The following is a 112,688-nucleotide window of genomic DNA, read 5'->3' on the forward strand; positions in this document are numbered from 1 at the left end:
TCGCCATCGCCAGCGGCGTCGGCACCAAGGTGAAGGCCGGCGACATCATCGGCTATATCGGCACCACCGGCCTGTCGACCGGGCCGCATCTGCATTTCGAACTCTATCAGGGCGGCCAGGCCATCGATCCGCTGGGCACAGCGACCGCCGCGATCGCCGCCACATCCAGCGATCCCGCCGTCGAAACGCTGACCGACCGCATCGTCCATGTCGAATCGGGCGGCAGCGCGCGGGCAAAGAACCCGCTGTCTTCGGCAACCGGCGCCGGCCAGTTCATATCCAAGACCTGGATCCGGATGATGAATACCTATCGTCCCGAACTGGCGCGCTCGCTGTCGACCGCCGACCTGCTCGCGCTGCGCTACGACGCCACCATCTCGCGCGAGATGGTGCGCAATCTGGCGCGCGAGGGCGAGGCCTATCTCAAGGCGCGCGGCCACCAGATCACCGCCGGCCGACTCTATCTCTGCCATTTCCTCGGCATGGAAGGCGCGCATCAGGTGCTGGCGTCGCCGGGATCGGCGCAGTTGAGCGCGGTGCTCGGCTCGGCGGTCATCCAGGCCAACCCTTTCCTCACCGGCAAGACCGCCAGCTACGTCGTCGACTGGGCGGAGCGGAAAATGGGTCGCAAATTGCCCACGCCCGCGACGACCGATGCAGGCCAGACGACAACGACGGAAGTCCGCCAGACATCGCCGGAGTTCGAAAAATACAAGCAGGCCATCACGGCGTTGGTGGGTTCGCTTCAGAACAGCCTTGAGCCGGGCTAGCCGCAGTTCAGTGCGCAGCCGCCCCGGTTTTCGCCAGGCCGATTGGTTTTGAGGCCGGCGAATGGTATATTAGCGGGTATTTAGAGAGCTTTTTTGGGTCCGTCGTGAACCAAAACTGTGGTTGGGATCACATACGCCCAAGAGCCATTTTGGCAGAAGCGACAGTGTCGCTGTTGGAATTTAGCATGCGCAGACATCAATAACGCGCCCCATTGGGGCGGAGGGCTGATCCTATGAAAGCGTTTGCCGTCCTTTTGAGCGGATTTTTTCTTTTAATGCTGACCGCGCTTGGCACCGTCCAGGCTGCAGTCCCGGATGCCGGCGCACCAGGCGCCAAACGCGTCGCGCTGGTCATCGGCAACAGTAAATACGTCCATGCCGTCGAGCTGCCCAACCCGGCCAATGACGCGCATCTCATCGCATCGACGCTGCGCAATGCCGGCTTCGAGGTGATCGAGGGCGTCGACCAGGACAATGCCAGCATGCACGGCCTGATCAGCAAGTTCACCGAGCAGTCCTACGATGCCGACCTCGCCGTCATTTTCTATGCCGGCCACGGCATGCAGGTCGACGGCAAGAACTTCCTGATCCCGGTCGACGCCGAGCTGACATCGCCGGCCTATCTCAAGACCCGCACCGTCCAGATCGACGACTTCATGGCCGCCTTGCCGCCCGACCCGGCGGTCGGCGTCATCATCCTCGATGCCTGCCGCGACAATCCGCTGGCAAGGACGCTGGCTGCCTCGCTGCCGAAGACGCGCTCGCTGGGCTCCGGCCTGGCGCCGATCGAAGCAAAATCGGAAGGTGTCGGCACAGGCGGCATCCTGATTGCCTATGCCACGGATCCGGGCGCCATCGCCTTCGACGGCAACGGCGTCAACAGCCCCTACTCCACCGCACTCGCCAGACACCTGACCGAACCTGGTATTGAGATCCAGAGCGCGCTGACCCGCGTGCGCGGCGAAGTGACCGAGACCACCCAAGGCCGCCAGCGGCCCTGGCACAACGCATCGCTGGGCCGCGAGGTCTTCATTGGAAAGCCCGTCGTGGCGGCGGCGCCCGCGGCAAAGCCAACCACCGACGCAGCCGGCGCCGCGGCAGCAGCCGCTCCCGCCCTGGTCGTTGGTGAACCTCCGTCCTGGGAGGTCGAGCAGCGGCTGTGGGACGAGGCCTCGAAGCGCAACACCGCGCCGTTTTACGAAGCCTATCTCGAACAGTTCCCGAACGGCCGCTTCGCCACGGTGGCGCGGCTGAACATCGACGCGCTGAAGGATCCGAAAGCCCAGGAACGGGAAGTAGCCGCGCTTGATGCTGCCGAAGCGAACCCCGGATCTGCCGTGCGCACCTCGGTCGGCATTTCGGACGACATGAAGAAGGTGCTCGGCACCGCGGAGACAGAGAACGCCATCGGTCTCGATCGCCAGGGCCGCATCGACCTGCAATTGCGCGTCGAGGCGCTGGGCAACGAGCTTGGCCGCGTCGACGGCAACATCGGCGCCAAGACCCGGCAAGCGATCGGCGACTGGCAAGAGGAGAACGGGCTGCCCCCGACCACTTTCCTGACGCGTGAGCAGCTGGCGTTCCTGGAGATCCAGACCGATCCGATGATGGAGGCCGTGCGCGCCAAGCATGAGGCCGACCAGGCCGGCGTAAACAAGCCGAAGAAACAGGTGGTGCAAAAGGCCCGCACGCTGAAGCCGGTGGCGGAGAAACCGCGCAAGAAGCAGTACGCCCAGAAGCCGCGCGGACAACAGCAGTTCGTGCAGAAAAGGCGCAACCGCGAGGTCGTGCGCGAGGAAGGACCGCCGCCGCAGGACAACAATGATTTCCTGACCAAGGCGCTGATCTTCGGCACCGGCGTAGCGGTCGGCGGCGTGCTCAAGAACTGATCGATCACGTCAAACGACAAAAACGCCGCGTGTCCACTGGACGCGCGGCGTTGTGTTTAGTCACGGCCGAAAGACGCAGCCAGCGAAGCTACTGCGCCTTGATCCGCATCTCGACCCGGCGGTTGACGGGATCGTAGGGGTCGGGATTGCGCGGATTGGCCTCGCCCAGCCCGACCGCCGTGATACGCGTGGACTCGATGCCGTTGGATTCCAGGAAAGCCGTCACCGATTGCGCCCTGCGCTGCGACAGGCCCTCATTGTAGTTCGCCGAGCCGGACGCGTCGGTATAGCCTTCGACGACGAAGGACAGCTTGCTCAGCCGATCGTCCTTCAGCGCCCTGGCGAACTCGCCGAGTTCGCTGCGCGCCTTGGCGTCGAGCTCGGACGAATCCAGGCTGAAATTGATCAGCATATCGAGGCTGGCCTTCTCCGACGGCTTATCTTTCTGGCCGGTCTTGCTCTTGCACTCATCCTCGGTGCCGACGCAGATCCCGCGCGCCGCGCCGTGATCGATCGCGCCGGCAAAAAACTTCACGATGTCTTCCGATTTCTGAAGTGGGTCGGCATAAGCGTGCGTGGAGAAAAGCACGGCCGCCAACACTAAGACTAAACTGCCCCGCTGCATGACGGTTACTCCTGCTCTGACTCATTGTTTCGTCGCAATTCCGGACGGAAAGCCGCTTCTTCCTGGAATTGCTCTGAGCTTCCGATGTCACCAAAGCCCGATCCGTCGGACCAAGACGGTCAGGCTCCATGTTCCGTTCGGCCCAAATCTTCTCCGAAAGCCGGCTTCGCCTTTTTTCGGATCGAAGGGTCTGTTTGTGGAATATACCAAAGCGCGGCGCGTTTGTCTGTGAACAACGTCATGGACATGTGGCGGTCGACAGGCTTGACCCGCGCCTCGCAGGCGAGTTGAGTGAGAGCTGCCCTTGGGGGAGGACAATAGCAGCGATGGTCAACGGGCTTCGATTCCAGACCGCACGCGATCTCTTCGCCGCAAACAGCGCCGTTGCCCGGGACATGACGGCTGTTCCCACCGACCAACCCTCGCTCGAGTTCTGCCGCCGGCTGATGGCTGGCCGCATCCCCGAAGAAGCGATCACCTTTTGCGCCTATCTCCTGCCCGACCGGGCAGCGATCTGGTGGGGCCATGAGTGCCTTGATCATCTGACCGAGCTGCTCGAGGAGCAGGATCTCGAAACGCTGGCGCTGATCCAGGAGTGGGTCGGCGAACCCGGCAATGCAAGCCGCCGGGCGGCTGTCGCCGAGGCGGCGATGGCGCGGCAGCAAACCCCTGCCGGCTGGATCGCGCTGGCGGTGCAACGGCATGTCAATGGCTCGGCCGATCAGGCCAACGGGCCGAGGCTAGGGCCGCTGCCCGCTGCCCATGCCGTCAATGCCGGCATTCTGGCCGGACTGGCGCGGGTTGCGGTGGCGGATCGTTTCTCGGTGCTCACCGCCTTTGTCGAAATGGGCATCCATCTGGCCGAAACCGAAGCGCTGCGCAGAGCCTGATTGCTCTCTCTTGCGCAATCACGAGCGTCTCGGTGGTGCCTATCGAACGCGCAGAGAACGCCCACGACTTTCTTTTATAGCCTTGGTTATATTGGTATATTAGCAATTTCTTGACAATAGCCCAAAGCTCTGGTTTTCTTGACATATTAAACAAAGTTCGTTGCGTTTTTTACGGACGGTGTTCGCATGTCGACCCTGGTTGTAGCGGACCCGCGGGGGGTCTATCTCGCCGGTCTGGAGTGGGTTTTGCGGAAGGCGGGACACCGCGTTGTCGCAGAATGCCACCACACGATCGAGGTTCTCCCCTTGGTGGAGCGCCACCGGCCTGATCTTGTCATCATAGGGTTGGATGTTGTGGACCGGCAGACGGCTGGTCTTTCCGCAAGGCTGAGAGCCACCAGCGGCGCTTTGGGCATCATCTACATCCTGCAGCCAAACGGCGGATTGGACTTCAACGAAATCCCGGGGCTCGATGCCGACGGCCTGCTGATGGACGGCATCAGCCACAGCTACCTTGTCGAATGCGTCAATGCGGTGGCAGTCGGCCGGAAGTGGGTCGACAACCACATCCTCCAGCATCTGCTGATGCCGAGACCGCTGCCTCAGCCCGCGCCGAAGCTTACTGGACGCGAGACGGAAGTCGCCGGCCTTGTTTCACGCGGCCTGCGCAACAAGATCATCGCGCAGCGGCTGCACGTATCCGAAGGCACGGTGAAGATGCACCTGCATCACGTCTACGAGAAGCTGCACCTCGGCAGCAGGGCAGAACTCGCCTGGGCGACTTTTGGCGAACGTGCCGACCATCTGGGACCAAGTCACAAAAGCGGGCTTTGATCCCTCCCTTCGGCCAGCTGGCAAGCCAGGTTGCGTCGACAGGATACCGGTGGCGGGCCGGAAACCCACGGCATATCGATCGATCCTCCAAACCAACGCGGTAGCCCGCGAGCGCCTGTCGCGGCTCGATCTGTCGAAGGATGTATATCGTTCGATCAGGCAGGGGCATTAACCGTAATACTATCGAAGCGAGAATGGACCGGCGCTCGCCGTCGGCGACACAATCAAGATTCAAAGGCCGCAATTCAGTGCGCGAACTTCCCTTTGATTGGGCGCCTTCAGGGTGCACTTCGGCGGGGGTATTCAGCGGCCACTCATGCGATTGGGGAGAACAGCAATGTCGATCACCTTTGATCTCCACGACAAGGCCGTCAACGACCAGACAGCTTTGCTGCAAACCGGCGACAGCGACGATGGCTTTACCGACACCGATGTGGCGTATTCCTCGCTACCGCCTTCGTTCCAGACCTACCTCCAGACGACTCTCGGGTTGAGCTCCGCGTTCCCGACCAGCATCGGCGTCGCGACCAAGGTGAACTCGGTTACTGTCAACGCCACCGCCGGTTCCCAGCTCGCCGGCACTAGTTTCACCGACGGCAGCGGCGGCGCCCTCGACGGCGATGATAGCTTGCTCAAAACCGCCGATGGCAAGGAAATCTTCCTCTACGCCGACGGAAGCGACACCGTAATCGGCAAATATGACAGCGATGGCGTCAACGGCGTTGACTCGATCGCCTTCGTCATCTTCAAGGAGGACGTGATCAACGCCGGCAAGACCAGCGACGCGGTGACTTTCCATATTGTCACCTACGTGCCGATCTTCCATAGCAACACCGGCGACCCGGATGATGCAGTCGATCTCGGCAACACCCTCAAGCTCGCGGCGACCGAGACGCTCAACTTCGGCTTTGCCGGAGCGCCCTCAGGCAGCAACCTGTTCATGATGTTCGGCAATCCGAACTCCACCCAGATCGTGGTGATCGGGAAGGACCCGCTCAATCAATCCGCGGGCGGAAACATCACGACCAAGGACGTGCTCAACATCAGCCAGGCCGGCAGCACAACCTCGTTCGGCGTCAACGGCAACCAGATCAACCCCGACGAAGGCGCATTCATTACCTACGTCACGGGCGCGAACACGAACTTCCTCGTGCCGAACCTGGACCAGAACGAGGCCGATGTCGAAGCCAACATCGCCTTCACGGACGTCGTCGCTGCAACCACGGCGTCCTTCACCGTCAACCAGACCAATCCCGGCATCGGACCCGTGACCGTCAAGATCACGGCCTACACAACCGCCAACCAGTCGGGGACGAATTTCGTCGATGGGCTCACCGACGACACGCATGTCACCATCACATCGGCCTCGGTCGCCAACGTCGTCGTCAAGACAGGCAACACGCAATATTTTCCGGCCACTTCGATCGACGCCAACGGCGATTTGATCATCACCGGCCTGAGCAGCGGCGACACGGTGACGTGGACGACGAGTGGAACCCACAATCGCGTGCTGATCGAAAACATCAGCAACGCAGATGGTGTTGACGGCAACGACAACAACACTTTCGACATCGGCGGCTTCGGCATCGTGACATCCAGCGGCTCGTCGACGTTCGTCGGCCAGCAGATCGTCATCGAAGACGACGGCCCGACGGCGAGCCAGGCGCAGCAGACCGGCACGGTCGACGAGGACGGGGTGCCCGGCGGCATCGCCGGCGGCACCGGCGACGTGGCTGGCCAGGCCACAGTAGCCACCGGCAGCGTGACCCCGCTGTTCAACTCCGGCACCGATGTGCCGCTGACCTTCAGCCTCAATACCGACACCACCGGGCTGCCCGCGCTGACCTCGGGCGGGGTGGCGGTGACCTACTCCGTCGTCGGCAACACGCTGACGGCCTCGGCCGGCGCGAACACGGTGTTTACCTTCGCGCTCAACGGCACGACCGGCGCCTGGACCTTCACGCTCGCTGATCAGCTCGACCATCCAACGCTCAACGGCCTGCCCGGGGACAACGAGGAGAACGACCTGACGATCAATCTGAGCTCGATCCTGCGCGCCGCCGACGCCGACGGCGATACAGTGGCGGCGGCGGCCAACGCCCTGGTCGTCACGGTCGACGACGACACGCCGACGGCGAGCCAGGCGCAGCAGACCGGCACGGTCGACGAGGACGGGGTGCCCGGCGGCATCGCCGGCGGCACCGGCGACGTGGCCGGCGAGGTAACAGTAGCCTCCGGCAGCGTGACGCCGCTGTTCAACTCCGGCGCCGATGCGCCCCTGACCTTCAGCCTGAATAGTAACACCAGCGGACTGCCCGCACTGACCTCGGGAGGGGTGGCGGTGACCTACTCCGTCGTCGGCAACACGCTGACGGCCTCGGCCGGCGCGAACACGGTGTTTACCTTCGCGCTCAACGGCACGACCGGCGCCTGGACCTTCACGCTCGCTGATCAGCTTGACCATCCGACGCTCAACGGCCTACCCGGGGACAACGAGGAGAACGACCTGGCGGTCAATCTGAGCTCGCTCCTGCGTGCCACCGACGCCGACGGCGACACGGTGGCGGCGGCGGCCAACGCCCTGATCGTCACGGTCGACGACGATACGCCCACTATCAACCCGGCCATCGCCGACGGCCTGGTGGACTTCGCGGCTGGCAGCACCGTGACCAAGTCGCTCAACGGCTCGGTCGGAGCCGACAGCCCGGCAACCTATAGCATCACCGCCTCGCCAGCCACACTGACGATACTGGATGGCACGTCCTCGCAGCTGACCTTGCTCAGGGACCTTACCAATAGCGACACGGTCGCTACCTACTATAAGGATGTCGATAGCAGCGGCACACACACCGCCGGAGACATCGATTTCTTCAAGCTGACCCTGTCGGGCGGCAACTACACCTTCGATGTCCTTCAGAATCCTCCGCCCGCGGAGCTCAATTTCAGCTTCGCCGGAGCACCCTCCGGCAGCAATCTGTTCATGACGTTCGGCAGTCCGACCTCCACCCAGATCGTGGTGATCGGGGAAGACCCATTGAACCAGTCCCAGGGCGGGAACATCAACACCAAGGATGTGCTCAATATCAGCCAGGCCGGCAGCACCACCTCGTTCGGCGTCAACGGCAACCAGATCAACCCCGGTGAAGGCGCTTTCATCACCTTTGTCACCGGCGCGAACACGAACTTCCTCGTGCCCAACCTGGACCAGAACGAGGCCGACGTCGAAGCCAATATCGACTTCACGGGTGTGTTTAATACGAACACTGCGTCCTTCACGGTCAACCAGACCAACCCGGGCGTCGGACCCGTGACCGTCAAGATCACGGCCTTCAGCACCGCCGCGGAGCCGGGAGTGAATTTCGTCGACGGGCTCACCAACGACAGCCCCGTCGCCATCACATCGGCGTCGGTCACCGACTTCGTCGTCAAGACGGGCAATACGCAATATACTCCGGTCGCCACGGTCAACCCAGACGGCACCTTGACGATCACCGGCTTGAGCACCGGCGACAAGGTGTCGTGGACCACGAGCGGAACCCACGACCGCGTGCTGATCGAAAACATCAGCGACGCGGATGGCCTCACCGGCAACGACAACAACACCTTCGATATCGGCGGCTTCGGCCTCAGCCAGGCGCAGCCGGCGCCCGACGAGAAACTCGACTTTACTGTCCAGATCGCCGATTTCGACGGCGACACAGCGAGCGACACCTTCTCCATAGGCATCGACGGGACCGGCATCTTCAACGACAACCACGTGGAAGGTGTCATTGCCTGACGCGATACCGGCCGGGCGCCGGCCCTGGCGCCCGGCCGGGCCTAATCCAAAGCATCGCAACGGGGGGCAATCCGTGACGCAGCCAAGACCGCAGTTTCAGGAGGTGATGCATCTGGCGCGGCGCCAGGCGCCCTCCCTGCTCATCTTCAGCCTGCTTGCCAACATTCTGTTGCTCGCCAGCACCGTCTACATGCTGCAGATCTACGACCGGGTGCTGTCGAGCGGGTCGATCGACACGCTGATGTGGCTCACCCTGGCGGTGATCGGCGCGATCACCGTCTATGGCCTGCTGGAGCAGGCCCGCCGCATGATCCTCGGGCATATCAGCCAATGGCTCGACGACCAGCTGAGTGTCCCGGTGATCGAACGAGCCATGGAGGCTCGCCTCGCGGGGAGCAGCAGCCTCGAGGCCGGCCTGAAAGACGTGGCGGACCTGCGCGGTTTCGTTGCCGGTGACGGCATGCTGACCTTTCTCGATGCGCCGTGGACGCCCGTCTTCCTGGCGTTCATGTGGCTTCTGCACCCGGCACTGGGCCTGGTCGGAATTGTCGGGGCGATCCTTTTGTTCTGCGGCGCGCTGGCCAACGACTTTCTCACCCGCCGCAAGGGCCAGGAAGCGATGCTGGGGCTGCGCCGCAATCAGGCTGCGGCCAGTCAATACATCGACGGCGCCGAGACGCTCCGCTCGCTCGGCATGTCTGAGCCGGCCCTGCAGCGCTGGGAAGAAAAGCAACAGTCGTTGATGACCGTCCAGGCGCAGCTTCTCGGGCGCACGACCAGCATCGGCAGCCTGTCGCGCTCGCTGCGCCTCGCCCTTCAGGTGGCCGTGCTGGGGCTTGGCGCCTACTATGTCCTGCGTGGCGAACTGACGGCCGGATCGATGATTGCGGCATCCATCCTGCTCAGCCGCGCGCTGGCGCCGATAGAGCGCTCGATCGGAGCCTGGCGCAGCCTGGTCACCGCTCGCACTGCGCGTCGCAACCTCATGCGCCTCTTCGCCGACACCGGATCCAGGCAGAGCGGTGGCGTAATCTTGCCGCGCCCGCAAGGGCGGCTGAAACTCGAGGACGTCTATTACTCTGCGCCGGGTACGCAACAGACGCTGATAAACAAAGTAGCCTTCAACGTCGTGGCCGGCGAGACCTGTGGCGTGATCGGTCCGTCGGGTTCCGGCAAGACCACACTCTGCCGCCTCATGGTGGGAACGCTGCGCCCGTCGCTCGGCCACGTAAGGCTGGATGGGGCGGAGGTCGCGAATTGGCCTTGCGACCAGTTGGGGATGCACATCGGTTATCTGCCGCAGCAGGTCGAGCTGTTTCCCGGGACGATCGCCGAGAACATTGCGCGCCTGCGCGATGTCGACAGTGCCGCGGTCATCGCCGCGGCGCAGTTCGCCGGCATTCACGAGATGATATTGCGGATGCCAAACGGTTATCAAACCGAGGTAGGGCCGCACGGGATACGAATCTCGCGTGGCCAACGTCAGCGCATCGCCCTCGCCCGGGCCCTGTTCGGAAATCCCGCACTCATCGTGCTCGACGAACCGAACACCGGCCTCGACAGCGACGGTGAAATGGCTCTGTTCAATGTCCTTCACCATTTAAAGGAACGGGGCTGCACCGTCATTCTCGTCAGCCACCAGACCAACCTTTTGCGCACGGCGGACCATATCGCTTTCATGCACGATGGCGCTGTCAAGATGTTCGGCACGCGCGACGAGGTGCTGGGCACGCTGGGCGGCCAGCCCAAACCGACTGTCGTTCCGACGCCCAAGCAAGACAAGACTACCGTCAAAATGCCGGCAAGATTGAAGGCGGCGGAGTGAAACCATGAGCGACCGATATGGCGAAGTGTCAAAGATGATGGACATTCTGATGGCCAGCCTGCGCGACGTGCTGGACAGGCTGGTCGTCGCCACTGGAGATCTGGCTGCCGCGGCTTCGAACCGTTTCGACAGCCTGGACGTGCCCACACGCGCCGCGCTGGCGGCAACTGCCACCGCGCTGTTCCTGCTCGTGCTTGTCGGGCTTGTCCGGCGGCGTTCGCCTGCATATCGCGATAGCAAGCGCGACCTGAACCGCAGGACGCGTCCAGCGCGCATGCTCGGCTATTTCTCGGCGATATTCTTTGTCGGCGGCATCGCCGTCTGGTCTGACATGGCCCTGCTGGCAAGCGCGGTCGTCGCCGCAGGCGTCGTCAGCCCGGACGGCTACCGCAAGACCGTCCAGCATCTGGAAGGCGGCATCATCGGGACCATCCATGTGCGGGAAGGCGACAAGGTCTCTGCCGGCCAGATACTGATCAGCATGCAAACGACCGATGCGCAAGGGCGCTACGACGTGCTGCAAGGACACTTTGTCCGCTTGCTGGCGGCCGAGGCACGGCTGATCGCGGAGCTTGCCGGGCAAGACCAAATTACCTTTCCCAAAGAGCTGACATCGATCGACGGCGAGATGGTGCGGAAAGTGGTCGTCGAGGAGCAAGCGCTGCTCGACAGCCGCCTCGCGAGCCGGGAAGGGCGCGAGCAGATCCTGCAAAAGCGCATAGCCCAGATAGAAGAGCAAAGCGCCGGATCGAGGGACGTGATCGCTGCCCAGGCCGAGCAACTCGGCTTGATCGACCAGGAGATCCAATCGGCGCAGGAGATGTACAAACAGGGACTGGAGCGCCTGCCGCGGATTCTGGCGCTGCAGCGCGCCCAGGCCGACATCCGGGCGAACCAGGCATCGAACCGGTCGCAGGTCGCGCGCAACGACCAGCAGATCGGGGAGACCGAACTGCAGCTCCTCAATTTGCGACAGCAGGACACCGAGAAAGCCAATGGGGACCTCGCCAAGGTGCGCGGCGATCTGGCCGAACTGCGCAGCCAGTTGCCCTCGCGTCAGGATGTGCTGGCCAGGACTGACATTGTCGCGCCGATCGCGGGAACAGTGATGAACGTGCGTGTCACGACTGAATCTGGCGTGATTTCCAGCGGCCAGCCCCTCCTCGATATCGTTCCGAATGAGTCCAACCTGGTCATCGATTCACGGATCAAGCCGCGGGATATCGACATGGTGCATCCGGATATGCCGGCACGCGTTGTGCTGTCGGCCTATCCAACGCGGCATCTTCCGCAAATCCACGGCTTGCTCACCTCGGTATCGGCCGACCGGCTGACGGACGAGAGGACCGGAGAACCCTATTTTCTCGCCAAGGTTAAAGTCGATATGGCTGACCTCTCAAACCTCCATGACGTCAAGCTGTCGCCCGGCATGCCGGCGGAAGTCATGATCCTCACCGGCGAGCACACGCTGCTCGACTATTTGCTGGCGCCGGTTCGCGACTCGCTCAATCGAGGGTTCAGGGAGAATTAAAGTCTTCCACTGTCCCGTATCCCGACGCCATCCGATCCTCCGAAAAGCCGCCCGTCGAACGATACGGCTGGATTGTTATGGCATTGGCGATCCCTTCGCCAGCGCGGCCCCAGCAGTCGGGAGCGCCGCTTCGCCGGAACTGAACGATGGCTATTCGCACGAACAGGTGAACCCGCCCGCCGAGGCGCCGACAGTGATCTGGCGCGAATACTGGCCGGTGCCTGGCGTCCATCCGGGGGGCGTGCGTTGCTGGACGGCAGGGACGTTGCCCAATGGGCGTGGTCGAGGCCATGGTCAAACCAGAGGATGTCGAGACGATCGCCCCCGGACAGCCCGCGCGCGTCAGCTTCCCGGCCTTCGCACGCTACAACCTGCCGCCACTCGACGGCGTCGTGGAGATCGTGTCGGCCGACCGCATGGTGGAGGAGCGCAGCGGGGCACCGTACTTCGCCGCGACCGTGTTGATCGACAAGGGCGAGCTCGCCAAGCTGGAGGGCCGCAAGCTGCTGCCCGGCATGTCGAGCGAGGCGATGATCCGGACAGGTGCTCGCACCGTGCTTTCTTACCTCGCCGAGCCGATCACGCAGAACTTCCGTCGGGCAATGCGGGAAAAATAGCCGCAGGCCGTCCAAGACTTCTTTAACTGACCGGACAAAGACCGCCGCCCGACTTGACGATAGGCCCGGGATCAGGCCGCCCGGCTGGCCCACAGCACGCCGCGCTCGAAGATGGTGCGCATTTGCGGCACGGAAAACTCATCCGCCGTGTGGCCAAGCGCGCTGAAGAAGACGCGGCCCTTGCCGTAGCGGCGCTTCCAGACCACGGGCATGACGACGCCGTCTACGAAGTCGAGATGCTCGCCGCCAAACGTCGTCGTGGCGAGCACCTCGTTGCTCGGGTCGACATGCATGTAGTACTGCTCGGAACGGTAGGCGAAACCGTCGATACCTCTGACGATCGGATCATCGCTGGTGATGTCGACGCGGTAGTCGATGATGTCGCCGGGATGGGCGACCCATTGGCCGCCGGTCATGAAGTGATAGGCCGGCTCGTTGCGAAAACTGTCGCCCATGGTGCCGTGGAAGCCGGCAAGGCCGGTTCCACCGCTGACGGCGGCGACGAGGTTCTGCAGTTCAGGTTTTTCGATCGTCGACATGGTGACCACCGGGACGATCAAATCGATTGCCGAAAGCTGCGGATCGGCGAGAGCCGAGGTGCCCTGTTCTATCCGCACCTCGAAGCCATGCCCGGTCAATATCTCGCCGACGACAGCGGCGCTTCGGGCCGGCGTGTGGCCTTCCCAGCCGCCCCAGAAAATCAGGGCCGTCTTGCTCATGCTCGTTTCTCCTTTGGTCGACGACATTGATAGGCAAGCAGACCGCTTTTGTCTTCCCTTTCCATGGAGCCATTTCTGTCGGCAAGCATCGATCCGGCGATGAATTCCGTGGATGAGGAACGATTGGCTGCGCCTGGCGTCTTGTTTCAATGTCGGGCCGCACTCAAATCGGCTGTCTTGGCGTTTGCGCAGACATCGGTCCGATCCGCCGCAACCAGCCGGAGCCTTCCGGGGAGACCGCTTTATGAGTTTCGACCAGACGACTGTCGCCGCCTATCTGGAAGTCATCACCATCAACCTCGTGCTCTCGGGCGACAATGTCGTGGTGATCGGCATGGCGGCCGCAGGCCTGGCCAAAGCATTGCGCCAGAAGGCGATCGTCGCCGGCATAGCCGCGGCCGCGGTGATCCGCGTCGTCTTTGCCGTGATCGCGGTGCAGCTGCTGGAAATTCCCGGGATCATGCTGGTTGGCGGCATGCTTTTGTTCTGGGTGTGCTGGAACATGTTCCAAGAATTGCGTTCCGCCCGCGGCGATGAAGACAGCGATGCCGACGCCGACCCTGCCGCGACAGCGCTTGCGGCTGTGCGGCCGGCCAAGGCGCTGCGCACGGCGATCCTGCAGATCGTGGTCGCCGACGTCTCGATGTCGCTGGACAATGTGCTGGCCGTGGCGGGCGCTGCCGCCCATGACATGAATGCGCTGGTGTTCGGTCTCATCCTGTCGGTGATTCTGATGGCTGTCGCCTCGACGCTGGTGGCGGCGCTGCTTGCCAGATACCGCTGGATCGGCTGGCTCGGCCTGGCGATCATCGTCTACGTCGCCGGCAACATGACGCTGGACGGCATCGAGCAGGTGAGAACCGTCGACTTCAACGCGCTGCTTTCGTCAGCTGCGAGCTAGTCCTGCGTAGCATTCAAGCGATGTCGAAAATCCGCCCGGGGTTGAGGATGTTGTGCGGGTCGAACGCCGCCTTGAGGCGGCGCATGGCTGATATTTCGGCATCGCTGCGCACCAGGCTCAGCCATTTCTTCTTGTCGAGGCCGATGCCGTGTTCGGCCGAGACGGCGCCGCCGCATGCGGCCACGCCGCGATAGATGATCTCATAGGCGGCCGCTGGCTCCCTGGTGTCGACCTGATAGTGCAGATTGCAGTCGCCGAGGTGGCCGAAGACGTAGATCTCGGCGCTGGCGTCCCTAGCGCGGATCGCCGCTTCGGCGTCGCGCAGGAAAGCCGCCATCGTCGACAGCGGAATGGAGATGTCGACGCCGATCAGGCCCTCGATTGCAAACAGGAAGCGGTTGGCCTCCTCGCGTACGTCCCAAAGCGCTCGGAATTCGCGCGGCGATTGCGAGACGACCACATCGTCGACGACGCCGTCCTCGACGGCCTGCATCAGCACCGAAGCAAAACGTTCGCCGTCCAGCTCGGCCTGGTTGCCCTGGATCTCGGCCAGAACATAGACGGGCGCGCCGGCAGGCAGCGGCGCCGGCGCGTCCATGCCGGCAATCATGGCGCCGTAGAGCGGCGAGAAATTCACTTCATAGGCCGAAAGCAAGGGACCGAGCCGCTGCTTCAGCAGCCCGAGCAACGCAATCGCCGCCTCCAGCGAGGCAAGCGCGCAGAAGGCGGCAACCTCGGTGGCGGGCTTCGGATGCAGTCGCAGGCAGGCACGGGTGACCACACCCAGCGTGCCTTCGCTGCCAATGAACAGCTGGTTGAGATCGTATCCCGAATTGTCCTTGGCCAGACCGCGCAGCGAGGTCAGGATCGAGCCGTCGGCAAGCACCGCCTCCAGCCCCAGAATCTGGGCGCGGTACATGCCGTAGCGCAGCACGCGGATGCCGCCGGCATTGGTGGCGATGTTGCCGCCGACCGTCGCGGTGCCGCGCGCACCGATATCGACGCCGAACATCAGGCCGGCCGCATCGGCGGCTTCCTGCACCATTTGCAGCGGCACGCCGGCTTCCGCGATGATGGTTGCCGCCTGGCGGTCGGGCGCTTCGACCACGGTCATGCGCTCCAGCGACAGAACCGCTTCGCCCGGCTGCACGCGCGCGGCGCCGGCCAGCCCGGTGCGGCCGCCATGGACGACCAGCTTCTGGCCAAGGCCGCTGCAAACTCGCAGGATCTCGGCGACTTCGCCGGCGCTGCGCGGACGCAAGACCAGTTCGGGCCGGTTTCCGTCCTTGCCGGAGAGATCGTCTCCATAGCGCGGATCGACCGCATTGCCGGTGACAACAGCGGCGGCGTCGAGCCGCGGCTGAAGCTGGGAAAGAAGCTGATCGATCTGTTGCGTCATGGTTCCTGGATATTCGCTTGCTCGCTGCGGTCGAGACTTTGATGCGGGACAATTTTCGCGTCAATTGATTACATTTACGCACGGTATAATTTGTCATTGCGCGTTGAAACGACTGAAGTTTCCTGTAAATTTCGTCTGAGGTTGCGTGGCGGCGCGCCGGCTACAGGACCGTGGGCAGCGCCAAGGATGACCAAGGTTCTGGCGCCCGCCAGACGAGGGATCGAATGACAAAGCACAGGACGATGGAGGATTTCGCCCGCTCTTGCGGCGTCTCCAGGCCGACACTGTCGAAATATTTCGACGATCCGACCAGCGTCAAACCGGCAACGCGCAAGCGCATCGAGGAGGCGCTGAGCTCATCCGATTACCAGCCCAATCTGTTTGCCCGCAACCTTAATCGCAAGCGTACCCGCAGCATCGGCATCGTCGTGCCGACGGTGGCCGATCCTTTCTATTCCGAAATGGTCAGCCGCATCGAGCTCAGACTGCGCGACGAGGGCTATTGGCCCATCGTCATTTCCTCACACGGTTCGCGCGAGCTCGAAATCGAGGCGACGCGCACCATCCTGTCGCTGAAAGTCTCAGGCGCGCTGATCGCGCCGCTCGGCTTGCGCTCGGACCGCCGCGCGCTGGAGAAGCTGACGCAGACAATGCCGGTCGTCTATTTCGACACCTATCTCGAAGGCGGCGCACCCTTCGTCGGCAACAACAACGCCCAGAGTGTTTCGACCATCGTCGACTATCTCTGCCGCTCCGGCGACGCGCCGGTCTATTTCGATATCCCGCACGTCAACCACAATTCGCCGGAGCGGCTGAACAGCTATATCGGCGCCATGCAGCGGCTGGGCCAGGAGCCGGTCGTCATCGGCAACACAAGCGACTATACATGGGATTTCGAGCGCATCGGCTACGAGCAGATGGAACAGATGCTCGGGGCTGGCGGCCTGCCGGGCAAGACCATACTGTGCGCCAATGACCGGCTGGCCTTTGGCGTCATGGCGGCAGCCTTCGCGCAAGGCAAGAAGGTCGGCCGCAAGGCAGACTGCGACCTGCGTGTCGCCGCCCATGACGACCATCCGCTGAGCCGCTACACCTGCCCCGCTCTGACTACCATCGCGCAGGATTTTGCCGCCATGGCGGGGCGCAGCGTCGAGACGCTGCTCGCTTTGCTCAACGAGGACACAGCGAGCGTCGCACCGAAGGTCAGCCTCGACGCCGCCCTGGTGATGCGTCAGTCGGCCTGAACACTTCCAAAGTCGGGGTCGAAGCTGCGCCATGCGGCGACCGCGGCAGTAATGATGGCGTCAGCGGCGATGTCGTCACGAACCAACCTGCCGTCAGGCAAGCAGGCTTGCCGCTTCCTCCTCGCCAAGCAGCGGCGGCTGGTCAACCGTGCCGTTGACGGCAACCGAGCCGCGGCTTTCGCCCGACGCCAGGATCGCTTCCATGATCTCCAGCACATGCAATGCGAGTTCGCCCGAGGCGCGCGGCTTCCTGCCCGTGGTCAGCGCGGTCGACAGATCGGCGACGCCGAGCATGCGGTAATTGGCGCGGTCGGGCGCGGCATAGGGCCAGTTGCGGGCGCCGTAGAGCTCGCTCTCGCTGGCGAAATCGGCCCAGTCGGCGCCGCGCGCCGACAGCGAGACCGTCCCGCCGAATGTGTCGGGGTCGGGCAGCCTGAGCGAGCCTTCGGTGCCGTGCAGTTCGATCGGATGGTTGGAATGTCTGAACACGTCCCATGAGGCGCCGAAGGTGACGGTGGCGCCGGAACGGAATTCGAGCAGCGACAATATGTTGGTCGACGTGCCGACCTTGAACGTCGTGTTCTTGAACGGGCCATCGGCCGTGATCAGCCTCTCCTCCTGGCCGCGCGTCGCCATCGCCATGACGCGGTCGACCGGACCGAGCAGATTGACCAGCATGGTCAGGTAATAGGGACCCATGTCGAACACCGGACCGCCGCCGGGCTGATAATAGAATTGCGGATTGGGATGCCAGTGCTCCATGCCGCGTCCCATCATGAAGGCGGTGCCGGTCACCGGCTTGCCGATGGCGCCCTCGTCCATCAGGCGGCGGGCGCGGCGTCCGGCGGCGCCAAGGAAAGTATCGGGAGCCGAGCCGATCAGCAGGCCGCGCTTTGCCGCTTCGTCGACAAGCCGGCGGCCGTCGGCGGCGGTAGTAGCCAGCGGCTTTTCGGTGAAGACATGCTTGCCCGCTGAAAGTGCTGAAAACGAAATATCGAAATGCGCCGCCGGAATGGTCAGGTTCAGCACGAGGTCGACATCGGGGTCGGCGAGCAGCGCGTCGACGCCGAGCGCGCGGATGCCATATTCCCTGGCGCGGAGTTCAGCCATATCAGCCGAAATGTCGGCGCAGGCACGCAGCTCGACGCCGCCGAAGAACGCTGCATTGCGCAGATAGGTCATCGAAATGTTGCCGCAGCCGATGACACCGATGCCGAGCTTTGTCTTTGATTTTCCGTGCATTTCCAGCTTTTCCTCCGAAGCCAATGGCATGCTTGGGGACCGTCGTAGTGCAGCGGTCCACCTTCACAATCCGCTATACAGGATTTTAAATGTTGACGCGCGTAAAATTTTTATAGAGCATGTGATAATTCTGGCGCAGCGTTGGGAGGCCGCCAGCCTGAGGAGGAGAACATGACTGTCATGAAGAACGGCCGACCGCCGATACGAAGCCCGTGGGTCATGCGCGCATTGGATCTTTCCGTCGCGGTCAGAGACCGAGACGGGTTCAGGCATAGATCACCTTGGCCGCGATCTTATCAAGCTGGCTGCGTATTGGACCGGGCAGGCCATCGTCGGTGATCACCACATCGACGGCCGACAGCGAAAATGCCTTGGAGGTCCCGCTGACGCCCCATTTGCTCGAATCGGCGAGGAGGACAACGCGCCGGGCCATGCGAACGAGGTTTCGCTTCGTTCGTGCCATGTCTTCGTTCACGTCGACCACATCCAGTGACGAGTCTATCGCATGCGCTCCAACAAAGACCTGATGCGCTACCAAGCCGCCGAGAGCTGTATCGGCATCGGTGATCAGCGTGCTCACCGTGTCGGGATAGACCCGGCCGCCGATCATATGAACGTCGAGCCCGGGACGATGCATAAGATGCTGCACGATATTCATGGCCGTGGCGGCGACCACGACATTGCTGAGCGGCGGTAACTGCATGGCCAGCTGCATCAATGTCGAGCCGCCGTCGAAGATGACCGATTGGTTGTCCTCGAACAGGTCTACCGCCGCCCGGGCGATGCGCTTTTTTGCATCGAGGTTCGTTTGCATCCGCCGGGCGAACGCGGCCGTGGTCGAATCGGTGGTCCGGGTCACCGCCCCTCCACGGGTCTTGGTCAGCAATCCCTTGCGGTCCAGTATCTCGAGGTCGGAACGCACCGTGACTTCCGACACGCCAAACCCGTCCGACAGGTCCTTCGTGCGCACCTGTCCGCTGCGCTGCACCTCACCCAGGATGGATTGGCGTCTCTGCTCCGACAACATTGCCCTGCCCTTGCCTCCCTGCGCCAAGCAACCGCTCTGGCCTCGGCTCACCTTACCAAAAATACGCAAATTCGAAAGCTTTCGAAAGATTGTTTTTCTTTTTTCTTTCGGAAACACTGAGTCCGGGATTTTGAAATCAACCGATCAGGGAATTTTGCACTCATGAGCCTAGGAACCAAGGTGCGTCTTGCGCGCCTCTTCTCGCATCCATCGGGGAACCTTTTTGGCGGTGCGGTCGACCACTTCGTCGGCTATGGCGACGTGCGCAAAGGCGGCCTTGCCGACCTGCCGGGTGCGCTCGCACGCGTCATGGCGGGCAAACCCGACTACGTCAGCATCCAGCCTGGCACCGCGCGCCATCTGTGGCCGCAATATGCGGGCAAAGCTTCCCTGGTGATTCAGGCGGGCTGCTTCACTCCGGACGATCGCATCAGCGAGTTGATCGCAACGCCCGAGGACGCGGTGCGCGCGGGCGCCGATGCGTTGGCCGTTGCCATTCCGGTGCGCGGCGCGACCGAGGGCAAATACATACGCTGGCTGACCGATTCAGTGAATGCAGCGGCCCGCTACGGCATGCCTGTGGTGGCACATATCTACCCTCGCGATTTTACCGACGGAGCAAAAATCGTCTTCACCCCCGACGAGATCGCCTATGCGGCGCGCATCGGCTACGAGTCCGGCGTCGACGTGATCAAAATCGGCTACACGGGCGATTTCGAGTCGTTCCGAGAGACCGTCCGGACTTGCCCGGTGCCGGTTGTGATCGCGGGTGGTCCAAAGACCGATACGCTGCTCGGCGCGCTTCAGCAGACGGCGGACGCCATCCGCGCCGGCGCACGCGGTGCCGTGGTCGGCCGCAATCTCTGGGGGCATGGCGATCCGGAGAAGGCAGCGCTTGCCTTTCGCGGCGTCATCCATGACGGCCTTTCGGCGCAAGACGCCCTGGCGAAGGCGGGGGCCTGAACGATGCCCACCGTCCCCTCGATCCTCGGCTTCGGCGCTATTGCGATCGACGACATCGTCTACGTCGATCAGCCGTTGTCGGCAGGCAAGGGGAAGGTTCTGCAAAGTGCCCGCGCTTTCGGGGGAAATGTCGCGACGGCGCTGGCCGCCGTCGCGCGGCTCGGCGGAACCGCCGGGTTCGTCGGATGGCTGGGCAGTGCCGCGGACGACGCCGTGCTGCGCGATCTCGTTGCGAGCGGTGTCGAAACCGCATTCGCGCCGCACCATCCCGACGCGCGCCCGGTGTGCTCGCGGATCACCGTCGGCTCGGACGGGGAACGGTTCATTGCGTATGACGACGATGCGATGCTGGGCACCGCTCCGGACTTTCCCGACGATATCCTCAGCCGCGCGACCGTCCTGATCGTCGATAGCTATGCGATCCGGTCGCTGGATGTCGTGGCTCGGGCTCGCGATCTCGGCCTTGCGATCCTCGGCGATATCGAATGGAGCAGCGGCGCAGCCACGGAGCGGCTGATCGCGCTCTGCGACCATCTCATTCTTCCACTCGACTTTGCGCGGACTGCCACGGGGTGCCGATCGCCCGCCGAGATACTCGATGCATTGTGGTTGCCGTCGCGGTCCGCCGTGGTTCTGACCGATGGCGGCAAGGGCGTGTACTATCGCGGACGCGGCGAGACAGGGCTTTGGCACCTGCCCCCGCACCGGGTTGCGGTCGTCGACTCGACCGGCGCGGGTGACTGCTTTCATGGCGCCTATGCCCATGCGTTGACGCGCGGAGCCGATACCGCGGGCCGGGTGGCATTCGCGGCCGCGGCGGCGGCCCTTTCGATAACCGGGCGTGGCGGGCGCGAGGCGCTTCCGACCGCCGACCAAGTCACGGAACTCCTAGCGTCGACGAACGCGCCGTCGGCAGTCGAACTGAAATATGCGCAACTCGATACCGGAACATAGTCCGAACTATCCGAGGATATATTTCGCAGGTGAACATAAGCCGAGGACAATCATTAAAAATCAGTGGCTTAGACTTGTGGAGGGAGGAATATGGCAGAAGTCGTTCTTGAGAATATCTGCAAGACATACGGGAACAATTTTCACGCAATCGACCAATTGAACCTGTCGGTCAAGGACGGCGAGTTCTTGATTCTCGTCGGACCGTCCGGCTGCGGCAAATCCACGGCGTTGCGAATGATCGCGGGACTGGAGGACATCACCAGCGGCAGCCTTCGGATCGGCGGAGTCGACGTCGTCGACATGCCGCCCAAGGACCGCGACATCGCGATGGTCTTCCAGAGCTACGCGCTCTACCCGCATATGACGGTGTCCGAAAACATCGCCTTTTCAATGCGGCTGGCAGGCAAGCCGAAGGCCGAGCGCAAGAAGCGCGTGGCCGAGATCGCCAAAACCCTTCAGCTGACGTCTTTGCTGGACAGCAAACCCGCGAACCTTTCAGGCGGACAGCGTCAACGGGTTGCCATGGGCCGCGCCATGGTGCGCGAGCCGGCCGCCTTTCTCATGGACGAACCCCTTTCCAATCTGGATGCGAAACTGCGTGTGCAAATGCGCGCCGAAATCACCAGCCTGCAAAAGCAGCTCGGCGTAACGACCATTTACGTGACCCACGACCAAATCGAAGCGATGACGATGGGGGACAGGGTCGCGGTGTTGAAAGGCGGCGTGCTGCAGCAGGTCGACACACCCAAGAGACTCTATGAATCGCCGGTGAACGCCTTCGTTGCCGGCTTCATCGGCTCTCCTTCGATGAACCTTTTCGAGGCGACCCTGACGGGCGACGAACTGATGTCAGGCACCTTCGCCGTCCGGCTGCAGGATGCAGCCTTCGTGCGCAGGCCGGGCTTGCGGTCGTATGCGGGGCGCAAGGTCGTGTTCGGGATCCGACCGGAGGACCTTTATGACAGCAGCCTCGAATCTGGCCGCAAGTATCAGACGATACCCGCAAAGGTGACCTCGATCGAAGAACTCGGGTCGGAACATATCGTCCATCTGAACATCGACGGGGTCCGGGTGGACTCCGGCGACCCCGACGCGGTGCAGGATTTCGGCCTGACGTCGAATGCGGTGGCGAGATTCGAACCGGACAGCGCAGTCCGCTCCGGTTCGGCAATCCGGTTGGCCCTGGATGATACCAAGCTCCATTTCTTCGATCCCGAGACGCACCTGGCGATCTGAAGATCTGTGGCAGAGCCCGCAGGCGAGGGTGAGGCGCCTGCGAAGTACTCGTAAGAAGACTTCTGAATGAAGCAGACGATCGGTTGCATTGTGCGGTCGATCTTGAAGAAGGAGGAGAAAATGATGTTTCGGATACAACCCGCGATGCTGAAAATAGCCGCGGCCGCATGGTTGCTTGGCGCAACCACCGCCATGGCGGACACGACGCTGGAATTCACCCAATGGTGGGAGCCCGAATTGCCGGCCGGATCGCTCAGGGCAATCATGAATGACTTCGAGGCTGCAAACCCCGGAATCAAAGTGACGCTGGTCAGCGGCCCCTATGCGACCACGCGAGACCAGATCTCGGTTGGTGCCGCAACCGGAACGCTTAGCGACGTTGTCGGTCTTGACGGCGCCTGGGTGAACAATCTGAACGCGCAGAGTGCGCTGGCCGACATGAACCCGATGATGGATGCGAGCGGGTTCGACAAGACCCAAGTCGCGGATATCATCAAGGTGGACGGCAAGGCGGTGATGTTTCCAGTGGCTTCGTTCGTCTATCCGGTCTTCGTGAATTTGGACCTCGCCGCCCAGGCAGGCGTGACCAAGCTGCCGTCGACCCGCGCGGAATTTTTCGAAGCCGCCAAGAAGATGACCCATGCCGACAAGAACCAGTATGGCTGGGTGCTGCCCTTGTCGCTGCAAACGCCGTCCGGTGTCCAGAACGACATGATGTCGTGGGTCTGGGCCTCGGGTCAATCGATGATGGCTGACGGCAAGCCGGCTCTCGAGGGCAAGCCGGTCGTCGATATGCTCACCTTCGTCAAATCGCTGAACGACGCCGGCGTCGTCTCGCCCGGCATTGCCACCAAGACCGAGCAGGAAAAGGTCGAGGAATTCGTCAACGATCGGGTCGGAATGATGATCGACTCGCTTGCGCATGTGAACCTCATCCGCAAACGCAATCCCAAGCTGAACTTCGATCTCATCCCGGTCCCGGTCGTGGAAAACTATACCGGCAAGCGCGGCCTTCCCTATGCCTCCTGGGGCATCGGCATCTCTGCCGCCTCGAAACATCAGGAAGAGGCCTGGAAACTCGTCCAATATCTGATGAGTGAAAAGGTGAACGCCAAGCTAGTGTCGCTTGCAAACGCCTTCCCGGGCAACGTCAATGCCAAGCCCGATTTCGTGACCTCGGACAAGGCTTTCGCCAAAGCTTTCGAAATCTTCAAGACCGGTTATCTCGCCAACGAATTCACGGGTCTGCCGGTGGCTGAAGACCTGATGACCCAGTTTGACGTGGAAGCCCAGAAGATGCTCGCCGGCGAGCAGTCTCCGGAACAGGCCGCAGCCACTGCTCAAAAAGGCTGGATGGCGAAATTCTGAGCGGCTCATTGCCCGTTTGCTATCTTCCACCGGGTGGCCTGACTTTCGGGCAGGCCACCCGTCAACAACGGATCGGCAATTTGAGATGGACCTGTTTCCGAAGCGCACCTTCGTCTTGAAGGCATACCCCAAGGGTGGCACATGACTCGGCAGAGGCGCTCCCACCATCGACTGAAACGAGCGGTCGCCCCCTATCTCTATCTGTCACCCTCGCTCCTCATAATCGGCCTTCTGATGCTGCTGCCGATGGTGACGGTGATTGGCTATTCGTTCCAGAACAGCGCGGTGCTGCGTCGCGACCCGTCCTTTGCCGGACTGAAACACTACCAGGCGATCTTTGCCGATCCGGTGTTCTGGGCCTCGCTGTGGCACACGCTCTACTTCACATGCATGAGTGTCGTCTTCCATATGACCATCGGCATGGTCTTCGCGCTCATGCTGAACAGCGACCGCATCAATCCGACGCTGCGCAATATTCTGCGCGTGCTCTACATACTGCCCTGGCTGTTCACCGCGGTGATTATCGCCGTGATCTGGCGCCTCCTGCTTGAGCCGAACGGTGTCGTGAACAGCGTTCTCATGCAGATCGGCGTCATCGGTTCCAAGGTCGAGTGGTTTTCCTCGCCCGAGACCGCGCTGCACGCCGTCACCTTCGCCAATATCTGGGCGGGTTATCCGCTCTTCATGGTCAGCCTGCTGGCGGGCCTGCAAGGCATTCCCAAGGATTTCTACGAGGCCGCCGATATCGACGGGGCGAAGGCCTACCAGAAGCTGATCTTCATCACCATCCCGCAGCTGATGCCGATCATCATCAGCATCTCGCTGCTCGACTTCATCTGGACCATGCAGGTCTTTCCATTGATCTGGATAACGACGGGCGGCGGTCCGATCTACTCGACCGAGGTGCTGAGCACCTACACCTACAAGCTGGCGTTTTCGAGCTACAACCTGTCGCAGGCGTCGGCGAGCGCCGTGGTCATCCTGCTGATCTCTCTCGGCCTGACGCTGTTCTACATCCGCTATCAAAAGGCTCGATAGTCACCATGAGGAAAAGGCACACGCCGAAAGACAGGCTGATCACCGTCGCGCTCCATGTCGCGCTTGCCGCAGGGCTCTTTTTCGCGGCCTTCCCGATCTACTGGATGTTGAGCAGCTCGTTCAAGTCGAATACCGAAATCTTTGCCCTGCCACCAACCGTCCTACCGAAGGCCTTCACGCTGGAAGCGTATGCGGCCATCCTTGGTGACCCGGTAAAGCTGCGCTTCTTCTTCAACAGCTACTTCGTGGCCGGAGCGGTGACCGTGCTGACGGTGCTGATCGCCTTGCTGGCGGCCTATGGGTTCAGCCGTTTCAATTTCCGCGGCAAGGGCAGCCTCAACACACTCATCATCAGCACGCAGACGATCCCGCCGATCACGCTTTTGATCCCCTTCTTCGGGCTTGTCGTCTCGTATGGCATCTTCGACACCTATGTCGCGCTGATCCTGACCTACCTGGTGTTTACGCTGCCCTACGCGATCCTGCTGATGACGGGATATCTGAACACCTTGCCCCGCGATCTCGATGAAGCGGTGGCTGTCGACGGCGGCACCAGCTGGACCGCACTCTGGCGGGTGATCGTCCCGATCTCGCTGCCTGGTATCGTGGCGACGTCGGTCTACACCTTCCTGTTGTGCTGGAACGAATTTCTCTTTGCGCTGACGCTGACGAAGTCAACGTCCATGCGCACCGTCCCGATCGGCATCCAGCTGTTGATGGGGCAACACGCCTTCGAATGGAATCAGATGATGGCGATGAGCGTGCTCGGCTCGCTACCGCTCCTGGTCATCTACCTCGTTGCCCAGAGGTTCTTCCTCGCCGGCATGACCGCAGGCTCGGTCAAGTAGGATATCAAGGAATGAAAGGATGACCGTGAAAGACCTCAAAGTCGGCTGCCAGACCTTCACCTGGGAAATGCTCGGAGACCGTTGTGCCGGCGGCCCCGACGATCTGTTGAAAGCGATCGCTGATGGCGGCTATGCCGGCATCGAGATCACCGACACGATGATCGGCCGCTATGCCGGCAAGCCGGCGGAATTCGCGGCCGCGTTGAAGTCATACGGGCTGACGCTCGTTTCCTTCGCCTTCGGTTCGAGGAGCGGTTTTACGCTGCAGGATCAGATCGGCGCCGACATCGAGACCGCCAAACGCTGGATCGACTTCGCTGCAGCCTTTCCGGGCGCGCTGGTGTCGATGGGTTCAGCCACGGTCGTCTCCGACGGACCGCGCGCCGACAAGTTTTCCGTTGCTGCCGAGGTTTACAACAAGGCCGGCGAGCTCGGGCGCGTGGCCGGCGTCCAGGTTGCGATGCATCCGAGCTCGCACCACAACACGCTGCTGTTCGACCGCGCCGACTATGACCGCATCTTCGGACTGATCGACGCCTCGCTGGTTGGCTGGGTTCCCGACACCGGTCACATCTTGCGCGGCGGTCAAGACATGGCCGACACGCTCACCACTTATCGCGATCGCATCCGCTACGTCCACCTGAAGGATGTCGACGCAAACGGCAGCTGGGCGATGCTCGGCAGAGGTGTCTGCGATACGGCGAAGGTGATCGAGATCGCCAGCGCTGCCCCCACCTTCAACGGTTGGCTGGTGCTGGAGGAGGAGTCCGAGACCGCCGCCGCCGATCCGGCCAAGGCGATCAAGACCAACCGCCAGACCATGCGCGGCTACGGAGCCTGAAACGATGATGAAATCCCTGTCCGGCCCCGCCGCAATCGCCGCCTTGCCGCGCGAGCGTCTGATCGGCGAGTTCTCGCTGTGGTCGGCCGACCTCGCCAATATGGAGCGCGATCTGAAGCGCATCGAGGCCCATGCCGACATCCACCATATCGACGCCGCCGACGCCCGCTTCACCCCGGGCTTCCTGTTCTTCCCGGATCTGGTGGCGCGCATCGCCAAGCTGACGGCCAAGCCTATTCATGTGCATTTGATGGTCGAAGCCGAGATCGTCGAGGCGCAGACGCGGCAATTCATCGAGGCCGGCGCCGACCTGATCAGCGTCCATGCCGAAAATGGCGAGGCTGGCCTGCGCGCTGTGAAACTGGCGCATGAGCTCGGCGCCGAGGCCGGCGTGGTGCTGCGGCTGGAAACGCCGGTCGCGGCAATCACGCCTTTCCTCTCTGAAGTGGCGTTCGTGACGCTGCTCGGTACTTCTATTGGCGTCAAGGGCCAGAGCCTGTCGGAACAAGCCTGCCCCCGCCTGATCGAGGCGCGCGCGCTGATGCGCAAAGCCGGCCGTGAAGCCGACATCGTGCTCGCCGCCGATGGCGGTATCCGCCACGAGACGGTGCCGCTGCTGCGCGCCGCAGGCGCCGAGACCGTGGTGCTGGGCTCACTGGCCTTCGGCGACCCCGACCTTGCGCGGCGCATGGCCTGGCTGCACGGGCTGGGGGTCGCCGCCTGATGAGCAAGCTTGCGCTCGCCTTCGATCTCGGCGGCACGGCGCTGCGCGGCGCGCTGGTCGAAAGCGACGGCAGTGTCGTCGCGCATGCTTCGGCGCCAACGATGGCGGGCGCGGGCTCGGAAGCGGTGATCGGCCAGATCATTGCGCTCGCCGGCGATCTCATAGCGCAAAGTCCGCAGGCCGAAATTGCCGGCATCGGCGTCGGTGCGCCGGGGCCGCTGGACCCCAAGGCGGGGATCGTGATTGCGCCGCCAACGCTAGCGGGCTGGCACGACGTGCCGCTGATCGACATTCTGGGGCAGCATTTCGGCTTGCCGGTGCGGTTGGAGAACGATGCCAATGCGGCGGCGCTCGGCGAATGGCGTTTCGGCGCCGGACGCGGCAGTGGATCGCTGGTGTTCGTCACAGTGTCGACCGGCATTGGCGGCGGCGTCGTCGCCGACGGCCACATCTATCACGGCAGGCGTGGGCTGGCCGCCGAGATCGGCCACATGACCATCACCGGCGAAGGCGACCGCTGCTTTTGCGGCGCCATCGGCTGCTTCGAGGCTGTTGCTTCGGGAACCGCGCTCGGACGTCGCGCCACGCGGCTGACCGCAGCGGGTGACGGTTCGCAGCTGCGACGGCTGTCGAATGATGGCGACGTCTCGGCCAGGCATGTTGTCGAGGCAGCCCAGGCCGGCGACGCCAACGCTCTCGAGCTGATCGAGGCGGAAGCGAGATGGTTGGGCATCGGCTTCACCAACCTGCTGCACCTCTATTCGCCCGATTTAATCGTCATGGGCGGCGGTCTTTCCAACGGTTTCGACCTGCTGGCGCCGTCGATCGCGGCGGTCGTCCAGCAGCGGGCCATGCCGGCCTACCGCGACGTGCCGATCGTGCGCGCCGAGCTTGGCGACCGTGCCGGGCTGATCGGCGCCGCCAGCCTGATCCTGTGGGAAGGTGAACCGGGTTTGGCACTGGCGATGGCGCAGGACGACAAGGACAGCGGCGCGACCGCTGATGCCAGGGAGCGCGGGCGATCTCCTGATTGATGGCGTGCGCGCCAACGACATCGATCCGTCGGAACGTGGCCTCGCCATGGTGTTCCAGGTCTTACGCGCTCTACCGCACAGCACAGCCCGATCGCGCTCGACATCACGCCGGCCGCTTGCCACCTGTTTCGCACCGATGGCCGGCGCTGGCACCGCTGCCTTAGGGAAGCCGTCCGCTCCGCCTACTTCCCGCAATGGTGGTCGTTGATCTTGTTCAGCGCATTCGCGTCCGGTCCGACCCGGTTGTAGGAGCAGGCGCCGGCGGCCGTGGTGGTCAGCATTGTGTCATAGTAACGCGGGCCGCCGAACAGAGCGTAGATCAGGTCGCGATGGGCGGGAACGTAGCGTTGCTCCGGTTCCGGCTGACGATGGCGGTGCTTTTCCTTGGCGACGGCCGTGCTGGACAGGCTGCAGCCCACCGCGAGAACGAGCGCGCAGGTCGCAAGGATCTTGGTGGTCATCGGCAGTACCCTTCTGACGGTTCGGAATCGCAGCATATCCAAAAGCGCCGGCGGAACAAAGGTTCCCTGGCGGCATTGCCGGCTGGCGTGACAATCAGCCCGCAACAGCATTCCGCGCCCGCCGCCTTTCGGCAGCAACGAGCAGGTCGACGAAGGCACGCACCTTGGCCGGCCTGAAGCGCGCCGGCGGAAAGACGGCATGGATGCCGCCGGACGGCAAGGTCCAGTCCGCGAACACCCGCACCAGCCGCCCCCGCGCGAGATCGTCGGCGACGCTGTAATCCGGAAAGATGCCTAGCCCAATGCCGGCCAGCACGCAGGACAGCACGCCGGGAGTCTTGTCGCAGCTGACGACCGGATTGAGTTCGGCCACCACCGTCTCCGCCTCCCTGGAAAACAGCCATTGGCCAATGCCGCGCAATTGGGCATTGCCGACCCAGGGCAGCGCTTTCGCCTGCCTGGGGCTGGCATCAAGCGGCAGCCCGGCGGCGAGTTCCGGGCTGGCAACGACGAATTGTTCATGGCTTCCCAGCCGCCGCGCCAGATTGCTGGAATCGGCCAGCCAGCCGACGCGGATGCCGAGGTCGATCTGCTCGTCGACCAGATTGCTGACGGCATCGTCGAAGATCGTCTCGACCCGCATCTTCGGATATTTTTTGAGATAGGCGGCGATGGTCGGCGCCACCACCTTCTCGCCGTAGTCGAGCGGCGCTGTCAGCCGCAGCATCCCGGTTGGCTTCAAGGCGCTCTGCGAGATGTCGCCATAGGCGGCTTCGGCCTCGCGCAGGATTATGGCCGCCCGGTCGTAGAACAGGCGCCCTTCCTCCGTCAGCGTCACGCGCCTTGTAGTGCGGCGCAGTAGCGTCGCGGCCAGTTCCTGCTCCAGCCTGCCGACCTGATGACTGACCACTGCCTTGGCGACATCGAGCCGGTCGGCGGCGGCTGTGAAGGAGCCGGTCTCGACCACGGTGGTGAAGTAGACGAGCCGGTTGAGGTTCAGAAGCTCGGTCACAGCTTACTCATTGTCCGATCTAATCAGACAGTTTGTATGATTGATCGCTATTTTTCGCAAGCCGTGGCCTTGCCATGTATCGGAGCAACGAATGGCGAAAGGAAAACCCATGAAAATCGCACTCATCGGCGCGTCCGGCCAGGTCGGCTCGCGCCTGCTGAAAGAGCTCTCCGACCGCGGCCACACGATCACCGCCATCGCCCGCAATCCAGACAAGATCGCCGCGCTGCCGGGCGTGACCGCCAAAAAGGGCGATGTCTTCGACAGAGACGGCCTCGCCGCCTTGATCAAGGGGCATGACGCTGTGATCAGCGCGGTGCATTTCCTTGACAGCGATCCGGACACGCTGATCGCAGCGGTGCGCGCCTCCGGCGTCAAGCGCTACCTGGTCGTCGGCGGCGCCGGCAGCCTCGACGTCGCGCCGGGCAGGCGCCTGGTCGATACACCGACTTTCCCTGCGATCTACAAGGCGGAGGCGCAGAAGGGCGCCGACTTCCTCGACACGCTTCGGACGATCGATGATCTCGACTGGACCTTGCTGTCGCCGTCGGCGCTGTTCCTCGCCGGCGAGCGGACCGGCAGATACCGCATCGGCAAGGACACGCTGCTGACGTCCGACAAGGGCAGCAGCATTTCCTTCGAGGATTATGCGATCGTCATGACCGACGAGATCGAAAAGCCGGCGCATATTCGCCAGCGCTTCACCGTCGGCTACTGACCGGACTGCCGACATTGGCGACAAATGCCATCGGAGCCTCCGATGGCACTATCGTTTTCTTCCGTTTCCACTCCTGCCGCGGGCCTGCGAAATCTCGCCCGAAAAACGGTTAGGATCGGAACGGAATATGGCAGACAAGAACAACGCTAAATCAAAGATCGTCATCGTCGGCGGCAGTTCCGGGATGGGGCTGGCGCTGGCAAGGCGCTGCCTGGACTCAGGCGCCGAAATCATCATCGTCGGACGCAACGAAGCAAAGCTGAAGCGCGCCAGCGAGGTGCTGCGGAACCCTGACGGTTTGAACACCATCGCGGCTGATATCGCCGAAGAACATCAGGTCGCCGACCTGTTCGACCGGATCGGCCGGCTCGACCATATCGTCAGCACCGCCGCCGATATTGAAGGCGCCTACGACTTGTTGCCTTCAGTCGACCTCAAGGCCGCGCAGAGGGTGGTGGAAAGCAAATTCTACGGGCCGTTGCTGCTTGCCAAACATGGCGCGCCGAAGCTTTCGGCCAACGGCTCCATCACCTTCACCTCGGGAATCGCCGCCTACCGGCCAGCGGCGCGCGGCTCGGTTGTCGCCGCCGTCAATGCGGCGCTGGAAGGGCTGGTGCGGGCGCTGGCGGTCGAACTGGCGCCGATCCGCGTCAACGCCGTTTCGCCGGGTTGGGTCGACACGCCGATCTGGCACTTCGTTGCCGGCGACAAGAAGGACGAAACGCTTGATGCCATGGCCAAGCGGCTGCCGGTCGGGCGTGTCGGACAACCGGACGACATCGCCGACGCCATCGCCTTCCTGATGGGCAACGGCTTTACGACAGGGACGATACTGCATGTCGAGGGCGGTCACCGGCTGATCTGACCGGCGCGAAAGTCTCACCCGCTGCCGCCAGCAGCAGCTTCAGCGCCGGCGGCTGCACCCGGCGGCGGCGCCAGATCATGACCAGGGAGGCTGCTTGGGCTGAACCCGGCCAGGGCAGCTCGACAATCTCGCCGCGATCGAGCGCCTCGGCGACGGCCAGCCGCGGCACCAGGCCCATGCCGATACCAGTCGCCACCAGGCTCGCAATGGCGCCGATGCTGCCGACTTCGGCGGCAAGTTTTGGCGTCGCCATTCCTGTCTCGGCGAACGCTGTGTCAAACAGATGCCGGTAGACGCATCCGGTTTCCGTCACCACGAAACGCATCGCGGCGAGCGCGGCCAGATCGCCTTGTCCTGATGCGGTGGCATTCTCGGCGGACGCGACAAGGACGAGCGGCTCGGCCGATATCGTGCGCCGGGCCAGACGCTCATCGAGCCCGCCCTTGTCGAAACAGAAAGCGACGTCGATCTCGCCCTCTTCGAGCTGCCGCAGCAGAACATTGCTGCCGGCGATTTTCAATCGCAGACCAATCTCCGGGTGATCACCTCGAAAGGCCGCCAGCCATTGCGGAAGTTTCACGGCGGCAATCGTCTCCAGTGCACCCACCGTCACCGTCGCGGCGGTCGTTCCCGTCCTTGCCTCGACAGCAATTCGCGCCTCTTCCGCCAGTTGCAGGATCTCTTCGGCATAGGGTTTCAGCGCCTCGCCGGCCGTCGTCAGGTCAAGGCCCTGCCGGGAGCGGGTGAAGAGGGCGACGCCGAGTTCGCTTTCCAGCGACTGGACCTGGTCGCTGACGCTCGACTGCGCCAGATGAACCTCCCGCGCCGCGCGGGTAATGTTGCGGTGCCGCACCACGGCGAGGAAGGTCTTGAGCAATCTTGGATGCATGCCGTTTCCGGATCTGGTCTGTGTCCGATATTTCGGACCTGGCCGGCTTATTTGCAACCATTGACGCCGGCGAATGCGATTGCGGCAGACAGAAGGGCCAGAATTTCGCAGCCATTGCGCGGCGAGTTTTTGCTTGTGAACGGGCCGGCGGCTTGTAGCTTGCTCGAAAGCCGGTCCGACAGAGGCAATTCGGGAGAAATGAGCGTCATCAGGATTGTTCGGGCATGCCGCTGAAAGCCGCCGCCCATATCGAGGCTATGTCGGCTTTCGCGCTGGCGAATTTTGGCGGCCATGACCAGCCAACCCTTGCCCAGAACGAGAGCGCTTTTCCGCCGAGTCCCAAAGCGATTACCGCCGGCCAGGACGCGATCGCCCGCAGCCATCTCTACCCCGATCCGAACTGGACGGTGCTGCGCGAAGCCATCGCGCAAGCCTATGGCGTCGAACGCGAGCTGATCCTGTGCGGCGCCGGTTCGATGGACCTGATCAGCTGCACCATTGCGGCATTCGCCGGCCTTGGCGACGAGGTGCTGGCCACCGCCTATGCCTATAATTTTGCGGCCTCCGCTTCCGCGCGTGTCGATGCAGTCTATGTCAAGGCGGCTGAACGCGACTTCGTCGTTTCCGTCGACAGCATTCTCGCCGCCGTCACGCCGGCGACACGGATCGTCTTCGTCTGCAATCCCGGCAATCCGACCGGCACTCGCATCCGCAATGCCGAACTTTTGCGCCTGCGCGCCGCCTTGCGCGGCGACGTTCTGCTGGTCATCGACCAGGCCTATGGCGAGTTCGACGACCAGGATCCTCAACCTGTCTTTGCGCTCGTCGCACGCGGCGACACCGTCGTGTTGCGCAGCCTTTCCAAAGCCTATGGGCTGGCCGGCGCCCGCGTCGGCTGGGGGTTGTTTCCGCCTGAAGTCGCGGCCGAAGTGGGCAAGCTGCAGAACTCGAACCAGGTCACCACGCCAAGCCTCGCCATGGCGGTCGCGGCAATAGAGGACCAGGCCTATATGCGCGAGACGGTGGCGCGCACTGCTGCGATCCGTGACCGTTTTGCGCAGGATCTAAGAGCGGCCGGTTACGGCGTTCCCGAAAGCCGGACGAATTTCGTGCTGATCCGCTTCCCCGACGGTGCCGCAACTTTGACTGCCGATGCCGCCTTGCGCGACGCAGGCATCATCTTGCGCAGCCTCGACGGCTACGGCCTCACCGACTGCTTGCGCGCAACGGTCGGGCCGCAGGACATGATGGACCGGGCGCTGCGCATCCTGACCGATCTGCGCGGCGGCTAATTCTACTATGATATCCGAGGAGGTTTGAACGATGCCCTATGTGCCGGCCCGCGACTTCATCGGCTACGGCGACAAGCCTCCTGCCGCTGCGTGGCCCGGCGGCGCCAAGCTGGCGCTCAACATCGTCGTCAATTACGAGGAAGGCGCGGAATACAGCATCGACGAGGGCGACGGTGTCTCCGAGGCGATCCTGTCGGATCTGGCCGTGTCGCCGGCGGTGCCTGGCCTGCGCAACCGCAACATGGAATCGCTCTACGAATACGGCTCGCGCGTCGGCGTCTGGCGGCTCGCCTCGCTGTTCAAGGACAAGGGAATCGTTCCGACCTTCTACGTCGTCGGGCGAGCGCTGGAACTCAACCCGGCCGCCGGCAAGGCAATGGCCGAACTCGGCAGCGACATCGTCTGCCATGGCTGGCGCTGGATCGACTACGCGCCGCTGAGCGAGGCGGAAGAGCGCAATCACATAGCCATGACCGTCGACACGGTGCAGCGGCTCACCGGCATCCGCCCGCTCGGCTGGTACACCGGCCGGCCCAGCCTCAACACCAGGCGGCTGGTGGTCGAGCATGGCGGCTTCCTGTTTGATTGCGACGACTACAATGACGACCTGCCCTATTTCGTCGACGTCGATGCCAAGCGGCATCTGGTCGTGCCGCACTCCTTCGACAACAATGACAGCCGCTTCTCGCGCGGCTCGGGCCTGGAGACCGGCGGCCAGTTCTTCGACTATGTCAGCGACGGGGTGGACTGGCTATTGGCCGAGGGCCAGACGACACCGCGCATGATGACGGTGTCGCTGCACTGCCGGCTCGCCGCGCGGCCTGGCCGCATGATCGGGCTCGCCCGCTTCCTCGACAAGATCAAAGACAATCCCGACATCTGGGTCTGCCGCCGCTCCGACCTCGCGCAGCATTGGCTGGATCGGTTCGGCGGCTGAGCGACGGCTTGTAGACCGCTGGAAGCCCTACGCCCGCAGCCGCTTGCCTTCAGGATCGAAGGGCGGCTCGCTCAACAGCACTGCGTCGTGCGGCCGGCCGAGGATGGCCACCGACACCTTGTCGCCTGCCTTGGCGGAGCCGGCCTTGACATAGCCCAGCGCCAGCGACTGCTCGACGAAGTAGCCGTAGGCGCCTGACGAGACCTGACCAATCGGCGTGCCGTCGGGCAGGAAGATCGGCTCGCCGCCGGTGGCGTCGGCATCCTTGGCGGCGATCGACAGCATGATCAGTTGATCGCGCGCCGGCTTTTCGGCGATGGCTGCGTAGGCGTCGCGGTTGAGGAACGCGCCCTTGTCCATCTTGACCAGGCGGTCGAACTTGACCTCCTGCGGCCAGTATTCGGGGGAGTATTCGCGGCTCCAACTGCCGTAGCCCTTTTCCACACGCAGCGACATCAGCGCGCGCGAGCCGACCGGTCCTGCGCCGACCTCGCTGCCGGCCTTGAGCAGCGCGCCGTAGAGCGCGACTTGGTCGGCAACCGGGCAATAAAGCTCCCAGCCGAGATCGCCGGTGAAGGAGACACGCAGCGCCACGACATCGACGCCGCCGACCGTGATCCGCTTCGAGCGCATGAAGGGAAAGGCGTCGGTCGACAGATCAGCATTGGTCAGCCGCTGCAGCAATTCGCGCGACTTCGGACCGGCAACGTTGAAGCCGCTCATCTCCTCCGTGCGCGAGCGGAAGCTCGTGCCTTCGGGCAACGGAACCGCCTTGAAGAACCTCTGATGGAAGCGCTCGGCCATGCCGGAACCGAAGACCATGAACTCGTCTTGGCCAAGCTTCGTCACGGTGAAGTCTCCGGCAATGCCGCCGCGCTTGCCGATCAATGGCGTCAAACAGGAGCGGCCGATTTCGGCCGGCATGCGGTTGGCGAACAGCGAATTCAGCCAGGCCTCGGCGCCCGGCCCCTTGACCTCGTACTTGGCGAAGTTCGAAACGTCGATAATTCCGGCATGCTCGCGCAACATGCGCGCCTCGCGGCCGACCGGGCCCCACCAGTTCTGCCTGGTGAAGCCATTCGTTTCCTCGCGTGGCTCGCCCTCGGCGGCGAACCAGAGTGGATGCTCCCAGCCGAAATTGAGACCGAAGACGGCGCCCATCTGCTTTTGCATCTCATAGGCCGGGCGGGTGCGCACGGGGCGTCCGGCGGCGCGCTCCTCATTGGGGAAATGGATCTTGAAACGGTGGCTGTACTGGTCCTGCACGCGGGCCTTGGTGAAGGCCTTGCCGGCCCAATGGCCGAAACGCGCCATGTCCCAGGCGAACATGTCGAGCGACGGCTCGCCTTCGATCATCCACTCGGCCGCCAGCTTGCCCATGCCGCCGGACTGCGAGAAGCCGGGAATAATGCCGTTGCAGCAGAAATAGTTCTGCAATTCCGGCACCGGGCCGAACAGCACGGCGCTGTCGGGCGACCAGATCATGGGGCCGTTGATGACGCGCTTGACGCCTGCCTTTCCGACCGCCGGCACACGGGCAATGGCGCGCATCATATTGTCCTCGATGCGGTCGAGATCGTCGGGGAAGAGTTCGTGGCCAAAGTCGAGCGGTGTGCCGTCCTCGGCCCAGAATTTCATGTTGCGCTCATAGGCGCCGATGAGCAGGCCGAGCCCTTCCTGGCGCAGATAATATTCGCCGTCGCGGTCGGCGACCGAAGGCAGCCGGCGGCCCATGGCGGCGATTTCGGGGATGGTCTCGGTGACGAAATACTGATGCTCGGTCGGGATCAGCGGCAATTGCAGGCCGGCCATCGCGGCGACCTCGCGGCCCCACAGGCCGGCGGCGTTGACCACCCATTGCGTGCGGATGTCGCCCTTCGGCGTGCGCACGATCCAGCTGCCGTCGGCTTGAGCTTCGGTGGCGATGACCGGGGTGAAGCGATGGATCTCGGCGCCGCGCTGGCGTGCGCCCGCAGCGTAGGCCGCGGTGACGCCGGACGGGTCGACATTGCCGCCTTCGGGTTCATACATGATGCAGCGTATGCCGTCGAAATCGACCAGCGGATGCAGCCGCTCCGCCTCGTCGCGCGCGACCTCATAAAAATTCATCTTGTAGCGCCGCGCCTTCGCTTCCTGCAGCCGCAGCTGATGCTCGCGCGCCTCCGTCTGGGCAAGATAGAGCGAGCCCGGCTGGAAGATCCCGCAGCCCTGGCCCGTCTCGGTTTCCAGCTCCTTGTAGAGCGCCATGGTGTAGTGCTGCAGGCGGCTGATGTTGGTCGAGTCATGCAGGCCATGGATGTTGGCGGCGGCGTGCCAGGTCGAGCCGGAGGTCAGCTCGTCGCGCTCCAAGAGGACGACATCGGACCAGCCATGCTTGGCCAGATGATATAGGATCGAGCAGCCGATCAGGCCGCCGCCGATGACAACGGCTTGTGCATGGGTACGCATATCGAGATTTCTTCCCTTTGTGTTCGGCGACTTGTCTTGTTCCAGATCAATGAATTCGCTCTCGTCGCCTTGGCGAAACTCCAAGGGGCGATCAGGCCGCCCCCTGGATGCTGACAGTTCAGGCCTTGTCGAGCCAGACCTTGTCCAGTTGCAGTTCGAATGTCTGATGCATTTTGAGGTTTTTCACATAGGTGGCGTGATGGCGGTAGAGCGAGCGCCAGAATGACTGCACCAGAACGCCGGAATCCTGCAGGATGAACTCGACATCCTTCATCAGCTCCTTGCGCTTGGCCGTATCGGGAATGGCGAGTGCTGCATTGAGCTTCTTGTCGAACTCGGGATTGGCATAGGCCGACTCGTTCCAGGCTTCGCCGCTGCGGTAGGCTAGCGCCAGCACCTGTACACCCAGCGGACGCATGCCCCATTCGGTGGTCGACCATGGATATTTCGTCCAGTCGTTCCAGAACGAAGTGCCCGGGATGATCGTCCGCTTCACCTTGAAACCGGCCTCGCGCATCTGCGCGGCAACGACGTCAGCGGGGTCCTTCACATAGTCCGAATCGTAAGAGATAAGCTCGAACTCATGATCCATCTGGCCGGCCTCGGTCATCAGCGCCTTGGCCTTGGCAAGGTCGCGCGGCACTTTCGGCAGTTCGTAATATTCGGGATGGATCGGGCAGACGTGGTGGTTTTCGGCGACCTGGCCGAGACCGCTATAGCCGAGCTTCAGCACCGTCTCGTTGTCGACCGCGAGCTGGATGGCGTTGCGCACCCGTTTGTCGTCATAGGGCTTGTTGGTGACATTGGTGCGCAGCACGATGGTTCCGGCGGTGACGACGGATTCCTTGACCAGGCCCATGTCGTCATAGAGGTCCACCGTGCCGCCGACGGTCTGGTAGTTGCAGTCGATCTCGCCAGCCTCGAAGGCGCTGGCGATGGCGGGGTTGGAAGCGTCTGTGCCATAGTCGGTCCAGTCGACGCCGTCGAGATAGGTTTCACCGCCAAACCAGGTGAAGTCCTTGCGGCGCCGAACCGAGGCCGAGTCGCCCACCTTGTAGGAGATGAGTTCATACGGGCCGGTGCCGGGCGTCTTGGTCATGTCGGCGCCGTTCTTGTCGAAGTCGCGGTGGACGATGATGGCGGGATAGTCGGCGAAGCCCGGAATGATGGTGACATCGGACTGGCCGCATTTCAGCTTCACCGTGTGGTCGTCGACCTTGGTGATGGCGCCGGCGATCGCCTTCTTGGTGGCAGGATCGATCAGCGTGGCCATGCGGCCAGCCATCGAATTGCCCTCGGCCGCCTTGTCGCACCAGCGATCGATGTTGAAGACGATGTCGTCGGCGTTGAGCTCGTCGCCGTTCGACCACTTCACGCCCTTGCGTACATGCAGCGTGTATTCGGTGGCGTCGTCACTGACCTCCCAGCTCTCGATGAGATGGCCCTCGAAGGTGAAGTCCTGGGTGTAGCGGATCATGTAGTCGTTGCACTGGCGCAGCACGTTGGCCATTTCCGACCAGTCCCATGTGCGCGGATCCTTCATGTCCTTGATGATCATCTGCATCTTCAGGATACCGCCCTTCTTGCCGGGCTCCATCGTTGCAGCTTCGGCCGGCGTGGGAAGGCCGGCCATTGCATAGGCGAACGCCGTCGAGGCGCCCATCGCGCTCGCCGTGGCGAGGAATTCGCGGCGGTCCATCCTGCCGCTTCTGACTTCATCTGCGTAGCTTTCGATGACCGCCGGGACGCGGTCACCGTTGCTCCTGAATAGTGCCATTGTTGCTTCTCCGGTTTGGGCTTTCCGCCCGTTCATTCCCCATTACGCAGAGAATGTTAGAGGCGATGCAAAAATCCCGGAAGGGCTCGAGAGCTCACAAACCGCTGAAACCCGGCCCGCAAGACCTAATAAAACGATGCCATTGGCGTCTCAATTTTTTTCGCGTTCGGTCATGCCGATGTCGGCGACCACGCCTCAGGCGCTGTCTTCCTGCGCCCTCGCCATGATCCATTCGCGCACCGTGCGGGCGATGTTGCCCTTGGAGAGATGGGTCTCGGTCAGGTAGTAATTCCAGGGGCTGGGCGGGCGGACCGGAAACGGTTCGACGAGCAGCCCGCGCCGCAGATACGCGTGGGCAAGCGAACGCTGGGTGGCGACGAGGCCGGCGCCCATGGCGGCAAGCTCGAGCGCGATGTTGGACGCATTCGTCGACAGGCCCTTGTCGAAATCCTGCATGTCGACGCCAAGCGCGGTGGCAACGACCTGCCAGTATTCCTGGCGGCCGTGGACGAAGATCCGGTCCACCTTGAGGATATCCCCCGGCGCTTTGACGGCGTGTTCGCCTTCGAGCAGCGAAGGGGCGCACAGCAGCACCAGTTCGTCGTTCCATAGCGGAATGGCGGCGGGCGGGCGATCATCGAAGCGCCTCGTTGAAATGGTGATGTCGGCGATCTGTTCGCTGAGATCCTCCCAGATCGTGCCGTGCAGCACGATCTCGATTTCGGGATGTTTCTTGCGGAAGGCGGCCATGCAGCCGGCCAGCCAGTTTTCCGCCAGGCTCATCGGACAGGAGACGACCACGGTGCGGTTGCGCGACGACGTCACGATCGCCTCCGTCGCCTGATCGATCTGGTCGAGCGCCTGGCGCAGGGTCGGCAGGAACGCCTCGCCCATCTCGGTCAGCTTGAGACTGCGCGGATAGCGGATGAACAATTGCCGGCCGATATAATGTTCGAGCGAGCGGACATGCGTGCTGACCGCGGCCTGCGTATAGCCAAGCTCCTTGGCGGCCATGGTGAAACTCAGATGCCGGGCCGAGCTCTCGAACGACCTGATATAGTTCAAAGGCGGGGGTGGCTTCATCTCCGGCTCCTGGGCTGTGCCAGAATAGGTAGACCATGGAGCCGCAGGCGTTCAATTGCACGCAGGCGACATGGCATAGATATTTTTGGCCAATGCCGCTGAACTAATTGCGTGAATGCACGATGAACCCAAATTAATGATGGCGTGACGACAGAGGGAGTGGAGCAAGTGGCTGTGTCGCCCCATCGCCGTGAAGGGCCGGACGCAAGCGCTGAGACTGCCGTGCGCCTGGCCGACTTCGTCTTACGCCGGCCGGCCTCGGTTTTCCCTCAGGCGGTGCTGGAACAGGCCCGCTACCTCTTGCTCGACACGATTGGAGTAGCGATTGCCGCGGGGCCGATGGAGGCCGGCAGGATGGCCAGGGATACCGCGACCCTCCTCTACAATTCGAGCGATCCGAAACATTCCGCCCGCATGCTTTTCGACGGCCGTCGCGCCTCCTTGGCGGGTGCCGCCTATGCCTGCGCGACGCAGATCGACAATCTCGATGGCCATGACGGCTACAGCCCGACCAAGGGCCATATCGGCGTGGTGGTGGTGCCCGCACTGGCGGCACTGGCCGAACAGCTTCCGCAGCTTAGCGGCCCTGACGCGCTCGCAGCCCTGGTCGTCGGCTACGAAGTCGCCGGCCGCGCCGGCATCGCGTTGCATGCGACCGTGTCGGACTACCATACATCGGGCGCCTGGAATGCGCTCGGCGTCGCCGCCGTGGCGGCGCGCCTGCGCAAGCTGAATGACGAACAGTTGCGCGAGGCGCTAGGCATTGCCGAGTATCACGGCCCGCGCAGCCAGATGATGCGCGAGATCGCCACGCCGACGATGCTGCATGACGGCTCGGGCATGGGCGCGCTGACCGGCCTGTCGGCGGCGGTGCTCGCCGAACGCGGCTTCACCGGCGCGCCGGCGATCACCGTCGAGGCACCTGAAGTCGCAACGCATTGGCAGGATCTCGGCAGCTTCTGGCAGACACTGCACCAATATGTGAAGCCCTACCCGATCTGCCGCTGGGCGCATGCGGCCATCGACGCGACGCGCGGGCTGGTGCTTTCGCATCATCTCACGCCAGCCGACATCGACCATGTCCAAGTCAACAGCTTCCATTATGCCGCGACGCTGTTCGATGGCATGCCGGACACGACGTCGAAGGCGCAGTACAGCCTACGCTTTGCGGTTGCGAACTTCATCCTGCATGGCCGCATCGGGCTGGAGCATATTTCGGGCGCCGGCCTCGAAGATGCAGCTGTCGCCGAGATGCTGAACCGCATCAGCGTGTCGGAGCAGGAGCGCCACAGCGCCCGCTTCCCCGCAGGCCGCTGGGCCGATGTCGCCATCACCACGACCGATGGACGGGTGCTGACCTCAGGCGACGTGCACGCACGCGGCGGACCGGAGGCGCCGCTGACATCAGGGGAGATCGAGGCCAAGTATCTGGAGTTTGCGACACCCGTGCTCGGACGGGGCCGCGCCATGGCGATCCGCGACGCTATCCTCTCGCTGACCGATCCCGACAGCCGCTTCTCCGAGCTCTCCGCCCTGCTCTACGATCCTCCCGTGATCACCATGATCCTCCAGCGGCCGGCGTGGTAGACTGACATGCCGCTCAGGCTGCTGAAATACGGTCTCAGCCGGGACTATCCGGTCAGCGAGGACATCCCCGCCACGCCGGCGCTCAAGCCATCGTACGATGTCGTCATCATCGGCGGTGGCGGCCATGGCCTGTCCTGCGCGCATCATCTGGCGAAGTACCACGGCATCACTGGCGTCGCGGTGCTCGAAAAGGGCTATCTCGCCGGCGGCAACACGGCCCGCAACACCACGACGATCCGCTCCAACTACATCACGCCACAAGGCATCGCCTTCTACAAGGAAGGCGTGGCGCTGTTCGAGACGCTGTCGCAGGAACTCGATTTCAACGTCATGTTCTCGCAGCGCGGCCAGCTGACGCTTGCGCATTCGGAAGCGACGCTACGCAGCTTCCATGCACGCGCCGAAATGGGCAAGCATCTGGGCACGCGTACCGAAGTGGTCGACCAGAAGGCGGTCCAGGAACTGGTGCCGTCGCTCAACATGGACTATGGCGGCGCGCTCGAAATCCTCGGCGGGCTCTGGCATGCCGATGGTGGCACCGCGCGGCATGACGCGGTGGCCTGGGGTTATGCCGCGCAAGCGTCGCGGCGCGGTGTCGAGATCCACCAGCGCACCGAGGTGCAGGGTTTTGAAATCGCCGGCGACAGGGTCCAGGCGGTGAAGACAAACCGCGGCCGCATCGCCTGCGGCCAGGTGCTGATCGCCACCGGCGGAATGAATTACGATGTGGCGCTGATGGCCGGCATCGAACTGCCGATCCGCTGCTATCCGCTGCAGGCAATGGTGACGCAGCCGTTGAAGCCATGGCTCAACACGCTGGTCTCCTCCGTCTCGCTGCACACCTATCTCGTGCAGTCGTCGCGCGGCGAGGTGGTGATCGGCGGCGGCTCCGATCCCTACCAGCTCTACTCGACACGCTCGACGCTCGACATGAAGGAGCATCTGGCCGAAGGCGCGGTGCATCTGTTCCCGTTCCTGCAAGGTGTCAGGCTGCTCCGGCAATGGGCCGGGATTACCGACATGACGCCGGACTACAGCCCGATCATGGGCGCCAGCCCGCTCGACAATCTATGGCTCGATTGCGGCTGGGGCACCTGGGGCTTCAAGGCGACGCCGGTCGCCGGCAAGCGCATGGCCGAGACCATCGCCAGCAGCCGCGTGCCCGATATCCTGAAACCGTTCGCGCTGGAGCGGTTCGAGACCTTCCAGCTGCTCAACGAAATGGGCGCGACGGCGGCGAGCCACTGACGATGAAGATCATGACCTGCCCGATGAATGGCCCGCGCAACATAGACGAGTTCCAGTCTTTTGGGCCGGTGCGCGACGAGTTGGATCCTGAACGGACCGCCGACGCGGACTGGTCGCGGCACCTGTTCCGCGCCGAGAACCGCAAAGGCGTCGTGGTCGAGTGGTGGCGGCATGTGCCGAGCAATTATTTTTTTCTCGCCGAACGCGATCTGGTCAGCAACGAGATCATCCGCACCTTCGATGCCTCGCAGCGCAGCGGCCAGTCATGAACCGCCTGCCCGCCCCTTTCGGTACCCGCATCGACCGGACACGCCCGCTGCGCTTCAGCTTCGAAGGCAAAAGTTTCGATGCCTATGCCGGCGACTGCATCGCCAGCGCGCTCGCCGCATCGGGGCAGTGGATGCTTTCGCGCTCGTTCAAATACCACCGCCCGCGCGGCGTCTTCAGCATGAGCGGCGCCGAGGCGAACACGCTGGTGCAGCTGCCTTCGGAGCCCAACGTCGCAGCTGACCGCACACCGGTCAGCGAGGGCCTGCAGGTCCGCGCGCAGAACGTCAACGGCTCGCTGGCGCGTGACCGCGACGCGATCATCGACAGATTTGGGCGCTTCCTGCCGGTCGGTTTCTACTACCGCACCTTCATGGGACCGCGCCGCGACAGCTGGCTGAAATTCTGGGAGCCGATCATCCGTCGAAAGGCGGGGCTCGGCATCGTCGACACCGAGGCCGCGCAACGGCATTTCGACAAGTCGCATCTTCATTGCGACGTGCTTGTGGTCGGCGCCGGTCCGGCCGGCCTGAACGCGGCGATCGCTGCTGCCGAAGCGGGTGCCGATGTCGTGCTCTGCGACGAGAATCCGGAGATCGGCGGATCGCTGACTTACGGCCGCTACGACCCGGCAACGCTTGCGGACCTGACGGCGCGTAGCGAGGCGCTGCCGAATCTCCGCGTGATGACGGGCACGCTCTGCAATGGCTGGTACGAGGACAATTGGCTGCCGCTGATCCAGGGCGACCGGCTCTATCGCATACGCGCCCGCGAGGTGATCCTTGCCACTGGCGCGATCGGGCAGCCTGCAATCTTTCGCAACAATGATCTGCCGGGGATCATGCTGGGCAGCGCCGCACAGCGGCTGATCCGCCACTATGGTGTGCGCCCCGGGCAAAAGGCCGTGGTGCTGACCGGCAATGACGAGGGTTATGCCGTCGCGCTCGATCTGGTCGAGGCCGGCGTCTCGGTCATGCTGGTCGCCGATCCACGATCCGGCGGCGTGCCGGGTCCGCTCGAAGCCGAGCTGCATGGCAAGGGCGTGGCGATCCAGAAGGCGGTGACGGTTGAAGCTGCGGAAGGTCGCGGCGGACACCTTGCCCGTGTACGCGTGGGCGGGCGCAGGGTAGAATGCGACCTGCTGACGATCTCCGTTGGCGAGGTGCCGGCGTGGCAATTGCCTTGTCAGGCGGGCGCCAAGGTCGGGTACGATGACGTCAGCGGATCGATGACGCTCACGCTGGCGCAAGGGTCGGTGCGGCTTGCCGGCTCGGTCGCCGGAGACCATGGCCTCGAAGGCGCTGTTGGCGGCGGCCGTCGCGCCGCTGCGCTGGCATTGCAGCGGCTCGGCCATGCGGTTGCGCGAGATACAGTCCTCGGCAAAGTGAAACCATCCTGTCCGGTCCATGTGCAGCCGATCCTTGCCGATGCGAAGGGCCGCGACTTCGTTGATTTCGATGAAGATTTGCAGGTCAAGGACCTGCACAACGCCATCAAGGATGGCTACCGCGAGAGCGAGCTGGTCAAGCGCTTCACCACGGTCGGCATGGGGCCGAGCCAGGGCCGCCATTCGGCGCTGGCGACGGCGCGGATCGTCGCCGAAGCGACCGACCGGACGGTGGCCGAAGTCGGCATCACGACGGCGCGCCCACCGGTCGGCCCGGAGACGCTCGGCGTGCTTGCCGGCCATCACGAGGTGCTGGAACGGCGCACCGCACTGCACGCCAGGCATCTGGCGCTCCACGCCGTGATGAAGCCGGTCGGCGTCTGGTGGCGGCCGTATTTCTATGGCGATGCCAAGGATGCGCAAAAGGCGATCCACGACGAGATCATGGCCGTGCGCGAAGGCGTCGGTCTGCTCGACGTCTCGACGCTCGGCAAGCTGGAGCTGCGCGGGCCGGATGCCGGCGAATTCCTCGACCGGCTCTACACCATGGCGCATGCCAACCAGCCGGTCGGGCGCGTGCGTTATTGCCTGATGCTCAACGAAATGGGCTCAGTGGTCGATGACGGCGTTGCCTACCGCATGGCCGACGACCGGTTTTATGTGACGGCGACCACAGGCGCCGTCGCGCGCGTCTATGCCGACATGCTGTTCTGGAATGCGCAGTGGCGGCTCAAGGTCGATGTGCTCAACCTGACCGGCGCCTTCTCCGGCCTCAACGTCACCGGCCCGAAGGCACGCTCGGTGCTTGAAGCCTTGTCAGGCGATATCGATTTCAGCCGCGAGGCCTTTCCCTATCTCAGCGGCCGCGAAGGCGTCGTCGCCGGCGTGCCGGTGCGCGTCATGCGGGTCGGCTTCACCGGCGAACTCAGCTTCGAATTGCATTGCCCGTCCAGCCTCGCGCCGGCGCTCTGGAATGCGGTGATGGAGGCCGGCAAGCCGCATGGCCTCACGCCTTACGGGCTGGAAGCGTCGCGTATCCTGCGGCTGGAGAAAGGCCATATCCTGATCGGCCAGGATACGGATGCGATCACCACGCCGGACGAGCTCGGCTTCGGCTGGGCGGTGTCGAAGAAGAAGCCGTTCTTCGTCGGCAAGCGTTCCATCGAAATGCGCGCCAGGCTTGGCCATGCGCGCAAGCTGGTTGGTTTGCAATTTCCCGCCGGCGCCAAAGACATACCCGGCGAGAGCTGCCTGGTGCTGCGCGGCAACGATCCCGTCGGCCAGATCACCTCGATCGGCTTTTCGCCGACGCTCGGCTGTTCCATCGCGCTGGCTTATGTCCATGTCGACGATTCCATAGACGGAAGCCGGGTGATGGTGAAGTGCCGCAATGGCGCTCTGGTCGAGGTTCCTGTGGTTGGGCACGCTTTCTTCGACCCGACCAATGCGCGGCAGGAGATGTAGATGGCGGGCCTCGACGCAATGCCCATCTTTCCCTTCGAGCCTGGTGGCGCGGCGCATGGTGCGGCACTCCCTTCCGGCACCGTCGCTCTGACCGATCTCACGGCCAGCCCGCGTTTCGGTCTGAAGGGCGGCGGCAGCGCGGCCTGGCTCGCCGCGCATGGTGTTGCCCTGCCCGCGATCAATCGCATCGGCAGCCACCGCGGCATGCGCGTGCTCCGCCTCGGCAATGAGGATATTCTGCTGCTTGGCGAAGATGCCGGTGAGCCGCTGGCCGAACTGCGGGGCGTCTGGGAAAGCGACAACGGACCGAAAGGCTATTCATCCTGGCGCGAGGAAGCCTGGGCGTGGATGCGACTTTCCGGTCCCGCAATTGCCGAAGCGATGAGCCAGCTCTGCGCACTCGATCTGCGCCCCGACAGATTCAGCGCCGAGGACATCGCGCAGACGCGTGTCGGCCATATCGAGGCGGTTACCTTCCGCGCGCCGGGCGGTTTCGATGTACTGTTCGACGTCACCGCGTCGGCGTATTTCGCCCGGACCGTCTCGGCGGTGGCAAGGCACTGCACGCAACATCAGGCATAGAGGATATACATGACCCGCCCGCAAGGAACCATCGCCCCGATCCTGACGCCGTTCGAGAACGATGGCCGCATCGCCCGCGACCTCTGGATCTCGCACGCCAAATGGGTGCTGGACCAGGGCGCGCATTTCCTGTCGCCCTTCGGCACCACGGGCGAGGCGCTGTCGCTCTCCCTCAGTGAGCGCATGCAGGCGCTGGAATGGCTGGTCGAGGCCGGCATTTCGCCCACCCGGATGATGCCCGGCACCGGTGTCACCGCATTGCCCGAAACCATTGAACTGTCCAAGCATGCGGTCGGCCTCGGCTGCGCCGGCGTAATGGTGCTGCCTTCGTTCTTTTACACCGCGGCCGGCGACAACGGCCAGGCGCGCTACTACAGCGAGCTGATCGAGCGGGTGGCCAACCCCGCACTGAAGATGATCCTCTACCACATCCCGCAAAACTCCGGCGTCCCGGTGAGCCCGGCCTTGACCGCCCGGCTGAGCGCGGCGTTTCCGGAGACCGTCGTCGCCTACAAGGACAGCGCCGGCGACTGGAACAACACGGCAGCGGTGATTGCAGCCGCACCTGCGGTCGCGGTGTTCCCGAGCTCCGAGGCACAGCTCACCAAGGGCCTCGCCAGCGGCGCGGCGGGCTGCATCTCGGCGACCGTCAATCTCAATGCAGCCGCCATCCGCGCCCTCTACGACGCGACAATCGCCGGCAAGGACGTCACGGAAGCGGATGCCGCGATCAAGGCGTTCCGGAAGGTCATCCAAGATGCCGGTCTGATCCCGGCGATGAAGGCGGTGCTGGCGGTGCGTTCCGGCGACCTACGCTGGCTGAACCTGCGCGCGCCGCACGAAAATGCGACGCCGGAACACGGCAAGACGCTGCTTGCCGCGCTCGGTCCCGCGGCCGACCACATTGGCTGCGGCTGAGGCGCAAGACATGTCGGCTCACCCCACCGTCATCCTGCACACGGACCGGCCGGCCGCAGCGATGGCGGTGCTTGGGGAGACGCATCCCGATCTCGCCGTCCATGCCTGTGACACCTACGCGGCTTTGCCGGCTCTGATCGAGCAGACTTCAGCCGAGGTGGTCTACACCGTCCGCTTCGACGGAACGCCACGCTTTCCGCGCCAGGCTCTTGTCGAAAGCGCCACCGTGAAGTGGGTATCGGTCGGCGGTTCGGGAACCGATCATCTCGGCCGCTGGGACCCGGCGCGCGTCACGGTGACCAATTCGGCCGGCGTCGCCGCCGGCATGCTGGCGGAATATGCGCTGGGAGCCATGCTGTCCTTCTCGCTCGACCTGCGCGGTTTCGAGCGCCGCCAGCAGGCACGCCAGTGGGGCGGTGGCCGCGTCGAGCCAATCGAAGGCAAGACGGTTCTCGTCATTGGCCTCGGCAAGACCGGCGCGGCCGTCGCCGCGCGCGCCAAGGCGATGGGCATGGAAACGCTCGGCATCCGCGCGCGGCCGAAGCCGATGCCCAGCCTCGACGAGGTGCACGACCCGGATGCCCTGCTTGCTCTTCTCGGTCGCGCCGATTTCATCGTCTGTTGCGTGCCGCTGCTGGCCGGCACGCGCGGCCTGCTCGGCAAGGCGGCCTTCGCGGCGATGAAACCGTCAGCCGTGCTCATCGATATTTCGCGCGGTGGCGTGACCGACGAGGCTGCGTTGCTCGAAGCCCTCGACAGCAAGCGGATCAAGGGCGCGGCTCTGGACGTGTTCAGCACAGAACCGCTGCCGGCGGACCACCCTTTGTGGGGCTACGACAATGTCGCCATCACGCCGCATTGCGCAGCGGTCTACGAGGGCTGGGACGTAAAGTCGGTGCAGATGTTCGCCGACAATCTGAAGCGCTACCGGAGCGGCGAGCCGCTGAAGAATGTGGTCAATCCGGAGCGCGGCTACTGAGGCCGGGAGAACGAAACAAATGACGCAGGACAGGCGCGGCGGGGGCCGCAGATCGAAGATCGGACGCAGCGGCGGCGGCATCGCGCAGCTGCCCTGGCAGCATGTCGAGAACCCCTATCCGCCGATGCAGTTGCTGGACGAGGATCGGATGCAGCGTCTGCACGACACCTCGATGCGCATCCTGTCGGAACTCGGCATTCGCGTCATGAGCGAAAAGGTAATGGATCTGTTTGCTACGGCAGGCGCGATCGTCGACCGCGAGGAAAAGACCATCAGGATCGACGAGAGCCTGGTTACCGAGGCGCTACGCGCCGTTCCGTCCTCTTTCAGGTTGACCAGCCGCAATCCGCAAAAGCAGGTCCATCTCGGCGGCAATTCGCTGGTGTTCGGCCTCGTCGCCGGCCCGCCCAATGTGCATGACTGCATCAATGGCCGCCGCCAGGGCAACCTGCCCGACTATCAGAACTTCATCCGGCTGGCGCACCACTTCAACGCCATCCACATCATCGGCAACCAGGTTGTGGCGCCGATGGAACTGCCGGCCAATGCGCGCCATCTCGACACCTATTACGCCAACCTGACGCTGAGCGACCTCTCCTTCCACTGCACGGCGATCGGCCGCGCCAGGGCGATGGACGGCATCAACATGATGGCGATTGCGCGCGGCATCAGTGTCGAGGAGATGCGGGCCTCGCCGGGCGTGACGACGATCATCTCGATCAACTCGCCGCGCCTGTTCGACGACGCCATGGCCGAAGGCCTGATCGCGATGGCCGAGCACGGCCAGCCGGTGACGGTCACCCCGTTCACGCTGATGGGCGCGATGACGCCGGTGACATTGGCGGCGGCTCTCTGCCAGCAGAATGCGGAGGCATTGTTCGGCGTGGTGCTGACGCAGCTGGTCAATCCGGGCACGCCGGTGATGTACGGCGCCTTCACTTCCAATGTCGACATGAAATCGGGCGCGCCAGCCTTCGGCACGCCGGAGAACGCCAAGGCCAACATTATCGCCGGGCAATTGGCGCGGCGCTACAATCTGCCCTACCGCACCTCCAACGCAAACGCCTCGAACGTCGTCGATCTGCAGGCGGCGTATGAGACCGAGATGGCGACCTGGGGCGCGGTGCTCGGCGGCGCCAATTTGATCTATCATGCGGCCGGCTGGCTCGAAGGCGGGTTGACGGCCTCCTACGAAAAGCTCGTGCTCGATGTCGAGATCCTGCAGAACATGATGGAGTTCCTGCGGCCGCTGCCGTTCCAGGAGGACGATCTCGGTTTCGAAGCGATCAAATCGGTGCCGGCCGGCGGCCATTTCTTCGGCGCCGAACACACAATGTCGCGCTACACCACCGCCTTCTATCAGCCGATGCTGTCCAACTGGCAAAACCATGGCGCCTGGGAGGAAGCCGGTGGCAAGGATGCGCTGGAGCGCGCCACCGAGCTCTGGCAGCAGGCGCTGCATGATTACGAGGAGCCGGTGATGGATCCCGCGATCCGCGAGGAGCTTGACGCCTATGTCGCGCGCCGGCGTGAAGAAATCGCCGCCAATCCGGACGGCTGACGCGATGCCATACGATCTCATCATCCGCCACGCGACGCTGATTTCGGGCCACGGTTCGGATCGTTTCGAGGCCGACCTCGCCATCGACGGCGACAGGATCGCCGCCATCGGCGATCTGGGTGATGCACGCGGCGCGCAGGAGATCGATGCCGCCGGCAAGATCGTCGCGCCGGGCTTCATCGACGTGCACACCCATGATGACGGCGCGCTGCTGGCACCCGATGGCATGCTGCCGAAGATCAGCCAGGGGGTGACGACGGTGATCGCCGGCAATTGCGGCATCAGCCTCGCGCCTTTGCTGCTGGATCGCGCCCCGCCGCCGCCCTTCACGCTGGTCGGCGGCCAGGAGAATTTTCGCTTCGACCGTTTTGCCGATTATATCGCCGAACTGAAGAAGCGCGGCATCGCCACGAACGCGGCCTTGCTCGTCGGCCACACCACATTGCGTCAGCGCTGCATGCCGGTGACGGACCGCCCGGCCAACGAGGTCGAGACGGCGACGATGCAAGAGGCGGTGACGCAGGCGATGGCCGAGGGCGCGTTCGGGCTCAGCACCGGGCTCGATTATCCGCCGGCGGTCAACTCATCGACCGAAGAGGTCAAGGCGCTGGCTGCGACGGCGGCAAGCCTTGGCGGGCCTTATGTCACCCATACGCGCAACTATTTCGAGACCATGGACGAGGCGATCGAGGAAGCCATCGACATCGCCGGCCATGCCGGCGGCAAGCTGTTCATCTCACATCACCAGTGCACGGGCCGCGCCAATTTCGGCAAGAGCGGTCCTTCGTTGAAGCGGATCGACCAGGCGCGCGAGACCATGGACATCGGCATGGATGTCTATCCCTATGCCGCGAGCTCCACTGTGCTCAGGCTCGAGCGTTGCGACACCGGTTTGAAGATCCTCATCACCTGGTCCGACCCGCATCCCGAAATGGCGCGGCGCGAGATTGCCGACATTGCGCGGGAGTGGAACTGCAGCGAACGCGAGGCAGGCGAGCGGCTGCTGCCGGCGGGTGCGGTCTATTTCCAGCTCGACGAGACCGATGTCCGAAATATCATCGCGCACCCGCGCACCATGATCGGCTCGGACGGGCTGCCGCACGACATCCACCCGCATCCGCGTCTGTGGGGCACGTTTCCGCGCGTGCTCGGGCACTATGCCAGGGACGTCGGCCTGTTCAGCCTGGAAGAGGCCGTGTTCCGGATGACGGGGCTGCCCGCGCGTGAATTCGGCATCGCTCAGCGCGGCACGCTTGCGGTCGGCAATTTCGCCGACCTGACGATCTTCGATTCCGCGACGATCATCGACACCGCGACCTTCGAAGAGCCGCGCCAGCCTGCTGCCGGCATCGAACATGTCTTCGTCAACGGCGTGTCCGTGTGGAGCAGCGGCAAGGCGACCGGCGCACTGCCGGGTGTTGTGCTCAAGCCCGCTGCCTCAAAGACGATCGTCAGAAGCGCGTGCGGCTGCGGCGCGGATCACAGCGCTTCGTAGAGGCTGTCGACCGTCTCCAGCGTGTAGACAAACTGCACCGGCCTTGTGCAGCGCCAGCCATCAAAACTCTGACCGGCGAGCGCCCTCAGCGCCTCGGGCATGCGCAATATACCGCCGCCATAGAGGCGGTTGGCCATGTCGAGCATGCCGGTGCGGTGCATAGCCTCGCTCATGCTGCCGCAGGCGTCCTTGACCACCCAGACCCGAAACCCCTGATAGACCGCGTCGAACACGCTCTCGGTGACACAGCTGTCGGTGAGCACGCCGGTGACGATCAGGTTTTCGATCTTGAGATCAGCAAGCCGCTGCGAAAGATCGGTGCGGCGAAAGGCGCTCGGCCAGTGCTTGTGGATGACAATGTCGCCAGGCAGCGCCGCGACTTCGGCGCAGATGTCGGCGCCTTCGCTGCCGGCCACGGCGGAGCGGAACTCCTCGGTCAGGATCTCCTCCTGCCTGGCATAGCCGGCGCGCTCTTCCGGCTTCACCCAGGCCTGCGCATGGATGACCGTAATGCCGGCAGCGCGGGCGGCGGCGATCAGACGGGCGGCGTTGGCGAGCACGGCGTCGTATCCAACGACCGGCCAGGCGGCGCCGGGCCGGTATTCGTTCTGCAGGTCGATGACGAGTAAGGCGGCGTGGTTCATGGCTGATCCTTGTCGAAATCGGTGACGAAGCGCAGGAGCAGACGGATCGCCTGATCGAGATCGGCGATCTCCATCGCCTCATGCGGGTTGTGGCTGCCGTTCTCATTGCGCACGAAGAGCATGGCGGTCGGAATATTTGCGCCGGCAAAAGTGGCGGCGTCGTGCCCTGCCCCGCTCGGCACATGCGGCGCCGGCATCTGCAAATCGGCGGCAGCGCGATCCAGCCTTGCGATCAAAGCTTGCGACATGGTCGCCGGCTCCCAAGTGAAGCGTGACCCGGCTTCGAACGTGACGCCGCGCTTCGTGCCGACCTCGGAAAAGAGCGCGTGCAGCCTTCCTTCAATCCGCTCAAGAACAACGGCCTCGGCGCCGCGCACATCGAGGGTGAAACCGAGCTCGCCGAGCACGCGACTGCCGCCATGTTGCGAGGGGTCGGACTGCACGCGGCCGAAGGTGATGGTGGCTTCGTGTCCCCCGCGCTCGAGCGCGTCCCATTCCGCTTCGAGGCCGGCGACCAGATCGGCGAAACCGAGCACGCTGTCATGCCGAGCAAAGCGCGGCTCGGCGCCGGAATGGGCGTAAGCGCCAAGGCACTTGGCATCGACATAGCGGAACCCACCGGCGATGCCGGTGACAATACCGACCGGCACGCCAGCGGCGACCAGGCGCGGCCCCTGTTCGATGTGCACTTCGACGAAAGCGGCGATGCGAGAAGCATCGATGCCCGGCACGCCGCGCCGCACGGCATCGGGATCGAAGCGCTCCTCGCGGATGTGGTCGGCAAGGGACCGTCCGCTGTCCGACCGCTTCGCCTCCAGCGCTGTTGGGTCCAGCAGGCCGAGCGCGGCCTGACTGCCGGGATAAGATAGCGGAAACCACACCGCTTCCTCGGCGCGCGTCACCAGCACGATCAGGTCGCGCGGCATGCCTTGCCCGGCCAGTTCGGCCATCACTGCAAGCCCGGCCACGACACCGGCGGCACCGTCGAAATTGCCGCCATGCGGCACGCTGTCGAGATGCGAGCCGATGACGATCGCCGGCAGGGCCGGGTCGTGACCTCTCCGCGTCAAATAGAGATTGCCGGCGGCATCGACGCGCGCGACGGCGCCGAGCTTTTCCGCTTCCGCGCGCATGAGAGCGTGGGCAAAACGCTCGCCGGGTCCGTAGGCGACGCGCGTGATGCCCGGCGCATCGGTGGTGGCTTGCGCCAGCGTCTCCAGCAGGCGCCCGGCCAGAACGCCGCCGGCCGTCAGTCCGGCATCGCTCATGAAGCAACCCGCGCGGATTGAGACACGCGCAGCCGGTGTGGCGTGAGATCGTCGAGCGACACGCCTTGCCTGGCGACATCATCCGGCATGCCGCCGCCGGCGATCAGGCTGGCGCAGACACGTGACAGTGCCGGCGAGGTCTTGATGCCGTAGCCGCCCTGTCCGACCAGCCAGATGAAATCCGGCGCCTCGTCATCGGGGCCGACAACGGGCGAACCGTCGGTGACGAAGGTGCGGAGGCCGGCCCAGGAGCGCGACACGCGCTGCACCTCGATGGTGGTGGCCCTTTCGAGACGCTCGGCGCCGATGGCGACGTCGATGTCCTCGGCATAGGCATCCATCGGCGGCGACAGCGTCGCATCGGCCGGCGAGACGAAGAGTTGCCCGGCATCCGGCTTGAAGTAGAACTCGGCGCCGACATCGTGGACCAGCGGCCAGTCCGATATGTCGACGCCCGCAGGTGCGGGGATGTTGAAGGCGGTGCGGCGCTTCGGCTGCAGGCCGACGGGGCGGACGCCGGCCATGACGGCAATCTCATCGCCCCAGGCGCCGGCGGCATTGACGATGCGCGGCGCAAGGAAGGTTCCGGCCGGGGTTTCGACCCGCCATTGGCCGCCTTGCCGGTCGATCATCTTGACGCCGGCGTTGGTGACGATCCTGGCGCCTCGTGCACGGGCGCCGCGCAGAAAACCCTGGTGCAGGCCGTTGACGTCGATGTCCATCGAATGCGGCTCGATATAGGCGCCGGCGAGATAGTCGGCGCGCAGCACCGGCACGCGCTGGATCGCCTCGGCGGGCGTCATGGCGACGATGGACGGAACCAGCGCTTGAGCCGCCTCCAGATCTTCGCGTAAAAGGTCGAGTTGATCTTCCCGCGCGACCGTGATCATGCCGCGCTTGCTCAGCAGCGGATAATCGGAAAAGCCGGCCGGCGGTTCGGTCAGGAACGAGCGGCTTGCCAGCACGATGCGGCGGATGACGCCGTTGCCGTAGTTTTCGGTAAAGCTTGCCGCCGAGCGGCCGGTGGTGTGGTAGCCGCAATGGCTTTCGCGCTCGAGCAGCACCACCTTGGCCGACCGGCTGATCTCGCAAGCAGCGCCGGCGCCGGCCATGCCACCGCCAATGACGATCACGTCCGTTTCTTCAGCGACACTCATGGACATCCATCCTTCACTATCACGACTTCGCCGCGCGGCACCGGTCGCGGTTCGCCCAGCCGCCCGCGTTTGGCGCGGTCGCGGGCGCCACGGCCTTCGACGAGATTGTCGGCCAGAGCGTTTTGCCGGGCGCAATCTTCCAGGGCAAGATCGGTGATGACAGGCACCGGCTTGCCGGCAATCTCGATGCCTTTCAGCCGCGCCCAGACGGCGCGACGCTTGCGCGTCTGGTGCGACTGCAGTTCGCCGAGTTCGGCAAAGCTGCTCTCGCGCTTGATCGCCAGCGCGCCGGCTGCAACCGCCGCGTTGAACAGTTCGAGGCCACGCGGGGTGCGCACGATGATGCCGTTGAGGGCTTCGTCATCGACCGCCGGCCCGCCATTCAGCCAGGCATCTGAAGCGACGATGTCGGCAACCTGACCGACGGCGTCGGGACAGATCTTGCAGCGCGGCTGGATCATCCATTTGTCCTCGTCCTCCCACAGCTGCCGGTAGCTGAGCTGGAAGGCGCGGCCGTCTTTCGTCTCGATCCGGTTAGGGCCGGGATTGCCGTAACCCCGGTAGCGGAACAGCGCGAGCTCTTCCTCGGCGAGGCCGAAGCGCTGCAGCACCTGTTCCGATTTCGACAGGTCCGAAGCGCCACCGCAGACGAAAGCGAGCGCATAGCTCATGTATTTGTCGACGCGCGGATCGTGCCGAGCCAGATTGCGAACGGCGGTGACATCGCAAGGCTTGGCGATCAGCGCGAAGGGTTCGCCGCGAGCGAGTATCTCGCTGAAATTCTCAAGCGGCGCGACCGGCCCGTAGCGCGAGCCGGCGCCTTCGAGAACCGACGCGGCATCGAAGCTCAGCCGCCGCTCGCTGCGCATCGGGGCGGTCCGCGATGCGGAGACGTGCAGGACGAAGTTGACGCGGCCGGACGTCAGCAGGAACTGGCCAAGCGCCGTCAGCACGCCGCCGCTCGATGCCTGGAACCGCACCGCCGGGTCTCCGGCATAGCCGAGGCTGACCCGCTCGGCAGGCCCCCATACCGTGTCTGTCAGCGCGGCTGTAGCTGTTTGCGACGGCGGCGGGCCTGCGATCCGCGTTCCCGGGCAGACGGCGTTGATCCGTGTCAGGGTCGAATGGTTCAGCGCCACGCGGGCGACCGGCCGCAGGCGCCCCTCTGGCGTCATGATCATCTCGATTTCTTGCGGACCAGCGAGCGACCGGCAGAGCCCGCAACCGATGCAAAGTCCGTTCTCTACGATCTCGGCCAGCGATAGCGGAATGGCCGGCGGCGCCGCGATGCACGCGGCGGATCGATCGCGGCCCAAGTCAGACATGCGAACCGGCGGGCTCGCTGATCAGACGATACTGATCCGGGCGGCGATAGAGCGCGAAGTCGAAATTCACCTTCCGGCAGGTGGCGATGAGGTCAAGATCGGCGCGGTGGACGATGACTTCGTCGCCGAGCGAAATCGCCTGCGCTGCGATCTCGCCAGTGGGCGCGATGATGCAGGAGCCGCCGATCAGCGCCTGGCCATCTTCGAGCCCCGCCTTGGCGGCGGCGGCGACCCACAGCGTGTTCTGGTAGGCGCCGGCCTGCATCGGCAAATGGTTGTGGAACATTCTGAGATGCGCCAGCGCCGGCGCCTCATCGAGCAGCAGCGGGGTGTTGTAGCCGAGCACCGCCACTTCCGCGCCGTTGAGGCAGAGCATGCGGTAAGTCTCCGGCCAGCGGCGGTCGTTGCAGATCGCCATGCCGACGCGCACGCCGCGATAATCGAAGACCGGAAAGCCGAGATTGCCCGGCTCGAAATAGCGCCGCTCCAGATGCGTGGTCGTGCCTTCTTCCGGCTCGGCCGAGCCCGGCACATGCATCTTGCGGTAGCGGCCGATGAAGCGCCCGTCCGGGCCGACCAGATCCATGGTGTTGAAATGGCGCGTGCGGCCGTCTTCCCTAGTGATTTCGCAATAGCCGACCGCGAAGCCGATCTTGAGGCGGGCTGCCGCATCGTAGAGCCGCTGGGTCTCCGGACCGGGCATCGCGCTCTCAAAAAAGGCGTCGATCTCGGCCTGATCGTCGATGCGCCAGCGCGGAAAGAAGGTGGTCAGCGCCATCTCGGGAAAGACGGCAATCTCAGCTCCGACGGCGGCAGATTGCTCCAGCAGATGGACGAGGCGATCGACGGTCTCGGCACGCATCGCGCTGCGCTGGATCGGTCCGGTCTGGGCGACCGCAATGGTCAGGCATCGAGCCATGGCGTCGTCTCCTCGACTGGTTTTCCCGAGCGGGCCGGATCGGCCCCAGTGCGCTCGACGAATTGTCCGAAACCGGGCTGTGCCTTGAGCACGCCATCGGCGATCACCGGCACGCCGCGCACCAGAACGGTAGTCGGCTTGCCGGTCACGCTCCTGCCCTCGTAAGGCGTGAAGTCGACGCGCGAATGCAAAGCGGCGTGGCCGAGCGTCCAGGTCGCTTCGGGATCCCACAGCGCCAGATCGGCATCGAGCCCGACCGCTATGCTGCCTTTGCGATCGGCGAGCCCATAAATCCCAGCGGCATTGCGCGAGGTTAGATCGAGATAGCGGTCGAGCGTCAGCCGGCCGGTCAGCAGCCCCTCGGAGAACAGCAGCGGCAGACGGGTCTCGATGCCGGGAATGCCGCTCAGCGTGGTGGTGAAATCAGGCGTTTCCGCTTTGCCGATCTTGTCGGCGAAGTAATAGGGCGAATGGTCGGAAGACCAGAGATCGATGCCGCCGTCGATCAGCGCCTGCCACAGATGCTGATGGCTGCGTGGCGAACGTGGCGGCGGCGAAAAGACGAAGCGCGCGGCATCGACTGCCGGGCGGTCAAGGTCGGCGGCACTGACAAACAGATATTGCGGGCAAGTCTCGGCGATGGCGTCGACGCCACGCAATCGCGCCCGCGCCACCTCCTCCGCCGACTGCCAGGACGAGACATGCACGATGGTCATGCGCGCGCCGGTCATTTCGGCGAAGGCGAGCGCGCGGTGCGTCGCCTCGCGCTCCATAGTCTCGCTGTGCGCGACGACATGGTAGCGGATGTCGGTGCGGCCGAGGTCGATCAGCCGCTGGCGTGTGCGCCGGATCGCGGCGTCGTTCTCGGCATGGACCATGACGATCCAGCCAAGCGTATGCGCCGTGTCGAGCACCTTGAAGAACAGATCATCGTCGACGGCAAAGCCCTGATAGGTCATGAACAGCTTGACCGAGGCAATGCCGCGGCTGGCAAGCGCGGCGAGTTGCTGCTCGACATCGGCGCCGGTGCCCATCGTCACGACGGCATGCAGCCCGTAGTCGATCACCGCACGGCCCGAAGCGCGATCGAGCGCGCGATCAATGGCGCCGATCGTCGACATATCAGGACCCGGCATGCCGAACGGGACGATGCAGGTGGTGCCGCCAAAAGCAGCCGAAATGGTGCCGAATTCGAAATCGTCGGCATTGCCCGCCCCGCCCCAGACCGGCTGGTCGAGATGACAATGGGCGTCGATGCCGCCGGGCATGACCCAGCGCTTGGCTGCGTCGATCAGCGTCTCTCCGGACAAGCCATTGCCGATGGCTGAGATGCGGCCGGCATCGATGCCGATGTCGCAGTCGGCCCAGCCGTCGTCGAGCGCGACGCGTCCACCTTTGATGACCAGCTCATGCATTGCGTTTGCCTACCCCAATCGGCCTCAGCCGACCGCCGCCGTCACCATGATCTCGACGCGGTACTGGTCACCGGCGAGCCGCGCTTCCACCGTGGCGCGCACCGGCATGGCACTGCGGTCGATCCAGGCGTCCCAGGCCGTATTCATCATCTCGAAATCGGCGATGTCCCTGAGCCAGATCTGGGCGCTGAGGATTTTGGTCTTGTCGCTGCCGGCCTTGGCCAGAAGGGCATCGATCTTGGCGAGGATCTGCTTGGTCTGCGAGGTCGTGTCGCCGGAGAGGTCGTCCGCCGTCAGGCCCGCGACATAGACGGTGCCGTTGTAGCGCAGCACCCGGCAGAAGCGTTGGCCGTTTTCAAGACGCTCGATCGTCATGGAATTCCTCCTGGCAAGCTTCGATAGCGGCAGTTGCCTATGGTATGGACGGCACAAAACCACTGTAAAGCCCCGCCGGCGGCGTAGATGCCGCTTTCCATCATCGGCATGGCCAAAAAAATCAAAGCCATAGCCGTATCTATCTTCGTTTGCAGCAATTGCTGCCCCGTGTAGCCTCTCGCTCAGGGTGGCGTCGGCGTCGGCGCGGCCAAGGGAGCAGCGCAGCCATGAGGTCGATCGCCCAATCCGCGATGCGGCTGTGGCAAAACGCAGAGCGCTCGCGCGCTTTGCTGCCGATCATGGCCGGTATTTGTCTCGCCTGCATCGGCAGCGCCATGCTGACCACCGCCGTCTCGCTGCATCTCGGCAAGCCAGGCATTTCCGCCGATGTCGTCCAGATCGTGCTCACCGCCTATCCCGTCGGCTTTTTCGTCGGCTGCCTGGTCACGCGCCCGGCGGTCGCCCATTACGGCCATGAGCGCACCTTCATGGGTGTCCTTGTGCTGGCGCTGTTGGCGGCGGCAGGCTTCGTCTTCACCGATTTCGTGCCGAGCTGGATCTGCTTTCGCCTGCTGGGCGGCATGTCGATGGCGTCGCTCTTCGTCGTCTGCGAAAGCTGGATCAACCTCTATGCCGAGCAGCACAATCGCGGCGCGCTGTTCTCGCTCTACATGCTGACGACGGCGATCGCGGTGCTGCTCGGACAACTGCTCGTCGCTCTGGTCGGTCCGCAATCGCCGCATCTGTTTCCTGTCGCGGCAGCGACGGTGCTGCTGGCGCTGGTGTCCAAATTTGTCGGCGGACGCTGGCCGGCCCTGCCTGCCTCTCCCGCCGAGCCGGATCATGCGGTTGGGCCTGTCAAACGCCTCGGCCCGCTGGCGCTGTTCCGGCTGGCTCCGGTGACGGTCGTGGCCATCTTCCAGGGTGGCATCACCAATATGAACATCTTCGTTCTGACGCCGATCTACGGCACCCAGATCGGTCTGTCGGCGGCGACGACGGTCGGCCTCGTGACGACCATCAGCATCGCCGGCATGCTGGCGCAGACGCCCGTCGGCTGGCTGTCGGACCGGTTCGAGCGGCGGCTGATCCTGCTGGCGCAAGGCCTGCTGTCGGTCACGCTGTGCGCGGCAATCGCCTGGCTCGGCAATTTTTCGGAACCGCTGCTGTTCGTGCTGTTTTTTCTTTATGGCGCCACGGCGCTGACCATCTATCCGGTGGCGATGGCGTTCGGCGCCTCGCAGCTGCACAGCCGGCACATGGTCGGCGCCTCCGGCACGCTGCTTCTGCTCTACTCGATCGGCAATGTCGCGACGCCAGGCGTGTCCGCCGGATTGATGGCGTATATGGGCGCACCGGCGATGTTCCTGCTGCTGGGCGGCGGCGCGGTTCTGGTGACGCTTGCCGCCTGCTACAATCTGCTGCGCCGTCCGGTCTCCGTGCCGATCGTGCAAGCCGTCGAGGACCGGGTTTGATGACGACCGCCATGAACCGCCTGCAAGACAGCGTCATCCTGATCGCGGGCGCCGCGAGCGGCATCGGAGCGGCGATCGCCAGGCGGTGCATTGCCGAGGGCGCCATGGTCGTCTGTGCCGACTATAATCTCGACCCCGCAACGCAACTTGCCGACACGCTTGGGCCTTCGGCAGCCGCCTGCCAATGCGACGTGACGGATAGCGGCTCCGCCAGGAACGCTGTCGAATTCGCGAGACAAAAATTCGGTCGGCTAGACGGGCTGGTGCACAATGCTGCGGCCCCTTCGACCAGCGCCACTGTCGTCGATCTCGACGAGAGCGCGTGGCGGCGCGAACTCGATGTCGGCCTGACCGGCGCCTTCCTGATGAGCAAGTACGCAGTGCCGCTGATCGCGGCCGGCGGCGGTGGTTCGGTTGTCTTCGTAGGCTCGCAGTTCGGCCGCGTCGCCACCACAAAGGCAGTCGCCTACTGCGCCGCCAAGGCCGGACTGATCCATCTCGCCAAGGCGATGGCCGTCGACCACGCCGCCGACAAGGTGCGCGTCAACAGCCTGTCGCCGGGCGCGGTGGCGACGACGCGGCTGCTGCGCCGCTTCAAGGATTTCGAGGCGGCCAATGCCGGGCTCGGGCCGGCGCATCTGCTCGGCCGAATCGCGGAGCCTGAGGAGATCGCGGCGGCAGCCGCTTTCCTTTTGTCGTCGGACGCGTCCTTCATCACCGGCTCGGACATGCTCGTGGATGGCGGCTATGCGACGCGCTGAATCCTTCAAGTCGATTTCAAAGGAGTTCCCATGACGCTTCTCGTCACCGGCGGCACCGGTTTTGTCATGAGCGTGGTGGCGCGCGAATGGCTGGACCGCGATCCGCACGCTCGCGCCGTCATCCTGGATCGCTCAAACCTCGACGCGATCGCGGAAAAATTCTTCGCGCCGGTGCGCGACCGCCTAACCGTGCTGACCGCCGACATACTGGATCCCAAGCAATGGGCTTCGGCACTCGACGCGCATGGAATCACGGCAATCGTCCATGGCGCGACGGTGACGCCGAATTCCCGTCCGAGCGACCCGACACAGCCGCCCGAGGCCAACGATCCGGCCGCCATCGTCGACGTCAATCTGATGGGCACGGTTCAGATGCTGGAATGGGCGCGCGGCCGCCCCGGCATCAAGCGCTTCGTCTATGTCAGCTCCGGTTCGGTCTATCGCCACAACGGGCCGGACTGGAGCGGCGAGCCGCTGCCCGAGGACGGCTATGTGGCGCCGCTGACGCTTTACGGTATCTCGAAATTCGCCGCGGAAATGGTCACCAACCGCTACGCCGACCTGTTCGGCCTGTCCGCCATCTCGGTCAGGTTGTCCTCGGTCTATGGGCCGATGGATCGCGTCACCGGCAGCCGCAATGTTCGGCATTTGCCGAACCGCGTCGCGCATATGGCGCTCAACAGCGAAACGATCCGGCCGAACAGTCTCGAGCCGCTTGGCGACTATGTGCTGTCGAGCGACGTCGCCAAGGCAATCATGGCACTGCTCGATGCCGAAGATTTGCGCTATCGGCACTACAATATCGGCAGCGGCGGTACGCAGACGGTCGGCGACTTCATCGACTGGGCCAAGGAGCGCATCCCCGGCCTGAAAAGCGAAATCAGCCCAACCGAGAGGGCGAACATCACCATGAACGCGACGCTGAAGACCGGCATGTGGGGCGAATATGACCTTGCCCGCATCGAGCGCGATACGGACTGGCAGCCGACGCCGGCGAAGCAGGCCTTCCACGATTACATCGACTGGATTGCCGCTAACGAACGCTGAGGAGCAGAGCGATGCCGACCGATTTTCAGCAACCGCGCGACTTCGTCGGCTACGGCCCGAACCCGCCTTTCATGACCTGGCCGGGCGGCGTCAAGCTCGCCATCAATTTGGTGCTCAATTACGAGGAAGGGTCGGAATATTCCTGGCTCGAGGACGGCCGCAACGACAATTGGGGCGAGTATAATCTCGTCTCGAGCCCGCCGGTACGCGACCTCGGCACCGAGACACATTTCGAATATGGCAGCCGGGCCGGCGTGTGGCGGCTGGCGCGGCTGTTCGACCGCTATGACATCCCTATCACCGTCTCCGCCTGCGCGGTCGCGCTCGAGCGCAACCCGGCGGTGGCTGAATGGATGAATGCGCGCGGGCACGACCTGCTCGGCCATGGGCTGCGCTGGATCGACTACACGACGATGGAGCGCAGCGAGGAAGAGCGCCAGCTGCACGAGGCGATTGCGCTCTACGAGAGGCTGATGGGCAGGCGTCCGCTGGGCTGGAACTGCCGCTCGCTGCCGAGTGTCAACACGCGCGATCTGTTGGTGCGCGAAGGCGGGTTTCTCTACCACTCCGATCCCTGCAATGACGATCTGCCGTACTTCCTGGACCACCAGGGCACCGAGATCCTGGTCGTGCCCTATTCCAAGACACTGAACGACAGCCGCTATCTCGTCGCGCCGGGCTACAGCAATCCGCGCGACTTCGCGCAGGATTGCCGCTCGGCCATCGACTACATGCTCGACGAAGCCGACGAGACCGGCGGCCGCATGCTGACGATCGGCATTCATGCGCGCTGGATGGGCCAACCCAACCGGGCGTCAGGGCTGCGCGAGGTGATCGAGCATGTAAAGCAGAAGCCGGCGGTCGCCTTCATGCGGCGCGAGGACATTGCCCGGTTCTGGCTAGAGAACCATGCCGGCTTCGAGCGGCGCGGCTGACGAGATCGAGGCGCATGTTCGAGACGCTGATCAGGGGGGCGACCGTCGTCAACGCCGAGAGGCAGGAACGGCGCGATGTCGGCATTGCCGGCGGCCGGATCGCGGCGCTGATCACACCCGGCGGAACGGCTGAAGCCGCGACGGTAGTGGATGCCTCGGGCTGCCTGCTCCTGCCCGGCCTGGTCGACGCGCATGCGCATCTGCGCGAGCCTGGCCTGACGCACAAGGAGGATTTTTCCTCGGGCACCCATGCGGCGGCACTTGGTGGCGTCACGACAGTGCTCGACATGCCGACCGACGAGCCATGGACGGCCAGCGCCGAACAGCTCGCCGACAAGATGGCGACGGCGACAGGCCGTCTCCATGTCGATGTCGGGTTCCAGGCCGTGGTCAGCCGCGATCTGTCGCGCATTGCCGGCCTGCTCGCGCTCGCACCGGTGTCGTTCGAATTGTTCACCTCCGATGTGCCGGAGGCCTTCCTGTTTCGCAATTTCGACATGGTTGCCGAGGCACTCAGACATTTCGGCCACGCCGATACGCTGATCGGCATTTCCCCGGGCGATCAATCGATACTGACCGGCGCCAATGAGCGCAACAAGACGGGGACCATCGCGGCCTTTCTCGACAGTCGGCCACCGCTGGCGGAAGCCGGCGGCGTTGCGCGCGCCGTGCTTGCCGCCGCCGCGACCGGCGCGCGTATCCATGTCCGGCAGATCAATTCGGAACCGGGCGTCGAAGCGTGGAGCCGGCTGCGCGACAGGGCCGATGCCAGTGTCGAGACCACGCCGCAGAACCTGTTCTTCACCGCCGACGATTACGAGACGCAAGGCGCCAGGCTGAAGGGTTCGCCACCGCTACGGTCGCGGCAGGATGTCGAAGCCTTGCGTGCTGCGCTGAAGGGTGGGCTGATCGACATCGTCGCCACCGACCACGCACCGCATGCGCCGGCCGAAAAGGCCGCCGCTTACGCCGCTTTCGCCGATATCCCCGGCGGCATGCCAGGGCTGCAGACGCTGCTGCAGGTGATGCTGAAACTCGTCGACGAAGGGCTGATCACATACCTCGATGTGGTGCGGATGTGCGCACGCAATCCGGCCGAGCGTTTCGGGCTCGGCCGGCGCAAGGGACGCATCGCCACCGGCTACGATGCCGACCTGCTGATCGTCGACCCGAGCCTGTCCAGTTCAATCTCGGACGCCGAACAGGTTTCCCGCGCAGCCTACACGCCGTTCGACGGCTGGAGCGTCAAGGCGCGGCTGACCAATGTGTTTCTGCGCGGGCGACAGATCGTGCGCGATCAGGTGCTGACCGGTCCGGGGCAAGGCAAGGCCGTGCGCCGGGAACATTGAGGAGAAGAGATGCCCCTGCTCAAGGACAAGGTTGCGATCGTCACCGGAGGAAGCTCCGGCATCGGCCGCGCCATCGCGCTGAAATTCGCGGCCGAAGGCGCTGCCGTCGTCATTGCCGATACCGCCGAATTGCCGATCGAAGGCGGCCAGAGCACCGTCGATCTGATCCAGTCGACTGGCGGGACGGCGATGCATGTCGCGACCGACATTTCGGACTGGAACGCGGTCGACGCGCTGGTCGGCGCGACGACCGCGCGGTTCGGACGGTTGGACGTGATGGTCAACAATGCCGCCATCTACACCAGCACCAACCTGGTCGAGACCACGCCGGAGCAATGGAACCGCGTGATCAGCGTCAATTTGACGGGGTTCTTCCACTGCTCGAAGCGCGCCGTCATGCAGATGCTGACCCAGGCGCCGGTGAGCGAGGTTCGTGGCCGCATCATCAACATTTCCTCGCAGCACGGCATGGTCGCCTGCCCCGGCGATTTTCCCTATTCGGTGAGCAAGGGTGCCATCGTGCAGATGACGCGGCAGATCGCAGTCGACCACGCCGACGATTTGATCGTCTGCAACGCCATTGCGCCCGGCAAGATCATCACCGGCAAGCCGGGTGTCGCCAACGATCCCGACGCGCTCACCTATTCACGCAGCCGCACGCCCTGGCCGCGGCTCGGCACCCCGAATGATGTGGCGGGAGCCGCGCTGTTCCTGGCCAGCGACATGGTAAGCTATGTCACCGGCATCAATCTGATGGTGGATGGCGGCTGGATGGCGGGTTGATCGTGCGGAACAATGCCTCGTAATGCGCCATAAGCCAAACCTGCAATCTTAGCGTCAGCTCATATGGTCATGCGCCACCCTACAGGCACAGTGCGATGCCGTCATTGGCCCTTGAACGGCCAAAATGGAGGCGTACCATCCCAGCATCTGAAACTGAGTCTGCTTTCATTCGTCCGGGCTAATGTCCGGATCGGGCTGGATATTTTTCCTTGAATACGGATGCAGCCAGCGGCGCGGCGAAGCGCGGCAAATCGTTTGCCCATGTGGCGGAGGCCTCCTGGGGCAAGGGCCTCAGCACGCTGCTACGCATCGTGCGCATGACGCTGCGCCATCCTTGGCAGGTGGCGATCACCATCGTCTCGACTTTCATCGCCGCAACGCTGCAGCTGTTCATCCCGCGCCTGCTCGGTCGCGCCATCGACCAGGCGCAAGGCGTGATGACCGCGAGCGGAGGTGCGGCGGCGGAGCAGGCGCTGTGGACGACGGCGCTCACGCTGCTCGTCGTCAGCATATTGCGCGGCCTCTTCACCATGGCGCAGAATTATTATGGCGAGGCCGTCGGCCACCGCACCGGCTATGAATTGCGCCTGGCTTTCTACGAGAAGATCCAGAGGCTGAGCTTTGCCTTCCATGACAGGGTGCATACCGGCGATCTGATCACGCTTGGTCTGCTCGACCTCGATGGCGTGCGCATGTTCTTTTCCACCGGCATATTGCGCGTGGTGCTGCTCGGCGTGCTGATCGGTGTCGGCTCCTACCTGCTGATCAGCACCGATCTCGAACTTGGGCTGCTCAGCCTGAGCTTCGTGCCGTTCGTCGCCTGGCGGTCCTCGGTCACCCAGCTCAGGCTGCGCAGCACCTGGCTGACGCTGCAGGAGCGGCTGTCGGTGCTGAGTCGGGTGATGGACGAGAATCTCGGCGGCATCCGCGTCGTCCGCGCCTTCGCCGCGCAGCGGCATGAGTTGGAAAAGTTCGACCGCGCCAAGCGGTCGGCATTGGAGCTTGCCAATGAGCGCGTCGACATTCGCGTCTCCAACACCAGCGCCATGAATTTCTCCTTCCTGGCGGCCATGGGCCTGGTGTTGTGGTTCGGCGGCCAGAAGGTGATCGCCGGCGAGATCAGCGTCGGCACGCTGGCCCAGTTCCTCACCTTCATGACCATCCTGCAGATGCCGGTGCGCCAGCTCGGCCTGATGGTCAACTCGTTTGCCCGCGCCTCGACCTGCGGCACCAGGCTGTTCGAGCTGCTCGACGCCGAACTCGACATCGAGGATGCGCCTGGCGCCAAGGACCTCGTCGTCACTGACGGCGTGCTGCGCTTCGACAATGTCGGCTTCCGCTATGCGGGCACAGGCGGCCGGCCGGCGCTGTCGGGCATCTCGTTCGAGGCCAGGTCCGGCGAGACGGTCGGCATCGTCGGCCCGCCAGGCAGCGGCAAGTCGACCATCGCGCATCTGATCCCGCGTTTCTATGACGTGACGTCGGGCGCCATCACCATTGACGGGCAGGATATCCGCGCCGTGACGCTGCAATCGCTACGCAAGGCGGTCGGCGTCGTGCAGCAGGACGCGTTCCTGTTCACCACCTCGATCGAAAACAACATCGCCTATGGCAATCCCTGGGCGCGCGAAACCCGCATCGGCCAGGCGGCCGAGTATGCCCAGCTGCACAATTACATCATCGGGCTTCCGGCCGGCTACACCACGGTCGTCGGCGAGCGCGGCGCCTCGCTTTCCGGCGGCCAGCGGCAGCGCCTGACCATCGCCCGTACCTTGATGCTGCGGCCTTCGGTTCTGGTGTTGGACGATTCCACCGCAGCCGTCGACGCCGGTACGGAGCAGCGTATCCGCACGGCGATGAAACGCTTCGCCAAGGACCGTGTGACGCTGATCATCTCGCACCGGCTGAGTTCGTTGATGCACGCCGACCAGATCCTGTTCATCGAGAACGGCCGCATCGCCGAGCGCGGCACCCATCAGGAATTGCTGGCGCTGGGCGGACGCTATCGCGCGCTCTACGACCTGCAGCTGCGGCCGGAGGACGACCTCCCTGTCGCCGTGGGAGCCGCATGATGTCGACACAGAACGACGACGAGAAGGAAGACACCAGCCGCCGGCCGACCAAGGCCGTCGTCGGCTCGCATCGCGACGAAGAAGAGGTCTTCGGCAAAGCCTACGATCCGCGCATCGTGCGCCGCATCTGGAGTTTCGTGAAACCGTATCAGGGCCGGATCTTCATCTCGGTTGCCGCGGTGCTGGTGTTCACGCTGACGCAGCTGGCCATCCCGCTGGTCATTCGCTACGCCATCGACCACGGCATGGCGGCAGGCAAGGCAGACCGCTCGGTGATGAACTGGGCGATCGGCGCTTTCGCACTGATCATCCTGATCAACTATGCCGCCAGCTATGTGCAGGAAAGCGTCGTCGGCAAGGTGGCCGAGAATGTGCTGTCGGATTTGCGCCGCGCCATGTTCAGCCATCTGCAGAGGGTCTCGCTGAGCTTCATGGACAAGACCGAAGTGGGCCGCCTGATGTCGCGCCTGCAGGGCGACGTCAATTCGATGCAGGAGTTCCTCGAGACCTCCGTGATGTCGGTGGGCGACATCGTGCTCTTGTTCGGCATCGTCACCGTTCTGCTCTGGCTCGATTTCCGGCTCGGGCTTTTGACGCTGTCGACCATGCCGGCGCTGTTTGTCGTACGCCTGTTCTGGCTGCCGCGCGCCAAGGTCGCCTTCATGGCCGCGCACGAGACCAATTCGATCGCCAACGGTGCGCTCGCCGAAGGCATCCACGGCGTGCGCACGGTGCAGAGCCTGGAGCGCCAGCACGTCAATTTCGACCTCTATGACGAGAAAGTGCTGGCCAATCTGAGGACGCATCTGACCTCGGCGAAATATGCGCAGGTGATGGTGCCGATCGTCGACACGCTGACCGGCATCGCCATGGCCACCGTCATTGTCGTCGGCGGTTCGATGGTGCTGTCGCACAGCCTCGACATCGGCGTCATGGTGGCGTTCCTGTTCTACATCCAGCGCTTCTTCGACCCTATCCGCTCGCTCACCATGCAGTACTCGGTCATGCAGCGCGCCATGGCTTCGGGCCAGCGCATCTCCGAAGTGCTCGACGTGCCGGTCAACGTCAGCGACAGGCAAGGCGCGGTGGCGCTGACGCGCGACATGGACGGCTCGGTCGAGTTCAGGAACGTCACCTTCGGCTACCGGCAGAACCAGCCGGTGCTCAAAAATGTCTCGTTCCGCGTCAATCCAGGCGAGACCGTGGCCCTGGTCGGGCCGACCGGATCGGGCAAGTCGAGCTGCATGGCGCTGGTGCACCGTTTCTACGATGTCTGGTCGGGCGAGGTGCTGGTCGGCGGGCACGATGTCCGCGACGTGACGCAGGATTCGCTCGGCGATCAGGTGGCGATGGTGCTGCAGGAGCCATTCCTGTTTTCAGGAACGGTGCTGGAAAACATCCGCTACCACAAGACATCAGCAACCCGCGAAGAGGTGGTGCGAGCGGCACAAGCCGTCGGTGCGCACGATTTCATCGAGCATCTGCCCGACGGCTACGACACCGAGCTCGAACAGCGCGGCGGCAATCTCTCGCTTGGCCAGCGCCAGCTGATCAGCTTTGCGCGCGCACTGGTCGCCGACGCCAAGATTCTGGTGCTGGACGAGGCCACGGCGAGCATCGATTCCTACACCGAGATGCTGATCCAGAAGGCGCTGGTCACGCTGCTGGAAGGCCGCACCGGGCTGGTCATCGCCCACCGGCTGGCCACCATCCGCGGCGCCGACCGCATCATCGTCTTGCAGAATGGCGAGATCGTCGAAAGCGGCAACCACGACCAGCTGATGGCGGCGAAAGGTCTCTACGCGCGGCTTTACAACATGAACTACGCCTCGTTCGACGACATTGCCGAGGAAGACATAGGCGCTCCGGCCGGCAAGGCGACGTGAAGGTGGCCTGTTGAGCCCAACGGAAACTCGCGGCAAGCGGGGCAGAGCGGGTCAGCGATTCTATCAAACGCCGAGTCCCTCCGAAGCCAACAGGCAGGATTCCTGCTTTTCTTAGCCGTCAAAGAGATCGTAATCACTCCGGCTGCGCTTGCCCTTGGCGCGCAAGGGTTGCAAAGGCATTGGAACAGGATGGCCTGCCGCGAGTTTCTGTCTTCGAGCCGCGCGGCGTGAATGGCGCGGCAGCGCAAGGAGACGGCATATGGGCCTGGGTACCATTCTTATTATCATCCTGATCATCGCGTTGCTCGGCGGCTTCAGCGGCCTCGGCGGCGGACCATTTTACGGCACCGGTTACTATGGCGGCGGCGGCCTCGGGCTGGTGCTGCTCATCGTCATCATTCTGGTTGTTCTTGGGCGCATTTAGCGCCGCTGCCAGCGGCCGCCGGACCTCGGCGGCCGCTCTCGTTTGAAGACATTGGTTGGCAGCTGAACAGTGCCGGCGCCTGGAGACATTGGTGGCACGCAAACTCGACCTGCGCAGCGGCCGGCCGGTCTGGTTTGCCTATCGGGCTCCATCGGTGCCGACCGAAAGACTGACCCGCGATGTCAAGACCGACGTGTTGATCGTCGGCATGGGGATCAGCGGCGCCATGGCTGCCGAAACGCTGACCGCCGCCCGGCATTCGGTGATCTGCATCGACAGGCGCGGACCCTTGCAGGGATCGACCGCGGCGACGACGGCTCTGGTGCAGTTCGAACTCGATCAGCCGCTGACGAAACTTTCGGCCATGGTCGGCAAGGCCGATGCCGGACAGGCATGGCGGCGCTCGCGCCTTGCGGTGTCCAACCTTAGCGGCCGGATCGCCGAACTCGGCATCGACTGCAACCTGACACCATCTTCCGCACTCTATCTCGCCGGCGATGTGCTCGACCCCTCTGCACTGCGCGACGAGGCAGAGGCGCGCCGGCAGGTCGGAATCGACGCAAGCTACCTCACCCGCAAGGCGCTCACCGACAGCTTCGGCATCGACCGCGCCGGCGCCATTCTTAGCCACGGCAATCTCGTGCTCGACCCGCGCAAGCTCACAGCCGGCCTGCTGCTGAAGGCGCTGCAGCGCAAGGCGCGTTTCTATGCGCCGGTACAGGCGACGGCGATCGAGGACAGAAGCGATCAGGTCGTCGTCGCCACCAGCGGTGGCCCGACGATCACCGCGCGGCATCTGGTGCTGGCCACCGGCTACGAACTGACCGACATCATCCCGAAGACCGCGCACAGCGTCGTCTCGACCTGGGCGATCGCCACGGCGCCGCAACCGAAAAACATCTGGCCGGGCGCCGCGCTCATCTGGGAGGCGTCCGAGCCATACCTATACCTGCGCGCGACGGACGATGGCCGCGCCATCTGCGGCGGCGAGGACGAGGACTTCACCGACGAGGCACGCCGCGATGAGTTGATCGCCGACAAGGCGAAACGTCTGTCGAAGAAGCTGCATCGCCTGCTGCCGCGGCTCGACGTCACCCCTGAATTCACCTGGACCGGCTCATTTGGCACCACCAGCACAGGCATGCCCTATATCGGCGCCCTGCCCCGGCATCCGCGCATCCATGCCGTGATGGGTTATGGCGGCAACGGCATCACCTTCTCGCAGATCGCTTCGGAGATCGTCGCCTCGGCGATCGGCGGCGTAGAAGATGCGGACGCGAAGCTGTTTTCATTCAGCCGATCCTGATCGGGCGCCTTCGCCCGCCACGCCGCCGCCCAGGCAGCGACTTCTACGGCACGGTGGATGAAGCTTCAGTCTTTCAACCGGCCAGCGCATTCAGGGTGTACAACTGCTGACGCTTTTGAACGTCATTTCATTTCTGCAATCATATTCCGGAGGCCAGTCGTTGCTAATTCTGGTGCAGTATTGGGCGATTATGGCTTCCGCGCTGTGCCGGCCAATGAAAATATCGGGCTTTATGGAATTGTCGGTTTGCAGACCGGTGAAAAAGCTGATTTCCGATCCGCTTTTGCAGGCATAACCGATCATCAGATCGTCTTTCATCCGACCGGCAATCTGAGCGCAGCCTGCAGGTCCAGGAAGTGCATCCGAAACTTGAGTAATCTCCAGGCAGGTTCCCTGTTGCGGTTCGCGCCACTTCGAGTTCAAGGCGGGAAGATCATCTGCCAATGACATGGTTGTCGCCGCGCCTAGAAATGCCATCTCGACAATGACAGAAATCAGGAAAGCCTTCTTCATCGATACCTCTCCCTGTTACATCCCGTTGAGGATAGCATATTTGCAAGGTCTGGTGTGTGAGCGGCTTTACTTAGGAAGATCTACGCGATCGCTGGCTCTGCGGAGCGAGCGGTTCGGGTGCCGAGAAGAACCAGCGGAATTGCGATTGCGTAGACGACCAGCACCGAGAGCCGGATGGCTCCGGGCCACTCTTTCTGGACGACGAAGTAGAAGGTCGAGAAGCCGAGTGGGGCGATGACCGAGGCCAGGCTGACGGCCGATGCCAGCACGCCCTGGAGTTGACCCTGGCGAGCCGGGTCGACCTGCCTTGTGGCAAAGGCCTGAAACGCCGGCGCGCCGATGCCGGCAAGCGCGAAGACCGGCATGATGGCGAACCCATCCAGCCGTGATTGGCGAAAGCCATGGCGGTGCTGACGGTAGCGCTGACTGAAGGCGCGGGCGTGATGCCGCCGACCCCGACGCCCGGCTGGGTGCGGCGCTGCTCCTGACGACATGGAGTGTGGCCTTCATCCAGGCGCACCGGACGTTTCGAGAAACCCGCGACAGCGGCCAAGCGAGCGCGGCCTTTCTCGCTCTCGTCGACAAGGGCAGCATCGGCCTGAAAGCCGCAATGGCAGGCACGCCCTACGCCTGAGCAAGGTCTTCGCTCAAACCCGCCGTCTCTGCGCCATCAGAAACACCACCAGCACACAGCACAGCAGGCCGAGCGACGATGGCAGTCCCTGATGTCCGGTCAGCTGCATTGCCAGCCCTGCTACGGGCGAGCCGACGATGCCGCCTGTGCCCCACACGAAAGCGAAGGCGGCATTGCCGGCAATCAAGGCCTGACCGGTGAAACGCTCGCCGAGCTGGATCAGCGACAACGTGTAGATGCCGAACGAGACCCCGCCCCAGACGAAGAAAAGCGGCCAGATCAGCCAATTGTCGAAGAGCAACGGCAACAGCAGGCAACCGGCCAGGCACACCAGGACACAGAACAGCATCATCCGCGTCGAGCCAAACCGTTCGGCCGCGCGCCCGAGCACGATCTGCAGCACCGCATTGCCGGCGATGAAACAGGTGATGAGCGACGCAATGCGCTGCTCGGCGCTGCCAAGTGCGGCGCCATAGACCGCGAACAGGGAAAGCAGGACCTGCTCGAAGGCGGCAGCGGTGAAAACGGCAAACAACAACAGCGGCGCCAGGGCAAAGAAGCCGCCGACCGACACCGCCTCGCCGTCATGCGGCATGTCGGGCAGGCGCGACGCGACGGCGAGCACGATCAGGCCGCAGACCAGGAAGGCCGCGCTGCCGATGATGAAGGGCGGCCACCCTTGGGTGCCCACAAGGCCGAGCGACAGTGGGCCGAGGCCGAATCCGGCGGAAACAATGGAGGAGTAAAGGCCCATGATGCGGCCCCGGCGCGCGGCGGGCGTGATCGAGACCAGCCAGGTTTCGCTGATCACGTAGAGCGGGTTCGCAAAGAAGCCGAGCAGGAAGCGCAGCGGCATCCAGGCCCAGACGTCCTGCGTCCAGGCAATCGCGATCAGGGCGGTTGCTGCCAGGATCGAACACAGGACCGCAAAGCGCGCCGCCCCCACGCGCCGGACCAGCGCCGGCGTGAAGAGCGACGATACGATGAAACCCAGAGGTGTCATAGCGGCCGAAAGGCCGATCAGGCCCGGTGTCGTCCCCTGCCGTTCCAGGATGAAGCTGAGCAACGGATAGGTCAGCCCCTGCGCCACGGCGAAAACCGTGACGGTCGCGATGATACCGGCCATCGCGGCCCATGGGGCGCAGCTCTCGCTCGGTGACGTCGCGTCTTCGGCGCTCATGCAGCCTTCGAAGCAGGATCGGCAAATTCCGGCAAGTGCAAATTCCGGCGAAGCGCCGCGGCACGCACAAACGGGCGATCCGGTATCATCCGGCTCACACTTGCCAGAAGCGTTTGACGATCTCTGCCTCGACCTGGCGTCTGGTCAGCCCGATATCGTCGATCAGATGCGGATTGGCCTCCGCCATCTGCTTCAGGTCCCAGCGAAAGCGTATCCGCTCACGCCAGGCCGCAATCATGCTGCGCGGGCCCGTCAGGTACCGGCGCGATGACGCCGCGGGTTTTTCCGGCCAGGCTGCCGGGGCAGAAGCAAGGGTATCGTTCATGGCAACCTCCATTCGGCTTGAGGGGCAAGAGCCCTCTGTTTGAAAGAGGCTGAATTCTGCAGCATGCGGACGGCGCCGTAATTAAGCCTTCCCAAATAGTTCTCAAAACTTCCAAACGGGCTATAGATGCGCGTTATGCAAGGAGCGCGCTTTGCCTTTGGTCCGTTCGTGCTTGATCCGGGTGCGGGAACGCTCCTTCGGGACGATGTCCCCGTCGCAGCCGGTCATCGCGGACTGCAACTGCTGGCGGCGCTCGTCGCACGGCCCGGCGAGATCCTGGCCAAGGCCGAGTTGATGGACGCGGCATGGCCAGGCACGGCCGTCGAGGAAGGCAACCTCACGGTCCAGATCGCGCAATTGCGCAAGCTGCTGGGTCCGGCCGCGAATGGCGGGGAATGGATATCGACGGTTCCGCGCGTCGGCTATCGCTTCACCGGCAGCATTGAACAGCTCGGCGATGCAAAGCGACAGGCTTTGCCGCTGCCCGCCAAGCCGTCGATAGCCGTGTTGCCCTTCGCCAATTTCAGCAACGACCCCGAGCAGGAAGCCTTCGCCGACGGGTTGACTGAAGACCTCATCACCGACCTGTCCCGGATCGGCGGCCTGTTCGTCATCGCGCGCAACTCGACCTTTGCCTACAAGGGCAAGGCGGTGGATGTGCGCGAGATCGCCAGGGAACTTGGCGTGCGCTATCTCTTGGAGGGCAGCGCAAGACGTGCCGCCGGGCGCGTGCGCATCAACGCCCAGCTGGTCGACGCACTGAGCGGCGAGCATCTGTGGGCGGACCGCTTCGATCGCGGCCTGGAAGATATCTTTGCCGTCCAGGACGAGGTGACGGCCAAGATCGTCGAGGCCCTGCTTGGCCGCCTGCGTGCGCCGCTGCCGCGCAACCGACCGGGGAATCTCGAGGCCTATGATCTGTGTGTGCGGGCCCGCAAGCTGATCGACGTCTCGCCGGAGACGGCGCGCGAAGCGCATCTGATGCTGACGCGGGCCGTTGCGCTCGATCCGGACTATGCCGAGGCCTATCGCTGGCTTGCGATGAACCACTGGATGGGATGGGTGCATTGGGGCGATCCTATCCAACCTGCCCGCGGCCTTGCCCTGGACCTGGCGCGCAAGGCCTTGGCGATCGATCCCAATGATGCCGGCTGTCACTGGGTGCTTGCCAACCTGCTTGCCTATGAGCGCAGATTCGATGAGGCGGACGCGGAATTTGCCAAGGCGTTCGAGCTCGACCCGAACGACGCCGACGCCTGGGCGACATTGTCCGACATCACGACCCTGGCCGGCCAGGTGGAGGAGGGCCTCGAGCAGATCCGCAAAGCGTTCCGCCTGAACCCGTATCCGGCAAGCTGGTACTATCTGACGCTCGGCCAGGCGCAATACGCGGCGCGCGACTACGAGGCCGCCGTCGAGACGCTGCGCCGGGACGAGACCTATCGCACAAGCTCACGCCGCTTCCTGGCGGCGAGCCTCGCCCAGCTCGGCCGGCTCGACGAGGCGCGCGCCGAGGTCGCAATGTTCCTCGTCGCCAACCCGCATTTCACAACCCGCCACTGGGTCGAGACCGAGCCATTCCGCGACACTGCCACGCTCGAACATTTCGTCGATGGCTTTCGCAAGGCCGGCCTTCCGGAGTGACCGACCGGTCCGCGCCGATCGATGACGCTGCGCCCGGTATGATGCCAGCATCGGCGGCTCGATCCTGGCCAATGTTTGCGAGTCGTGAAGACGCTCGACCGATGTTGCTTTTGAGTGCAGTCAGCCGCCAGTGATTGGAGCGAAAGGCCAAGTCTTGCTGAAGAGGAATGGCTCGCAAGAACTTTCATGCCATGCCAAAACACGGTATCAATCGACCCGATCGGCGTGCCGTCCATGACCAGACCAGGGGACGGTTGCCTGAGCGGCGCAAGGTGCGGGAAAGTGGAGGGCTTATGGGACTTGTGACGCTGGAGCATTTCGCGGGATGCGTTGGCAGCGCGTTCGACATCGACATGGGGGAGAGTTCGCTGCCCCTGACGCTGTCGGAGGCACGACCGCTGCCGGAAAGCGGATTTCCCGGAATGCGACGATCGCCCTTTTCCCTGATGTTCCGAAGCGGCTCGCAGGTGGTGCTGCCGCAAAAGCTCTACAGGTTGAAGAATGGGACACTGGGCAATCTTGAAATATTCCTGGTCCCTGTCGCCAGGGACAAGGAAGGCATCGTCTATCAGGCGGTCTTCAATTGAGAGTGCAGCCCGGTCGCGGAACGACCGGACAAGCAAGGCCGGTCAGGCCGTAGACCACTGCATTCCGATATGGGTATCGCTAGCCTCGACTTCCCTGAACTGAAGGCGGCGGTAGAGAGCCTGCGCCCGAATGTTGCGCCGCTCGACATGCAGAAAGACCCCCGATGCACCGGAGGTTTGCGCCTGGCCTTGAATTGCCTTCAGCCGGGCGATCCCTCGGCCACCGTTGCGCCATTGCGGCAGGAAACCGATATCGATGATATGCCAGCGCTCAGCAGTGGAATCGACATAGAGCCGTCCGATCGGCTTGCCTTTTTCTTGCAGAATCAGGAAATCGGCGTTTGAAAATACACCGACATAGTGGCGATGCTGAAGGTTGAATTGCCCGTCGATGAACGCCCGTTTCATCTCCTGCAGCCACGGCACGGGTTCCATTTCCTCCATGCGGAATGACCAGTAGAGCTGGCGCAGAAATGGAATGTCCGCGAGCGTCGCGCTGCGGGACGCGCGACGTGGAAAGCCCAGCCGAGAGTTTTCGCCGGCGGGAAATGCCGGCAACGCTTCTGCTTCGATCGAGACCATCAACCGAACGACGGAAAGACCCCCGACATCGCAATACTGTAATTGAGCGCGAGGTAAGGCTGGCGATTCTCGTGCGGCTGACTGTTCCCGGTAATGCCAAGCATGGTGGGCAGGAATTGCGCGTTCACCTGCGCGTTGGCCACAAAAGGACTGGTGCTTCCCGGCGGGGCCAATGAATTGCCGGCAGAGGGCGACCCCGTTTTCTTGGCCAGATCCGGCTGGTTGTATATTGTGAACTGATGCATGTGCGCCGGCATTTGCGCCACCGTCAGCGTCTCGCTGCTTGCGCCAAACGTCTCACCGATGATGCGGCTTGAAAGCCCGGGGCCTGTGCCCTGGTTGCAGCCGGCGCGGTTGGTAAAATTGGGCAGCTGAAAGGTGGTCGTGCCATTGCCGCCGTAATTGGTGCCAAGCAGCGCGAACAGCGCCGAATTTTGCTGGATCGGAACAACGGCACCATTGCAGGACGCCCACCCGCGCGGAGCGAAGCTGAAGCCGAAGACCTGTATCTCACCGAGGAAGGGCTCAGTCATTGGAATGTCCTTGCGATCTGGATGGCGAACCGGTTTCCACAAACAATCCCAAGCGCGGAGCTCAGCTCTGCGATGGGTAAATTCCCGCCCATGCAATGCAGAACTGCACTGTCAGCGTCGGCATAGTGTTGTCGTGCGGCGAGGTCCCGCCGACACTCTGCGTCGATTGTGGGGCGGTGATATAAGGCGTCGCGCCGGTAATATCGGTCACATACATGGTGTCATTCGAGATGGCACCAAGTTCGGCCGTCGTGTTGACCGCTTTGCCATCGGCGCTCGACGTGGTCGCGGTCATCGAATGATTGTGCTGCGGCATCTGCTGGGGGAGCAGGGTGACGTTCTCGCTGCCAGCCACCTGGCCCAGGACATAGTTCGAAAGGCCAGACCCGGTTCCCTGGTGGATGGGCACACGACCGGAGAGACTGGGCACGGCGAACGTAGACTGACCATCGCCGCCATAGGTGGTGCCGATCAGTGTAAACAGCACCTCATATTGCGAGATGGGATACAACCCCCCGTCACAGGCGAACCAACCGTTCGGCACGCGCGAAAAACCGAACATGCGGATCTCTCCGACAAAGGGCGTGGTCATCGATGGATTTCCTCCGGGCAGTAATTTGGCGGGCAGTAATTTGGCGTGCAGTGATCTGGCGATGGCTCGCAGGCATCAACTGCGCGATGGGAATATCCCGGTCATCGCTATGTTGTAGTTGATGGTCTCGTAGGGCTGTACGTTCGAGTGTGATTGGTTGCCGCCGACATAGGTGACGGTCGGAGCCGCCAAGGGAACCACGCGGCCATTCGGCGCGGCATAGATGGCATTCGTGGTGGTGCCATAGAGCGCACCGCTGGGATTGCGCGCCGCACCCGCTGCAGTGGTTGCGTTGCCCACATGGTTGTGGGCCGGCAGTTGCTGAGACAGCAGCGTGACGTTTTCAACGCCGCCGGTTTCACCCCACTGATAGGCTGACGGGTTCCAGTTCGGATCGGCGGATGGGCCAAAGCCGACCGGGGTGCGGCTTTGCAGGTTGGGCAGGGCGAAGGTCGTTGTGCCATTGCCGCCATAGGTGGTGCCGAGCAGCGAGAACAGGGCCTGGTTCTGAGCGATGGCGATTATCGAGCCATTGCAAAAGGCGAAGCCCTTTGGCGCGAATCCGAACCCCGTCATCATGATCTGCCCGAGGAAATATTCGGCCATTAGCTCCCCCTAATATTGTGCAGAAAGTTCCTTGAATTCATCATTGCTCATAAACCGTGGATTCTGCAAGTGGAGTTTTTCTACATGGTAGACATGGTGAAGACTGTATGATTTACTTTGCCTTCGAATCCGATGGGGATGATCGCACTCGGATTCTGCGTCAGCTAAAGATTTGATCGGTCGATATTTTTCGTTTCGACACTAAAGCGTATCGATTGGCGCCACTGGGGGCATGCATTGGGTCGGACTGTAAAGTATTGCGCCGGGCGTTCGGATGCGTTTGCCAGCGGGTTCCTGCTGTGGGTTGCCATGCTTGCGTTTGTTGGCATGGCTGCCTTGGCGCCATCCGAGGCACAGGCTGCGCCATCCCTAGGCTGCCCCGCCCCGATAACGTTTACCGTGGCATCTGGCGGCTCTCACCAGATCGACGCGTCGTCATGCGATCCTTTCGGAACAAACCCACAGAGCCAGGTGGTGCAGCCCGCACACGGCCATGTCACCATCGACAACCCGTCAGCCGGTCTCCTGACTTATGTCAACAATGGCGACGGCGCCCTGTCGGACAGTTTCACCTTTGAAGATGCCTCCGCCGGTGTCGTCACGGTCAATATAACCGTCCAGCCTGCCACCTCGCCCATCACCGTCAGCCCCGCAAGCCTGCCAACGCCGGCAGTCGGCGTTTTCTACGACCAGACACTTTCCTCTAGCGGCGGCGTGGCGCCCTATACCTATACGCCGGGCGGCGGCAGCTTGCCGCCGGGGCTCAGCCTTGCGTCCAACGGCAGGATTTCCGGCACGCCGACGGGCTCAGGCCCTTACAACTACACCGTGCATGTGGTGGATTCCACGGCCGGCACGCCTTTGACGACCGACAAAAGCTACAGCTTCATTGTCCCAGGACCCACCCTGGTCGTTTCGCCGACCAGCCCGCCCGCAGGTGCCGTAGGCTTTGCATACAGCCAGCAACTCAGCACCAGCGGCGGCACCGCGCCCTATACTTACAGTGTCGAGATTGGCCCACTGCCGGCTGGACTGAGCTTGTCTTCCAGCGGCCTGATTTCCGGAACGCCGAGCGCTCAGGGCACCGTCACATTCAAGGTCAAGTCGCAGGACAGCACAACGATCTCGACCGGCGGTGTCTGGTTCGTTACCCAGGACATAACCGTCGTCATCAATGCCGCTCCGACCATCACTGTGGCTCCGCCAACCGTGCCTGGCGCCACGGTTGCATCGCCCTACAGCGCGACGATTTCCGCCAGCGGCGGCACAGGCCCCTATACATTCACGATCAGCGCGGGGGCGCTTCCCTCCGGGCTAAGTTTGAACACGAATACAGGCTTGCTTTCCGGCACGCCAACCGCCGGCGGCACATTCAATTTCACCGTCCAGGCAACCGATAGCAGCGCCGGGCCCGGACCGTTCAGCGGCACACAGGCCTATACGCTGACGGTTGCCGCGCCGACCATCAGCTTGCCGGCAACGACATTGGCAGATGGCACGCTTGGCGCGGCCTATTCGGCGGTCCTCAACCCGGCGACCGGAGGCACTTCGCCCTACACATATGCGGTGACAGCCGGAGCCCTGCCGCCGGGCGTGGCGCTGTCCGGCGCGGGTGCGTTTTCGGGAACGCCGACCGCAGAGGGAACTTACAATTTCTCTGTAACCGCGACTGACAGCAGCACGGGCACGGGACCCTATTCGAGTGCGCCGCAGGCCTACACGCTCACCATCGTCAACATTCCGCCGGTTGCCAACCCGGTGTCGGCCACGGTTGCCTATGACAGCAGCGCCAATCCGATCACGCTCAACATCACAGGCGGCACGCCGACGTCGGTTGCAGTTGGCACAGCGGCCACCCACGGCACGGCCACGGCCAGCGGCACATCGATAAGCTACACACCCACCGCCGGTTACGCCGGTCCCGACTCGTTCACCTACACGGCAACGAATACGGCCGGAACGTCCGCGCCAGCGACGGTCACCATCACGGTCAGCAATCCGACGGTCGTCGTCGCGGCATCCGGGGCTTTGACCGCGCAGGTTGGCGTGGCCTACACGCAGACTTTCACCGCATCCGGTGGTGCTGCGCCGTACACACTGTCGGTAAGCGGCTTGCCGGCGGGCCTTTCCGCCACGGGGACGACAGCCAACAGCGTGACCGTTTCCGGAACGCCGACAGAAGCCGGCAGCTTCGCCCTCAACGTCACGGGCAATGATAGCAGCACCGGAAATGGCCCGTTCGCGATTGCGCAGCCCTTCACGCTCACTGTCGCTGCGCCAACGCTTTCCATGACGCCGGCGGCGGGAACGCTTAGTGCCGCCTATGGCGCGGCCTACAGTCAGCAGTTCTCGGCGTCCGGTGGCACGGCGCCCTATGCCTACACCGTCAGCGCCGGCGCGCTTCCAGCGGGCCTCGCGCTCGATCCTGCGACCGGGCTGCTCTCGGGAACACCTACTGCGACCGGCCTGTTCACCTTCTCGGTCAAGGCAACGGACAGCAGCACCGGTGCCGGCGCACCGTTTGCCAGAACGCAAAACTACGTCTTGCAGGTTGGCGCACCGACCATCACGATCGCTCCGGCCTCGCTGGCGGATGCGACCGCGGGGGCTGCCTACACGCCAGTCTCCCTTGTCGGTTCCGGCGGCGTTGGTCCCTACAGCTTCACTGTATCTTCCGGTCCGCTGCCGAATGGCATGTCGCTCACTACGGCGGGCGTTCTTTCGGGGACGCCGACGCAGTCCGGCACATTTCCGATCACGGTTCAGGCGCAAGATGCCAATGGTCAGACGGGCACCCAGAGCTACAGCCTGCAGGTCCTGGTGCCCGGCCTGACGGTGTCGCCCGCCAGCCTTCCGGGCGGTGTGGCCGGAACCGCCTACAGCCAGCCGCTGTCGGCGAGCGGCGGCAATAGCCCTTACAGCTTTGCAGTAACCTCGGGTTCATTGCCCGCAGGCATAACGCTCACGGGAGATACGCTCGCAGGCACGCCGACCGTTGCCGGCTCCTTCTCCTTCACCGTGACGGCGACCGACAGCACGACGGGTACTGCGGCGACCGGGTCCCGGCCCTATACGCTGATTATCGCAGCGCCGACCATCACACTGGCACCAGCCACCTTGCCTGCAGGCCAATACGGCGTTGCCTACAGCCAGACGCTCACGGCCAGCGGCGGCACCGGCCCTTATACCTACGCGCTGACCGGCACCCCACCGGCCGGAATAACGCTCTCCTCAGCGGGCGTGCTTTCGGGCACGCCGGCAGAGTTCGGCTCGTTCGCCATCACCGCCACGGCGACCGACAGTTTCGGTTTCACCGGCACGGCAAATTACACGCTGGTGATCGGCAACAACCCGCCGGTTGCCAACCCGGAGACGGCTGAGACGCTTGAAGGTCAGCCCGTGACCATCCACGTCACGGACAACGATACCGGGACCATCACCTCGGTGGCGATTGCCACCGCGCCCGCGCACGGCACCGCGTCTGTCAGCGGCATCGACATCGTCTACACGCCGGGAGCGTCCTTTAACGGATCGGACTCACTGACGTACACAGCGACCGGACCTGGCGGAACCTCGGCGCCTGCCACCGTCACGATCAACGTCAGGCCCATCCCCGTCCCTGTCGCGCAAAATGTCACGACATCGTCCGGCAAGGCTGTGGTCGTCGACCTGACAAAGGATGCGGTCGGCGGACCGTTTACCAGTGCGGCCCTGGTTTCGGTGCCGCCTCCTTCATCGGGAACGACTGTGCTGAACGGGTTCCAGATGACGTTCACGCCGACGGCAACCTACCAGGGCACGGCCACGGTGACCTTCACCCTGACCAATGCCTATGCGACGTCGGCGGTGACGGCGATCACCATCCAGGTCGTCGAGCGTCCCGATCCGACGCTGGACAGCGAGGTCATGGGTATCCTCAACGCCGAGACCGCCGCGACGCGCCGTTTTGCAACCTCGCAGATCGGCAACTTCCAGCAGCGCCTGGAGGGCCTGCATGACAGCGACAATGGCCAGGAGCCCACGGATGGTCTGGCCTTCGTCCAGGGCATCGTGCTCTCCTTCGACAGCACCTGCGGCGAAGCCGAACAAGCGGCAAAAGGACCAGACTGCGGTCGCAGCAAGGCGTCCGACCCGGACTGGCCGTTCAAATCGTCCCTCGACGACACGACCACATCGGGCACACCCGGCGGCTTCGGTACCGGCAGCTTCGGCCACAGCAAGGTGACCATCTGGACCGGCGGCTCGATCAATATCGGCGAGCGTGACGGCGATGACGGCTACAAGTTCGAGACCACGGGCCTCAGCGCCGGCGTCGACTATCGCTTCAGCCGCGCTTTCGCGATCGGTCTGGGCATGGGTTACGGCCGCGATGTCAGCGACATTGGTGACAATGGCAGCCGCAGCACCGGTAAGGCCTACACAGCGGGACTCTATGCCAGCTATCATCCCGGCCAGGACTACTTCATCGACGGTCTGGTCGGATATCAGTGGCTGTCGTTCGACTCGAAGCGTTATCTGACATCCGGCGGCGGCTTTGCCAACGGCGAGCGTGACGGTGGCCAGTGGTTCGCCTCGGTGTCGGCCGGCAAGAAGTTCGAGATCCAGGAGTGGCAGATTTCGCCCTATGCGCGTCTCGACGTGGCGAAGGCGACGCTGGATGCCTTCACCGAAAGTGGTGATCCGTCCTCGGCCCTGCATTATGGCGAGCAGGACATCAGCACCACGACGGGCAATCTCGGCCTGACGCTCGCCTACAGGTTCGCCGCCGAGTTCGGCGTGGTTTCGCCACAGGTGAGGCTGGAATACCAGCACGACTTCCAGGGCGACAGCGCGATCACCATGAACTACGCAGACATGTTCGGCGGGCCGATCTATCACACGTCGATCGACGGGCTCGGCAAGGACCGCTTCATGCTCGGCCTTGGGGTGAATTTGCAGACGGTGCAGGACTTCAACATGCGGCTGGAATATCGCGGCCTGTTCGGCAGCGACGGCGATACCGACAACGGGTTCATGGTCAATCTGGGCAAGACGTTCTGACCTTCGCCTGAAACAATATCGCGCATCCTGTTTTTCACCTCGCGGCCTGACAACCGCGTGGGTTTCGCTTTTTGGAACCGGCGTTGTGAAAAAACGCATCCCGCTGCCGATGGTGCATGCGGGCGAGAGCACCCGGCGATCACGTCTACCGGCGGCTACGACAAGGTGCATCTGCGCGACTATACCGACATTGGCGTCGCTCACGTCGCGCGATAGATCTGTGCCACCGCGCCTCCCGGAAAGGCCTTCGAGCTCATCCGCTCAAGACGCATTGGCGCGGCGAGTTCGGAAAACAACGGCTGGCCTTTGCCCAGCGCCACGGGATGCACCAGCAGAATGAACTGGTCGACCAGTCCCCGGGCGACGAGGCTGCGGGCAAAGCTCGCTCCACCATAGGCGATGATCGGCTTGCCTCCTTGAGCTTTCAGCGTCGCGATTTCCTCCGCCAGGTCACCGCTTGCCACATAGGCCTGAGCCCAACTCCCTGCGCCGGGCTGCAGCTCCGCAGACTGGGCATCATTGGACGCTGTCGACTTGTTCGTCAGGACCGCCGGCCCCTGTCGTGAGAAGACAGCCTTGGGGATCCGGTTCATCGGCGGCGCGAACATATCGGTGGAGGTCGGCCAGTAAGCGGCCATGCTACGGAAGGTGCGACTGCCCATAATGTGCAGGCTGGCGTTCCCTACGGTTTCGACAGACCAGGCTTTCGCGTCCTGATCGCTGCCGAACATCCATTTGTTCGCGCCATCCAGATCACTCACGAAGCCGTCAATCGATATCGACATCTTCAAGATCAGGTCTCTCACGGCTTCCTCCTTGGGGTAATGCTAACCCAAGGACGGCGCGGATCGACAAACCCCGACAGCTCACGATGATTTTCTAACCGCACGAAAGCCCGTCCTGCCAGGTCAGCCATTGATCCATATGGCGTCCGGCACGACCACCAGCTTGCCGACAAAATCCTTGGCGATGAAGTCGGCCTGCGCTTTGTGGAAATCGGACAGCCTGTAGACACCGCCAACCAGCGGCCGGATTTTCTTCGCCTCGATGTAGCGGACGATGCGGCGGAAATCGGCGCGCGTGCCCTGGCTCGATCCGTGCAGTTGCAGCTGCTTGAGATACATGGTCCTGAGATCGAGCTGCACCACCGGCCCGGCGATCGCGCCGGCTGTGGTGTAGCGGCCTTCGGGTCGGAGAATGCGCAACAAGTCGTTGAAGATCGCGCCGCCGACGAGATCGGCGACCACGTCGATCGGCTGGCCGCCGGTCGCCTCAGTCACCGCGGCAGGCAAGTCGGCGACGCCGCGGGTGATGATGGCCTCGGCGCCGATGTCGCGCACCGCCTGTTCCTTGCCCTTGCCGACGACAGCATAGGGTACGGCGCCGCGTGCTCGCGCCAGTTGCACGATGCCCGAGCCGACGCCGCCCGAAGCGCCGGTGACCAGCACGCGCTCACCGGCCTTGAGTGCGGCGCGCTCCAGCATCTGCTCACCGGTGAGGTAGGCGCAGCAGAAGGTGGCGAGTTCGATGTCGCTCATCTCGGTGTCGACGACATGTGCATTCTCAGCCGGCACCGTCTGGTATTCGGCGTACCCGCCGTCGCGACCGTGGCCCATATAGTCGATGTCGGCGAGTGAATCGTCGTAGCGGTTGTAGATGGAGAAATCGACCATCACCCGTTCGCCGATACGGTCCGGCGAGACGCCTTCACCGACGGCCGCAACAATGCCGACCGTGTCGGTGCCCTGGATGCGCGGGAAAACAAGTGTGTTGCCTTGCCGCCGCCAGGTCGACACGGCGGCAGCATCTTCCTCCGTGCCATAGGCGCCCTGGCGCACCCAGACATCGGTGTTGTTCATGCCGCAAGCGCTGACCTTGACCAGCACTTCACCCGGGCCGGGCACAGGCACCTTCACATCGGTGCGGTAGACGAGTTTTTCCGGTCCGCCGTGCCCGGTGAGCAGCACGGCGGCCATGGTGGCGGGAAGGGTCTTGGTCATGGCATTCATGGTCGATCTCAGAGATTGGCAAACACGCTGTTGACCGCATCGGCGGCCTTCGACACGACGATGTCGGCTTCCTCACGGGTCAGGCAGAGCGGCGGCGCGAAGCCGAGAATGTCGCCCTGCGGCATAGCGCGACCGAGGACGCCACTGGCGGCAAGTGCCGTCGCTACCTGCGGCCCGATCTTGAGCGAAGCATCGAAGAACACCCGGTCGTCCTTGTCGGCGACGAACTCGACCGCCGCCAGCATGCCGTCGCCGCGTACGTCGCCGACATGTTTGTGGCCGCCGACGGCCTTGGCGAGTTCGGCGCGGAAATAGGCGCCGGTCTCGCGGGCGTTTGTCACAAGGTCCATCTCGTCGATCAGTTCGAGATTGGCGACGCCTGCGGCAACGCAGATCGGATGCGCCGCATAGGTCCAGCCATGGCCGAGCGAGCCGAGCTTGTCGGAACCCTGCACCAGCACCTGCCACATCTTGTCGGCGACGATGACGCCGGACAGTGGCGCATAGGCCGAGGTCAGGCCTTTGGCGATGGTGATCAGGTCCGGCTTGATGCCATAATGGTCGGAGCCGAACATTGTGCCGAGACGACCGAAGCCCGTCACCACCTCGTCGGCGACCAGCAGCACGTCATACTTCTTCAGCACGGCCTGGATCTTTTCCCAGTAGCCGGCGGGCGGCTGCACGATGCCGCCAGTGCCGAGGATCGGCTCGCCGATGAAGGCAGCGACGGTCTCGGGGCCTTCGGCAAGGATCATCTCCTCGAGCTTGTCGGCGCAATGCTGCGAGAACTGCTCCTCGCTCATCGAACGGTCGGCGCGGCGGAAATAGTAGGGCGCCTCGGTGTGCAGCACCGGCGCGCGCGGCAGGTCGAAGGCGTTGTGGAAGAGGTCGAGCCCGGTCAGCGACCCCGTCATCACGCCCGAGCCGTGATAGCCGCGCCAGCGCGAGATGATCTTCTTCTTCTCCGTCCGCCCCAGCACATTGTTGTAGTACCAGATCAGCTTGATGTTGGTTTCGTTGGCGTCCGAACCCGACAGGCCGAAATAGACGCGGCTCATGCCCTTCGGTGCGCGGTCGATGATCATCTTGGCCAGTGTGATCGAGGCCTCGGTGCCGTGACCGACATAGGCGTGGTAGTAGGCGAGGTTCTTCGCCTGGGTGGCGATGGCATCGGCGATCTTCTGGCGGCCGTAGCCGACATTGACGCAATAGAGGCCGGCAAAGGCATCGATGCTCTTCTTGCCATTGTTGTCCCAGACGGTGACGCCTTCACCACCGGCCATGATGCGCGTCGGCGATTCACCGCGCGCATGCGTGCCCATATGGGTCGAGGGATGGAAAAAGTGGTCGCGATCCCAGGCGTTGAGTTCGTTGGACTGGTCGAGCATTTTTTTGACTCCTTAAGGGATGGCCAGACGGACTTATGCGACGTCCAGGCAGAGATATTTCAGATCGGTGAAAGCCTCCAGCCCGTGGCGTGAGCCCTCACGGCCGATGCCGGATTGCTTGACGCCGCCAAAGGGTATCGGCGCGCCGGTGATCTTGACGCGATTGACGGCGACCATGCCGTAATCGAGCGCGCGGCCGATGCGCTGCTGGCGGCCGCCGTTCTCGGTGACGACATAGGCGACGAGGCCGTATTCGGTGGCGTTGGCGCGGGCGATGACCTCGTCCTCGCTATCGAAAGGCGTGACGGCGGCGACCGGGCCAAAAGTCTCCTCGCGCATGATCAGCGCCTCGTCAGTGACATCGGCCAGCAGCGTCGGCTGGTAGAACAACGGCCCGGCGTGATGCCGCTTGCCACCGGTGAGGCAGCGCGCGCCATGAGCTATGGCATCGGCAACCTGTTCCTCGACCTTGATGACGGCGCGCTCATGCATCAGCGGCCCGATGTCGGTGCCGTCGGCAAGCCCATTGCCGGTCCGCAGCGCCTCGATGCGCCTGGCAAAGGCGGCGCAGAAACGATCGTAGATCGGGCGCTGGACGTAGATGCGGTTGGCGGCAAGGCAGTCCTGGCCCGATGTGGCGAATTTGGCGTCGATGGCGATGTTCACCGCCTTGTCGAGATCGGCGTCCGCAAACACGATCAGCGGCGCATGGCCGCCAAGCTCCAACACCAGCCGCTTCATCGTCGGCGCACTTTGCGCCGCGATCAGCCTGCCGATCTCCGTCGAGCCGGTGAAGCTCATGGCGCGGACGCGTGTATCCTCGCACATGCGGCCGACGACAGTCGCGGCCTTGCCGGTGATAACGTTGAAGACACCGGAAGGCAGGCCGGCACGCTCGCCGAGTTCAGCCAGCGCCAGCGCCGACAGCGGCGTTTCCGAGGATGGGTGTGCGACGATGGTGCAGCCGGCGGCAAGGGCGGCCGCCGCCTTGCGGGTCAGCATGGCGGACGGAAAATTCCACGGCGTGACGACGCCGACAACACCAAGCGGCTCGCGTCGCACCATCATTTCCGCGTTCGGCAGATGGCTGGCGACGCTCTCGGCATTGAGGCGCTTTGCTTCTTCGGCATACCACTCAACGAAGGACGCGGCGTAGTCGATTTCGCCGAGCGATTCCTGCAGCGGCTTGCCCTGTTCCAGTGTCATCAGCAGAGCAAGATCGTCTTTCGCGGCGATGATCAGTTCGAACCATTTTCGCAGAATTTTCGAGCGCTCCTGCGGCAACAGGGAGCGCCAGGCTGGAAAGGCGCGCGCGGCGGCATCGATTGCTTTTGTCGTTTGCCGCGCATCGAGCGCCGCGACGAAAGCGACAGTCGCACCGGTGGCCGGATCGGTGACCTCGAAACTTTCCGCCGCCTCGCTTGCCGTCCAATGCCCGTCGACATAGGCGAGTTCGCGCAGCAGCCGGCGGTCGATGAGCCGGTCGAGCGCTTCATGGCGATGTGAGCGAGCAAAATGCGCGGACATGGTCGAGGCCTCCCGGTTCGGACTGATGCGGGAAGCCTATCCGTCATGAGCAGACAGAGAGGCTGTTTCGATGCATTGAAAGAGAGAGACTCTCTCTATTGCGCTGCGCTGGCAGACAATCTCTCCGGCCCTATGCCGACGCCGGTAGTAGGTCAGCTATCGGAAGCACCGCCTCTTCCTTCACCGTCTTGGTGACGATGTAGGTGAAGTAGCGGTCGATGCCGATCTCGCGCTCGAGCAAGCCATCGACCAGCCGCTGATAAGCGTCGATGTCGCGCGCCATCACCTTCACCATATAGTCGACTCCGCCGCCCACCGACCAGCAGGCAATGATCTCGGGGATGTCGCGGATGACGCGTTCGAAGCGGTCGAAATCGGCCTGGCGGTGGCTGGCCAGCGTCACCTCCATCAGCACGGTGGCGACCGGCGCCACGACGCGCATGGCGATCCTGGCGTGATAGCCCGAGACGATCCCGGCCTTCTCCAGCTTGCGCAACCGCATCCAGCACGGCGTAGGCGACAGGCCGACCTGTTCGGCCAGCGCCAGCTTGGTGATGCGTCCGTCGCGCTGGATGGCATCGAGGATCTTGAGGTCGATCGCGTCGAGTTTGGCTGATGTCATCGGCGTCCACTTTTTTGTCGGCGTCACCATGATGGCGCATTATTTCGATTGTCAATTGCACTGATTTCGATCTCTAATAAGTCATGACATTGTGGCAACCCGACCCGGCGCTCCTTCGCCGGCCAGCCTATCAATCGCTGGCCGACCAGTTCGCGCGCGCCATCCATGACGGGCGCCTCGCCAATGGCGCGCGGCTGCCGACGCATCGAAGGCTGGCCGACGATTTGAAACTGTCGGTGCAGACGGTCAGCCGCGCCTATGAGGAACTGATCCGGCGCGGCCTGATTTCAGGCGAGATCGGCCGCGGCAGCTTTGTCCAGACGCAGCGCCGCGAGCCAGAGCCGCCCTATCTGCCGGAGCGCCTCGGCGAAGTCATCGACCTCTCGATCCTGAAGCCGGTCTGCGAGCCGATGCATCTGGAGCGGCTGAAGCAGGCGCTGGGCTGGCTGGCCGAAAACCTGCCGTCGAGTTCGGCGCTGTCGTTCCGGCCCAACATGGTATTTCCGCGCCACCGCGCGGTGGCGGTGGACTGGCTGAGACTGTGCGGGCTCGACATTTCCGCGCAGAATATCAGTCTCACCAACGGCGCCACCGCGGGGATGACGGTAGCGTTGATGAGCGTGGCGCCGCCGGGCTCGACCGTCGCCACCGAAGCCATCGGCCACCACACGCTGGTGCCGCTGGCGCGTTATCTCGGTTTCAACCTCGAAGGCCTGCCGATCGACGGCAACGGCCTGATCCCGGAAGCGCTCGACGAGGCCTGCCGTCTGTCCGATATCCGCGCGGTGTTCGTGCAGCCTTCGGTGATCAACCCGACGGCGACGCTGATGGATGCGCGTCGGCGCGAAGAGATTGCCGCGGTCGCGCGCAAGCATGACATCGCCATCATCGAGAACGATGTGCTGGGTCCGCTGGTTGAGGACCGGCCGCCGCCGGTCGCCGCCTTTGCGCCGGAGCGCACGCTTTACGTGACGTCCTTCACCAAGATCACCGTGCCTGGCCTGCGCATCGGCTATCTCGCCGCGCCCGACCGCTACGTCGCGGCTGTGGCCAACCGGCACCTGGTGTCCAACTGGATGGCGACGCCGCTGGTGGCCGAGATCGCCACCAAATGGGTCACTGACGGTACGGCGATGGAGCTCGTGCGCTGGCAGCGCGCGGCCTTGCGGCGGCGCCAGGACATCGCGGCCGAAGTGCTGGCCGGGGTCGACTACCGCGCCCGGCGCGACGGGCTGCATATCTGGCTGCAATTGCCGGCCGACCGCGCCGAGGAGAGCTTTGTCGCCCAGGCTCGCCTCCAGGGCGTCGCGATCGCGCCCGGCATGTCCTTCCGCATCTCGGACGCGCCCTGGCATCCGGCGGTGCGCATTTCGCTGGGCTCGACCACCGAAGGGGAACTGCGCGCCGGCCTCGGCGTTGTCACCAAGCTGCTGCTTGGCGATCCGGAGCACCTGCTGCTCGCAATCTGAGCGGAAATTGCCCTGAAATTGTGCGGTCGCGGAAATATTGTCATGATATTATTTTCCCAATTGACATGATTTGGCGCCTTCCGCATCGTTAAGGGCACAGGCTTCTCCAGCAGGGGAAATTCATTTGTCCACACCCATCATCAAGGTCGACGCCATTTCGAAGAGCTTCGGCTCGTTCAAGGTGCTCGACGGCCTGTCGATGCAGGTCATGCCGGGCGAGAAGCTGGCGCTGATCGGCCCGTCCGGCTCGGGCAAGACGACGATCCTGCGCATCCTGATGACACTTGAGAAGATCGACGGCGGCCATATCCAGATCGATGGCGAGCAGCTCTATCACATGGAGCGCAATGGCCAGCTGCTGCCCGCCGACGAGCGGCATTTGACCAAGATGCGCCAGAAGATCGGCATGGTCTTCCAGCTGTTCAATCTCTTTCCGCACAAATGCGTCATGGACAATGTCACCCTGGCGCCGATGCTGACCAAGGGCACGCCGCGCGCCGCTGCCGAAAAGCGGGCAATGGAACTGCTCGACATGGTCGGCATGGCCGACAAGGCGAAGTCGATGCCGGCGCAATTGTCCGGGGGTCAGAAGCAGCGCGTGGCGATTGCGCGTGCGCTGGCGCTGTCGCCAAAGATCATGCTGTTCGACGAGGTGACGTCGGCGCTCGATCCGGAGCTGGTCGAAGAGGTGCTCAACGTCATGCGCAAGCTTGCCGCCGAGACCGACATGACCATGCTGCTCGTCACCCACGAGATGGGCTTTGCCCACGACTTCGCCGACCGCGTGCTGTTTTTCGACCGCGGCAGGATCGTCGAGGAAGGCAAGCCCGACGAGATTTTCCGCCATCCCAAGCAGGAGCGCACACAAGGCTTCCTGAAGAAGATCATCGCGGCCGGACATCGTGTCTGACCGCTTTGCGGGGCGGAAGACCGCCCCAGACAAATCCAAGAAGACAAACAAGGAGTTGGGAACAATGAAGAAACTTGGCATTCTGGCCGGCGTCGCCGGTCTCGCACTGACGGCGGTACTCGCGGCTTCAAGCACCGGTTCGGCCGATGACAGTAAGCTCGAGCAGCTGAAGGCGCAGGGCTTTGCCCGAGTCGCGATCGCCAACGAGCCGCCCTATACGGCGGTCGCCGCCGACGGCAAGGTTTCGGGCGCGGCGCCCGACGTGGCCCGCGAGATCTTCAAGCGTCTCGGCGTTGGCGACATCGTCGCGTCGATCTCAGAGTATGGCGCCATGATCCCCGGACTGCAGGCCGGCCGCTTCGACGTCGTCACCGCCGGCCTGTTCATGAAGCCGGAGCGCTGCGCGGCGGTCGTCTATTCGGAACCGGTGCTGTGCGACGCCGAGGCGATGCTGGTGAAGAAGGGCAATCCGAAGGGCTTCAAGAGCTACGAGGATGTCGCCAAGGACACGTCAGCCACAATCGGCGCGCCGGGCGGCGGCACCGAAGAGAAGCTGGCGCTCAACGCCGGCGTGCCGCGCGAGCGCGTCATCGTCGTGCCCGACGGCCAGAGCGGCCTGAAGATGCTGCAGGACGGCCGCATAGATGCCTACTCGCTGCCCGTTCTGTCGATCAACGACCTCGTCAAGAAGGCTGCCGACCCGAACCTCGAAGTCATTGCGCCTGTGCAGGGTGCGCCGGTCTATTGCGACGGCGCCGCCTTCAAGAAGGGCGATGAGGCATTGCGCGATGCCTTCGATGTCGAACTGGCCAAGCTGAAGAAATCCGGCGACTTCGCCAAAATCATCGAGCCCTACGGCTTCTCGGCGGCAGCAGCGATGTCAACGAGCCGAGACAAGCTCTGCGCCGCGAAATAGCGCGCCTCTTTGCCTTCTCCCCGTTTACGGGGAGAAGGTGTCACGAAGTGACGGAGAGGGGCGGCGCTTTCCCTTGAGAAGCTGGCTCTGCCCCTCATCTGCCTGCCGGCTTTCGTCGCTCGAAAAGCAAAGCAATTGGCTTTTCGTCCGCTACGCGGGCCGCTCCTCACCCCCCATAAACGGGGAGAAGGAACCATGATCAACCGTTGGAACCCTAGATGACCCAGTGGTCCGGCTATCTCGGCCTGATATTGCAGGGAGCGCTTGTCACCATCGAGCTGACGCTGATGGGGTCGGTGCTTGCGCTGATCATGGCCTTCCTTGCCGGCATGGGGCGCGTGTCGCGCTTCTTTGCGCTGCGCTGGCTGGCAACCGTCTATATCGAATTCTTCCGCGGCACCTCGATCTTCGTGCAGCTGTTCTTTGCCTATTTCGTGTTGCCCTTGATCGGCCTCGAGCTGACCCCGCTGCAGGCCGGCGTGCTGGCGCTGGGCCTCAATGTCGGCGCCTATGCGGCGGAAGTGGTACGCGGCGCCATCCAGTCGGTCGGTCGCGAACAATATGAGGCCTGCATCGCGCTCAATCTCGGCCGCTGGCAAGGCATGCGCCACGTTATCCTGCCGCAGGCGCTGCTGATCATGCTGCCGACCTTCGGCAACAACGCCATCGAATTGCTGAAGGCGACTTCCGTGGTGTCGCTGATTTCGCTCGCCGATCTCACTTTTCAGGCGCAGGTCGTGCGCTCGCAAACTGGCAACACGCTGGTGCCGTTCACCACCATCCTGATCATCTATTTCGCGCTGGCGCTGATCATTTCCTGGGGCGTGCGTTCTCTGGAACGCCGCATGGCGCGTGGCCTCGATGGGGTGCGCGTCTGATGGAGTGGGATTGGAACTTTGTCTGGGAGATCATGCCGACGCTGATCCAGGGCATGAAGATCACCATCCTGGCGACGCTGCTCGGCTCCGTGCTGGCTGCTATCGTGGGTCTGGGCATCGCGTTGGCGCGGCGCTCGCCCAACAAGGTTCTGTCACGCACCGTCGGCTGGGCGGCTGAATTCATCCGCGGCACGCCGCTTCTGGTGCAGCTCTATTTCATCTTCTACGTGCTGCCGGATTTCGGCATCCTGTTGCCGCCGCTGGTCGCCGGTGTCATCGGGCTTGGTCTGCACTATGGCACCTACACTGCGGAGGTCTACCGCGCAGGCATCGACAACGTGCCGCGCGGCCAGTGGGAAGCCGCCAAGGCCTGCAATCTGAGCGCCACGCAGACCTGGACCAACATCATCATTCCGCAGGCGATCCCGCCGATGATCCCCGCGCTGGCCAATTATTTCATCGCCATGTTCAAGGAGACGCCGCTGCTGTCGGCGATCACCGTGCTGGAGCTGATGAACCAGGCCAAGAGCGTCGCCAACACCTATTATCGCTACATCGAACCGATCACGCTGGTCGGCGCTTTCTTCCTCGTCATCAGCCTCTTTTCGGTCGTGCTGCTGCGCTGGCTGGAACATCGCTACGGCAAGATCGAAAGGTAATTCTCAAGATGAAACCGCTGCCCGAAATCAGGCTGATGCCGGCAAGGCCGGCGCTCGATGCGCGCCCGCTGGAAAAGCGCGTCGGCCTGATCATCCTTGCCACCGACCACACCAGCGAGCCGGACTTCCGCCGCATGGTGGCGAGCGAGCGGATCGGCGTCTATGTCGCGCGCATTCCCTACAAGAACCCGACCACGCCGGAAAACCTTCGCAAGATGCAGCCGGAGCTGGCGGCAGGCGCGGCTCTTATCCTGCCCGACGAGAACCTCGACGCTATCTGCTACTCCTGCACCTCGGCCTCGGTGGTGATCGGCGACGCCGAGATCGAGGCGGCAATCCAGTCCGCCAAATCAGGCATTCCCGTCGTCACACCGCCGATCGCCGGCGTGCGCGGGCTGAAGGCTTTGGGCGCGAAGAAGATCAGCATCCTCACCCCTTACACCGTCGAGACCTCTAGGCCGATGGCCGCCTATTTTGCGGCGCGGGGTTTCGAGATCCTCAGCTTCACTTGCCTCGGTTTCGAGGATGACCGCGAGATGGCGCGCATTGCGCCGGCATCCATTGTCGAACTGGCGCGCGAGGCGACGCACGCTGAAGCCGATGCGCTGTTCGTGTCCTGCACCGCGCTGCGCGGTGCGCTCGCGGTTCCCGGCATGGAAGAGGCGATCGGCCGTCCTGTCGTGACCAGCAATCAGGCCAGCGCCTGGAATTGCTTGCGGCTTTGCGGCGACGGGACACCGCGCCCTGAGTTTGGTCGCCTGATGATGCTGCCGCTGGGACAGTAAGAAATATGTCCCGCATTCACGAGCGACCCCTTCTGGCCTGCCGGCCATCTCCCCCTCAAGGTGGGAGATTAGCTGCTGCCACGCCTTCGCCAATCATCGACGTTGCAGGAAGAGCGGCAACGCTGAGGCTGCCGATCTTCCCCCTTGAGAGGGAGATGGCCGGCAGGCCAGAGGGGGTCGCCCCATGACGCGCGCCGTCACCCTAACGGACATCCATGCCGCCCGTGAGCGTATCGCCAACAAGGTTGTGCGCACCCCAACCGTATTGTCCCACAGCCTGTCGGGACGCTTCGGCGTCCCCGTCCACCTCAAACTCGAACATCGCCAGACCACCGGAAGCTTCAAACTGCGCGGCGCCTCGAACGCCGTCGCTTCGCTGAGCGCTGAAGAGAAGGCGCGCGGTGTGGTCGCGTCGTCGACCGGCAATCATGGTCGTGCGCTTGCCCATGCGGCAAAGCTCGAAGGCATGCACGCGGTGATCTGCATGTCGCGGCTGGTGCCTGGAAACAAGCTCGACGAAATCCGCCGTCTTGGCGCGGATGTCCGTATCGTCGGCAACAGTCAGGATGAAGCGCAGAAAGAGGTCGAGCGGCTGGTGGCGCAAGAAGGGTTGGTGATGCTACCGCCCTTCGACCATCCCGCCATCATCGCCGGGCAAGGCACGCTCGGCCTGGAGATGATCGAGCAGGTTCCGGACGCCGCTCTCGTTCTGGTGCAGCTCTCCGGCGGTGGCCTGGCCTCGGGCATCGCCGCCGCCGTCAAGGGAGTCAGCTCCGACACAAAAGTGATCGGCGTCTCGATGGCGCGCGGGGCGGCGATGAAGGCCAGCCTCGATGCCGGCCGCCCGGTCGAGGTTGAGGAGTTGCCGACCCTGGCGGATTCGCTCGGCGGCGGCATCGGCCTCAACAACCGGCTGACCTTCGCCATGTGCCGCGACCTGCTCGACGACGTGGTTCTGCTTAGCGAGGACGAGATCGCCGCCGGCATCCGCCATGCCTACGAACAGGAACGCGAGATCGTCGAAGGCGCCGGCGCGGTCGGCATCGCCGCGCTGCTCGCCGGCAAGGTCAGAGTGGACGGGCCGGTCGTGGTTCTGCTGTCCGGTCGCAACATCGATATGAACACGCATCGCAAGATCATCTGCAGTGACGCCATTGCGGAGCCCGCGGCATGAGCCGGATGACGATCCTCACCGAGAAAGAACTGCGCACAATCGTGACGCTCGATCTCGATGCTGTTGCCTGCGTCGAAAACGCTTTCCGTGCGCTTGCCACGCTGCCTGTCGCGATGCCGCCGATCCTGCGGCTGGATATTTACGAGCATCGCGGCGAGGTCGATGTGAAGTCGGCCTATGTGCCTGGCATAGATGGCTTCGCCGTCAAGATAAGTTCCGGCTTCTTCGACAATCCGAAACTCGGTCTGCCCAGCGGGGGCGGCATGATGGTGCTGCTCTCGGCAAGAACCGGCGTGGTCGAAGCGCTGCTGCTCGACAATGGCTATCTCACCGACATACGTACCGCCGCTGCCGGGGCGGTCGCGGCGAAGCATTTATCGCGGCCGGATTCGTCTGTTGCCGCGATCTTCGGCGCCGGCGTGCAGGCCGGACTGCAGCTCGAAGCGCTCATGCTGGTGCGGCCGATAGCCGAGGCGCGCATCTGGGCGCGCGATGCCGTCAAGGCGGAGGCGACGGCAAGCGCGCTGCGCGAAAAACTCGGCATCCTCGTGCGCGCCGAACCGGACGCGGCAAAGGCTGTTGGCGGCGCCGACATCATCGTCACCACCACGCCGTCGACCGAGCCGCTGATCAAGGCCGGCTTTGTCGTTGCCGGCCAGCACATCACCGCCATGGGCTCGGACGCCGAGCAAAAGAACGAGATCGCGCCGGCGATCCTGCGCATGGCCGATCTCTATGTCGCCGACAGCGTGAAGCAAACGCGGCTTCTCGGCGAACTCCATCACGCCATCGCATCGGGCGTGATGAGCGCTGATGCCGAGGTCACCGAACTCGGCCAGATCATAGCCGGCGAACGTCATGGAAGGGGCTCAGCCAGCGACATCACCATCGCCGACCTCACCGGCACCGGCGTGCAGGACACGGCGATTGCAACATTCGCCCGCGACCGCGCACGTGCGGCCAAGTCAGGAACGATTTTCGAAAGCTGATGCTGGCTGCGAGGCCCAACAAACGAGGACCCAAGAACAATGCAACCGAACCTGAAATTCTCGCGCGGCGAATTTGCGGAACGCCTCGCCAAGACACGGCAAGCCATGGAGGCGAAGGGCGTCGACCTCCTGATCGTCAGCGACCCCTCCAACATGGCCTGGCTGACCGGCTATGATGGCTGGTCGTTCTACGTACATCAGGCGGTCATCGTGCCGCCGTCGGGGGAGCCGGTCTGGTACGGCCGCGGCCAGGACGCCAACGGCGCCAAGCGCACAGCCTATCTCGCGCATGAAAACGTCGTCGGCTACGCCGACCACTATGTCCAGTCGACCGAGCGCCACCCCATGGATTTTTTGTCCAGCGTGCTTGCGGATCGCGGCTGGGGCAAGCTGACCATCGGCGTCGAGATGGACAATTACTGGTTCTCGGCCGCCGCCTTCGCTTCGCTGCAGAAACACCTTCCCAATGCCCGCTTTGTCGATGCCACAGCTTTGGTCAACTGGCAGCGCGCGGTGAAGAGCGCGACCGAGATCGATTATATGCGCAAGGCGGCCCGCATCGTCGAAGCCATGCACCAGCGCATTGTCGACAAGATCGAGGTCGGCATGCGCAAATGCGACCTTGTCGCCGAGATCTATGATGCCGGCACGCGCGGCGTCGATGGGATCGGCGGCGACTATCCGGCAATCGTGCCGCTGTTGCCGTCCGGCGGCGACGCTTCGGCACCGCATCTGACCTGGGACGACAAGCCGATGAAGTCCGGCGAAGGCACTTTCTTCGAGATCGCCGGCTGCTACAACCGCTATCACTGCCCGCTGTCGCGCACCGTCTTTCTAGGCAAGCCGACGCAGGAATTTCTCGACGCCGAAAAGGCGACGCTGGAAGGCATGGAGGCGGGGCTTGCAGCGGCCAAACCCGGCAACACCTGCGAGGACATCGCCAACGCCTTCTTCGCCGTCTTGAAGAAATACGGAATCGTCAAGGACAACCGCACGGGTTATCCGATCGGCCTGTCTTATCCGCCGGACTGGGGCGAACGCACCATGAGCCTGCGCCCTGGCGATCGCACCGAACTCAAGCCCGGCATGACCTTCCATTTCATGACCGGCCTCTGGCTGGAGACGATGGGACTGGAGATCACCGAATCCATCCTGATCACCGAAACCGGTGTAGAGTGCTTGGCCAATGTGCCGCGCAAACTGGTGGTGAAGAATTGAAAACGATGTCCCGCCCATCCCCGATCGCCCCGACCGTCGATTTCGACAAGGATGGCGTGCAACATGGTTTCCTGCGCTTGCCCTACAGTCGCGACGACTCCGCGTGGGGCTCGGTGATGATCCCGATCTGCGTCATCCGCAGCGGCAAGGGGCCGACTGCCCTGCTCACCGGCGGCAATCATGGCGACGAGTATGAGGGGCCGTTGGCGCTCTACGACCTCGCCCGCACGCTTGACCCGAAAGACGTCTCCGGCACGGTGATCATCGTGCCGGCGATGAATTATCCGGCCTTCCGCGCCGGCACCCGCACGTCGCCGATCGACAAGGGCAATATGAACCGCAGTTTCCCGGGAAGGCCGGACGGCACGGTGACGGAAAAGATCGCCGACTACTTTCAACGCGAATTGCTGCCCCGCGCCGACCTCGTCTTCGACTTCCACTCCGGCGGCAGGACGCTGGACTTCGTGCCGTTCTGCGCCGCCCACACTTTGTCCGACAAGGCGCTGGAGCAGAAAGCCTTCGACGCGGTCGCAGCATTCTCGGCACCGTTCTCGATGCGCATGATCGAGATCGATTCCGTCGGCATGTACGACACGGCGGCGGAGGAGATGGGTAAGGTCTTCGTCAGTACCGAGCTTGGTGGCGGCGGCACCTCGCGTGCGCAAACGGTGCGGATCGCGCGGCGCGGCATCAGCAATGTGCTGCGCCATGCCGGCATTGTTGAGGGTGCGGTCGAGACAGGCACGACTCAATGGCTGGACATGCCGTCGGGCGATTGCTTCTCCTTCGCCGAGGATGACGGGATGATCGAAACCATGGTCGATCTCGGCGAGCCCGTGAAAGAAGGCGCGGTGCTGGCGCGTATCCACTCCACCGGCCGCACCGGCATCGCGCCGCAGGAAATCAGGGCAAAAATGTCCGGCATGCTGGCGGCGCGGCATTTTCCAGGCCTGGTCAAAGCCGGTGACTGTGCCGCGGTGGTTGGCGCTCTGGTCTCCTGATGTTCGGAGCCAGCGAAATCAATGACCAGCGTGTGTGCTTACATCAGAGCGCGTCGTAAACGGCGTCGATCAAAGCTTTGCGGCGTGGATCGAGGTCGTCGAAACCGAGCATACGGTTAGTGACATAGCCGAACCCGACACCGGCGGCGGGATCGGCAAAGCCGATGGCGCCGCCCCAGCCGCTATGGCCGAACGTTTGCGGCGACGCGCGGCTGGCGTAGGTGGAATCCTCCATCTGATAGCCGGCGGCAAAGGCGGTCGGCAACGCGAAGCTGTCGTCCATGCCGCGAATGCGAGGTCTTGCTGCTTCTTCGACCGCGGTAGGACCGATCAGAGGCTTGCCCTCCCAAACGCCGCCGGCCGCCATCATGCCGTAGATGCGTGCCAGTGCGTGTGCCGACGACTGGCCATTGCCGCCCGGCACCTCGGCGGCGCGCCAGGCGCGGTCGTTGGGCGCCGATGCCCGGGGTGTGGGATTCTCGCCTGCGTGGGGAAATGGCGAGGCGCGGACAAACTCTACCCAGTCGGAAGCCTTTGGACCTTCAATCATCTCGGCGACCCTGAGATCCTCGCTGGCCGGGAGACCGACATGAAAATCAGCGCCAAGCGGGCCTGCGATCTCTTCCGCGATGAAGCGGCCCACGCTGCGTCCGTCGACGCGACGCAGCACTTCGCCGGCAAGGTGGCCGTAGGTAAGGGCGTGATAGATGCAGCGGCTGCCCGGCTCCCACAGGGGTGACATGGCGGCAAGGGCATCGACAAAAGGCGTCCACGCCAACAGTCCTGCCTCGTCCATCGGCACGGCGAGACCGTTCAGCCCGGCCTGATGCGACATCATCTGATCGAGCGTGATGCGCTCCTTGCCGCCGGCCGCGAATTCCGGCCAATAGCGCGCAACGGGGGCGGCGTAATCGAGCTTGCCGCGCTCCACCAGCATGGCGATGGCCAAGGCCACGACGCCCTTGGTGCAAGACCAGACATTGACCAGCGTGTCTTCCCGCCACGGACGAGCGCGCGCGGCATCGGCATGACCGCCCCACAGATCAACGACTGTCCTGCCGTGGACCACAACCGACACGCCGCCGCCATGCTCCAGCCCTTGCGCGAAACCCGTGGCAAACGCGTCGCGCACAGCGGCAAAGCTTGGATCGCAGGTACCCTCGATGTTCATGCGCGACTTCTCATTCGGTTCCTCAACTCAATGCAGTTTCAGTGGCTGCCCCTGGATTGGCAACCAAGCTCTGGCGGCCAGCACAGAGACATCGTGCCGCAGTCAGTCCCGAGGGCAGTGGCGTGCCTGCCAACACGATCTTGCCACCCATGCATCGATCGCACGGCGGGTGACGAGCGCGTCTTCCTTGGAGATACGGTCGGGTTCTGGACGACGCTGACGGTGTGGCCTTCCTTGGTGAGGATGTCGTAGGCGCCCTTCCATCCTGTCACGGTCAGCTCGTTATTGAGGATATTGTACATCCTTGTGGATATACGATATCCTTAATTCTGAACTGGAAAGTCCTTCCGACATAAGGGACAGACAAATGCCTTGCCGGTCGCCAGGGAGTCCTGCCCAACGGACTAGCCAGGAACGATGAGACTTGCACCACAACATCGGCTTGTTCAAGGTAAGAGCAACGACGGACCTAGCTGTCTTTGCTCGCCGATTTGACCGGAAGGTTACCGCACGATGCCACTCATGAATCGACGATTTGGAGCCAAGACTCTGGCACGCCCGGCACGGCGTCTCGGAGACCTGGCGGCGATGTTTGTCCTGATTGCCAGGTCGTTCGTCCTCGGGATCGCCCTTTTGTTGGCTGGTCAGGCGCAGGCGCAGGCGCCGGCGACCGTCCCGCCTGAAAGGGTCAAACAGCTGTTCGAGCTTCTCGATGATCCGTCGGTGAAGGCCTGGGTGGCCGAACAACGAAATCAGGACGCCGGGTCAAAGCCTGTCGAGACGGGAGCTTCGCCGGCCGACGGATCGTCCGACGCCGTGGCCGCACCGGGCCAGATGAATACGATGGCATCCTCGACGCTCGATCGGATCAGGCATCATATCGAAAGGATCGTACGGACTTTGCCTCTGCTGCCAGGCCAGTTCGCGCGCGTTCGCGCCGAGACCATGCAGGACATGTCCAGCAAGGGGCCCGTCAGCGTCTTGATCCTGATTGCGATGTTCATCGCTGGCGGCCTGGCGCTCACCTGGGCAACGTACAAGGTCACCCGCCCATTTCGTCTTTGGATTATCGCGCAACCGAAGGATACGCCCGTCGGGCGAGCCAAGAAGATTGGCGGTCGCGCGCTTTATTCCAACATGCTGCTCGTCTCGTTCGCACTGGGCAGCGCCGGCGCGTTCATGCTGTTCGACTGGCCAATGCTTATCCGCGAGATTGTGCTGACATTTCTGATGGCGGCAGTCGTCACATGGGGTGTACGCCTGTACGTCATGGCCACGCTCGTCCCGTCCTTCATGGAGGTCGAGAACGCCGTCGAAGTTCGTGCTTTGCCGATCACCAACGAGACGGCTGACCACTGGGCCTATTGGTTACCCCGGATCGTTGGGGTCTTCGCCTTCTTCGGCGCCGCGTTTATCCTCTTGCCGGGTCTCGGCATCGATCAGGACGGAATGATGGTCCTGTCACTGGGCGCTGATTTCGTGTTGCTGGTGCTCTTGCTGCTCGCCATTTGGCGTCGGCCAAGAACGCAGCGAGACGGTGCGCGCCATGGCGGTCACACGGAAACGACATGGCTGTTGACTGCTTATTTCGTCGTTCTGTTCCTGCAGCGCATCGCCGGCCTTTATACCTACTTCTGGTTTACCTTCGCTGCATTCTTCCTGCCTTTGGCAATCGTGCTGACGCAGCGCGGGGTTAATTTCGTTCTGCGGCCGGGTTCGGAAGATGCCGGCCGGCCAACGATCCCGGCGGTGACAATCGCCGTCATCGATCGCGGTATCAGGATGATTTTGATCCTGGCGGCGGCCTACTTTCTCGCGCGTGCCTGGGGCCTGAACATGCAATCCATGCGCGACAGCGATACGACGACAACATTCATATTGCGCGGCTTGATCAATGTCGTGGTCATTGCGCTTGCAGCCGATTTCGGCTGGTCGATTATCAAGGCGTTGATCGAACGAAAGCTGGGCATCGATGCACCGCACCCTGTGATCAACGAGGAAGACATCCCTATCCTCGATCCGCAGCAGGCGCGGCTGCAGACGTTGTTGCCGATCCTCCAGAACATGCTGCTCGCATTGATCATCGTGATGGCGGTGCTGATGATGCTGGCCTCTATGGGTATCCAGATCGGCCCGCTGATCGCCGGCGCGGGCGTCGTCGGTGTCGCCGTGGGCTTTGGCGCACAAACCGTCGTCAAGGACGTTATTTCAGGCGTGTTTTTTCTGCTCGATGACGCGTTTCGTGTCGGCGAATACATTTCCTCGGGCAATTACAAGGGCACCGTGGAAAGCTTTTCGCTGCGATCAGTGAAGCTGCGCCACCATCGTGGTCCGCTGTTCACGATACCGTTCGGTGAACTCGGGGCAGTCCAGAACCAGAGCCGTGACTGGGTTATCGACAAATTCAACATCACCGTCGGCTATGACACCGATATCGACTTCGCTCGCAAGCTGATCAAGCGAATCGGTCTCGAACTGGCGGAAGATCCCGAGTTCAAAAACTGGGTGCTCGACCCGATCAAGATGCAGGGGGTACAGGAGTTCGGCGAGTACGGCATCGTATTGAGGGTCAAAGCCATGACCAGACCCGGAGGCGCCTTCAGCATGAAACGCAAATTCTATGTGCGCCTGCGCCAGGTCTTCAAGGAGCAAGGCATCGAACTGCCATTTCCGACGGTCCACATCCAAGGGCTGCAGAACACGCATGAGACAGAGAATGCGCCGTTGGAGATCACACCCGAGTTGCAGATGGCCGTCGCGCAGTCGCACACCAATCGGCGCAGAAAGAAAGCTGGCACAACCGGGTAGGAAAGCTGGGCTCCTCGGTCACAGGGCGGGCCTTCCACCTGGGCGCCGTCAGCTCCAGGGTCGCAGACCATGGAAATAGCCGCACGTGGTCGGCAGCGCTTAACCGGAGGGCGGCCGGGCATTCTTTGTGCTATTTTTGCTACATTGCGTAAATTTGTGGCTTGAATCCAGCGTTTTAGTGTCCACTAAATTGTAAGTTTGTAGACAATTGTGCTTGGGTCGTAGCGCCTTGGAATAACGTGCAGGGGGAATGTTGGGGTGGGTAAAATGAATTCGACAACTGTGTGGGCCATATGCAAGCGCCTTGGCCTGCTGACGACGGTTGCCATATTGAGCTGCGGGAATGCTCACGCGCTCACTCTTAAAGAGGCGATGGCGGTCGCGGTGGAGTCCAATCCCGAGATTGGCCAGGCAATCCAAAACCGCGAAGCAATCGAATTCGAACTGCGCCAGGCGAAGGGGCTTTATCTTCCCAGCGTTGACCTGGAAGCGTCGGCGGGCGCTCGCCGCCTCGACAATCCGGACAGGCGCTCACTTTCCATCGAGAATGACACGCTCTATCCAGCTGAAACCGACCTCACGGTTACGCAGACGCTCTACGACAGCGGTGCAAGGCGCGCCGAACTAAACCGCCAGGCCTCGCGCGTCGACGGTGCCTCGTTCCGGGTTCTGGAACGGTCCGAATTCATCGGGCTCTCGGTTGTCCAGGATTACCTCGAAGCCATGTTGCAGGCCTCGATCGTTGTCGAAGCAAAGAAGAACCTCGGATTCCATCAGGGAATTCTCGGCGACATCCGGCAAGGCATTGCCGGCGGCGCGCTGAACGAGGCCGATCGTCAGCAGGCTGAGGAGCGGCTGTTCGCCGCCAAGGCCCGTGTGCAGGAAGCCACCGAGGAACTAGAGGCAGCAAAGATCCGGTTCTTCAAGACTGTCGGTAAGCCGCTGACCAGCGCCTCGAGGCCGGGCGATGTGTCTGCCGCGCTGCCGCGATCGCTTGACGAAGCAATCGGCCTGGCACGACAGAACAATCCGCGCGTGCATATGGCCAACAGCGATATCGACGCGGCGGCTTCCCTCGTGGATGCCGCACGGGCAAAATTCGGGCCGTCGATCACCGCCGAAGGTATCGCCCGGGCAGGATCCGACATCGATGGCAGTGACGGCGACACGAGCGACCTTCAGGCAAGGGTCGTGCTGCGCTGGAACCTTTATCGCGGCGGCATCGACAAGGCCAACGAGCAGGAGCAAATCCGCCGCACCAGCGAGCAGCGCCTTGTCCTGCACCAAGTCCTGCGCGAGATCGAGGAAGCCGTACGTACGTCATGGGATCGACGCTTCCGGCAGGCCGACCTGGCCAAGACGCTGAAGCTTCAGGCAGCCGCCAACGAAAAGTTGGTGGGGTCCTATCGCGAGCAGTTCAAGGTCGGACAGCGCTCGCTGCTCGACGTGCTTGACGCACAGAACACACGGTTCAACACAGCGACGCTTGCCGACACCGCGTCCTACGCGTCGCTTTTCGCCCAGTACCGGCTGCTGGCGGCAACCGGACAGTTGCTGAAGACCATGGACCTTCAGCCGGCCAAACAAGCAGCCGCCTACGCCAAGGCCGAGTTCAATACACCGGAAACTGCCGACACCGAAACCTATGCACGCACGCCGTCGGAGCAAAAGAACGATCTGCCTTTTGACATCCTCGCGCCGGTAAGGAAAAAGTAGGAAGGCCAAGGTCGAACGATAGTCCTGCGGGCGGATCGTGAACCCACAACCTAAAATCCTGTCCCCAAAGGAGGCCTTCAAGGCCTGCTTTTCGGCTGTTGCCGGCTACCTGGGCAGGCCGAGTGCCGAGACCGTGCTGTTTGCCGGCGTGCCGCTGTCGGATACCCAAATCGATATCGACGCCATTCGGCATCTTGCCGAACGCGTCGGCCTTGAAATCACGGAGTTCAGCCATCGCGATTTTCTTCGCGGACGCATCGACCTCCCCGCCATCCTGTTTCGCGTCAGCCAATTGCCAGTTGCGCTGCTTGCCGAGACAGAGGACGGTGGATTTACGACCGCTGCCCAGGAGGACGGGCGCACAACCATCAGCAAATCCGAACTTGCCGGAAGCTACATAAGCGGCGGCGTTTCCTTCTCGATAACCTATGCCAACGCGGTCGAGGGGATGAGCGTCGGTTCGGCGGCCAAGATTGAGCGGCGACATTGGTTGACCGGAACGATGGGGCCATTCTGGCGCACCTATTCGAAGGTCATCCTGTCGGCGGTATTCATCAATCTGTTGGCCCTTGCCTCGCCGATCTTCACCATGAATGTCTACGACCGGATCTTGCCGAACAAGGCGATATCGACGCTTTGGGTGCTGTCGATCGGGATCGGCGCGGTCATTCTGTTCGACCTGCTCTTGAAGACCGCCAGAGCGTCGCTGATCGACTATGCCGGGCGCAAGGCCGATCTTCGCATTTCCTACATGCTGTTCGAGAAGGTGCTGAACTCGTCCTTGTCGGCACGGCCCGGCTCAACCGGCGAATATGCAAATCGGGTGACGCAGTACGAGTTCGTACGCGAGTTTTTCACGTCGAACACCGTCAGCGTCTTCATCGACACTGCATTCGTCTTCGTCTTTCTTCTTGTAATCTATGCGATAGGTGGCTGGCTGGTCATCATACCGGCCATTGCCTTTGTCGCCTCCGTGATCGTCGGGCTGATCACACAACGGCGTATCGGCAAACGCGTTGCCGCGTCCATGAACGAGGCTTCGCAACGCCAGGCCCTGCTGGTTGAATCCATCTCCACGCTTGAGACGATCAAGTCGTTGCGGGCAGAGGCGTATCTTCTGCGAAAATGGGCAGAGCATTCCAAGAACGCATCAAACACCTCCGAGAAGATCAAGCAGCTTTCGGCTGCCGCCGGCAACATAACGCAGGCCATCCAGCAGTTGGTGACCGTCGCCCTGATCGTGGCCGGCGCTTATGCCTTTTCGGAAGGACATGTCTCCACCGGCGCCATCATCGGCACCGTCATGCTGGCGGGCCGGGCGGTGGCTCCCCTTGGGCAGATCGCTATCACCTTGTCCAGACTTCGTCAGGCAATGCTCTCCTTGCGAATTGTCAATTCGATCATGGCGCAGCCGGAGGATCGGCCGGACACGGTTGGTTTCGTCAACCGCCCCATTCGCAACGGAGCGATGGCGTTCAGGAACGTCGGCTTTGTCTATCCGGGTTCTGAAAACGAAGTTCTGACCGGCGTGAATTTCTCGGTGAAGCCCGGTGAGCGGATCGGCATCATCGGCCGCATAGGCTCGGGAAAGACGACCATGGGTCGGCTGATCGGCAGGCTCTTCCTGCCGACCTCCGGCGAGCTGCTGCTGGACGGGATCGACATCCGCCAATACCATCCGTCGGAGGTTCGCGCCGCGGTCGGTATCGTCGCGCAGGCCAACGATCTGTTTTCGGGCACCATCAAGGAAAATCTCCTGATGGCGTGTCCGGAGGCGACCGATGAACAGATCGTCGAAGCGGCCAAGGCTGCCGGCGTCGACGATTTCGTCTCCCGCCATCCGCGCGGCTACGACATGAATGTCGGCGAGCGCGGCACCAATCTCTCGGGCGGCCAGAGGCAGACAATGGCAATTGCCCGCCTGTTGCTGACCAAACCGAAAATCGTCTTCCTGGACGAGCCGTCCGGCTCGATGGATCTGGCTTCCGAGCGCCAGCTGATCAAGCAGCTCAAGGTGGCCTTCGATCGCAGCACGACGCTGATCGTTTCGACGCACCGCTTCAGCATGCTAGAGTTGGCCGACCGCCTGATTGTCATCGAGCAAGGCAAGATCGTTGCCGATGGACCGAAAGACCAAGTGATACAGGCGCTGCAGAGAACGAGCGCCTGACAGAAACAGACTTGTTGAGTGCATTCAATACGTTGGGGCATGGGAAATGCTTGCCAGGGAAGACCGCCCGCCGCTTTTTGCGTCGGCGTCGATATTCATCATCGGAGCGCTTTTTGCGAGTTCGGTCGCCTGGGCGTCCTTTGCCGAGGTCGATGAAATCGCACGCGGCGACGGCAAGATCATACCCGCGTCGAAGACCCAGATCATCCAGGCCAGCGAGCCCGGCGTTGTTCAGGAAATCGCTGTGAAGATAGGGCAGATCGTCAAGAAGAACGACCTCATCATTCGCCTCGACAACACCTTCAACACCTCAAGCCTTGGCGAGCACCAGGCCAAGGCGCGGGCGCTGCAGACGCGCATTGCACGGCTCAAATTCGAACAGACCGGCAATCTCGAGGGCGCATTTCCCTGCCCGTCCGAGATCCAGAAGGTCGCGCCGGAAATCTGCGACAACGAGCAGAAGCTGCTCATCGCGCGCCGCGACAACTTCGAAGTCAAGCTATCGGTTCTCAAGTCGCGCCTCGATCAGCGCGAGAAGGAACTGGATGAGGCCAACGCCAATGCCGATCGCCTCACCAAGAATCTGGCCGTCAGCGACCAGGAGGCGAAGCTGGTCGAAGCGATGGTCAAGAAAGGCCTGATGGCACGCACCGAGCAACTCCGCGTCGAGCGCGAGCAGACCGAGCTCAATGGTCAGCTGGCACTCGCCGGCGAAACCATCAAGAAAGCCAAGTCGGCCATCACGGAAGCCCAGCTTCAGGTCGATGAACTCGGCCTGCAGCTGCAACAGGAAGCGCTCAGCGACCTGACACAGGCGCTCGCCGACCTCTCGGTGGTGGACGAGACGATACGCGGCGCCACCGACAAGGTGGCGCGCACCGACATACGGTCGCCTGTCGACGGTATCGTCAACACGCTCGACATCAACACGGTCGGCGCCTTCGTCCAGCCCGGCGCAGTCGTCGCGGGCATCGTGCCGACCTCCGAGACCCTGCTGGTCGAAGCGCGGGTTTCACCGCGAGACGTCGCCTTCATCCGGCCGGGGCAGGATGCCCTGATCAAGGTGACTGCCTATGACTTCTCGATCTTCGGCGGCATCGAAGGCAAGGTCTCGAACATCACCGCCGACAGCCTAGTCGACCAGAAGACTGGCGAACCCTACTATCAGGTTCGCGTCGCCACCGACAAATCGACGCTGACACGCGACGGCAAGACCTATTCGATCATCCCCGGCATGATCTGTTCGGTCGACATCAAGACCGGACGCAAGACGATCCTCACCTACCTGATGAAGCCTATCAACAAGGCGCGTGAGGAGGCGATGAGTGAGCGGTAGCGCGATCTCCCCTTCTGCCGATCGCGGCCGGCTGCTGCCGCCACTGGCGGCAGAGGATTTCGGACTCGAGTTCCGGGTCGTGGCGCGTGGCGGAACGCGCCGCGGCATTCGTCTGGAGCGTGCGTTCTGGACCTCRCTGAAGCAAATGGCCGAAAACCGGAAATGCACGATCGGCATGCTGATCGAAGAGATCGCCGAGAGCCACGCCAACACCGGAAACCTGACATCGGCAATCCGCGTAGCCTGCATGCGTGGACTGGCCGACGAGAACCTAACCTTGCAGCGGCTGGCGTCGATCAAGACCATCAACGCCATTCTGGTCGCCTGTCCCTCGCCGGCCTTTGCCCTGTCATCGTCGAAGAAGATCCTGACCTTCAATGCGCCGTTCCAGCAACTGGTGCGTCGTCAATTGCCGGTGGCGCCGAACGAGGACACGCGCCACGACCTCAAGCTGGCGCTGGACCTCAATGTCGCCGACATATTCGCCAGGCTCGAGGCCAATGGCGAGACGCCGGTCGCCACCGGTTTCGTCATCGGCGCCGGTGACCGCCGCTACCGGGGTCAACTGAACGCGGTGCGGGCGCCGGTGGTCGAGCCGGAACTGCTGATGGCGTTCGTCTTCGGCGGCTAGGGCGCCCAAGACACCCTGACGGCATACTTACTGTTGCAGACCTTCGCCCGGCGCGACCGTCGAAAGGCCGCCCTTGATATCGGCGATTTGCGCAGAGCCGGTCTTTGCGCCATGGATCCATGCGCGGTCGGTGCTGAACGAATACAGCGGCACGTAGCTCGGTAGATCGCTGTCGCGCGAAACGACATTGCTCAGACTGTCGAGAATGAAGACGCCACTGCCGGTGCTGACCGACAGCACGGCATGAAAGAAACCGCGCTTGCGATCCTGCAAGACAACCAGCGACATGCTCTGACCCGGGATGCCCGCATGCAGCAGCGCCGCCATCTTGAGGATAGCGAAATCCTCGCAGTCCCCTGCCCGGCGCTCGAGGATTTCCGAGGGCTTGGCCCAGTAGTCGAGCTTGCCGTAAACCACGCTGTCCTTCTTGTAGGCGATCGCGCGATTTATACTTGAGTTGACGAAGGACAGCTTGTCGATGAAGCGCTTGTCCCGGGCTGCCTCGACGATCCCGGCAAAGGTGCTGTTCTTGCGCTCGCATGCACTGCCCGCGGTGCACTCGACAATTGCCTTGTAGACAGGCGCCCAGCGGGCCGAGACCGGGAAATTGCGCATCGACAGGGCAACCGAACCGAACACGCCGGGAATGATTGCCGCCGTCTGGATCGGGTCGATCCCGGCGTCGTCCTGTGCGATCGAAGGATCGCGCTTTTCATTAACGGCAACAGGACCATAGCTGCCGAAAATCATGCCGATCCTGTAGGCCGAAACAGGCCGCCAAGGCTGCGGCCGCAGCAGCGAAACGCCGCCGAGACTGGGCGGGGTTTCGACCGCCGCCAGCATTCCAGCGACAGCGCCGGCATCCGCGGCAACGGCACTCGCGGATGATGGCTGCGGCAGGCTTGCGATGCCCATTGCCAGCAGGAGCAGCTTGAGCCCGGTTATCCCCGAGGCAGATTTTTCTTTTTTCATAACGCCCACCTTTGACTGTGGACGCTACCGATCTTGTCTCAAATTACTGGAAATGAAGGTGGATAAGTTTTGGCAAAACAGGAACATCCACTTTGCGTAAACTTTTATTCAAATTTATACTTCTGCGTACCAGTCCATCCCGATTGGAGGATATCAAACGGACAATGGCCCAGCCTATGTATATCAGGTTATATGTTGGGAGTTTACCACGTCTAAAAAATGCCGAGACAGGCATATCGGCATATATAAAAGCGGTTGCAGGATAGTTGCAAAGCAGAGGCTGTCACTGTCTCTTTCCGGGAAATACCGAAGGGGTTTGGTTATGGCGAACAGTAACGAATTGGACACCGTCTCGAATTCTTGGGACCAGCACTCTCCCAATGAACATGGTGGCTCACCGTCGCAGGCAGGGACGCAGATAGCGCAAGCCGCCCAGCCGGCGCCTGCCGAGCCCGTACCCGTCGATGTCGGCAGCGGCGCGCCCGTCAAGCAAGATGCACCTGCGGAGGCGAAGGCCCCGGCGGCCGCTGCGCCCCACGAATACGTGGCCGACGCCAGCAACGTGGTAAAGCTTCCGGCCGACGTCTCGATCGACAACATCAAGGTCGACGGCCACAACCTCGTGCTCGAACAGGCTGATGGCTCGGTCATCGTGATCAAGGATGGCGCCTTGAACGTGCCGACGTTCATCATTGGCGACGTCGAGGTACCGCGCGTTGCCTTGATCGCCGCGCTCGAGGCCAGCCACGTCGATGTCGCCTTTGGCGCCGACGGCTCCATCTCGGCCGGTCCGGGCGGTTCGAACTCAAGTGCAGGCGGAGACTTTTCGGTTCCCCCCGGCGGCATCGGCGACGGATTCGGTCTTTCTGCGCTGTTGCCCCCGACAGACCTGGCGTTCGGCCAGCCGGATAACCGCGAGTTGTTTCCGAGCCTGCGGCCGGATTCCACACCCTCGATCATCGACCTGACGCCTTCCACAAGTGGCGGCGACACCATCGTCAATGAAAAAGGCCTGCCGGCAAGCTCGGGATCGGAAGGCTCGGGCGAGGCGCAAGATTCTTTACCCAACACCGATCAGTCGGAGATCAACACCGGTACCTTCACCATCACCTCGCCCGACGGTGTCGGCTCGCTGACCATTGCCGGCCAGGTGATTTCGGGCGTCGCACTTGCCGACAGCGCATCGACGCCGATCAACATCACGACGCCGCTCGGCAACACGCTGACCATCAGCGGCTACGACGCCGCGACTGGCCAGGTGAGCTACAGCTACACGCTCGTTCATAGCGCGGCTCACCCCGGCGCGGGGACCGATTCCATCTTCGACGACATGACGGTGACTGTTACCGACACCGACGGAGACGTCTCCCTTCCAGGAACGCTGTCCGTCCAGATCGTCGACGACGTGCCGACGGCGGTTGCCGATACCGATGCGGTGGCAGCGAGCTCGTTCGGGCCGGTCGGCGGCAATGTAATCGACGGCAGCGGGTCCGACGGCAATGCGGCGGGCGTCGACACCCAGGGCGCCGACGGCGCGACAGTGGTAGGCGTCCAGGCTGGTAACACCAATGCCGATGTCGACGACGCGGCCACGCTTGGCACGCAGATCCAGGGCACCTACGGCAAGCTGACGCTGGCCGCCGACGGCACCTACAGCTACGTTCGCGATGCCGGCACGCCCGGCGGTGTCAACGACGTCTTCACTTACACGATCAAGGATGGCGACGGCGACACCTCGCACACCACGCTGACGATTTCGATCGGCGATGGAACGCCGACCGTATCGATCCCGGCAGCGGGCGGCGCCGACACGACGGTCTATGAGGCTGGCCTGCCGGCGCGCGCCGGCGAGCCTTCGGGCTCGAACGAGCCTGCGGCCTCGGAAACGACCTCGGGTACGATCGGCTTCGCGTCGCCGGACGGCCTGACGACAGTGTCGCTGGGCGGCCATGTACTGACCGGTATCCCGACGGCGTTCGCCGACGGGACGACAGGCACGCTGACGGCAAGCTATGTCTACAATCCGGCGACCGGCCTCGGCACGATCAGCTACTCCTACACGCTCATCGACAACACGCTGACCGATCCGTCGAGCACCAGCTTCGCGGTGGTGGTGACCGACGCCGACGGCGATCCGGCGCCGGCCGGTAATCTGGTCATCAACATCGTCGACGACGTGCCGACGGCGGTTGCCGATACAAATGGCATCATCGAGGGTGGTTTGCTGACGGTGTCGGCAGTGGCGGGCGTGCTGGCCAACGACGTTGCCGGCGCGGACGACTTCACAGCCGGTGGTGGCGTTGTGGGTGCGCGCGCTGCGGGCGGCGATACCACGACAGCAGTGATGACGGGTGTTGGTACCAGCATAGCTGGTCTGCACGGTACACTGACGCTACAGGCGGATGGCAGCTATACTTACCAGTCGACGGCCAACGCCATCACGTCGAACACAACGGATACGTTCGTCTACACCATCATGGATGGCGACGGCGACCTGTCGACGACAACGCTCACCATCAACCTGTCGGACAGCGGCCTGGCCGCTTCCAACGACGACCTGACGGTCAACGAGGCGGCGCTGCCGATCGGCTCCAACCCGTCGAGCACCGCAGAGACCATTGCCGGCACCGTCGTCGACAATGTGTCGGGCGGCACCGGTCCCTACACCTACACACTGCTGAGCAGCGCCACCGGCGTGCACGGCACGCTGACCTTCAATGCCAACGGCACCTACAGCTACACGCTGACCTCGCCGGTCGACGGCGTCGACGCCAACAACGGCGCCAACACCGTCAACAACGTCGAGACCTTCACCTACCAGGCCACCGACGCCAACGGCAACACCATCACCAACACCATCACCATCGACGTCACCGACGACGTGCCGACGGCGCATGCCGACACCAACAGCGGTGTCGAGGGTAGCGTCGTGATCGGCAACGTGCTGACGGATGCCACGGACGACGTGTTCGGCGCCGACGGTGCGGCGGCGGGCGGCGGCGTTGTCGGCGTTCGCGTTGCGGGCGGCGACACCACGACGGCGGTGACGACGGGTATCAACACGGCGATCAACGGCAGCTTCGGCACGCTGACGCTGCAGGCCAACGGCACCTACAGCTATGACGGCCTGCCCAACGTGGTCCCGCCGGCAGGCGCGACGGAGACCTTCGTCTACACCATCATGGATGGCGACGGCGACCTGTCGACGACGACCCTCACCATCAACCTGTCGGACAGCGGCCTTGCCGCTTCCAACGACGACCTGACGGTCAACGAGGCGGCGCTGCCGATCGGCTCCAACCCGTCGAGCACGGCAGAGACCATTGCCGGCACCGTCGTCGACAATGTGTCGGGCGGCACCGGACCCTACACCTACACACTGCTGAGCAGCGCCACCGGCGTGCACGGCACGCTGACCTTCAATGCCAACGGCACCTACAGCTACACGCTGACCTCGCCGGTCGACGGCGTCGACGCCAACAACGGCACCAACACCGTCAACAACGTCGAGACCTTCACCTACCAGGCCACCGACGCCAACGGCAACACCATCACCAACACCATCACCATCGACGTCACCGACGACGTGCCGACGGCGCATGCCGACACCAACAGCGGTGTCGAGGGTAGCGTCGTGATCGGCAACGTGCTGACGGATGCCACGGACGACGTGTTCGGCGCCGACGGTGCGGCGG

At 63.4% G+C, this 112,688-nt stretch carries 93 protein-coding genes and 2 pseudogenes (1 of these 95 only partly in view); 62 read left to right on the forward strand and 33 right to left on the reverse strand.

Features of this window, described 5'->3' with window-relative positions; all coding sequences use genetic code 11:
- Together AC1D1N_RS17480 and AC1D1N_RS17485 are read left to right on the forward strand one after the other, a co-directional pair.
- Positions 1-770, forward strand: partial view of a M23 family metallopeptidase gene (locus tag AC1D1N_RS17480; protein ID WP_477349952.1) — the end only. 1,627 nt of this gene lie to the left of the window's left edge; the window shows 770 of its 2,397 coding nt (coding positions 1,628-2,397); its start codon lies beyond the left edge, outside the window; the stop codon is at positions 768-770.
- A 275-nt stretch (positions 771-1,045) separates the two neighbouring features.
- Positions 1,046-2,659: a caspase family protein gene (locus AC1D1N_RS17485; RefSeq protein WP_477349954.1), complete on the forward strand. Its 1,614-nt coding sequence runs from the start codon at positions 1,046-1,048 to the stop codon at positions 2,657-2,659.
- Positions 2,660-2,747: 88 nt separating this feature from the next.
- On the opposite strand, the gene AC1D1N_RS17490 is transcribed toward AC1D1N_RS17485, so the two are convergent.
- Entirely contained in the window at positions 2,748-3,284 is a 537-nt protein-coding gene (locus AC1D1N_RS17490) for an OmpA family protein (RefSeq protein WP_477349956.1), read from the reverse strand.
- 326 nt (positions 3,285-3,610) lie between these two features.
- Between AC1D1N_RS17490 and AC1D1N_RS17495 the strand changes: the two genes are divergently transcribed.
- The 6 genes and pseudogenes from AC1D1N_RS17495 to AC1D1N_RS17520 form a co-directional block, all read left to right on the forward strand.
- On the forward strand, positions 3,611-4,174 hold the full coding sequence (locus AC1D1N_RS17495; RefSeq protein WP_436258709.1) for a DUF6931 family protein: 564 nt from the start codon (positions 3,611-3,613) through the stop codon (positions 4,172-4,174).
- Positions 4,175-4,360: 186 nt separating this feature from the next.
- On the forward strand, positions 4,361-5,008 hold the full coding sequence (locus AC1D1N_RS17500) for a LuxR C-terminal-related transcriptional regulator (RefSeq protein WP_436258708.1): 648 nt from the start codon (positions 4,361-4,363) through the stop codon (positions 5,006-5,008).
- A 337-nt stretch (positions 5,009-5,345) separates the two neighbouring features.
- Positions 5,346-8,786, forward strand: coding sequence for a beta strand repeat-containing protein (locus AC1D1N_RS17505; RefSeq protein WP_436258707.1), 3,441 nt, complete (start codon positions 5,346-5,348; stop codon positions 8,784-8,786).
- Between the two features lie 106 nt (positions 8,787-8,892).
- Positions 8,893-10,611 carry a type I secretion system permease/ATPase gene (locus AC1D1N_RS17510; protein ID WP_436258706.1) on the forward strand — a complete coding sequence of 573 codons (1,719 nt, stop codon included), beginning with the start codon at positions 8,893-8,895 and terminating at the stop codon, positions 10,609-10,611.
- Between the two features lie 34 nt (positions 10,612-10,645).
- Positions 10,646-12,142, forward strand: coding sequence for an HlyD family type I secretion periplasmic adaptor subunit (locus tag AC1D1N_RS17515; RefSeq protein WP_477349960.1), 1,497 nt, complete (start codon positions 10,646-10,648; stop codon positions 12,140-12,142).
- 269 nt (positions 12,143-12,411) lie between these two features.
- A pseudogene (locus AC1D1N_RS17520) lies at positions 12,412-12,759 on the forward strand (beta-barrel domain-containing protein); the annotation flags it as partial.
- Between the two features lie 71 nt (positions 12,760-12,830).
- On the opposite strand, the gene AC1D1N_RS17525 reads toward AC1D1N_RS17520, so the two are convergent.
- Positions 12,831-13,478, reverse strand: a complete 648-nt coding sequence (locus AC1D1N_RS17525; protein WP_436258704.1) for a ThuA domain-containing protein — start codon at positions 13,476-13,478, stop codon at positions 12,831-12,833.
- Positions 13,479-13,722: 244 nt separating this feature from the next.
- On the opposite strand from AC1D1N_RS17525, the gene AC1D1N_RS17530 reads away from it, so the two are divergent.
- The gene (locus AC1D1N_RS17530) at positions 13,723-14,379 is read left to right on the forward strand and encodes a YjbE family putative metal transport protein (RefSeq protein WP_436258703.1); all 657 of its coding nucleotides are present in this window, start codon (positions 13,723-13,725) and stop codon (positions 14,377-14,379) included.
- A 13-nt stretch (positions 14,380-14,392) separates the two neighbouring features.
- Here AC1D1N_RS17530 and AC1D1N_RS17535 read toward each other — a convergent pair whose 3' ends face one another.
- Positions 14,393-15,778, reverse strand: a complete 1,386-nt coding sequence (locus tag AC1D1N_RS17535; RefSeq protein WP_436258702.1) for an FAD-binding oxidoreductase — start codon at positions 15,776-15,778, stop codon at positions 14,393-14,395.
- Positions 15,779-16,002: 224 nt separating this feature from the next.
- On the opposite strand from AC1D1N_RS17535, the gene AC1D1N_RS17540 reads away from it, so the two are divergent.
- Positions 16,003-17,022, forward strand: a complete 1,020-nt coding sequence (locus AC1D1N_RS17540) for a LacI family DNA-binding transcriptional regulator (protein ID WP_477349963.1) — start codon at positions 16,003-16,005, stop codon at positions 17,020-17,022.
- 93 nt (positions 17,023-17,115) lie between these two features.
- Here AC1D1N_RS17540 and AC1D1N_RS17545 read toward each other — a convergent pair whose 3' ends face one another.
- Together AC1D1N_RS17545 and AC1D1N_RS17550 are read right to left on the reverse strand one after the other, a co-directional pair.
- Positions 17,116-18,264, reverse strand: coding sequence for a Gfo/Idh/MocA family protein (locus AC1D1N_RS17545; RefSeq protein ID WP_477349965.1), 1,149 nt, complete (start codon positions 18,262-18,264; stop codon positions 17,116-17,118).
- A gap of 265 nt (positions 18,265-18,529) precedes the next feature.
- Complete coding sequence (locus AC1D1N_RS17550; RefSeq protein WP_112566013.1) at positions 18,530-19,291, reverse strand: DeoR/GlpR family DNA-binding transcription regulator; 762 nt, start codon at positions 19,289-19,291, stop codon at positions 18,530-18,532.
- A gap of 162 nt (positions 19,292-19,453) precedes the next feature.
- On the opposite strand from AC1D1N_RS17550, the gene AC1D1N_RS17555 reads away from it, so the two are divergent.
- The 9 genes from AC1D1N_RS17555 (at position 19,454) to AC1D1N_RS17595 (ending at position 28,297) form a co-directional block, all read left to right on the forward strand.
- Positions 19,454-20,254, forward strand: coding sequence for a beta/alpha barrel domain-containing protein (locus AC1D1N_RS17555; protein ID WP_203279910.1), 801 nt, complete (start codon positions 19,454-19,456; stop codon positions 20,252-20,254).
- 3 nt (positions 20,255-20,257) lie between these two features.
- Entirely contained in the window at positions 20,258-21,208 is a 951-nt protein-coding gene (locus AC1D1N_RS17560) for a PfkB family carbohydrate kinase (protein WP_477349967.1), read from the forward strand.
- A gap of 90 nt (positions 21,209-21,298) precedes the next feature.
- A complete protein-coding gene (locus AC1D1N_RS17565; protein ID WP_477349969.1) occupies positions 21,299-22,444 on the forward strand; it encodes an ABC transporter ATP-binding protein in 1,146 nt (381 codons plus the stop codon).
- A 120-nt stretch (positions 22,445-22,564) separates the two neighbouring features.
- The gene (locus AC1D1N_RS17570) at positions 22,565-23,812 is read left to right on the forward strand and encodes an ABC transporter substrate-binding protein (RefSeq protein ID WP_477349971.1); all 1,248 of its coding nucleotides are present in this window, start codon (positions 22,565-22,567) and stop codon (positions 23,810-23,812) included.
- Between the two features lie 141 nt (positions 23,813-23,953).
- Complete coding sequence (locus tag AC1D1N_RS17575) at positions 23,954-24,850, forward strand: carbohydrate ABC transporter permease (RefSeq protein ID WP_477349973.1); 897 nt, start codon at positions 23,954-23,956, stop codon at positions 24,848-24,850.
- Between the two features lie 5 nt (positions 24,851-24,855).
- On the forward strand, positions 24,856-25,698 hold the full coding sequence (locus tag AC1D1N_RS17580; RefSeq protein WP_112566025.1) for a carbohydrate ABC transporter permease: 843 nt from the start codon (positions 24,856-24,858) through the stop codon (positions 25,696-25,698).
- Positions 25,699-25,717: 19 nt separating this feature from the next.
- Complete coding sequence (locus AC1D1N_RS17585; protein ID WP_477349975.1) at positions 25,718-26,539, forward strand: sugar phosphate isomerase/epimerase family protein; 822 nt, start codon at positions 25,718-25,720, stop codon at positions 26,537-26,539.
- A 4-nt stretch (positions 26,540-26,543) separates the two neighbouring features.
- Positions 26,544-27,263 (forward strand): ribulose-phosphate 3-epimerase, encoded by a 720-nt coding sequence (locus tag AC1D1N_RS17590; RefSeq protein WP_477349977.1) that lies wholly within the window; start codon positions 26,544-26,546, stop codon positions 27,261-27,263.
- A complete protein-coding gene (locus tag AC1D1N_RS17595) occupies positions 27,263-28,297 on the forward strand; it encodes an ROK family protein (RefSeq protein ID WP_477349979.1) in 1,035 nt (344 codons plus the stop codon). Before AC1D1N_RS17590 ends, AC1D1N_RS17595 begins: the two co-directional genes overlap by 1 nt.
- A gap of 182 nt (positions 28,298-28,479) precedes the next feature.
- Here the strand turns inward: AC1D1N_RS17595 and AC1D1N_RS17600 are convergent, their stop codons facing one another.
- Positions 28,480-28,758, reverse strand: a complete 279-nt coding sequence (locus tag AC1D1N_RS17600) for a hypothetical protein (RefSeq protein ID WP_477349981.1) — start codon at positions 28,756-28,758, stop codon at positions 28,480-28,482.
- 94 nt (positions 28,759-28,852) lie between these two features.
- Complete coding sequence (locus tag AC1D1N_RS17605) at positions 28,853-29,770, reverse strand: LysR family transcriptional regulator (protein ID WP_436258692.1); 918 nt, start codon at positions 29,768-29,770, stop codon at positions 28,853-28,855.
- 109 nt (positions 29,771-29,879) lie between these two features.
- On the opposite strand from AC1D1N_RS17605, the gene AC1D1N_RS17610 reads away from it, so the two are divergent.
- Positions 29,880-30,488, forward strand: a complete 609-nt coding sequence (locus AC1D1N_RS17610) for an NAD(P)-dependent oxidoreductase (protein WP_436258691.1) — start codon at positions 29,880-29,882, stop codon at positions 30,486-30,488.
- Between the two features lie 127 nt (positions 30,489-30,615).
- Positions 30,616-31,353, forward strand: a complete 738-nt coding sequence (locus AC1D1N_RS17615) for an SDR family oxidoreductase (RefSeq protein WP_477349983.1) — start codon at positions 30,616-30,618, stop codon at positions 31,351-31,353.
- Here the strand turns inward: AC1D1N_RS17615 and AC1D1N_RS17620 are convergent.
- Entirely contained in the window at positions 31,304-32,242 is a 939-nt protein-coding gene (locus AC1D1N_RS17620; RefSeq protein ID WP_477349985.1) for a LysR family transcriptional regulator, read from the reverse strand. The genes AC1D1N_RS17615 and AC1D1N_RS17620 overlap by 50 nt on opposite strands.
- A gap of 224 nt (positions 32,243-32,466) precedes the next feature.
- Here AC1D1N_RS17620 and AC1D1N_RS17625 point away from each other — a divergent pair, with 224 nt between their 5' ends.
- Both AC1D1N_RS17625 and AC1D1N_RS17630 read left to right on the forward strand, forming a co-directional pair.
- Entirely contained in the window at positions 32,467-33,534 is a 1,068-nt protein-coding gene (locus AC1D1N_RS17625; protein WP_477349988.1) for a pyridoxal phosphate-dependent aminotransferase, read from the forward strand.
- 31 nt (positions 33,535-33,565) lie between these two features.
- Positions 33,566-34,471 (forward strand): allantoinase PuuE, encoded by a 906-nt coding sequence (locus AC1D1N_RS17630; RefSeq protein ID WP_436258687.1) that lies wholly within the window; start codon positions 33,566-33,568, stop codon positions 34,469-34,471.
- Between the two features lie 27 nt (positions 34,472-34,498).
- On the opposite strand, the gene AC1D1N_RS17635 is transcribed toward AC1D1N_RS17630, so the two are convergent.
- The 3 genes from AC1D1N_RS17635 to AC1D1N_RS17645 form a co-directional block, all read right to left on the reverse strand.
- A complete protein-coding gene (locus tag AC1D1N_RS17635) occupies positions 34,499-36,919 on the reverse strand; it encodes a GcvT family protein (RefSeq protein WP_477349990.1) in 2,421 nt (806 codons plus the stop codon).
- A gap of 118 nt (positions 36,920-37,037) precedes the next feature.
- A complete protein-coding gene (locus AC1D1N_RS17640) occupies positions 37,038-38,696 on the reverse strand; it encodes an ABC transporter substrate-binding protein (RefSeq protein ID WP_477349992.1) in 1,659 nt (552 codons plus the stop codon).
- A gap of 195 nt (positions 38,697-38,891) precedes the next feature.
- Complete coding sequence (locus AC1D1N_RS17645) at positions 38,892-39,779, reverse strand: LysR substrate-binding domain-containing protein (protein WP_192255932.1); 888 nt, start codon at positions 39,777-39,779, stop codon at positions 38,892-38,894.
- A 168-nt stretch (positions 39,780-39,947) separates the two neighbouring features.
- Here AC1D1N_RS17645 and AC1D1N_RS17650 point away from each other — a divergent pair, with 168 nt between their 5' ends.
- The 9 genes from AC1D1N_RS17650 to AC1D1N_RS17690 are packed head-to-tail and all read left to right on the forward strand — an operon-like array spanning position 39,948 to position 51,267.
- Positions 39,948-41,366 carry an MmgE/PrpD family protein gene (locus tag AC1D1N_RS17650; protein ID WP_477349994.1) on the forward strand — a complete coding sequence of 473 codons (1,419 nt, stop codon included), beginning with the start codon at positions 39,948-39,950 and terminating at the stop codon, positions 41,364-41,366.
- 6 nt (positions 41,367-41,372) lie between these two features.
- Positions 41,373-42,614 (forward strand): FAD-dependent oxidoreductase, encoded by a 1,242-nt coding sequence (locus AC1D1N_RS17655; RefSeq protein WP_477349996.1) that lies wholly within the window; start codon positions 41,373-41,375, stop codon positions 42,612-42,614.
- Between the two features lie 2 nt (positions 42,615-42,616).
- A complete protein-coding gene (locus AC1D1N_RS17660; protein ID WP_352557136.1) occupies positions 42,617-42,883 on the forward strand; it encodes a sarcosine oxidase subunit delta in 267 nt (88 codons plus the stop codon).
- A complete protein-coding gene (locus AC1D1N_RS17665) occupies positions 42,880-45,732 on the forward strand; it encodes a 2Fe-2S iron-sulfur cluster-binding protein (RefSeq protein WP_477349998.1) in 2,853 nt (950 codons plus the stop codon). The genes AC1D1N_RS17660 and AC1D1N_RS17665 overlap by 4 nt, the downstream gene beginning before the upstream one ends.
- Positions 45,733-46,314, forward strand: a complete 582-nt coding sequence (locus tag AC1D1N_RS17670; RefSeq protein WP_477350000.1) for a hypothetical protein — start codon at positions 45,733-45,735, stop codon at positions 46,312-46,314.
- Between the two features lie 9 nt (positions 46,315-46,323).
- Positions 46,324-47,232 (forward strand): dihydrodipicolinate synthase family protein, encoded by a 909-nt coding sequence (locus AC1D1N_RS17675; RefSeq protein ID WP_477350002.1) that lies wholly within the window; start codon positions 46,324-46,326, stop codon positions 47,230-47,232.
- A gap of 10 nt (positions 47,233-47,242) precedes the next feature.
- On the forward strand, positions 47,243-48,211 hold the full coding sequence (locus AC1D1N_RS17680) for a D-2-hydroxyacid dehydrogenase (protein WP_477350004.1): 969 nt from the start codon (positions 47,243-47,245) through the stop codon (positions 48,209-48,211).
- Between the two features lie 19 nt (positions 48,212-48,230).
- On the forward strand, positions 48,231-49,772 hold the full coding sequence (locus AC1D1N_RS17685) for a trimethylamine methyltransferase family protein (protein WP_477350006.1): 1,542 nt from the start codon (positions 48,231-48,233) through the stop codon (positions 49,770-49,772).
- Positions 49,773-49,776: 4 nt separating this feature from the next.
- The gene (locus tag AC1D1N_RS17690) at positions 49,777-51,267 is read left to right on the forward strand and encodes an N-acyl-D-amino-acid deacylase family protein (RefSeq protein WP_477350008.1); all 1,491 of its coding nucleotides are present in this window, start codon (positions 49,777-49,779) and stop codon (positions 51,265-51,267) included.
- Here AC1D1N_RS17690 and AC1D1N_RS17695 read toward each other — a convergent pair.
- From AC1D1N_RS17695 to AC1D1N_RS17725, 7 genes are all read right to left on the reverse strand, one after another.
- Entirely contained in the window at positions 51,252-51,911 is a 660-nt protein-coding gene (locus AC1D1N_RS17695) for a cysteine hydrolase family protein (RefSeq protein WP_436258674.1), read from the reverse strand. The two genes, AC1D1N_RS17690 and AC1D1N_RS17695, sit on opposite strands and share 16 nt — an antisense overlap.
- Positions 51,908-53,179, reverse strand: coding sequence for a hydantoinase/carbamoylase family amidase (locus AC1D1N_RS17700; protein WP_477350010.1), 1,272 nt, complete (start codon positions 53,177-53,179; stop codon positions 51,908-51,910). Before AC1D1N_RS17700 ends, AC1D1N_RS17695 begins: the two co-directional genes overlap by 4 nt.
- Positions 53,176-54,336, reverse strand: a complete 1,161-nt coding sequence (locus tag AC1D1N_RS17705) for an NAD(P)/FAD-dependent oxidoreductase (protein ID WP_477350012.1) — start codon at positions 54,334-54,336, stop codon at positions 53,176-53,178. Before AC1D1N_RS17705 ends, AC1D1N_RS17700 begins: the two co-directional genes overlap by 4 nt.
- Positions 54,333-55,517, reverse strand: a complete 1,185-nt coding sequence (locus tag AC1D1N_RS17710; protein ID WP_477350014.1) for a Coenzyme F420 hydrogenase/dehydrogenase, beta subunit C-terminal domain — start codon at positions 55,515-55,517, stop codon at positions 54,333-54,335. Before AC1D1N_RS17710 ends, AC1D1N_RS17705 begins: the two co-directional genes overlap by 4 nt.
- Before the next feature lie 136 nt (positions 55,518-55,653).
- Complete coding sequence (locus AC1D1N_RS17715; protein WP_477350016.1) at positions 55,654-56,580, reverse strand: nitrilase-related carbon-nitrogen hydrolase; 927 nt, start codon at positions 56,578-56,580, stop codon at positions 55,654-55,656.
- Entirely contained in the window at positions 56,565-57,995 is a 1,431-nt protein-coding gene (gene hydA, locus AC1D1N_RS17720; protein WP_477350018.1) for a dihydropyrimidinase, read from the reverse strand. The genes AC1D1N_RS17715 and hydA overlap by 16 nt, the downstream gene beginning before the upstream one ends.
- Before the next feature lie 24 nt (positions 57,996-58,019).
- On the reverse strand, positions 58,020-58,370 hold the full coding sequence (locus AC1D1N_RS17725; protein WP_112566108.1) for a RidA family protein: 351 nt from the start codon (positions 58,368-58,370) through the stop codon (positions 58,020-58,022).
- A gap of 227 nt (positions 58,371-58,597) precedes the next feature.
- Here AC1D1N_RS17725 and AC1D1N_RS17730 point away from each other — a divergent pair, with 227 nt between their 5' ends.
- The 10 genes from AC1D1N_RS17730 to AC1D1N_RS17775 all read left to right on the forward strand — a co-directional run bounded on the left by AC1D1N_RS17730 (position 58,598) and on the right by AC1D1N_RS17775 (position 70,408).
- A complete protein-coding gene (locus AC1D1N_RS17730) occupies positions 58,598-59,845 on the forward strand; it encodes an MFS transporter (RefSeq protein WP_477350020.1) in 1,248 nt (415 codons plus the stop codon).
- Positions 59,845-60,606 carry an SDR family NAD(P)-dependent oxidoreductase gene (locus tag AC1D1N_RS17735; protein ID WP_477350022.1) on the forward strand — a complete coding sequence of 254 codons (762 nt, stop codon included), beginning with the start codon at positions 59,845-59,847 and terminating at the stop codon, positions 60,604-60,606. Before AC1D1N_RS17730 ends, AC1D1N_RS17735 begins: the two co-directional genes overlap by 1 nt.
- Positions 60,607-60,636: 30 nt before the next feature.
- A complete protein-coding gene (locus tag AC1D1N_RS17740; RefSeq protein WP_477350024.1) occupies positions 60,637-61,653 on the forward strand; it encodes an NAD-dependent epimerase/dehydratase family protein in 1,017 nt (338 codons plus the stop codon).
- Positions 61,654-61,664: 11 nt separating this feature from the next.
- A complete protein-coding gene (locus AC1D1N_RS17745; protein WP_477350026.1) occupies positions 61,665-62,588 on the forward strand; it encodes an allantoinase PuuE in 924 nt (307 codons plus the stop codon).
- Positions 62,589-62,602: 14 nt separating this feature from the next.
- A complete protein-coding gene (locus AC1D1N_RS17750; RefSeq protein ID WP_477350028.1) occupies positions 62,603-63,937 on the forward strand; it encodes a dihydroorotase in 1,335 nt (444 codons plus the stop codon).
- 9 nt (positions 63,938-63,946) lie between these two features.
- Complete coding sequence (locus AC1D1N_RS17755) at positions 63,947-64,720, forward strand: SDR family NAD(P)-dependent oxidoreductase (protein WP_477350030.1); 774 nt, start codon at positions 63,947-63,949, stop codon at positions 64,718-64,720.
- Positions 64,721-64,929: 209 nt separating this feature from the next.
- Entirely contained in the window at positions 64,930-66,792 is a 1,863-nt protein-coding gene (locus tag AC1D1N_RS17760; protein WP_477350032.1) for an ABC transporter ATP-binding protein, read from the forward strand.
- Positions 66,792-68,678 carry an ABC transporter ATP-binding protein gene (locus tag AC1D1N_RS17765; RefSeq protein ID WP_477350034.1) on the forward strand — a complete coding sequence of 629 codons (1,887 nt, stop codon included), beginning with the start codon at positions 66,792-66,794 and terminating at the stop codon, positions 68,676-68,678. Before AC1D1N_RS17760 ends, AC1D1N_RS17765 begins: the two co-directional genes overlap by 1 nt.
- A gap of 259 nt (positions 68,679-68,937) precedes the next feature.
- Entirely contained in the window at positions 68,938-69,102 is a 165-nt protein-coding gene (locus AC1D1N_RS17770) for a DUF3309 family protein (protein ID WP_112566134.1), read from the forward strand.
- Positions 69,103-69,193: 91 nt separating this feature from the next.
- Complete coding sequence (locus AC1D1N_RS17775; protein ID WP_477350036.1) at positions 69,194-70,408, forward strand: NAD(P)/FAD-dependent oxidoreductase; 1,215 nt, start codon at positions 69,194-69,196, stop codon at positions 70,406-70,408.
- Positions 70,409-70,498: 90 nt separating this feature from the next.
- On the opposite strand, the gene AC1D1N_RS17780 is transcribed toward AC1D1N_RS17775, so the two are convergent.
- Entirely contained in the window at positions 70,499-70,921 is a 423-nt protein-coding gene (locus AC1D1N_RS17780; RefSeq protein WP_477350038.1) for a hypothetical protein, read from the reverse strand.
- A gap of 80 nt (positions 70,922-71,001) precedes the next feature.
- Positions 71,002-71,327, reverse strand: a pseudogene (locus tag AC1D1N_RS17785) (tetracycline resistance MFS efflux pump); the annotation flags it as partial.
- Between the two features lie 93 nt (positions 71,328-71,420).
- Between AC1D1N_RS17785 and AC1D1N_RS17790 the strand changes: the two are divergent.
- Positions 71,421-71,555: a hypothetical protein gene (locus tag AC1D1N_RS17790; protein WP_477350108.1), complete on the forward strand. Its 135-nt coding sequence runs from the start codon at positions 71,421-71,423 to the stop codon at positions 71,553-71,555.
- A 13-nt stretch (positions 71,556-71,568) separates the two neighbouring features.
- Here AC1D1N_RS17790 and AC1D1N_RS17795 read toward each other — a convergent pair whose 3' ends face one another.
- Together AC1D1N_RS17795 and AC1D1N_RS17800 are read right to left on the reverse strand one after the other, a co-directional pair.
- Positions 71,569-72,735: an MFS transporter gene (locus AC1D1N_RS17795; RefSeq protein ID WP_477350040.1), complete on the reverse strand. Its 1,167-nt coding sequence runs from the start codon at positions 72,733-72,735 to the stop codon at positions 71,569-71,571.
- Between the two features lie 94 nt (positions 72,736-72,829).
- Positions 72,830-73,060: a DUF1127 domain-containing protein gene (locus tag AC1D1N_RS17800; RefSeq protein WP_112566363.1), complete on the reverse strand. Its 231-nt coding sequence runs from the start codon at positions 73,058-73,060 to the stop codon at positions 72,830-72,832.
- A gap of 126 nt (positions 73,061-73,186) precedes the next feature.
- Here AC1D1N_RS17800 and AC1D1N_RS17805 point away from each other — a divergent pair, with 126 nt between their 5' ends.
- Complete coding sequence (locus AC1D1N_RS17805) at positions 73,187-74,704, forward strand: winged helix-turn-helix domain-containing tetratricopeptide repeat protein (protein WP_477350042.1); 1,518 nt, start codon at positions 73,187-73,189, stop codon at positions 74,702-74,704.
- Positions 74,705-74,997: 293 nt separating this feature from the next.
- Complete coding sequence (locus tag AC1D1N_RS17810; RefSeq protein WP_142868762.1) at positions 74,998-75,291, forward strand: DUF6916 family protein; 294 nt, start codon at positions 74,998-75,000, stop codon at positions 75,289-75,291.
- A gap of 42 nt (positions 75,292-75,333) precedes the next feature.
- Here the strand turns inward: AC1D1N_RS17810 and AC1D1N_RS17815 are convergent, their stop codons facing one another.
- From AC1D1N_RS17815 to AC1D1N_RS17830, 4 genes are all read right to left on the reverse strand, one after another.
- A complete protein-coding gene (locus AC1D1N_RS17815) occupies positions 75,334-75,873 on the reverse strand; it encodes a GNAT family N-acetyltransferase (protein ID WP_436258655.1) in 540 nt (179 codons plus the stop codon).
- On the reverse strand, positions 75,873-76,406 hold the full coding sequence (locus tag AC1D1N_RS17820; RefSeq protein ID WP_477350045.1) for a phage tail protein: 534 nt from the start codon (positions 76,404-76,406) through the stop codon (positions 75,873-75,875). The genes AC1D1N_RS17815 and AC1D1N_RS17820 overlap by 1 nt, the downstream gene beginning before the upstream one ends.
- A 61-nt stretch (positions 76,407-76,467) precedes the next feature.
- Complete coding sequence (locus tag AC1D1N_RS17825; protein ID WP_436258653.1) at positions 76,468-76,998, reverse strand: phage tail protein; 531 nt, start codon at positions 76,996-76,998, stop codon at positions 76,468-76,470.
- 75 nt (positions 76,999-77,073) lie between these two features.
- Complete coding sequence (locus AC1D1N_RS17830) at positions 77,074-77,604, reverse strand: phage tail protein (protein WP_436258652.1); 531 nt, start codon at positions 77,602-77,604, stop codon at positions 77,074-77,076.
- Between the two features lie 474 nt (positions 77,605-78,078).
- Here AC1D1N_RS17830 and AC1D1N_RS17835 point away from each other — a divergent pair, with 474 nt between their 5' ends.
- Positions 78,079-82,644: a putative Ig domain-containing protein gene (locus tag AC1D1N_RS17835; protein ID WP_477350048.1), complete on the forward strand. Its 4,566-nt coding sequence runs from the start codon at positions 78,079-78,081 to the stop codon at positions 82,642-82,644.
- Between the two features lie 200 nt (positions 82,645-82,844).
- Here the strand turns inward: AC1D1N_RS17835 and AC1D1N_RS17840 are convergent, their stop codons facing one another.
- From AC1D1N_RS17840 to AC1D1N_RS17860, 5 genes are all read right to left on the reverse strand, one after another.
- Positions 82,845-83,450: a dihydrofolate reductase family protein gene (locus AC1D1N_RS17840; RefSeq protein WP_477350050.1), complete on the reverse strand. Its 606-nt coding sequence runs from the start codon at positions 83,448-83,450 to the stop codon at positions 82,845-82,847.
- A gap of 102 nt (positions 83,451-83,552) precedes the next feature.
- Positions 83,553-84,653, reverse strand: coding sequence for an alcohol dehydrogenase family protein (locus AC1D1N_RS17845; protein ID WP_477350052.1), 1,101 nt, complete (start codon positions 84,651-84,653; stop codon positions 83,553-83,555).
- Between the two features lie 8 nt (positions 84,654-84,661).
- Positions 84,662-86,041: an aminotransferase gene (locus AC1D1N_RS17850; RefSeq protein WP_477350054.1), complete on the reverse strand. Its 1,380-nt coding sequence runs from the start codon at positions 86,039-86,041 to the stop codon at positions 84,662-84,664.
- 33 nt (positions 86,042-86,074) lie between these two features.
- Entirely contained in the window at positions 86,075-87,568 is a 1,494-nt protein-coding gene (locus tag AC1D1N_RS17855) for an NAD-dependent succinate-semialdehyde dehydrogenase (protein WP_477350055.1), read from the reverse strand.
- A 130-nt stretch (positions 87,569-87,698) separates the two neighbouring features.
- Complete coding sequence (locus AC1D1N_RS17860; RefSeq protein WP_477350057.1) at positions 87,699-88,190, reverse strand: Lrp/AsnC family transcriptional regulator; 492 nt, start codon at positions 88,188-88,190, stop codon at positions 87,699-87,701.
- Between the two features lie 83 nt (positions 88,191-88,273).
- On the opposite strand from AC1D1N_RS17860, the gene ehuR reads away from it, so the two are divergent.
- From ehuR to doeB, 10 genes are all read left to right on the forward strand, one after another.
- Positions 88,274-89,659 (forward strand): MocR-like ectoine utilization transcription factor EhuR, encoded by a 1,386-nt coding sequence (ehuR, locus tag AC1D1N_RS17865; protein ID WP_477350059.1) that lies wholly within the window; start codon positions 88,274-88,276, stop codon positions 89,657-89,659.
- A 124-nt stretch (positions 89,660-89,783) separates the two neighbouring features.
- Positions 89,784-90,569, forward strand: a complete 786-nt coding sequence (ehuA, locus tag AC1D1N_RS17870; protein WP_210285109.1) for an ectoine/hydroxyectoine ABC transporter ATP-binding protein EhuA — start codon at positions 89,784-89,786, stop codon at positions 90,567-90,569.
- Positions 90,570-90,633: 64 nt separating this feature from the next.
- A complete protein-coding gene (ehuB, locus tag AC1D1N_RS17875) occupies positions 90,634-91,485 on the forward strand; it encodes an ectoine/hydroxyectoine ABC transporter substrate-binding protein EhuB (RefSeq protein WP_352557105.1) in 852 nt (283 codons plus the stop codon).
- A gap of 218 nt (positions 91,486-91,703) precedes the next feature.
- On the forward strand, positions 91,704-92,363 hold the full coding sequence (gene ehuC / locus AC1D1N_RS17880; RefSeq protein ID WP_181061064.1) for an ectoine/hydroxyectoine ABC transporter permease subunit EhuC: 660 nt from the start codon (positions 91,704-91,706) through the stop codon (positions 92,361-92,363).
- The gene (gene ehuD / locus AC1D1N_RS17885; protein ID WP_477350062.1) at positions 92,363-93,022 is read left to right on the forward strand and encodes an ectoine/hydroxyectoine ABC transporter permease subunit EhuD; all 660 of its coding nucleotides are present in this window, start codon (positions 92,363-92,365) and stop codon (positions 93,020-93,022) included. The genes ehuC and ehuD overlap by 1 nt, the downstream gene beginning before the upstream one ends.
- An 8-nt stretch (positions 93,023-93,030) precedes the next feature.
- Positions 93,031-93,807 carry an ectoine utilization protein EutA gene (gene eutA, locus AC1D1N_RS17890; protein WP_477350064.1) on the forward strand — a complete coding sequence of 259 codons (777 nt, stop codon included), beginning with the start codon at positions 93,031-93,033 and terminating at the stop codon, positions 93,805-93,807.
- A 184-nt stretch (positions 93,808-93,991) separates the two neighbouring features.
- Positions 93,992-94,981, forward strand: a complete 990-nt coding sequence (eutB, locus tag AC1D1N_RS17895; protein ID WP_477350066.1) for a hydroxyectoine utilization dehydratase EutB — start codon at positions 93,992-93,994, stop codon at positions 94,979-94,981.
- Positions 94,978-95,970: a cyclodeaminase gene (locus AC1D1N_RS17900; RefSeq protein ID WP_477350068.1), complete on the forward strand. Its 993-nt coding sequence runs from the start codon at positions 94,978-94,980 to the stop codon at positions 95,968-95,970. The genes eutB and AC1D1N_RS17900 overlap by 4 nt, the downstream gene beginning before the upstream one ends.
- A 39-nt stretch (positions 95,971-96,009) precedes the next feature.
- Positions 96,010-97,188: an ectoine hydrolase DoeA gene (gene doeA, locus AC1D1N_RS17905; RefSeq protein ID WP_477350070.1), complete on the forward strand. Its 1,179-nt coding sequence runs from the start codon at positions 96,010-96,012 to the stop codon at positions 97,186-97,188.
- Between the two features lie 5 nt (positions 97,189-97,193).
- On the forward strand, positions 97,194-98,189 hold the full coding sequence (gene doeB / locus AC1D1N_RS17910; RefSeq protein ID WP_477350072.1) for a N(2)-acetyl-L-2,4-diaminobutanoate deacetylase DoeB: 996 nt from the start codon (positions 97,194-97,196) through the stop codon (positions 98,187-98,189).
- Between the two features lie 43 nt (positions 98,190-98,232).
- Here doeB and AC1D1N_RS17915 read toward each other — a convergent pair whose 3' ends face one another.
- Positions 98,233-99,360 (reverse strand): serine hydrolase domain-containing protein, encoded by a 1,128-nt coding sequence (locus tag AC1D1N_RS17915; protein WP_477350074.1) that lies wholly within the window; start codon positions 99,358-99,360, stop codon positions 98,233-98,235.
- A 588-nt stretch (positions 99,361-99,948) separates the two neighbouring features.
- Here AC1D1N_RS17915 and AC1D1N_RS17920 point away from each other — a divergent pair.
- From AC1D1N_RS17920 to AC1D1N_RS17940, 5 genes are all read left to right on the forward strand, one after another.
- The gene (locus AC1D1N_RS17920) at positions 99,949-102,168 is read left to right on the forward strand and encodes a mechanosensitive ion channel family protein (RefSeq protein WP_477350076.1); all 2,220 of its coding nucleotides are present in this window, start codon (positions 99,949-99,951) and stop codon (positions 102,166-102,168) included.
- A 267-nt stretch (positions 102,169-102,435) separates the two neighbouring features.
- Positions 102,436-103,884 carry a TolC family protein gene (locus tag AC1D1N_RS17925; protein ID WP_436258637.1) on the forward strand — a complete coding sequence of 483 codons (1,449 nt, stop codon included), beginning with the start codon at positions 102,436-102,438 and terminating at the stop codon, positions 103,882-103,884.
- A gap of 37 nt (positions 103,885-103,921) precedes the next feature.
- Positions 103,922-106,054: a type I secretion system permease/ATPase gene (locus AC1D1N_RS17930; RefSeq protein WP_112566188.1), complete on the forward strand. Its 2,133-nt coding sequence runs from the start codon at positions 103,922-103,924 to the stop codon at positions 106,052-106,054.
- 46 nt (positions 106,055-106,100) lie between these two features.
- Complete coding sequence (locus AC1D1N_RS17935) at positions 106,101-107,390, forward strand: HlyD family type I secretion periplasmic adaptor subunit (protein ID WP_477350078.1); 1,290 nt, start codon at positions 106,101-106,103, stop codon at positions 107,388-107,390.
- Positions 107,380-108,021, forward strand: coding sequence for a ribbon-helix-helix domain-containing protein (locus tag AC1D1N_RS17940; protein ID WP_477350080.1), 642 nt, complete (start codon positions 107,380-107,382; stop codon positions 108,019-108,021). The genes AC1D1N_RS17935 and AC1D1N_RS17940 overlap by 11 nt, the downstream gene beginning before the upstream one ends.
- A 27-nt stretch (positions 108,022-108,048) precedes the next feature.
- On the opposite strand, the gene AC1D1N_RS17945 is transcribed toward AC1D1N_RS17940, so the two are convergent.
- Positions 108,049-108,993: a transglutaminase-like cysteine peptidase gene (locus tag AC1D1N_RS17945; RefSeq protein WP_477350082.1), complete on the reverse strand. Its 945-nt coding sequence runs from the start codon at positions 108,991-108,993 to the stop codon at positions 108,049-108,051.
- A 322-nt stretch (positions 108,994-109,315) separates the two neighbouring features.
- On the opposite strand from AC1D1N_RS17945, the gene AC1D1N_RS17950 reads away from it, so the two are divergent.
- A partial coding sequence (locus tag AC1D1N_RS17950; RefSeq protein ID WP_477350084.1) for a beta strand repeat-containing protein occupies positions 109,316-112,688 on the forward strand: 3,373 nt, incomplete at its 3' end.

The organism is Mesorhizobium sp. P2_B5 (assembly GCF_056404775.1).

Excerpts from the sequence above, each read along its gene's own strand:
- AC1D1N_RS17485 (WP_477349954.1), top strand. The coding sequence starts at position 1,046 with ATGCTGACCGCGCTTGGCACCGTCCAGGCTGCAGTCCCGGATGCCGGC.
- AC1D1N_RS17490 (WP_477349956.1), bottom strand. The coding sequence starts at position 3,284 with ATGCAGCGGGGCAGTTTAGTCTTAGTGTTGGCGGCCGTGCTTTTCTCC.
- AC1D1N_RS17495 (WP_436258709.1), top strand. The coding sequence starts at position 3,611 with ATGGTCAACGGGCTTCGATTCCAGACCGCACGCGATCTCTTCGCCGCA.
- AC1D1N_RS17500 (WP_436258708.1), top strand. The coding sequence starts at position 4,361 with ATGTCGACCCTGGTTGTAGCGGACCCGCGGGGGGTCTATCTCGCCGGT.
- AC1D1N_RS17505 (WP_436258707.1), top strand. The coding sequence starts at position 5,346 with ATGTCGATCACCTTTGATCTCCACGACAAGGCCGTCAACGACCAGACA.
- AC1D1N_RS17510 (WP_436258706.1), top strand. The coding sequence starts at position 8,893 with ATGCATCTGGCGCGGCGCCAGGCGCCCTCCCTGCTCATCTTCAGCCTG.
- AC1D1N_RS17515 (WP_477349960.1), top strand. The coding sequence starts at position 10,646 with ATGATGGACATTCTGATGGCCAGCCTGCGCGACGTGCTGGACAGGCTG.
- AC1D1N_RS17525 (WP_436258704.1), bottom strand. The coding sequence starts at position 13,478 with ATGAGCAAGACGGCCCTGATTTTCTGGGGCGGCTGGGAAGGCCACACG.
- AC1D1N_RS17530 (WP_436258703.1), top strand. The coding sequence starts at position 13,723 with ATGAGTTTCGACCAGACGACTGTCGCCGCCTATCTGGAAGTCATCACC.
- AC1D1N_RS17535 (WP_436258702.1), bottom strand. The coding sequence starts at position 15,778 with ATGACGCAACAGATCGATCAGCTTCTTTCCCAGCTTCAGCCGCGGCTC.
- AC1D1N_RS17540 (WP_477349963.1), top strand. The coding sequence starts at position 16,003 with ATGACAAAGCACAGGACGATGGAGGATTTCGCCCGCTCTTGCGGCGTC.
- AC1D1N_RS17545 (WP_477349965.1), bottom strand. The coding sequence starts at position 18,264 with ATGCACGGAAAATCAAAGACAAAGCTCGGCATCGGTGTCATCGGCTGC.
- AC1D1N_RS17550 (WP_112566013.1), bottom strand. The coding sequence starts at position 19,291 with ATGTTGTCGGAGCAGAGACGCCAATCCATCCTGGGTGAGGTGCAGCGC.
- AC1D1N_RS17555 (WP_203279910.1), top strand. The coding sequence starts at position 19,454 with ATGAGCCTAGGAACCAAGGTGCGTCTTGCGCGCCTCTTCTCGCATCCA.
- AC1D1N_RS17560 (WP_477349967.1), top strand. The coding sequence starts at position 20,258 with ATGCCCACCGTCCCCTCGATCCTCGGCTTCGGCGCTATTGCGATCGAC.
- AC1D1N_RS17565 (WP_477349969.1), top strand. The coding sequence starts at position 21,299 with ATGGCAGAAGTCGTTCTTGAGAATATCTGCAAGACATACGGGAACAAT.
- AC1D1N_RS17570 (WP_477349971.1), top strand. The coding sequence starts at position 22,565 with ATGATGTTTCGGATACAACCCGCGATGCTGAAAATAGCCGCGGCCGCA.
- AC1D1N_RS17575 (WP_477349973.1), top strand. The coding sequence starts at position 23,954 with ATGACTCGGCAGAGGCGCTCCCACCATCGACTGAAACGAGCGGTCGCC.
- AC1D1N_RS17580 (WP_112566025.1), top strand. The coding sequence starts at position 24,856 with ATGAGGAAAAGGCACACGCCGAAAGACAGGCTGATCACCGTCGCGCTC.
- AC1D1N_RS17585 (WP_477349975.1), top strand. The coding sequence starts at position 25,718 with ATGACCGTGAAAGACCTCAAAGTCGGCTGCCAGACCTTCACCTGGGAA.
- AC1D1N_RS17590 (WP_477349977.1), top strand. The coding sequence starts at position 26,544 with ATGATGAAATCCCTGTCCGGCCCCGCCGCAATCGCCGCCTTGCCGCGC.
- AC1D1N_RS17595 (WP_477349979.1), top strand. The coding sequence starts at position 27,263 with ATGAGCAAGCTTGCGCTCGCCTTCGATCTCGGCGGCACGGCGCTGCGC.
- AC1D1N_RS17600 (WP_477349981.1), bottom strand. The coding sequence starts at position 28,758 with ATGACCACCAAGATCCTTGCGACCTGCGCGCTCGTTCTCGCGGTGGGC.
- AC1D1N_RS17610 (WP_436258691.1), top strand. The coding sequence starts at position 29,880 with ATGAAAATCGCACTCATCGGCGCGTCCGGCCAGGTCGGCTCGCGCCTG.
- AC1D1N_RS17615 (WP_477349983.1), top strand. The coding sequence starts at position 30,616 with ATGGCAGACAAGAACAACGCTAAATCAAAGATCGTCATCGTCGGCGGC.
- AC1D1N_RS17620 (WP_477349985.1), bottom strand. The coding sequence starts at position 32,242 with ATGCATCCAAGATTGCTCAAGACCTTCCTCGCCGTGGTGCGGCACCGC.
- AC1D1N_RS17625 (WP_477349988.1), top strand. The coding sequence starts at position 32,467 with ATGCCGCTGAAAGCCGCCGCCCATATCGAGGCTATGTCGGCTTTCGCG.
- AC1D1N_RS17630 (WP_436258687.1), top strand. The coding sequence starts at position 33,566 with ATGCCCTATGTGCCGGCCCGCGACTTCATCGGCTACGGCGACAAGCCT.
- AC1D1N_RS17635 (WP_477349990.1), bottom strand. The coding sequence starts at position 36,919 with ATGCGTACCCATGCACAAGCCGTTGTCATCGGCGGCGGCCTGATCGGC.
- AC1D1N_RS17640 (WP_477349992.1), bottom strand. The coding sequence starts at position 38,696 with ATGGCACTATTCAGGAGCAACGGTGACCGCGTCCCGGCGGTCATCGAA.
- AC1D1N_RS17645 (WP_192255932.1), bottom strand. The coding sequence starts at position 39,779 with ATGAAGCCACCCCCGCCTTTGAACTATATCAGGTCGTTCGAGAGCTCG.
- AC1D1N_RS17655 (WP_477349996.1), top strand. The coding sequence starts at position 41,373 with ATGCCGCTCAGGCTGCTGAAATACGGTCTCAGCCGGGACTATCCGGTC.
- AC1D1N_RS17660 (WP_352557136.1), top strand. The coding sequence starts at position 42,617 with ATGAAGATCATGACCTGCCCGATGAATGGCCCGCGCAACATAGACGAG.
- AC1D1N_RS17665 (WP_477349998.1), top strand. The coding sequence starts at position 42,880 with ATGAACCGCCTGCCCGCCCCTTTCGGTACCCGCATCGACCGGACACGC.
- AC1D1N_RS17670 (WP_477350000.1), top strand. The coding sequence starts at position 45,733 with ATGGCGGGCCTCGACGCAATGCCCATCTTTCCCTTCGAGCCTGGTGGC.
- AC1D1N_RS17675 (WP_477350002.1), top strand. The coding sequence starts at position 46,324 with ATGACCCGCCCGCAAGGAACCATCGCCCCGATCCTGACGCCGTTCGAG.
- AC1D1N_RS17680 (WP_477350004.1), top strand. The coding sequence starts at position 47,243 with ATGTCGGCTCACCCCACCGTCATCCTGCACACGGACCGGCCGGCCGCA.
- AC1D1N_RS17685 (WP_477350006.1), top strand. The coding sequence starts at position 48,231 with ATGACGCAGGACAGGCGCGGCGGGGGCCGCAGATCGAAGATCGGACGC.
- AC1D1N_RS17690 (WP_477350008.1), top strand. The coding sequence starts at position 49,777 with ATGCCATACGATCTCATCATCCGCCACGCGACGCTGATTTCGGGCCAC.
- AC1D1N_RS17695 (WP_436258674.1), bottom strand. The coding sequence starts at position 51,911 with ATGAACCACGCCGCCTTACTCGTCATCGACCTGCAGAACGAATACCGG.
- AC1D1N_RS17700 (WP_477350010.1), bottom strand. The coding sequence starts at position 53,179 with ATGAGCGATGCCGGACTGACGGCCGGCGGCGTTCTGGCCGGGCGCCTG.
- AC1D1N_RS17705 (WP_477350012.1), bottom strand. The coding sequence starts at position 54,336 with ATGAGTGTCGCTGAAGAAACGGACGTGATCGTCATTGGCGGTGGCATG.
- AC1D1N_RS17710 (WP_477350014.1), bottom strand. The coding sequence starts at position 55,517 with ATGATCATGACGCCAGAGGGGCGCCTGCGGCCGGTCGCCCGCGTGGCG.
- AC1D1N_RS17715 (WP_477350016.1), bottom strand. The coding sequence starts at position 56,580 with ATGGCTCGATGCCTGACCATTGCGGTCGCCCAGACCGGACCGATCCAG.
- hydA (WP_477350018.1), bottom strand. The coding sequence starts at position 57,995 with ATGCATGAGCTGGTCATCAAAGGTGGACGCGTCGCGCTCGACGACGGC.
- AC1D1N_RS17725 (WP_112566108.1), bottom strand. The coding sequence starts at position 58,370 with ATGACGATCGAGCGTCTTGAAAACGGCCAACGCTTCTGCCGGGTGCTG.
- AC1D1N_RS17730 (WP_477350020.1), top strand. The coding sequence starts at position 58,598 with ATGAGGTCGATCGCCCAATCCGCGATGCGGCTGTGGCAAAACGCAGAG.
- AC1D1N_RS17735 (WP_477350022.1), top strand. The coding sequence starts at position 59,845 with ATGACGACCGCCATGAACCGCCTGCAAGACAGCGTCATCCTGATCGCG.
- AC1D1N_RS17740 (WP_477350024.1), top strand. The coding sequence starts at position 60,637 with ATGACGCTTCTCGTCACCGGCGGCACCGGTTTTGTCATGAGCGTGGTG.
- AC1D1N_RS17745 (WP_477350026.1), top strand. The coding sequence starts at position 61,665 with ATGCCGACCGATTTTCAGCAACCGCGCGACTTCGTCGGCTACGGCCCG.
- AC1D1N_RS17750 (WP_477350028.1), top strand. The coding sequence starts at position 62,603 with ATGTTCGAGACGCTGATCAGGGGGGCGACCGTCGTCAACGCCGAGAGG.
- AC1D1N_RS17755 (WP_477350030.1), top strand. The coding sequence starts at position 63,947 with ATGCCCCTGCTCAAGGACAAGGTTGCGATCGTCACCGGAGGAAGCTCC.
- AC1D1N_RS17765 (WP_477350034.1), top strand. The coding sequence starts at position 66,792 with ATGTCGACACAGAACGACGACGAGAAGGAAGACACCAGCCGCCGGCCG.
- AC1D1N_RS17770 (WP_112566134.1), top strand. The coding sequence starts at position 68,938 with ATGGGCCTGGGTACCATTCTTATTATCATCCTGATCATCGCGTTGCTC.
- AC1D1N_RS17780 (WP_477350038.1), bottom strand. The coding sequence starts at position 70,921 with ATGAAGAAGGCTTTCCTGATTTCTGTCATTGTCGAGATGGCATTTCTA.
- AC1D1N_RS17795 (WP_477350040.1), bottom strand. The coding sequence starts at position 72,735 with ATGAGCGCCGAAGACGCGACGTCACCGAGCGAGAGCTGCGCCCCATGG.
- AC1D1N_RS17800 (WP_112566363.1), bottom strand. The coding sequence starts at position 73,060 with ATGAACGATACCCTTGCTTCTGCCCCGGCAGCCTGGCCGGAAAAACCC.
- AC1D1N_RS17805 (WP_477350042.1), top strand. The coding sequence starts at position 73,187 with ATGCGCGTTATGCAAGGAGCGCGCTTTGCCTTTGGTCCGTTCGTGCTT.
- AC1D1N_RS17810 (WP_142868762.1), top strand. The coding sequence starts at position 74,998 with ATGGGACTTGTGACGCTGGAGCATTTCGCGGGATGCGTTGGCAGCGCG.
- AC1D1N_RS17815 (WP_436258655.1), bottom strand. The coding sequence starts at position 75,873 with ATGGTCTCGATCGAAGCAGAAGCGTTGCCGGCATTTCCCGCCGGCGAA.
- AC1D1N_RS17820 (WP_477350045.1), bottom strand. The coding sequence starts at position 76,406 with ATGACTGAGCCCTTCCTCGGTGAGATACAGGTCTTCGGCTTCAGCTTC.
- AC1D1N_RS17825 (WP_436258653.1), bottom strand. The coding sequence starts at position 76,998 with ATGACCACGCCCTTTGTCGGAGAGATCCGCATGTTCGGTTTTTCGCGC.
- AC1D1N_RS17830 (WP_436258652.1), bottom strand. The coding sequence starts at position 77,604 with ATGGCCGAATATTTCCTCGGGCAGATCATGATGACGGGGTTCGGATTC.
- AC1D1N_RS17845 (WP_477350052.1), bottom strand. The coding sequence starts at position 84,653 with ATGAATGCCATGACCAAGACCCTTCCCGCCACCATGGCCGCCGTGCTG.
- AC1D1N_RS17850 (WP_477350054.1), bottom strand. The coding sequence starts at position 86,041 with ATGCTCGACCAGTCCAACGAACTCAACGCCTGGGATCGCGACCACTTT.
- AC1D1N_RS17855 (WP_477350055.1), bottom strand. The coding sequence starts at position 87,568 with ATGTCCGCGCATTTTGCTCGCTCACATCGCCATGAAGCGCTCGACCGG.
- AC1D1N_RS17860 (WP_477350057.1), bottom strand. The coding sequence starts at position 88,190 with ATGACATCAGCCAAACTCGACGCGATCGACCTCAAGATCCTCGATGCC.
- ehuR (WP_477350059.1), top strand. The coding sequence starts at position 88,274 with ATGACATTGTGGCAACCCGACCCGGCGCTCCTTCGCCGGCCAGCCTAT.
- ehuB (WP_352557105.1), top strand. The coding sequence starts at position 90,634 with ATGAAGAAACTTGGCATTCTGGCCGGCGTCGCCGGTCTCGCACTGACG.
- ehuC (WP_181061064.1), top strand. The coding sequence starts at position 91,704 with ATGACCCAGTGGTCCGGCTATCTCGGCCTGATATTGCAGGGAGCGCTT.
- ehuD (WP_477350062.1), top strand. The coding sequence starts at position 92,363 with ATGGAGTGGGATTGGAACTTTGTCTGGGAGATCATGCCGACGCTGATC.
- eutA (WP_477350064.1), top strand. The coding sequence starts at position 93,031 with ATGAAACCGCTGCCCGAAATCAGGCTGATGCCGGCAAGGCCGGCGCTC.
- eutB (WP_477350066.1), top strand. The coding sequence starts at position 93,992 with ATGACGCGCGCCGTCACCCTAACGGACATCCATGCCGCCCGTGAGCGT.
- AC1D1N_RS17900 (WP_477350068.1), top strand. The coding sequence starts at position 94,978 with ATGAGCCGGATGACGATCCTCACCGAGAAAGAACTGCGCACAATCGTG.
- doeA (WP_477350070.1), top strand. The coding sequence starts at position 96,010 with ATGCAACCGAACCTGAAATTCTCGCGCGGCGAATTTGCGGAACGCCTC.
- doeB (WP_477350072.1), top strand. The coding sequence starts at position 97,194 with ATGTCCCGCCCATCCCCGATCGCCCCGACCGTCGATTTCGACAAGGAT.
- AC1D1N_RS17915 (WP_477350074.1), bottom strand. The coding sequence starts at position 99,360 with ATGAACATCGAGGGTACCTGCGATCCAAGCTTTGCCGCTGTGCGCGAC.
- AC1D1N_RS17920 (WP_477350076.1), top strand. The coding sequence starts at position 99,949 with ATGTTTGTCCTGATTGCCAGGTCGTTCGTCCTCGGGATCGCCCTTTTG.
- AC1D1N_RS17925 (WP_436258637.1), top strand. The coding sequence starts at position 102,436 with ATGAATTCGACAACTGTGTGGGCCATATGCAAGCGCCTTGGCCTGCTG.
- AC1D1N_RS17935 (WP_477350078.1), top strand. The coding sequence starts at position 106,101 with ATGCTTGCCAGGGAAGACCGCCCGCCGCTTTTTGCGTCGGCGTCGATA.
- AC1D1N_RS17945 (WP_477350082.1), bottom strand. The coding sequence starts at position 108,993 with ATGAAAAAAGAAAAATCTGCCTCGGGGATAACCGGGCTCAAGCTGCTC.